The sequence below is a fragment of the Stenotrophomonas sp. YJH_SMC_73 genome (assembly GCF_059370155.1).
The window spans coordinates 111,015-225,468 of record NZ_JCAFTJ010000002.1; the positions used below are offsets into that span (position 1 = coordinate 111,015).

Annotated in this window: 98 protein-coding genes (2 of these 98 only partly in view); 50 read left to right on the top strand and 48 right to left on the bottom strand. The window is 66.8% G+C overall.

The window, feature by feature from the left end; all coding sequences use genetic code 11:
• The 9 genes from AC5P8R_RS03770 to AC5P8R_RS03810 form a co-directional block, all read left to right on the top strand.
• Positions 1-601, top strand: the 3' portion of a protein-coding gene (locus AC5P8R_RS03770; protein WP_014647665.1) for an FMN-binding negative transcriptional regulator. 38 nt of this gene lie to the left of the window's left edge; 601 of the gene's 639 nt are visible here — the last part of the coding sequence; the start codon falls outside the window, past its left edge; it ends in the stop codon at positions 599-601.
• 72 nt (positions 602-673) lie between these two features.
• Positions 674-1,336, top strand: a complete 663-nt coding sequence (gene can / locus AC5P8R_RS03775) for a carbonate dehydratase (protein WP_010480460.1) — start codon at positions 674-676, stop codon at positions 1,334-1,336.
• Positions 1,337-1,355: 19 nt separating this feature from the next.
• Positions 1,356-1,877 carry a 3-hydroxyanthranilate 3,4-dioxygenase gene (locus AC5P8R_RS03780; RefSeq protein WP_049442510.1) on the top strand — a complete coding sequence of 174 codons (522 nt, stop codon included), beginning with the start codon at positions 1,356-1,358 and terminating at the stop codon, positions 1,875-1,877.
• A 170-nt stretch (positions 1,878-2,047) separates the two neighbouring features.
• Positions 2,048-3,322: a kynureninase gene (gene kynU, locus AC5P8R_RS03785; protein ID WP_014647667.1), complete on the top strand. Its 1,275-nt coding sequence runs from the start codon at positions 2,048-2,050 to the stop codon at positions 3,320-3,322.
• Positions 3,323-3,353: 31 nt separating this feature from the next.
• Positions 3,354-4,721 carry an FAD-dependent oxidoreductase gene (locus AC5P8R_RS03790; RefSeq protein WP_495223005.1) on the top strand — a complete coding sequence of 456 codons (1,368 nt, stop codon included), beginning with the start codon at positions 3,354-3,356 and terminating at the stop codon, positions 4,719-4,721.
• Positions 4,721-6,160 carry an exodeoxyribonuclease I gene (sbcB, locus tag AC5P8R_RS03795; RefSeq protein ID WP_014647669.1) on the top strand — a complete coding sequence of 480 codons (1,440 nt, stop codon included), beginning with the start codon at positions 4,721-4,723 and terminating at the stop codon, positions 6,158-6,160. The genes AC5P8R_RS03790 and sbcB overlap by 1 nt, the downstream gene beginning before the upstream one ends.
• Complete coding sequence (locus AC5P8R_RS03800; protein WP_046431548.1) at positions 6,157-6,843, top strand: DUF2461 domain-containing protein; 687 nt, start codon at positions 6,157-6,159, stop codon at positions 6,841-6,843. The genes sbcB and AC5P8R_RS03800 overlap by 4 nt, the downstream gene beginning before the upstream one ends.
• Positions 6,843-7,823: an aldo/keto reductase gene (locus tag AC5P8R_RS03805; protein ID WP_014647671.1), complete on the top strand. Its 981-nt coding sequence runs from the start codon at positions 6,843-6,845 to the stop codon at positions 7,821-7,823. The genes AC5P8R_RS03800 and AC5P8R_RS03805 overlap by 1 nt, the downstream gene beginning before the upstream one ends.
• Before the next feature lie 42 nt (positions 7,824-7,865).
• On the top strand, positions 7,866-8,417 hold the full coding sequence (locus AC5P8R_RS03810; protein WP_014647672.1) for a DUF2939 domain-containing protein: 552 nt from the start codon (positions 7,866-7,868) through the stop codon (positions 8,415-8,417).
• 171 nt (positions 8,418-8,588) lie between these two features.
• Here the strand turns inward: AC5P8R_RS03810 and AC5P8R_RS03815 are convergent, their stop codons facing one another.
• From AC5P8R_RS03815 to AC5P8R_RS03825, 3 genes are all read right to left on the bottom strand, one after another.
• A complete protein-coding gene (locus AC5P8R_RS03815) occupies positions 8,589-9,533 on the bottom strand; it encodes a 5'-nucleotidase (protein ID WP_005410242.1) in 945 nt (314 codons plus the stop codon).
• A 47-nt stretch (positions 9,534-9,580) separates the two neighbouring features.
• Positions 9,581-10,354, bottom strand: coding sequence for an NAD kinase (locus AC5P8R_RS03820; RefSeq protein WP_032962058.1), 774 nt, complete (start codon positions 10,352-10,354; stop codon positions 9,581-9,583).
• 281 nt (positions 10,355-10,635) lie between these two features.
• Positions 10,636-15,612 carry an NAD-glutamate dehydrogenase gene (locus tag AC5P8R_RS03825; protein ID WP_046431556.1) on the bottom strand — a complete coding sequence of 1,659 codons (4,977 nt, stop codon included), beginning with the start codon at positions 15,610-15,612 and terminating at the stop codon, positions 10,636-10,638.
• Positions 15,613-15,862: 250 nt separating this feature from the next.
• Here AC5P8R_RS03825 and AC5P8R_RS03830 point away from each other — a divergent pair, with 250 nt between their 5' ends.
• From AC5P8R_RS03830 to AC5P8R_RS03840, 3 genes are read left to right on the top strand one after another with little or no spacing between them, the layout of a single operon-like run.
• The gene (locus AC5P8R_RS03830) at positions 15,863-16,519 is read left to right on the top strand and encodes a TetR/AcrR family transcriptional regulator (RefSeq protein WP_111207029.1); all 657 of its coding nucleotides are present in this window, start codon (positions 15,863-15,865) and stop codon (positions 16,517-16,519) included.
• Complete coding sequence (locus AC5P8R_RS03835) at positions 16,519-17,787, top strand: efflux RND transporter periplasmic adaptor subunit (protein WP_014647677.1); 1,269 nt, start codon at positions 16,519-16,521, stop codon at positions 17,785-17,787. Before AC5P8R_RS03830 ends, AC5P8R_RS03835 begins: the two co-directional genes overlap by 1 nt.
• A gap of 15 nt (positions 17,788-17,802) precedes the next feature.
• Positions 17,803-20,976 (top strand): multidrug efflux RND transporter permease subunit, encoded by a 3,174-nt coding sequence (locus AC5P8R_RS03840; RefSeq protein ID WP_046431562.1) that lies wholly within the window; start codon positions 17,803-17,805, stop codon positions 20,974-20,976.
• A gap of 151 nt (positions 20,977-21,127) precedes the next feature.
• Here AC5P8R_RS03840 and AC5P8R_RS03845 read toward each other — a convergent pair whose 3' ends face one another.
• Entirely contained in the window at positions 21,128-21,415 is a 288-nt protein-coding gene (locus tag AC5P8R_RS03845; RefSeq protein WP_046431564.1) for a hypothetical protein, read from the bottom strand.
• Positions 21,416-21,545: 130 nt separating this feature from the next.
• Positions 21,546-22,694, bottom strand: a complete 1,149-nt coding sequence (locus tag AC5P8R_RS03850; protein ID WP_014647680.1) for an acyl-CoA dehydrogenase family protein — start codon at positions 22,692-22,694, stop codon at positions 21,546-21,548.
• Positions 22,695-22,847: 153 nt separating this feature from the next.
• On the opposite strand from AC5P8R_RS03850, the gene AC5P8R_RS03855 reads away from it, so the two are divergent.
• The 4 genes from AC5P8R_RS03855 (at position 22,848) to AC5P8R_RS03870 (ending at position 28,895) form a co-directional block, all read left to right on the top strand.
• Entirely contained in the window at positions 22,848-23,777 is a 930-nt protein-coding gene (locus AC5P8R_RS03855) for an ArsR/SmtB family transcription factor (RefSeq protein WP_014037755.1), read from the top strand.
• A gap of 13 nt (positions 23,778-23,790) precedes the next feature.
• Positions 23,791-24,882, top strand: a complete 1,092-nt coding sequence (locus AC5P8R_RS03860; protein WP_014647681.1) for a homocysteine S-methyltransferase family protein — start codon at positions 23,791-23,793, stop codon at positions 24,880-24,882.
• A 57-nt stretch (positions 24,883-24,939) separates the two neighbouring features.
• A complete protein-coding gene (metH, locus tag AC5P8R_RS03865) occupies positions 24,940-27,624 on the top strand; it encodes a methionine synthase (protein ID WP_445391790.1) in 2,685 nt (894 codons plus the stop codon).
• Between the two features lie 86 nt (positions 27,625-27,710).
• A complete protein-coding gene (locus AC5P8R_RS03870) occupies positions 27,711-28,895 on the top strand; it encodes an MFS transporter (RefSeq protein ID WP_053494726.1) in 1,185 nt (394 codons plus the stop codon).
• A 12-nt stretch (positions 28,896-28,907) separates the two neighbouring features.
• On the opposite strand, the gene AC5P8R_RS03875 is transcribed toward AC5P8R_RS03870, so the two are convergent.
• From AC5P8R_RS03875 to AC5P8R_RS03900, 6 genes are all read right to left on the bottom strand, one after another.
• Positions 28,908-30,980 carry an acyltransferase family protein gene (locus AC5P8R_RS03875; RefSeq protein WP_164166458.1) on the bottom strand — a complete coding sequence of 691 codons (2,073 nt, stop codon included), beginning with the start codon at positions 30,978-30,980 and terminating at the stop codon, positions 28,908-28,910.
• Between the two features lie 48 nt (positions 30,981-31,028).
• Positions 31,029-31,709 carry a DUF2058 domain-containing protein gene (locus tag AC5P8R_RS03880; RefSeq protein ID WP_495223006.1) on the bottom strand — a complete coding sequence of 227 codons (681 nt, stop codon included), beginning with the start codon at positions 31,707-31,709 and terminating at the stop codon, positions 31,029-31,031.
• A gap of 10 nt (positions 31,710-31,719) precedes the next feature.
• Positions 31,720-31,962: a SlyX family protein gene (locus AC5P8R_RS03885; protein WP_005410256.1), complete on the bottom strand. Its 243-nt coding sequence runs from the start codon at positions 31,960-31,962 to the stop codon at positions 31,720-31,722.
• Complete coding sequence (locus AC5P8R_RS03890) at positions 31,955-33,304, bottom strand: UDP-glucose dehydrogenase family protein (protein ID WP_032962083.1); 1,350 nt, start codon at positions 33,302-33,304, stop codon at positions 31,955-31,957. Before AC5P8R_RS03890 ends, AC5P8R_RS03885 begins: the two co-directional genes overlap by 8 nt.
• Before the next feature lie 23 nt (positions 33,305-33,327).
• Positions 33,328-34,305, bottom strand: a complete 978-nt coding sequence (locus AC5P8R_RS03895; protein WP_032962085.1) for an FKBP-type peptidyl-prolyl cis-trans isomerase — start codon at positions 34,303-34,305, stop codon at positions 33,328-33,330.
• Between the two features lie 96 nt (positions 34,306-34,401).
• Positions 34,402-34,989 (bottom strand): glutathione peroxidase, encoded by a 588-nt coding sequence (locus AC5P8R_RS03900; protein WP_495223007.1) that lies wholly within the window; start codon positions 34,987-34,989, stop codon positions 34,402-34,404.
• A 604-nt stretch (positions 34,990-35,593) separates the two neighbouring features.
• On the opposite strand from AC5P8R_RS03900, the gene AC5P8R_RS03905 reads away from it, so the two are divergent.
• The 6 genes from AC5P8R_RS03905 (at position 35,594) to AC5P8R_RS03930 (ending at position 39,934) form a co-directional block, all read left to right on the top strand.
• Positions 35,594-35,953: a GntR family transcriptional regulator gene (locus AC5P8R_RS03905; RefSeq protein WP_005410261.1), complete on the top strand. Its 360-nt coding sequence runs from the start codon at positions 35,594-35,596 to the stop codon at positions 35,951-35,953.
• Positions 35,953-36,828 carry an ABC transporter ATP-binding protein gene (locus tag AC5P8R_RS03910; protein ID WP_495223008.1) on the top strand — a complete coding sequence of 292 codons (876 nt, stop codon included), beginning with the start codon at positions 35,953-35,955 and terminating at the stop codon, positions 36,826-36,828. Before AC5P8R_RS03905 ends, AC5P8R_RS03910 begins: the two co-directional genes overlap by 1 nt.
• On the top strand, positions 36,825-37,853 hold the full coding sequence (locus AC5P8R_RS03915; protein WP_046431579.1) for an ABC-2 transporter permease: 1,029 nt from the start codon (positions 36,825-36,827) through the stop codon (positions 37,851-37,853). Before AC5P8R_RS03910 ends, AC5P8R_RS03915 begins: the two co-directional genes overlap by 4 nt.
• 25 nt (positions 37,854-37,878) lie before the next feature.
• Positions 37,879-38,766, top strand: a complete 888-nt coding sequence (locus AC5P8R_RS03920; RefSeq protein WP_014647693.1) for a GIN domain-containing protein — start codon at positions 37,879-37,881, stop codon at positions 38,764-38,766.
• A 30-nt stretch (positions 38,767-38,796) separates the two neighbouring features.
• Positions 38,797-39,402: a YggN family protein gene (locus AC5P8R_RS03925; protein WP_495223009.1), complete on the top strand. Its 606-nt coding sequence runs from the start codon at positions 38,797-38,799 to the stop codon at positions 39,400-39,402.
• Between the two features lie 106 nt (positions 39,403-39,508).
• The gene (locus AC5P8R_RS03930; protein ID WP_014647695.1) at positions 39,509-39,934 is read left to right on the top strand and encodes a hypothetical protein; all 426 of its coding nucleotides are present in this window, start codon (positions 39,509-39,511) and stop codon (positions 39,932-39,934) included.
• Positions 39,935-40,039: 105 nt separating this feature from the next.
• On the opposite strand, the gene AC5P8R_RS03935 is transcribed toward AC5P8R_RS03930, so the two are convergent.
• The gene (locus AC5P8R_RS03935; protein ID WP_495223010.1) at positions 40,040-41,467 is read right to left on the bottom strand and encodes a class II fumarate hydratase; all 1,428 of its coding nucleotides are present in this window, start codon (positions 41,465-41,467) and stop codon (positions 40,040-40,042) included.
• A gap of 292 nt (positions 41,468-41,759) precedes the next feature.
• On the opposite strand from AC5P8R_RS03935, the gene purB reads away from it, so the two are divergent.
• From purB to lpdA, 6 genes are all read left to right on the top strand, one after another.
• Positions 41,760-43,127 (top strand): adenylosuccinate lyase, encoded by a 1,368-nt coding sequence (gene purB / locus AC5P8R_RS03940; RefSeq protein WP_014647697.1) that lies wholly within the window; start codon positions 41,760-41,762, stop codon positions 43,125-43,127.
• Between the two features lie 752 nt (positions 43,128-43,879).
• Positions 43,880-45,292 (top strand): JmjC domain-containing protein, encoded by a 1,413-nt coding sequence (locus tag AC5P8R_RS03945; protein WP_495223011.1) that lies wholly within the window; start codon positions 43,880-43,882, stop codon positions 45,290-45,292.
• 9 nt (positions 45,293-45,301) lie between these two features.
• Positions 45,302-46,198 carry a GNAT family N-acetyltransferase gene (locus AC5P8R_RS03950; RefSeq protein WP_329890516.1) on the top strand — a complete coding sequence of 299 codons (897 nt, stop codon included), beginning with the start codon at positions 45,302-45,304 and terminating at the stop codon, positions 46,196-46,198.
• A gap of 186 nt (positions 46,199-46,384) precedes the next feature.
• The gene (locus AC5P8R_RS03955) at positions 46,385-49,216 is read left to right on the top strand and encodes a 2-oxoglutarate dehydrogenase E1 component (protein ID WP_014647701.1); all 2,832 of its coding nucleotides are present in this window, start codon (positions 46,385-46,387) and stop codon (positions 49,214-49,216) included.
• 40 nt (positions 49,217-49,256) lie between these two features.
• Positions 49,257-50,459, top strand: a complete 1,203-nt coding sequence (sucB, locus tag AC5P8R_RS03960; RefSeq protein WP_014647702.1) for a dihydrolipoyllysine-residue succinyltransferase — start codon at positions 49,257-49,259, stop codon at positions 50,457-50,459.
• A gap of 63 nt (positions 50,460-50,522) precedes the next feature.
• Positions 50,523-51,959, top strand: a complete 1,437-nt coding sequence (gene lpdA, locus AC5P8R_RS03965; protein WP_014647703.1) for a dihydrolipoyl dehydrogenase — start codon at positions 50,523-50,525, stop codon at positions 51,957-51,959.
• A gap of 148 nt (positions 51,960-52,107) precedes the next feature.
• On the opposite strand, the gene AC5P8R_RS03970 is transcribed toward lpdA, so the two are convergent.
• From AC5P8R_RS03970 to AC5P8R_RS04020, 11 genes are all read right to left on the bottom strand, one after another.
• Entirely contained in the window at positions 52,108-52,356 is a 249-nt protein-coding gene (locus tag AC5P8R_RS03970; protein WP_032958904.1) for a hypothetical protein, read from the bottom strand.
• On the bottom strand, positions 52,353-52,565 hold the full coding sequence (locus AC5P8R_RS03975; RefSeq protein WP_014647705.1) for a hypothetical protein: 213 nt from the start codon (positions 52,563-52,565) through the stop codon (positions 52,353-52,355). The genes AC5P8R_RS03970 and AC5P8R_RS03975 overlap by 4 nt, the downstream gene beginning before the upstream one ends.
• A 205-nt stretch (positions 52,566-52,770) precedes the next feature.
• The gene (locus AC5P8R_RS03980) at positions 52,771-54,363 is read right to left on the bottom strand and encodes an alkaline phosphatase D family protein (protein ID WP_495223012.1); all 1,593 of its coding nucleotides are present in this window, start codon (positions 54,361-54,363) and stop codon (positions 52,771-52,773) included.
• Complete coding sequence (locus AC5P8R_RS03985) at positions 54,363-56,606, bottom strand: TonB-dependent receptor family protein (protein ID WP_495223013.1); 2,244 nt, start codon at positions 56,604-56,606, stop codon at positions 54,363-54,365. The genes AC5P8R_RS03980 and AC5P8R_RS03985 overlap by 1 nt, the downstream gene beginning before the upstream one ends.
• A 173-nt stretch (positions 56,607-56,779) precedes the next feature.
• On the bottom strand, positions 56,780-58,210 hold the full coding sequence (locus AC5P8R_RS03990) for a replicative DNA helicase (protein WP_014647708.1): 1,431 nt from the start codon (positions 58,208-58,210) through the stop codon (positions 56,780-56,782).
• Between the two features lie 295 nt (positions 58,211-58,505).
• Complete coding sequence (locus tag AC5P8R_RS03995; protein ID WP_169411731.1) at positions 58,506-59,066, bottom strand: NADPH-dependent FMN reductase; 561 nt, start codon at positions 59,064-59,066, stop codon at positions 58,506-58,508.
• A 66-nt stretch (positions 59,067-59,132) separates the two neighbouring features.
• Positions 59,133-61,076, bottom strand: a complete 1,944-nt coding sequence (gene asnB / locus AC5P8R_RS04000) for an asparagine synthase (glutamine-hydrolyzing) (RefSeq protein WP_495223014.1) — start codon at positions 61,074-61,076, stop codon at positions 59,133-59,135.
• 3 nt (positions 61,077-61,079) lie between these two features.
• Complete coding sequence (locus AC5P8R_RS04005) at positions 61,080-63,359, bottom strand: thiamine pyrophosphate-dependent enzyme (RefSeq protein WP_046431612.1); 2,280 nt, start codon at positions 63,357-63,359, stop codon at positions 61,080-61,082.
• Between the two features lie 79 nt (positions 63,360-63,438).
• Entirely contained in the window at positions 63,439-64,095 is a 657-nt protein-coding gene (locus tag AC5P8R_RS04010; protein ID WP_111206015.1) for a glutathione S-transferase family protein, read from the bottom strand.
• Positions 64,096-64,271: 176 nt separating this feature from the next.
• A complete protein-coding gene (locus tag AC5P8R_RS04015; protein ID WP_053495598.1) occupies positions 64,272-64,814 on the bottom strand; it encodes a GNAT family N-acetyltransferase in 543 nt (180 codons plus the stop codon).
• A 126-nt stretch (positions 64,815-64,940) separates the two neighbouring features.
• Complete coding sequence (locus AC5P8R_RS04020) at positions 64,941-65,786, bottom strand: glycine zipper 2TM domain-containing protein (RefSeq protein WP_169411727.1); 846 nt, start codon at positions 65,784-65,786, stop codon at positions 64,941-64,943.
• A 163-nt stretch (positions 65,787-65,949) separates the two neighbouring features.
• On the opposite strand from AC5P8R_RS04020, the gene AC5P8R_RS04025 reads away from it, so the two are divergent.
• Positions 65,950-66,165, top strand: coding sequence for a DUF6116 family protein (locus AC5P8R_RS04025; RefSeq protein ID WP_014647716.1), 216 nt, complete (start codon positions 65,950-65,952; stop codon positions 66,163-66,165).
• The gene (locus AC5P8R_RS04030; RefSeq protein ID WP_046431615.1) at positions 66,162-66,935 is read left to right on the top strand and encodes a TatD family hydrolase; all 774 of its coding nucleotides are present in this window, start codon (positions 66,162-66,164) and stop codon (positions 66,933-66,935) included. Before AC5P8R_RS04025 ends, AC5P8R_RS04030 begins: the two co-directional genes overlap by 4 nt.
• Before the next feature lie 34 nt (positions 66,936-66,969).
• Here the strand turns inward: AC5P8R_RS04030 and AC5P8R_RS04035 are convergent, their stop codons facing one another.
• Positions 66,970-67,794, bottom strand: a complete 825-nt coding sequence (locus AC5P8R_RS04035) for a tRNA threonylcarbamoyladenosine dehydratase (RefSeq protein WP_049442438.1) — start codon at positions 67,792-67,794, stop codon at positions 66,970-66,972.
• A 79-nt stretch (positions 67,795-67,873) separates the two neighbouring features.
• Here AC5P8R_RS04035 and AC5P8R_RS04040 point away from each other — a divergent pair, with 79 nt between their 5' ends.
• Both AC5P8R_RS04040 and AC5P8R_RS04045 read left to right on the top strand, forming a co-directional pair.
• The gene (locus tag AC5P8R_RS04040) at positions 67,874-68,308 is read left to right on the top strand and encodes a cytochrome c (protein WP_014647719.1); all 435 of its coding nucleotides are present in this window, start codon (positions 67,874-67,876) and stop codon (positions 68,306-68,308) included.
• A 136-nt stretch (positions 68,309-68,444) separates the two neighbouring features.
• The gene (locus AC5P8R_RS04045; RefSeq protein ID WP_169411725.1) at positions 68,445-68,939 is read left to right on the top strand and encodes a glycine zipper 2TM domain-containing protein; all 495 of its coding nucleotides are present in this window, start codon (positions 68,445-68,447) and stop codon (positions 68,937-68,939) included.
• A 72-nt stretch (positions 68,940-69,011) separates the two neighbouring features.
• Here AC5P8R_RS04045 and AC5P8R_RS04050 read toward each other — a convergent pair whose 3' ends face one another.
• Complete coding sequence (locus tag AC5P8R_RS04050; protein WP_014647720.1) at positions 69,012-69,221, bottom strand: cold-shock protein; 210 nt, start codon at positions 69,219-69,221, stop codon at positions 69,012-69,014.
• Positions 69,222-69,456: 235 nt separating this feature from the next.
• On the opposite strand from AC5P8R_RS04050, the gene AC5P8R_RS04055 reads away from it, so the two are divergent.
• From AC5P8R_RS04055 to arsC, 3 genes are all read left to right on the top strand, one after another.
• Positions 69,457-69,942 carry a DUF456 domain-containing protein gene (locus AC5P8R_RS04055; RefSeq protein WP_032958895.1) on the top strand — a complete coding sequence of 162 codons (486 nt, stop codon included), beginning with the start codon at positions 69,457-69,459 and terminating at the stop codon, positions 69,940-69,942.
• A 118-nt stretch (positions 69,943-70,060) separates the two neighbouring features.
• Positions 70,061-71,215 (top strand): phospholipase A, encoded by a 1,155-nt coding sequence (locus AC5P8R_RS04060; RefSeq protein WP_495223015.1) that lies wholly within the window; start codon positions 70,061-70,063, stop codon positions 71,213-71,215.
• Positions 71,215-71,556, top strand: coding sequence for an arsenate reductase (glutaredoxin) (arsC, locus tag AC5P8R_RS04065; protein ID WP_014647723.1), 342 nt, complete (start codon positions 71,215-71,217; stop codon positions 71,554-71,556). Before AC5P8R_RS04060 ends, arsC begins: the two co-directional genes overlap by 1 nt.
• Positions 71,557-71,627: 71 nt before the next feature.
• Here the strand turns inward: arsC and AC5P8R_RS04070 are convergent, their stop codons facing one another.
• From AC5P8R_RS04070 to AC5P8R_RS04080, 3 genes are all read right to left on the bottom strand, one after another.
• A complete protein-coding gene (locus tag AC5P8R_RS04070) occupies positions 71,628-72,263 on the bottom strand; it encodes a glutathione S-transferase family protein (RefSeq protein ID WP_014647724.1) in 636 nt (211 codons plus the stop codon).
• A gap of 57 nt (positions 72,264-72,320) precedes the next feature.
• Positions 72,321-72,659 carry a hypothetical protein gene (locus AC5P8R_RS04075; RefSeq protein ID WP_495223016.1) on the bottom strand — a complete coding sequence of 113 codons (339 nt, stop codon included), beginning with the start codon at positions 72,657-72,659 and terminating at the stop codon, positions 72,321-72,323.
• A 125-nt stretch (positions 72,660-72,784) separates the two neighbouring features.
• The gene (locus tag AC5P8R_RS04080; RefSeq protein WP_014647726.1) at positions 72,785-74,302 is read right to left on the bottom strand and encodes a fumarate hydratase; all 1,518 of its coding nucleotides are present in this window, start codon (positions 74,300-74,302) and stop codon (positions 72,785-72,787) included.
• Positions 74,303-74,448: 146 nt separating this feature from the next.
• Between AC5P8R_RS04080 and AC5P8R_RS04085 the strand changes: the two genes are divergently transcribed.
• From AC5P8R_RS04085 to AC5P8R_RS04100, 4 genes are all read left to right on the top strand, one after another.
• Positions 74,449-75,345: an RNA polymerase sigma-70 factor gene (locus AC5P8R_RS04085; RefSeq protein WP_046431625.1), complete on the top strand. Its 897-nt coding sequence runs from the start codon at positions 74,449-74,451 to the stop codon at positions 75,343-75,345.
• A gap of 36 nt (positions 75,346-75,381) precedes the next feature.
• Positions 75,382-75,834 (top strand): carboxymuconolactone decarboxylase family protein, encoded by a 453-nt coding sequence (locus tag AC5P8R_RS04090; RefSeq protein ID WP_046431628.1) that lies wholly within the window; start codon positions 75,382-75,384, stop codon positions 75,832-75,834.
• Between the two features lie 238 nt (positions 75,835-76,072).
• Entirely contained in the window at positions 76,073-77,944 is a 1,872-nt protein-coding gene (locus AC5P8R_RS04095; protein WP_478439613.1) for an ABC transporter ATP-binding protein, read from the top strand.
• 79 nt (positions 77,945-78,023) lie between these two features.
• Positions 78,024-78,803, top strand: a complete 780-nt coding sequence (locus tag AC5P8R_RS04100; RefSeq protein ID WP_014647730.1) for a ferredoxin--NADP reductase — start codon at positions 78,024-78,026, stop codon at positions 78,801-78,803.
• 75 nt (positions 78,804-78,878) lie between these two features.
• Here the strand turns inward: AC5P8R_RS04100 and AC5P8R_RS04105 are convergent, their stop codons facing one another.
• Complete coding sequence (locus AC5P8R_RS04105) at positions 78,879-79,358, bottom strand: glutathione peroxidase (protein ID WP_014647731.1); 480 nt, start codon at positions 79,356-79,358, stop codon at positions 78,879-78,881.
• Between the two features lie 130 nt (positions 79,359-79,488).
• Between AC5P8R_RS04105 and AC5P8R_RS04110 the strand changes: the two genes are divergently transcribed.
• Positions 79,489-81,657: a M3 family metallopeptidase gene (locus tag AC5P8R_RS04110; RefSeq protein ID WP_495223017.1), complete on the top strand. Its 2,169-nt coding sequence runs from the start codon at positions 79,489-79,491 to the stop codon at positions 81,655-81,657.
• A 151-nt stretch (positions 81,658-81,808) separates the two neighbouring features.
• On the opposite strand, the gene cfa is transcribed toward AC5P8R_RS04110, so the two are convergent.
• From cfa to AC5P8R_RS04125, 3 genes are read right to left on the bottom strand one after another with little or no spacing between them, the layout of a single operon-like run.
• Positions 81,809-82,924 (bottom strand): cyclopropane fatty acyl phospholipid synthase, encoded by a 1,116-nt coding sequence (gene cfa / locus AC5P8R_RS04115; RefSeq protein ID WP_142234973.1) that lies wholly within the window; start codon positions 82,922-82,924, stop codon positions 81,809-81,811.
• Positions 82,925-82,943: 19 nt separating this feature from the next.
• On the bottom strand, positions 82,944-83,825 hold the full coding sequence (locus AC5P8R_RS04120) for a DUF3298 and DUF4163 domain-containing protein (RefSeq protein WP_046431642.1): 882 nt from the start codon (positions 83,823-83,825) through the stop codon (positions 82,944-82,946).
• A gap of 37 nt (positions 83,826-83,862) precedes the next feature.
• The gene (locus AC5P8R_RS04125; protein WP_006455911.1) at positions 83,863-84,165 is read right to left on the bottom strand and encodes a GNAT family N-acetyltransferase; all 303 of its coding nucleotides are present in this window, start codon (positions 84,163-84,165) and stop codon (positions 83,863-83,865) included.
• Positions 84,166-84,373: 208 nt separating this feature from the next.
• Here AC5P8R_RS04125 and AC5P8R_RS04130 point away from each other — a divergent pair, with 208 nt between their 5' ends.
• Positions 84,374-84,535 (top strand): hypothetical protein, encoded by a 162-nt coding sequence (locus tag AC5P8R_RS04130; protein ID WP_014037806.1) that lies wholly within the window; start codon positions 84,374-84,376, stop codon positions 84,533-84,535.
• 43 nt (positions 84,536-84,578) lie between these two features.
• On the opposite strand, the gene AC5P8R_RS04135 is transcribed toward AC5P8R_RS04130, so the two are convergent.
• Both AC5P8R_RS04135 and AC5P8R_RS04140 read right to left on the bottom strand, forming a co-directional pair.
• Positions 84,579-85,205: a rhomboid family intramembrane serine protease gene (locus tag AC5P8R_RS04135; protein WP_014647735.1), complete on the bottom strand. Its 627-nt coding sequence runs from the start codon at positions 85,203-85,205 to the stop codon at positions 84,579-84,581.
• 7 nt (positions 85,206-85,212) lie between these two features.
• Positions 85,213-86,778, bottom strand: coding sequence for a POT-type proton-dependent oligopeptide transporter (locus AC5P8R_RS04140; protein WP_134809087.1), 1,566 nt, complete (start codon positions 86,776-86,778; stop codon positions 85,213-85,215).
• Positions 86,779-86,940: 162 nt separating this feature from the next.
• Here AC5P8R_RS04140 and AC5P8R_RS04145 point away from each other — a divergent pair, with 162 nt between their 5' ends.
• Positions 86,941-87,789, top strand: a complete 849-nt coding sequence (locus AC5P8R_RS04145) for an endonuclease/exonuclease/phosphatase family protein (protein ID WP_495223018.1) — start codon at positions 86,941-86,943, stop codon at positions 87,787-87,789.
• A gap of 131 nt (positions 87,790-87,920) precedes the next feature.
• On the opposite strand, the gene AC5P8R_RS04150 is transcribed toward AC5P8R_RS04145, so the two are convergent.
• Positions 87,921-88,532: a superoxide dismutase gene (locus AC5P8R_RS04150; RefSeq protein ID WP_005410310.1), complete on the bottom strand. Its 612-nt coding sequence runs from the start codon at positions 88,530-88,532 to the stop codon at positions 87,921-87,923.
• Positions 88,533-88,751: 219 nt separating this feature from the next.
• On the opposite strand from AC5P8R_RS04150, the gene AC5P8R_RS04155 reads away from it, so the two are divergent.
• Both AC5P8R_RS04155 and AC5P8R_RS04160 read left to right on the top strand, forming a co-directional pair.
• The gene (locus AC5P8R_RS04155) at positions 88,752-89,204 is read left to right on the top strand and encodes a guanyl-specific ribonuclease (RefSeq protein WP_041863621.1); all 453 of its coding nucleotides are present in this window, start codon (positions 88,752-88,754) and stop codon (positions 89,202-89,204) included.
• Positions 89,204-89,617 carry a barstar family protein gene (locus AC5P8R_RS04160; RefSeq protein ID WP_053495370.1) on the top strand — a complete coding sequence of 138 codons (414 nt, stop codon included), beginning with the start codon at positions 89,204-89,206 and terminating at the stop codon, positions 89,615-89,617. Before AC5P8R_RS04155 ends, AC5P8R_RS04160 begins: the two co-directional genes overlap by 1 nt.
• Before the next feature lie 128 nt (positions 89,618-89,745).
• Here the strand turns inward: AC5P8R_RS04160 and AC5P8R_RS04165 are convergent, their stop codons facing one another.
• Both AC5P8R_RS04165 and AC5P8R_RS04170 read right to left on the bottom strand, forming a co-directional pair.
• On the bottom strand, positions 89,746-91,506 hold the full coding sequence (locus AC5P8R_RS04165) for a hypothetical protein (RefSeq protein WP_495223019.1): 1,761 nt from the start codon (positions 91,504-91,506) through the stop codon (positions 89,746-89,748).
• 10 nt (positions 91,507-91,516) lie between these two features.
• Positions 91,517-92,116 carry an NfuA family Fe-S biogenesis protein gene (locus AC5P8R_RS04170; RefSeq protein ID WP_014037813.1) on the bottom strand — a complete coding sequence of 200 codons (600 nt, stop codon included), beginning with the start codon at positions 92,114-92,116 and terminating at the stop codon, positions 91,517-91,519.
• A 90-nt stretch (positions 92,117-92,206) separates the two neighbouring features.
• On the opposite strand from AC5P8R_RS04170, the gene AC5P8R_RS04175 reads away from it, so the two are divergent.
• The 3 genes from AC5P8R_RS04175 (at position 92,207) to zupT (ending at position 93,878) form a co-directional block, all read left to right on the top strand.
• Entirely contained in the window at positions 92,207-92,557 is a 351-nt protein-coding gene (locus AC5P8R_RS04175) for a 4a-hydroxytetrahydrobiopterin dehydratase (protein ID WP_014647741.1), read from the top strand.
• Positions 92,554-92,970, top strand: a complete 417-nt coding sequence (locus AC5P8R_RS04180) for an energy transducer TonB (RefSeq protein WP_014647742.1) — start codon at positions 92,554-92,556, stop codon at positions 92,968-92,970. The genes AC5P8R_RS04175 and AC5P8R_RS04180 overlap by 4 nt, the downstream gene beginning before the upstream one ends.
• Positions 92,971-93,068: 98 nt before the next feature.
• Positions 93,069-93,878, top strand: coding sequence for a zinc transporter ZupT (gene zupT / locus AC5P8R_RS04185; RefSeq protein ID WP_014647743.1), 810 nt, complete (start codon positions 93,069-93,071; stop codon positions 93,876-93,878).
• A gap of 102 nt (positions 93,879-93,980) precedes the next feature.
• On the opposite strand, the gene AC5P8R_RS04190 is transcribed toward zupT, so the two are convergent.
• Positions 93,981-94,955 (bottom strand): RluA family pseudouridine synthase, encoded by a 975-nt coding sequence (locus AC5P8R_RS04190; RefSeq protein WP_169411715.1) that lies wholly within the window; start codon positions 94,953-94,955, stop codon positions 93,981-93,983.
• A 407-nt stretch (positions 94,956-95,362) separates the two neighbouring features.
• Here AC5P8R_RS04190 and rne point away from each other — a divergent pair, with 407 nt between their 5' ends.
• Positions 95,363-98,614: a ribonuclease E gene (gene rne / locus AC5P8R_RS04195; protein WP_495223020.1), complete on the top strand. Its 3,252-nt coding sequence runs from the start codon at positions 95,363-95,365 to the stop codon at positions 98,612-98,614.
• A 169-nt stretch (positions 98,615-98,783) separates the two neighbouring features.
• Here rne and AC5P8R_RS04200 read toward each other — a convergent pair whose 3' ends face one another.
• The 10 genes from AC5P8R_RS04200 to AC5P8R_RS04245 all read right to left on the bottom strand — a co-directional run bounded on the left by AC5P8R_RS04200 (position 98,784) and on the right by AC5P8R_RS04245 (position 112,657).
• Positions 98,784-99,671, bottom strand: coding sequence for an endonuclease/exonuclease/phosphatase family protein (locus AC5P8R_RS04200; RefSeq protein ID WP_495223021.1), 888 nt, complete (start codon positions 99,669-99,671; stop codon positions 98,784-98,786).
• 2 nt (positions 99,672-99,673) lie between these two features.
• Positions 99,674-102,841, bottom strand: coding sequence for a discoidin domain-containing protein (locus tag AC5P8R_RS04205; protein WP_495223022.1), 3,168 nt, complete (start codon positions 102,839-102,841; stop codon positions 99,674-99,676).
• On the bottom strand, positions 102,838-103,674 hold the full coding sequence (locus tag AC5P8R_RS04210) for a carbohydrate ABC transporter permease (RefSeq protein ID WP_495223023.1): 837 nt from the start codon (positions 103,672-103,674) through the stop codon (positions 102,838-102,840). The genes AC5P8R_RS04205 and AC5P8R_RS04210 overlap by 4 nt, the downstream gene beginning before the upstream one ends.
• Positions 103,671-104,552, bottom strand: a complete 882-nt coding sequence (locus AC5P8R_RS04215; RefSeq protein WP_005410323.1) for a carbohydrate ABC transporter permease — start codon at positions 104,550-104,552, stop codon at positions 103,671-103,673. The genes AC5P8R_RS04210 and AC5P8R_RS04215 overlap by 4 nt, the downstream gene beginning before the upstream one ends.
• Entirely contained in the window at positions 104,549-105,889 is a 1,341-nt protein-coding gene (locus tag AC5P8R_RS04220; protein WP_495223024.1) for a sugar ABC transporter substrate-binding protein, read from the bottom strand. Before AC5P8R_RS04220 ends, AC5P8R_RS04215 begins: the two co-directional genes overlap by 4 nt.
• 4 nt (positions 105,890-105,893) lie before the next feature.
• The gene (locus tag AC5P8R_RS04225) at positions 105,894-107,498 is read right to left on the bottom strand and encodes a glucoamylase family protein (protein WP_014647750.1); all 1,605 of its coding nucleotides are present in this window, start codon (positions 107,496-107,498) and stop codon (positions 105,894-105,896) included.
• A 243-nt stretch (positions 107,499-107,741) separates the two neighbouring features.
• A complete protein-coding gene (locus AC5P8R_RS04230) occupies positions 107,742-110,822 on the bottom strand; it encodes a TonB-dependent receptor (protein WP_046431674.1) in 3,081 nt (1,026 codons plus the stop codon).
• 77 nt (positions 110,823-110,899) lie between these two features.
• Positions 110,900-111,937, bottom strand: a complete 1,038-nt coding sequence (locus AC5P8R_RS04235) for a LacI family DNA-binding transcriptional regulator (protein WP_049442422.1) — start codon at positions 111,935-111,937, stop codon at positions 110,900-110,902.
• A gap of 148 nt (positions 111,938-112,085) precedes the next feature.
• The gene (locus tag AC5P8R_RS04240) at positions 112,086-112,361 is read right to left on the bottom strand and encodes a BolA family protein (RefSeq protein WP_014647753.1); all 276 of its coding nucleotides are present in this window, start codon (positions 112,359-112,361) and stop codon (positions 112,086-112,088) included.
• Positions 112,358-112,657, bottom strand: coding sequence for a YciI family protein (locus AC5P8R_RS04245; protein ID WP_014037825.1), 300 nt, complete (start codon positions 112,655-112,657; stop codon positions 112,358-112,360). Before AC5P8R_RS04245 ends, AC5P8R_RS04240 begins: the two co-directional genes overlap by 4 nt.
• 375 nt (positions 112,658-113,032) lie before the next feature.
• Between AC5P8R_RS04245 and AC5P8R_RS04250 the strand changes: the two genes are divergently transcribed.
• Together AC5P8R_RS04250 and scpB are read left to right on the top strand one after the other, a co-directional pair.
• A complete protein-coding gene (locus tag AC5P8R_RS04250; RefSeq protein ID WP_014647754.1) occupies positions 113,033-113,941 on the top strand; it encodes a segregation and condensation protein A in 909 nt (302 codons plus the stop codon).
• Positions 113,942-113,954: 13 nt separating this feature from the next.
• A protein-coding gene (gene scpB / locus AC5P8R_RS04255) for an SMC-Scp complex subunit ScpB (RefSeq protein ID WP_014647755.1) crosses the window boundary here: on the top strand, positions 113,955-114,454 show its 5' portion. The gene runs 376 nt beyond the window's last position; 500 of the gene's 876 nt are visible here — the first part of the coding sequence; the start codon lies at positions 113,955-113,957; its stop codon lies off the right edge, out of view.

Consider the following 114,454-nt stretch of genomic DNA (forward strand, 5'->3'; position numbering starts at 1 on the left):
CTGGCTGGACCGCCTGCTGGCGCGCGACCCGTTCGTTACCGTGCTCACCCCCGGCAGCGATGGCCTGCCGGAGCTGACCCGGATGCCGGTGCTGTACCGGCGTGACGGCGACCAGATCGAACTGCGCGGCCACTGGGCCCGCGCCAACCCGCAGTCGCGCCACAGCGGCGCGGCCAAGGTGCTGGTCGATGGACCGCACGGTTACGTCTCCGCCAGCTGGTATCCGGACAAGGAGCCCGCCGCGCGGGTACCCACCTGGAACTACGCTGCTGCCGAGCTGCGTGGCCAGCTGCAGACCTTCGACGATGCCGGCGCGCTGGCGGAGCTGGTCGGCGCGATCAGCGACCGCTTCGAAGCCAGCGTCGGCCAGGCCTGGCAGTTCGATGCCACGCGTGCCGAACATGGCCCGGAGCTGCGCGCCATCGTCGGCTTCCGTTTCCAGGTCGAACATGTGCAGATGAAGCTCAAGCTGAGCCAGAACCATCCCGACGCCAACCAGCGTGCGGTGATCGCCGAACTGGAACAGCTGGGCACCCCCTCTTCCACCGAGTTGGCGCAGTGGATGCGCTGGCACCGCGAACAGGCCGCCCGCAGCGACTGAACGCCGCAGATTCCCGCGACGACGCAGCCGGACGGCTGCGGCGCGCCCCCACCCGACGCCAGGGACCCGAACATGAAAGACATCCACAAGCTGCTGCAGAACAACCGCGACTGGGCCGACCGGATCGAGAAGGAAGACCCCGAGTTCTTCCACCAGCTGGCCAAGCAGCAGCACCCGGAATACCTGTGGATCGGCTGCTCCGATTCGCGCGTGCCGGCCAACCAGATCATCGGCATGGCCCCGGGCGAAGTGTTCGTGCACCGCAACGTCGCCAACGTGGTCGCGCACACCGACCTGAACTGCCTGAGCGTGGTGCAGTATGCGGTGGACCAGCTGAAGGTGAAGCACATCCTGATCGTTGGCCACTACGGCTGCGGCGGTGTGCATGCCTGCCTGCACAACACCCGCGTCGGCCTGGCCGACAACTGGCTGCGCCACGTCGGTGACGTGATGCAGAAGCACACTGGCATCCTCGATGCGATCGAGACCGATGAGCTCAAGCACGCGCGCCTGTGCGAACTGAACGTGATCGAGCAGGTGGCCAACCTGTGCCGCTCGACCATCGTGCAGGATGCGTGGGCCCGCGGCCAGAAGCTGATGGTGCATGGCTGGGTCTACAGCCTGAAGGACGGACGCGTGCGCGAGATGGGCATCGACGTCGGTTCGCAGGAAGAGCTGCAGCCTGCATATGAAAAGGCCCTGTCCTACATCCCGCGCAAGGGCAAGCGCGACTGATCCCTTACGGATGACCATCATGCTCGCTTCGCCGATCAACCTGCACGCCTGGATCGAAGAGAACCGCCACCTGCTGAAGCCGCCGGTGGGCAACAAGATGATCGACAACGGCGATTTCATCGTGATGGTGGTCGGCGGGCCGAATTCGCGCACCGACTATCACTACGACGAAGGCCCCGAGTGGTTCTACCAGCTCGAAGGCGAGATGGTGCTGAAGGTGCAGGAAGACGGCGCGGTGCGCGACATCCCGATCCGCGCCGGCGAGATCTTCCTGCTGCCGGCAAAGGTTCCGCACTCGCCGCGCCGCCCGCCCGGTGGCATCGGCCTGGTGGTCGAGCGCAAGCGCCTGCCGCACGAGATGGACGGCGTGATCTGGCACTGCGAGCGCTGCAACCACAAGCTGCACGAAGAGTTCTTCCCGCTGCAGAACATCGAGACCGACCTGCCCAAGGTGTTTGCGCGCTACCACGCCAGCCTGGAGCTGCGTACCTGCAGCCAGTGCGGGCACGTGGATCCGCTGCCCGCGCCGGCGGTGGGCTGAACGGTCGCCGGGCATGGCCCTTGTAGAGCCGAGCCCATGCTCGGCTGCCGGGCCGCGAAGCCGAGCATGGGCTCGGCTCTACAGTTCAACCGGCGCGCAGGCGTTCAGGGCGTCGGTCCCACCATCCCAGGCGCTACACTGGCGGTCCCGTTGCAGCCTGTTGCCCGACCATGTCCGACCTGCTCAGCCGCACCCACGCCATCGCCCTGGACGCCGCCGATCCGCTGCGCCCGCTGCGCAGTGAATTCCTGATTCCGCGCCATGAGGGCGGCGAGCAGACCTACTTCGTGGGCAACTCGCTGGGCCTGCAGCCGCGCGGCGCGCAGGCAGCGGTGCAGGAAGTGATGAAGCAGTGGGGCGAACTGGCGGTGGAAGGCCACTTCACCGGCCCGACGCAATGGCTGTCCTACCACCGCCTGGTGAGCGCGCAGCTGGCCCGCGTGGTTGGCGCGCTGCCCAGCGAAGTGGTGGCGATGAACACGCTGAGCGTAAACCTGCACCTGATGATGGTCAGCTTCTACCGGCCGACCACGCAGCGCCCGGTGATCCTGATGGAAGCCGGCGCGTTCCCGACCGATCGCCACGCGGTGGAAGCCCAGATCCGCTTCCATGGCTTCGACCCGGCCGAGTGCCTGGTGGAAGTGCAGCCGGACGAAGCCAACGGCACGATTTCACTGAACGCCATCGAGCGCGCCATGACCGAACACGGCCCGCGCCTGGCACTGGTGCTGTGGCCTGGCGTGCAGTACCGCACCGGCCAGGCCTTCGACCTCGATGCGATCACCCGCGCCGCCCGCCTGCAGGGCGCACGCATCGGCTTCGACCTGGCGCACTCGGTCGGCAACCTGCCGCTGCGCCTGCATGACGTGGCCCCCGATTTCGCCGTGTGGTGCCATTACAAGTACCTCAACAGCGGCCCGGGCGCAGTGGCTGGCGCCTTCGTGCACGAGCGCCACCACCGCGATACCACCCTGCCACGCTTTGCTGGCTGGTGGGGCCATGAGGAAGCCACCCGCTTCCAGATGGCGCCGCAGTTCACCCCGGCCATCGGCGCCGAGGGTTGGCAGCTGAGCAATCCACCGATTCTCGGCCTGGCACCGCTGCGTGCCTCGCTGGACCTGTTCGAGCGCGCCGGCATGGAGGCGCTGCGCAGCAAATCGCTGGCGCTCACCGGCATGCTCGAAGCACTGGTGCGCGCGCGCCTGCCGCAGGTGCTGGACATCATCACCCCGGCCGATCCGCAGCGCCGCGGCTGCCAGTTGTCGCTGCGCGTGATCGGTGGCCGCGAGCGTGGCCGCGCACTGTTCGAGCACCTGCGCGGCATCGGTGTGCTCGGCGACTGGCGCGAACCCGACGTGATCCGCATCTCGCCCACCCCGCTCTACAACCGCTACCTGGACGTGCACCACTTCGTCGAGGAAGTGGAAGCCTGGGCCGGCCTTTGAGCCGGTCCCTCCCCTGCTGCTGGACAGTTCGTTGATCGCACATGCTTCCCGCTCGTTGAGCATTATCGGTGCCGGCCTGGCCGGGTCCCTGCTGGCCATCCTGCTGTCGCGGCAAGGCTGGCGCATCACCCTGTACGAACGCCGCGGTGATCCGCGCGTGGCTGATTACGAGAGTGGCCGCTCGATCAACCTGGCATTGGCCGAGCGTGGGCGCAATGCGCTGCGCCAGGCGGGTGTGGAGGACGAAGTGATGGCACGCGCGGTGATGATGCGCGGCCGCATGGTGCACCCCCGCGACGGCGAACCGCAGCTGCAGCGCTATGGCCGTGATGACAGCGAAGTGATCTGGTCGATCCACCGCAGCGATCTGAACACCACGTTGCTGGAACTGGCCGAGCAGGCCGGCGCCACCGTGCACTTCCATCGGCGCCTGCACACCGTTGATTTCGACGCCGGTTACGCGCGTTTCATCGATGACCGCGACGACAGCCCGCACGACATCCGCTTCGACACCCTGATCGGTGCCGACGGCGCCGGTTCGGCCCTGCGCGCGGCGATGAACCGCCGTGCCCCGCTGGGCGAGGACATCGCCTTCCTCGACCACTCCTACAAGGAGCTGGAGATCCCTCCGGCCGCCGACGGCAGCTTCCGAATCGAGCGCAACGCGCTGCACATCTGGCCACGCGGCCATTACATGTGCATCGCCCTGCCCAACCACGAAGGCACCTTCACCGTCACCCTGTTCCTGCCCAACCAGGGCGATCCCAGCTTCGCCACGGTCAACACCGGCGCGCAGGCCGAGGCGCTGTTCGCGCGGGAGTTCGCCGACACCCTGCCGCTGATCCCGAACCTGCGCGCGGACTGGGAACAGCACCCGCCGGGGCTGCTCGGCACGCTCACCCTGGAGCGCTGGCACCAGCACGGTCGCGCCGTACTGATCGGCGATGCCGCGCATGCGATGGTGCCGTTCCACGGCCAGGGCATGAACTGCGCGTTCGAGGACTGCGTTGCGCTGGCCCGCCACCTGATGGAAGCGGATGACCTGGAAGGCGCGTTCGCCGCGTTCGAATCCGAGCGCAAGCCGAATGCACGTGCCATCCAGCAGATGGCGCTGGAGAACTACCTGGAGATGCGCGACCGTGTCGCCGATCCTGCGTTCCTGCTGCAGCGCGAACTGGAGCAGGAACTGCAGCGGCGCTGGCCGACCCGCTTCGTGCCGCACTACACGATGGTCACCTTCCTGCACACACCTTACGCCGAGGCGCTGCGCCGCACCGAACTGCAACGCGACATGCTGGTGGCCGCCACCACCGGTCACGATTCACTGGACAACATCGACTGGGCCGCGCTGGAAGCGCAGATCCACGCGCAGCTGCCGGTCCTGGAGGGCGCGCACTGATGGCCGACAGCTTCCTGTTCTACGACCTGGAAACCTTCGGCCAGGACCCGCGGCGCACGCGCATCTCGCAGTACGCCGCGATCCGTACCGATGCCGACCTCAACGAGATCGATACGCCGGTCAGCTTCTTCGTGCGCCCGGCCGATGACCTGCTGCCCTCACCGATGGCCACCCTGGTTACCGGCATCACCCCGCAGCAGGCCCTGGCCGAGGGCATCAGCGAGGCCGAGGCCTTCGACCGCATCAACGAACAGCTGTCGCGCCCCGGCACCTGCGTGCTGGGCTACAACACGCTGCGCTTCGACGATGAATTCGTCCGCTACGGGCTGTTCCGCAATTTCCACGACCCGTACGAGCGCGAGTGGCGCAACGGCAATTCGCGCTGGGACCTGCTGGACATGCTGCGCCTGATGCGCGCGATGCGCCCGGACGGCATCCAGTGGCCGCTGCGCGAGGACGGCGCCACCTCGTTCAAGCTCGAGCACCTGGCCGAGGCCAACAACGTGCGCGAGGGCGATGCGCACGAAGCGCTGTCCGACGTACGTGCCACCATCGGCATGGCACGCCTGTTCAAGCAGTCGCAGCCGCGCCTGTGGGAGTACGCGCTGAAGCTGCGTGACAAGCGCTTCGTCGGCGGCCTGCTGGACGTGGCCGCGATGAAGCCGGTACTGCACATTTCCATGCGCTACCCGGCCAGTCGCCTGTGCGCGGCGCCAGTACTGCCGCTGGCCGTGCACCCCACCATCAACAACCGGGTGATCGTGTTCGACCTTGAAGGCGAGATCGACGACCTGCTGGAACTGCCGGCCGAGGTGATCGCACAGCGCCTTTACCTGCGCGCCAGCGAGCTGCCCGAAGGCGTGGCGCGGGTGCCGCTGAAGGAAGTGCATCTGAACAAGGTGCCAGCGCTGATCGCCTGGAACCACCTGCGCGCCGATGACCACGCGCGCCTCGGCCTGGACGTGGCCGCGATCGAGGCCAAGGTGGAACGGCTGCGCGCGTTCGCCCCGCAGCTGGCCGAGAAGGCGCGCCAGGTCTACAACCAGCCCCGCGTCGCCACCGTGGCCGACGTCGATGCCTCGCTGTACGACGGTTTCCTCGGCAACGGCGACAAACCGCTGCTTGCGCTGGCACGCACCACCGCGCCCGAGCAGCTGGCCGCGCTGGAAGGCCGTTTCCGCGACCCGCGCCTGCCGGAGCTGCTGTTCCGCTACCGCGCGCGCAACCACCCCGACAGCCTCGCGCCGGCGGAACGCCAGCGCTGGCAGGATTACCGCCGCCAGCGCCTGCTCGGCGACGGCGGGCTGGGCGAACTCAACCTGCCCCAGTACCGGCAGCAGCTCGATGCACTGGCCGCCGAAGCGCCCGACGATGCGCGGCGCCAGGCCCTGCTGCAATCGCTGCGCGACTGGGGCCAGCACCTGCAGGAGACACTGTGAGCACCTACTTCTCGGACGCCAGTTTCAGGTTCCTGCGCAGCCTGGCGCGGCACAACGACAAGGCCTGGTTCAACGACCACCGCCAGCAGTATGAAGACCACGTACGGCAGCCGTTCCTGCGCCTGCTGGGCGACCTGCAACCGGCCCTGGCCGAGGTCAGCGACCATTTCCGTGCCGATACGCGCGGCGTCGGTGGCTCGCTGTTCCGCATCCACCGCGACGCGCGCTTCTCCAACGACAAGTCACCGTACAAGACCTGGCAGGGCGCACGCCTGTTCCATGAGCGCCGCCGTGAAGTAGCCGCGCCTTCGTTCTACGTGCACCTGCAGCCGGGCGAGAGCTTCGTCGGTGCCGGCCTGTGGCATCCGGAACCGGAAACCCAGCGCCGCGTGCGCCACTTCATCCTCGACAACCCGGGCAGCTGGAAGGCCGCCGCGCACGCACCGGGCCTGCGCAAGCGCTTCGATTTCGAGGAGAGCGAAAAGCTGGTGCGTCCGCCGCGTGGCTTCCCCGCCGACTTCGAGTTCATCGACGACCTCAAGCACCGCAACTGGGTGATGTGGCGCTCGCTGGACGACGCCACCATGACCGGTCCGCGCCTGCTGTCCACGCTGGGCAAGGATCTGGCCGCGCTCGGCCCGTTCGTCGACTACCTGTGCGCGGCGCTGGACCTGGAATTCTGATGCCATTGGCACAGCAACGCCGCACGCTGGGCCGCACCGGCCTGGCGGTTTCGCCGGTGGGCCTGGGCTGTTCCGGCTTCTGGGGGCATCGCCGATTCCCGGAACAATCGGCCGCGAACGTGGTCGAGCATGCACTGGCACAGGGCGTGAACCTGTTGGACACCGGCCACAACTACTCCGGTTTCCACGCCGAGCCGCGGCTGGGCCGCATCCTGCGCCCGTTGCTGAAACAATACCCGCGCGACGCGCTGGTGATTTCCAGCAAAGGCGGCACGCTGACCGGCCAGGCCGGCGTCAGCGGCGCCGAGCAACGCAATTTCTCGCCGGCAGCCATCATCGCCAGCTGCGAGGCTTCGCTGCGCAATCTCGGCCTGGATCACCTGGACATCTACCAGTTGCACGGCGCCAGCGAGCACGACATCAACGACGACCTGCTGGCCGCGCTGCAGCGCCTGCGCGAACGCGGGTTGATCCGGCACACCGGCATCAACACCCACTCGGCCTCGACCCTGCGCTGGATGATCGCCCATCCCGACGCCTTCGATGTGGTGCTGCTGGACTACAACGCCCTGCAGCAGGACCGCGAACCGCTGATCGACCAGTTGCAGGCGGTAGGCATCGGCGTGCTGGCCGGGACCGTGCTGGCGCAGGGCCACCTGCTGCCCGCGCGCCCGCGCCTGCCACGGCTGGCCGATGGCTGGTACCTGGCGCGCGCCTGGCTGAAGCCCAGCAGCCGCCAGCTGATGCGCAGTGCCCGCCAGATGCGCCGGGCAGTGGCCGCGATCCGCAGCCAACGCCCGGCCCAGACCGCCTTCGCCTATGCGCTGGGCCATCCCGGCGTGGCCAGCGGCATCCTTGGCACCACCCGTACCCGCAGCCTCGACGAGGTGCTGGCGACGCGGCTGGAAGCGCTGACCCCGGCCGAACGGCAACAGCTGGTCGATGCCTTCGGTGACGGCCGTGGCTCGCCCAGTCATTGAGTCTTCACCCGGCACTGCCGCCATTGCGGCAGTCTGGTCGGCATGAAGAAACTCACCGCACTCATTGTGCTGCTGGTCCTGGCCGTCGCCGCCTGGTGGTTCGGCGGCCCCTACATGACCGTCAATGGCCTGTCCAAGGCCATCGAGCAGCGCGACACCGCCCGCCTGGAGCGTTACGTCGACTTCCCCCGCGTGCGCAGCAGCCTGCGTGCGCAGCTCAACGACTACCTGGTGCGCCAGGCCGGCCCCGACGTGGCATCCAGCCCGTTCGGCGCCCTGCTCTATGGGCTGGGCGACCAGCTTGGCGGTGCCGCAGTGGAGACCATGGTGACCCCGACCGGGATCGGCGCGATGCTGCAGGGCCACGTGCTGTGGAAGCGTGGCCGCAATGAACTGCAGGGCGGCGATGCCTTCGGTGCGACCGAACCGGCGCGGCCGCTGAAGCATGCCGAGCATCATTTCGAGGCACTGGACCGATTCGTGATCGACGTCGATCGCGGCCCCGGCCAGCCACCGTTGAAGGTGGTGCTGGAGCCGCAGGGCCTGCGCTGGAAGGTGGTGGACCTGCAGCTGGGAATGTCGGGCAGCCCTTGATCGGACCCGTGGCCTGACGGCAGCGCCAACCAAGGTTGGCAACTACCGGGGCATGTGGCTCTGGTAGATGCCCACCTTGGTGGGCATGTGGCTGTGGTAGATGCCCACCTTGGTGGGCATGGGTCCTAGGCAGTGCCAACCAACGGTTGGCACCTACCGGTCGAGTCCGCCCTACCCCTCGTTGGCGACGCCGTGCGGCACGTGGCCGGCGGCCACATGCTCGCGGGCGCTGTCGATGTTGTGCTGCGAATCGTCGAAGAAGATGTCGGCACCGAAGGCCTGCAGGAACGGGCCCTTGTGACGGCCGCCCAGGAACAGTGCCTCGTCCAGGCGCACGCCCCACTCGCGCAGGGTGCGGATCACCCGCTCATGCGCCGGTGCCGAACGCGCGGTCACGAGCGCGGTACGGATCGGCGCGCTCTCGCCGGCCGGGAACACTTCCTGCAGCGTATGCAGGGCCGACAGGAAGCCACGGAAGGGACCGCCACTGAGCGGCTCGCGGGCGCGCTCGCGCTCGTGGCGGCCAAACGCTTCCACGCCCTGCTCGCGCGAGATGCGCTCGCTCTCGTCACCGAAGATCACCGCGTCACCATCGAAGGCGATGCGCAGCTGGCCGGCCGGGCGACCAGTATCGATCTGGTCGGCGGCTGCCGCAGCGGTCTCGCCCGGCGGCTTGGGCAGGATGGTTGCCGCCGCGATGCCATGACGCAGCGCGCTGCGCACCGATTCGGGGTTGGCCGACAGGAACAGGTCGGTACCGAACGGCTTCACGTACGGCCAGGTCGGCTCGCCGGCGGTGAAGGTCGCGCGGATGATGCCCAGCCCATAGTGCTGGATCGAATTGAAGATGCGCAGGCCGGTATCGGCCGAGTTGCGCGACAGCAGGATCACCTCGACCCGCGGGTTCTCCGGGCTGGCGCCCTGGTTCAGCGCCAGCAGCTTGCGCACCACCGGGAAGGCCACGCCGGGGCCGAGGATATCGTCCTCGTGCTGGCGCTGGAATTCGGCGTAGGCCGCCACGCCATCACTTTCGAACAGCGCATGGCTTTCCTCGAGGTCGAACAGCGCGCGCGAGGTCACCGCGACGGTCAGCAAACGGGGGGAGTTGTCGCCCATCGGTGGGGGTCCTTCAAGCGGTCGGCGGGGCCGGCCGCCCATTGTCCTCAAAAAACGAACTGTTCGCTCAGGATCCTGTCTTCCAGGTTGTGCTCCGGGTCGAACAGCAGGGTCACGCGGCGGTCCTTCGACTCGCGGATGGTCACCTCGACCACGTCGCGGGTCTCGTGCGAATCCGCCGTGACGCTGACCGGGCGCTTGTACGGATCGAGCACGCGGAAGCGCACCTCGGTATCGGCCTTGAGGATCGCCCCGCGCCAGCGACGCGGCCGGTACGGGGCCAACGGCGTCAGCGCGATGGTGTGCGAGCCCAGCGGCAATACCGGGCCATGCGCGGAATAGTTGTAGGCGGTGCTGCCCGCCGGGGTGGCCACCAGCACGCCGTCACCGATCAGCTCGGCCACGCGTTCCTGGCCGTTGAGGTCGATGCCGATATGCGCGGCCTGCCGGGTCTGGCGCAGCAGCGAGACATCGTTGTAGGCCAGCGAACCGGTACTGGTGCCCGACTCGGTCAGCGCCACCATTTCCAGCGGGCGCAGGTTGGCCGGTTCGGCACGCGCAATGCGGGCCTGCACGTCGTCGTCGCCACGGTACTGGTTCATCAGGAAGCCGACGGTGCCCAGCTTCATGCCGAACACCGGCTTGCCCAGGTGCCCATGCCGGTGCAGGGTCTGCAGCATGAAGCCGTCGCCCCCCAGCGGACACAGCACGTCGGCCTGCTCCGGCGCGTGATCGCCATAACGCGAGACCATCGCGGCGCGGGCCATCTGTGCAGGTTCGGTGGCGCTGGCCAGGAAAGCGATGCGGGGGGTGTCGCTCATCGGTGGATCCGGGTGGGTGTGCCAGCAAGAGCATACCCGGTAGTGCCGGCCGCTGGCCGGCAGCTGCACCCGATTGTGGTCCATGCGGTTGCCGGCCAGCGGCCGGCACTACCCGGCAATGCAGAACGGCCCCGCTTTCGCGGGGCCGTTCCTCCAACTGCTGCAGATCAGGAGCCCCCCTGAGTCAGGGGGGCGCGCCAACGGCGCGGGGGTCTGGGAGCATGGTTGGCATGGGGCCCACGGTTTGCAGAGCAAACCGTGGGGCGCCAGCGCGAATGCGCTTACGCACCATGCGCGGCCAGCTGACCCAGGCGCTGCACCGCGACCGAAACGGTCGGGTAGTCCAGGGTCTTCTGCTCGGCCAGTTCGGCCAGCATCGCCAGGGTGAAGCGCAGGCTGCTGTCGTCGCGACCCATCCAGGCCGCCACCTTTGCTTCGGCACTGCTGCCCTTGGTACCCAGCACCTGGCCCGCCAGGTTGCGGTGGTTGGCGGCCAGCTCGTCGCGCAGCACGCCACGTGCCACCGCGTGCCAACGGCCATTGACCTCCAGCGCATCGACCTGCTCGAACAGCCACGGCAGCTGCAGGGCATCGCCCAGGCGGAAGTGGACCTTGGACACGTCCACCGGCTTCAGCTTGCGGGTACGGGCCAGTTCGATGATGTCGAACGCCGGCTCCAGGAAGTGCAGTTCGGCCAGCTGCTGCGCCAGCGCGGACGGCAGGCCCTTTTCCTTCCACTCGGCCACCAGGGCTTCGTAGGTCGGACGCTGCGAATCCGGCAGCACACCCGAGGCAACGCGGATGTCGTTGAACGGGCCCTGGTAGCGGTTGACCGCTTCGGTGATGCCGGGCATCGCGCCGGGGCGCGACAGCAGCCAGCGCACGAACGAGCGCTGCAGCTTCCAGATCACTTCCAGGGCGTCGATCTGCACCGACTCCGGCACCTTGCCGTCGAGGGCATCGATCTGTGCCCACAGCGCGCGTGCATCCAGCGTTTCACGGCTGATGGTGTAGGCCTTGGCAACCTCGGCGATGGAACGGCCGGTGTCTTCCTGCATGCGCATCAGGAAGGTGGCGCCCATGCGGTTGATGGTCTGGTTGGTCACGGCCGTGGCGATGATTTCGCGCTTCAGGCGGTGACGCTCCATTGCGTCGGCATACTTCTTCTGCAGCGGGGTCGGGAAGTAGCGCTGCAGTTCCTTGGACAGGTACGGATCTTCCGGGATGTCCGAATCCAGCAGCTGGGCGAATGCCACCAGCTTGGAGTAGGACAGCAGCACCGACAGTTCCGGACGGGTCAGGCCCTGGCCGCGCGCCTTGCGCTGCGACAGCTCGGCATCGGACGGCAGGAACTCGATCTGGCGATCAAGCAGGCCCTGCTGTTCCAGGGTACGGATGAAGTGCTGCTTGGAACCCAGGCGCTTGACCGCCATCCGCTCCATCAGGCTCAGCGCCTGGTTCTGGCGGTAGTTGTCGTTGAGCACCAGCTCGGCGACTTCATCGGTCATCGAGGCCAGCAGCTTGTTGCGCTGCTCGACGGTCAGCTTCTTGGCCCGCACCACATCGTTGAGCAGGATCTTGATGTTGACTTCATGGTCGGAGGTGTCGACACCTGCCGAGTTGTCGATGAAGTCGGTGTTGAGCAGCACGCCGGCCTGCGCGGCTTCGATGCGGCCCAGCTGGGTCATGCCCAGGTTGCCGCCCTCGCCCACCACCTTGCAGCGCAGCTCGCCACCGTTCACGCGCAGCGCGTTGTTGGCACGGTCGCCGACATCGCTGTGCTGCTCGCTGGCGGCCTTGACGTAGGTACCGATGCCGCCGTTCCACAGCAGGTCGACCGGTGCCTTCAGGATCGCGCTCATCAGTTCGTTGGGCGACAGCGCCTTGACGTTCTCGTCCAGGCCCAGCGCTTCACGCACCTGCGGGGTGATCTCGATCGACTTCAGGCTGCGCGGGTACACGCCGCCGCCCTTGCTGATCAGCTTGGCATCGTAGTCCGCCCAGCTCGAACGCGGCACGGTGAACAGGCGCTCACGTTCGACGAACGTGGTGGCCGCATCCGGGTTCGGGTCCAGGAAGATGTGGCGGTGATCGAACGCAGCCACCAGGCGGATGTGGCGCGACAGCAGCATGCCGTTGCCGAACACGTCGCCGGACATGTCGCCGACGCCGACCGCAGTGAAGTCCTGGCTCTGGCTGTCACGGCCCAGCGCACGGAAGTGGCGCTTGACCGACTCCCACGCACCGCGTGCGGTGATGCCCATGCCCTTGTGGTCGTAACCGACCGAACCACCGGAGGCGAACGCATCGCCCATCCAGAAGCCGTGCGCGATGGCCAGGCCGTTGGCGATGTCGGAGAAGGTCGCAGTGCCCTTGTCGGCGGCCACCACCAGGTACGGATCGTCCATGTCGTGGCGCACGACATCCACCGGCGGCACGATCTTGTTGTTGACGATGTTGTCGGTGATGTCCAGCAGGCCCTGGATGAACAGCTTGTAGCAGGCCACGCCGTTGGCGAAGATCGCATCACGGTCGCCGTTCACCGGCGGGGTCTTGGCGAAGAAGCCGCCCTTCGCGCCGACCGGCACGATGACGGTGTTCTTGACCATCTGTGCCTTGACCAGGCCCAGCACTTCGGTACGGAAGTCTTCGCGACGGTCCGACCAGCGCAGGCCACCACGGGCGACCGCGCCGAAGCGCAGGTGGGTACCTTCCACGCGCGGGCCGTAGACGAAGATCTCGCGGTACGGGCGCGGCTTCGGCAGGTCCGGCACCAGCGCCGAATCGAACTTGAAGCTGATGACATGGCCGTGCTGGCCGTTGGCATCGGTCTGGTAGTAGCTGGTACGCAGGGTCGCGTCGATCACGCCCATGAACGAGCGCAGGATGCGGTCCTCGTCCAGGCTGGACACGCGGTCCATCAGCTTCAGCAGCGCATCGCGCGCGGCCTGCATCTGCGCGTCGCGGTCACCCTTGCGGGCGTCGACCACGGTCTTGAGCACCTTCAGGGTGGCATCGTCACCGGCAGCCAGCACGTCGAAGTGGGCCTTCAGCTGGGCCTGGCCGGCGGCGATGTCGTCCTTGCTCTCGTGGCCGGTGGCCGGATCGAAGCGGGCTTCGAACAGCTCGACCAGCAGGCGGGCCAGCAGCGGGTAGCGCGCGAAGGTGCCTTCCACGTAGGCCTGGGAGAACGGCACGCCGGTCTGCAGCAGGTACTTGCAGTAGCCGCGCAGCATGGCGACCTGGCGCCAGTGCAGGCCGGCAGCCAGCACCAGGCGGTTGAAGCCGTCGTTCTCGGCATCGCCGTGCCAGACGCGGGCGAAGGTCTCGCCGAAGGCTTCATCGACACTGGCGGCATCGATCGCGCCGGCGGTCGACTCGACCTCGAAGTCCTGCACGTACACCGGGGCGTTGTCGACCGACAGGCGGTACGGACGCTCGGCGATCACGCGCAGGCCCATGTTTTCCATCATCGGCAGCGCGTCCGACAGCGGAATGTCGTCCAGCTGGCGATACAGCTTCAGGCGCAGGCCATCACCGCTTTCGCGCGGCACGGCCTGCAGGCTCAGGCGCAGGTCGTCCGGGCCGGTCAGGGCGTCGAGCTGGCTGACATCGTTGGCGGCAACCGCGGTGCTGTTGTCTTCGATGTAGCCGGCCGGCAGCGCCTTGCCGATACGGGCGGCGATGCGCAGGCCTTCGGTCTCGCCGTGGCGGGCCACCAGCGCTTCGCGCAGGTCGTCCTGCCAGTTGCGCAGCACCTGGGCCAGCTTCTGCTCCAGTTCGGCGGTATCGACGTCGAGCATCTCACCCGGCTTCGGGCGCACGATCAGGTGCACCTGGGCCAGCGGCGATTCGCCCAGCACCACCGAGCTGTCGACGTACTCGCCGTGCAGCGCGTCCTTCAGCATCGCTTCGATGCGCAGGCGCACGTCGGTGTTGAAGCGCTCACGCGGCAGGTAGACCAGCGCGGAGATGAAACGGCTGTACTTGTCGCGGCGCAGGAACAGGCGGCTGCGCACGCGCTCCTGCAGGCCCAGCACGCCCATCGCGGTGCGGAACAGTTCGTCCTCGCTGGACTGGAACAGTTCTTCGCGCGGCAGGGTTTCCAGGATGTGGCGCAGGGCCTTGCCACTGTGGCTGGCCGGGGCCAGGCCCGACTGCTTCATCACGTGCTCGTGGCGCTGGCGTACCAGCGGGATTTCCCACGGGCGGCGGTTGTAGGCGCTGGAGGTGAACAGGCCGAGGAAGCGCTGCTCGCCGATGATCTTGCCCTTGGCGTCGAATTCCAGCACGCCGATGTAATCCATGTAGCCAGCGCGATGCACGCGCGAACGGGCATTGGTCTTGGTCAGGATCAGCGCATCCTTCAGACCGGACGTGGTGTTCAGGCCCTGCGCGGCCAGGGTCTTGACCGGACGGGCGGCGGACTTGTCCTTGCCGCGCATCAGGCCCAGGCCGGTGTCGTTCAGCGGCGCCAGCACCTCTTCCTTGCCCTGCTTCTCGACGCGGTATTCGCGGTAGCCGAAGAAGGTGAAGTGGTTGTCGGCGGCCCAGCGCAGGAACTCCTGTGCTTCCTTGCGCGATGCGTCGTCGACCGGCAGCTGGCGGCTGCCGAGGTCGTCGGCCAGCGCCAGCGCCTTGTCCTTCATCGGCTGCCAGTCGCGGACGATCGCACGCACTTCGTCCAGCGCCTTGTTGATGGCCTGTTCGATGGCAGCCATGGCGTCGGCCGGCTGGCGGTCGATCTCCAGCAGCATCACCGACTCGGCATCGCCCTCGCCGACCTTGACCAGCTTGCCGGCCTTGTCGCGGGTGAAGCGCAGCACCGGGTGGCCCAGCACGTGGACACCCACGCCCTGCTCGGCCAGCGACATGGTGACGGTATCGACCAGGAACGGCATGTCGTCGTTGACGATCTGCAGCACGGTGTGCGGCGATTCCCAACCGTTGGCCTTCGCAGTCGGATTGAACACGCGGACGTTGGCCTTGCCGGCCTTGCGGGCACGGGCGAATTCCAGCGTCTCAGCCGCGAGCGCGGCCCACTCTTCAGCGCTGTGGTGCGGGAACTCGTCCGATTCCATGCGCTTGTAGAAGTCAGTGGCGAAGGCCACCGCTTCGGCCTGTGCGGCCGCGGGGTAGCGCTTGCGCAAGGCCGTGTACACCGGCTCCAGGGAGAAACCAGCGGTCACTGCGACCTCCGACTCTGCTGGTTTCGTCTTGTTTTTCACGGTCTTGGCTGCGGTTTTTTGCGGTTTCATGGCAGAGCGATGCGCTTGCTCAGTTGGGAAAATGAAATTGTAGCCCTACCGCACGAAAAGGCCTTGCTGCAGGACGGAATAAGCAGATTCGGGTTTGCTGCGGTTTAGACGCCTATTCAGTTCGCTCCGGTATGGAGCTGGCGCCTGCTTCAGCACTGCCGACAGGATCGGCAAAGCGTGTTACCGAAAGACACACGCGGCGACGCCGATTCGATTCCACAATCCTGAACTGGACGGTATAGTCCACCGCGTGAACCCGGCCTACCTCCCCGTTGCCCTCGACGCGCGCGATGAGCGCGTGTTCGATGCCGTGCGCAGACTGCTGGCCGAGCAGGGCATGCAGATGAGCATGGACGCAGTGGCCCAGCATGCCGGCTGCTCCAAGCAGACCCTGTACTCGCGCTACGGCAGCAAGCAGGAACTGCTGCGCCGGGTGATGCAGCGCCACGTCGGCCACGCCACCGGGGCCATGCTGCGTGCACTCCGCAGTGACGACCTGCGTGCCAGCCTTCTCCAGTTCGCCACCGACTTCCTGGAGCATTTCAACCAACCGCACGTAGGACAGGCCTGCCGGCTGATTGCAGCCGAGGCAGCCCAGTTTCCCGAAGAGGCGCGTACGCTGTACCGGCACGGTGCCGGCGCGCTGACGCTTCATCTTGCTGAATGGATTGAAACCGTTTGCATGCAAGGCCAGCTCCGGCATGACGACCCGCACTTCATGGCCGAACTGCTGCTGAGCATGATCGCCGGTCAGGATTTCGACAAACAGCGCTTCCATACCCCCCATCGTGATGACGCGCTCCTGCGTCGGCGCTGGGCAGAGTTCTCCGTCGACAGCTTCCTGCGCGCGTTCGCGCCACAGCCGTCGCCGGCCCCGTCTACAAACCAACCCCGGAGTTCCTCCTGATGACCGCCCCACTCCGCACCCTTGCCTTGACGTGCGCCGTTGCTGTCGCGCTGGCTGCCTGCAAGAAGCCGGAACAGCAGACGCCCCCGCCGCCGGAGGTGGGCGTGATCGACGCCAAGCCGCAGACCCTGCCGCTGCAGCGCGAGCTGGTCGGCCGCCTGTCGCCGTTCCGCAGCGCCGACGTCCGCGCACGCGTACCCGGCGTGCTGCTCAAGCGCGTTTACCAGGAAGGTTCGCAGGTCAAGCAGGGCCAGACCCTGTTCCTGATCGACCCGGCGCCGTTGCGTGCCTCGCTCAACGCCTCCGAGGCCCAGCTGGCTTCGGCCCGCGCCACCTACGCCAATGCCAAGGTCGCCGCCGATCGCGCGCGCTCGCTGGCGCCGCAGCAGTTCGTCTCCAAGTCCGACCTGGACAACGCCGAATCGGCCGAGCGCACCGCCCTGGCCGCCGTCAAGCAGGCCGAAGCGGCAGTGACCTCTTCGCGGATCAACCTGGGCTACGCCGAAGTGACCGCGCCGATCAGTGGCGTGGCCAACAAGCAGCAGGTCACCGAGGGCGCGCTGGTCGGCCAGGGCGATGTGACCCTGCTGACCACCGTTGACCAGCTCGACCCGCTGTATGTGAACTTCTCGCTGAGCGTGGATGAGCTGACCCAGCTGCGCGCGCAGCAGGCCAAGGGCTCGCTGGCGCTGTCCGGCGACGGCAAGGCCACGGTCAACGTCAAGCTGGCCGACGGCAGCACCTATGGTGAGCCGGGCACGCTGGACTTCTCCTCGACCACGGTCGACCCGGCCACCGGTGCGGTGTCGCTGCGTGCGCTGCTGCCGAACCCCCAGCAGATCCTGCTGCCGGGCGCCTTCGTCAGCTTCCAGGCCAACCTGGGCGAGCGCAACAATGCCTACCTGGTGCCGCAGCAGGCGCTGCTGCGTGACACCACCGGCGGCTACGTGATGGTGGTCGGTGCCGACGGCAAGGTGGTGCGCAAGAACGTGAAGACCGATGGCGCGCAGAACGGCAACTGGCTGGTCAGCGACGGCCTGGCCGCCGGTGACAAGGTGATCGTGGCCGGCGTGCAGAAGGTCAAGGAAGGTGCACCGGCGGTGGCCAAGCCGTGGACCCCGGGGCAGGACGCCAACGGCAAGCCTGCCGCAGGCGGCGCCGCTCCGGCGGGCGCAGCACCGGCGGCAGGCAAGGCACCGGCCGACGCGGCCAAGCCGGAACAGGCCGATGCGGCCAAGCCGGCCACCACCGATTCGAACAAGCAGTAACGGGAACCTTCCGTCATGCCTAAATTTTTCATCGAACATCCAGTCTTCGCCTGGGTGGTTGCGATCCTGATCTCGCTCAGCGGCGTGATCGCGATCCTCAACCTGGGCGTGGAGTCCTATCCCAACATCGCCCCGCCGCAGGTCACCGTCTCGGCGACCTACCCGGGCGCCAGCGCGGACACCACCGAGAAATCGGTCACCCAGGTGATCGAGCAGCAGCTGACCGGTATCGATCACCTGCTGTACTTCAGCTCCTCGTCGGCCTCCAACGGCCGCGCGCAGATCACCCTGACCTTCGAGACCGGCACCGATCCGGACATCGCCCAGGTGCAGGTGCAGAACAAGGTTTCGCTGGCCACGCCACGACTGCCTTCGGAAGTGACCCAGCAGGGCGTGGTGGTGGCCAAGGCCAATGCCGGCTTCCTGATGGTGGTGGCGCTGCAGTCCGATACCCCGACCATCAACCGTGACGCCCTGAACGACATCGTCGGCTCGCGCGTGCTCGACCAGGTCTCGCGTATCCCCGGCGTCGGCAGCACCCAGCAGTTCGGTTCCGAGTACGCCATGAACATCTGGCTGAACCCGGAGAAGATGCAGGGCTATGGCCTGTCGGCCAGCCAGGTACTGGCCGCGGTACGTGCGCAGAACGTGCAGTTCGCCGCCGGTGCGCTGGGTTCGGACCCGTCGCCGGAAGGCCAGCACTTCACCGCCACGGTCTCGGCCGAAGGCCGCTTCAGCTCGCCGCAGGAATTCGAGAACATCATCCTGCGCGCCAACGCCGATGGCTCGCGCGTGCTGCTCAAGGACATCGCCCGCGTCGCCTTCGGTGCCAACAACTACGGCTTCGACACCCAGTACAACGGCAAGCCGACCGGCGCCTTCGCCATCCAGCTGCTGCCGGGCGCCAACGCCCTGAACGTGGCCGAAGCGGTGCGCGCCAAGATGGACGAGCTGCAGCCCAGTTTCCCGTCCGGGGTGACCTGGTTCTCGCCGTACGACAGCACCACCTTCGTCAAGATCTCGATCCAGGAAGTGGTCAAGACCCTGTTTGAAGCGGTCCTGCTGGTGTTCCTGGTGATGCTGATCTTCCTGCAGAACTTCCGCGCCACACTGATCCCGACCCTGGTCATCCCCGTCGCCCTGCTCGGTACCTTCCTGGGCATGTGGATGATCGGCTTCACGATCAACCAGCTGACCCTGTTCGCGATGGTGCTGGCGATCGGCATCGTGGTCGACGATGCGATCGTGGTGATCGAGAACGTCGAACGCATCATGAGCGAGGAAGGCCTGGCGCCGAAGCCGGCCACGCAGAAGGCGATGACCCAGATCACCGGCGCGGTGGTGGCGATCACCGTCGTGCTGGCGGCGGTGTTCATCCCGTCCGCCCTGCAGGGCGGCGCCGCCGGTGAGATCTACAAGCAGTTCGCCCTGACCATCGCCATCTCGATGGCGTTCTCGGCGTTCCTGGCACTGGGCTTCACCCCGGCGCTGTGCGCGACCTTCCTCAAGCCGACGCACAACGACAACCCGAACATCGTCTACCGCACCTTCAACAAGTACTACGACAAGATCAGCCACACCTACGTGGGCCACATCACCTCGGCGGTGCGCCATGCGCCGCGCTGGATGATCCTGTTCGTGGTGCTGACCGCGCTGTGCGGCTTCCTGTTCACCCGCATGCCGGGCAGCTTCCTGCCGGAAGAAGACCAGGGCTATGCGCTGGCGATCGTGCAGCTGCCGCCGGGCTCGACCAAGGGCCAGACCAACGAAGTCTTCGCGCAGATGCGTGGCATCCTGGAAAAGCAGGATGGCTATGAAGGCATGCTGCAGGTGGCCGGCTTCAGCTTCGTCGGTTCCGGCGAGAACGTGGGCATGGGCTTCATCCGCCTGAAGCCGTGGGAGGAACGCAAGTTCACCGCGCCCGAGTTCATCCAGAACATGAACGGCGCGTTCTACGGCATCAAGGAAGCGCAGATCTTCGTGGTCAACCTGCCCACCGTGCAGGGCCTCGGCCAGTTCGGCGGCTTCGACATGTGGCTGCAGGACCGCAGTGGTGCCGGCTACGAACAGCTGACCCAGGCGCGCAACATCCTGCTGGGCAAGGCCGCGCAGAAGCCCGAAGCCCTGGTCGGCGTGCGTCCGAACGGGCTGGAGAACGCCCCGCAGCTGCAGCTGCACGTGGACCGCGTGCAGGCGCAGTCGATGGGCATGTCGGTGTCGGACGTGTACAGCACCATCCAGCTGATGCTGGCCCCGGTCTATGTCAACGACTTCTTCTACGAAGGCCGCATCAAGCGCGTGACCATGCAGGCCGATGGCCCGTACCGCACCGGCCAGGAGTCGCTGAAGAGCTTCTACAGCCCCTCCACCCTGACCCAGAACGCCGATGGCACCAACGCGATGATCCCGCTCAACACGGTGGTCAAGTCCGAATGGGTGTCGGCACCGCCGTCGCTGAGCCGCTACAACGGCTACTCGGCGATCAACATCGTCGGCTCGCAGGCCCCGGGCACCAGCTCGGGCGAAGCGATGCAGACCATGGAGAGCATCGTCAACGACGACCTGCCGGCCGGCTTCGGCTACGACTGGTCCGGCATGTCCTACCAGGAAATCCTGGCCGGCAATGCCGCCACGCTGCTGCTGGTGCTGTCCATCGTGGTGGTGTTCCTGTGCCTGGCCGCCCTGTATGAAAGCTGGTCGATCCCGGTGGCGGTGCTGCTGGTGGTGCCGCTGGGCGTGCTGGGCGCACTGGGCCTGTCGATGCTGCGCGGCCTGCCCAACGATCTGTTCTTCAAGATCGGCCTGATCACCGTGATCGGCCTGGCCGCGAAGAACGCGATCCTGATCGTGGAGTTCGCGGTGGAGCAGCGCGCAGCCGGCAAGAACCTGCGCGATGCCACCATCGAAGCGGCCCGCCTGCGCTTCCGCCCGATCCTGATGACCTCGTTCGCGTTCATCATGGGCGTGATCCCGATGGCGATCTCCACCGGCGCCGGCGCCAATTCCCGCCACGCCATCGGTACCGGCGTGATCGGCGGCATGCTGTTCGCCACCCTGCTCGGCCTGCTGATGATCCCGGTGTTCTTCGTGGTCGTGCGCCGCATGCTGGGCGACAAGCTGGATGAACCGTCCAAGGAGTTCATGGAACGCCAGCGCGACGCGGATGCTGCACACCGCCCGGATCGTTGATCCGGCAGTGCGCTGAAACGAAAAGGCCCCGGAGCGATCCGGGGCCTTTTTCTTGCCGCCTTTGAATTCATGCCAACCAAGGTTGGCATCTACCAGGGCAACGGCATGCCCGGTGGCCGCCAACCTTGGTGGGCGCCGTTCGAGTCACGTCTCAGCGCAACAGCGCGACCACCACGCACACTGCCACGATTACCAGTGCAGCCCACTGCATCGGCACGAAAAAGAAATGATGGGGCGCCACTTCGCCCTTCTGCCGGGGTGCCCGGTTGAGCCACAGGCCCAGCAGCACGTTCACCGCCGCGCCAATGCTGGCACCCAGCAACACCTGCGAGAGTGGGGTGTTGCCCTTGGGGCCTGCGTGCGGGAAGAAATACGCCAGCAGCAGGATCGCTGCGATCGGCGTGATCAGTGTCAGGATTCCCCAACCACGATAGATCATCTGTGCAGACCGTATGGAAACGGCCTGCATTGGAACAGATCCGGCATCGTTCGGCCAAGAGCACAGCGCATCCACGCGTGGCGTGGATCGACCGGCCGCGCCGCCCTTGCAGCGGCGCGGCCGTTGCGTCTCAGCGCAGCCCGGTTTCGTTGCGGGCGATCACCAGGCGCTGGATTTCCGAGGTGCCTTCATAGATCTCGGTGATCTTGGCATCACGGAAGTAACGCTCCAGCGGCATCTCCTTCGAATACCCCATGCCGCCGTGGATCTGCACCGCCTGGTGGGTGATCCACATCGCCGCTTCCGAGGCGGTGAGCTTGGCGATGGCGGCTTCGTTGCTGAAGCGCTTGCCCTGGCCCTTCACCCAAGCCGCGCGCAACGTCAGCAGCAGCGCTGCATCCAGCTTGCACTTCATGTCGGCAATCTTGGCCTGGGTCATCTGGAAGGTGCCGATGGCGGCACCGAAGGCCTTGCGCTCCTTCACGTACTCCAGGGTCGCTTCATAGGCGGCACGGGCGATGCCGATGGCCTGCGAGGCGATACCGATGCGGCCGGCATCGAGCACGCTCATGGCGATCTTGAAGCCCTCGCCCTCCTGGCCCAGCACGTCCTCGGCCTGCGCCACGTAATCGTTGAACTCGATCTCGCAGGTGGCCGAGGCGCGGATGCCCAGCTTGGGCTCGGTCTTGCCACGACCGAAACCGGCCTTGTCGGTATCGATGATGAAGGCGGTGATGCCGCGCGCGCCCTTGTCCGGCTCGCTCATCGCGAACAGCACGATGTACTTGGCCACCGGGCCGGAGGTGATCCAGCTCTTCTTGCCATTGATGACGAAGGTGCCGTCGGCCTGTTTCACCGCGCGGCAGCGCATGGCAGTCGCATCGGAACCGGACTGCGGCTCGGTCAGCGCGAACGCGCCGATGGCGGTGCCTTCGGCGATGGCACGCACGTAGGTCTGCTTCTGCTGCTCGGTACCGTGGGTGAGGATGCCGTTGCAGAACAGCGAGTTGTTGACCGACATGATGGTCGAGTGAGCGGCGTCGGCGGCGGCGACCTCCACCATCGCCAGCACGTACGCAACCGGGTCCATGCCCGCACCGCCGTACTCGGTCGGCACTTCGATGCCCATCAGGCCGTTCTCGCCCAGCAGGCGGATGTTGTCCAGCGGGAACTCGCCGGTGCGGTCATGGTGCTCCGCGCTGGGGGCGATCTTTTCCTGCGCGATGCGCCGCGCCACGTCCTGCAGCATCAACTGCTCTTCGGTAAAGCTGAAATCCACAACACCCTCCCGGGTACATGAAGTTATGGGCCGCATACGGCGCGCCCAGGTGCTCCGATTGTACCGGGGGCCGGCTGTTTCCGTACGCTGGCGACTTGACCGCGGCAGGTCTTCTCGGCGAATATATCTCTATATCGCGATAGGTAGATATTTATGGATCTGGAAGACTGGTCGACCCGCCTGAAGGTGTTCGCCGATGCCACCCGCGTGCGCCTGCTGGCGCTGCTGGAGCAGGAGGAACTGACCGTGGCCGAACTGTCGGCAATCACCCGGCTGGCGCAGCCGCGCGTGTCCACCCACCTGGCGCGCCTGAAGGAAGCCGGCCTGGTCCGCGACCGCCGTGCCGGCGTGTCGGCCTACTACCGTTTCGACGAAGCCCAGCTGGACCCGGCGCAGCGTGCATTGTGGCATGCCTTGAGCAACGGAAGCGACGACCCGTTGCTGCGCCAGGATGCCGAGCGCGTGGCTGCAGTGCTGGCCCACCGCGCCTCTGACCAGAACTGGGCCGACAGCGTGGCCGGCGACATGGAGCGCCACTACTCTCCGGGCCGTACCTGGGAGGCGCTGGCGCGCACCGCCTTGCCGTTGCTGGAGACCGGCGACGTGCTGGACATCGCCTCCGGTGACGGCGTGCTGGCCGAACTGGTCGCCCCCCACGCCAAGCGCTACATCTGCATCGATACCAGCGCGCGCGTGGTCGCCGCTGCCAGCGAGCGCCTGCGCCGGCTGCCCAATGTGGAAGTCCGCGAGGGTGACATGCATGCCCTGCCGTTCAAGGACGGCAGCTTCGACCTGGTGGTGCTGATGCACGCGCTGACCTATGCCAGCAAGCCGGCGCAGGCCGTAACCGAAGCCGCACGCGTGCTGCGCCCGGGCGGCCGCCTGCTGCTGTGCAGCCTGGCCCGTCACGAGCACAAGGCAGCGGTGGAGGCCTATGGCCACGTCAACCTCGGCTTCAGCGACAAGGAGCTGCGCAAGTTCGTCGACAAGGCCGGCCTGCAGGTGTCCAGCCTGGAAACGGTCACCCGCGAGAAGCGTCCGCCGCACTTCGAAGTGATTTCGCTGATCGCCAACAAGCCCTGAGCCCGAGACCACCATGCCCGCCCTGCCCTGGTTGCATCCTGACCGTGCCAACGCCCTGCTCGACGCCCTGCGCGAGCGGATCCTGATCATCGACGGCGCGATGGGCACGATGATCCAGCGCCATGGCCTGCAGGAAGACGACTACCGCGGCGAGCGATTCGCCGGTGGCTATGACCATGCGCACGGTCCCGGCTGCGACCACGGCACGCCTGAAGGCCATGACCTGAAGGGCAACAACGACCTGCTGCTGCTGACCCGGCCGCAGGTCATCGCCGACATCCATACCGCATACCTGGACGCCGGGGCGGATCTGGTCGAGACCAACACCTTCAACGCCACTTCGGTCAGCCAGGCCGACTACCACCTCGAACACCTGGTGTACGAGCTGAACAAGGCCGGCGCCGCCGTTGCACGCGCCTGCTGCGATGCGGTGGCTGCGGCCACGCCGGGCAAGCCGCGCTTCGTGATCGGGGTGATCGGTCCCACCAGCCGCACCGCTTCGATCAGTCCCGACGTCAACGATCCGGGCTTCCGCAACACCAGCTTCGACGAGTTGCGCGACACCTATCGCGAAGCCATCGAGGGCCTGATCGATGGCGGCGCCGACACCCTCATGGTCGAGACCATCTTCGACACGCTCAATGCCAAGGCCGCGCTGTATGCGCTGGAGGAGGCCTTCGACGCGCGTGGTGCACGCCTGCCGGTGATGATCTCCGGCACCATCACCGACGCCTCCGGGCGCACCCTGTCCGGGCAGACCGCCGAGGCCTTCCATGCGTCACTGGCGCATGCGCGCCCGCTGTCGATCGGCTTGAACTGCGCGCTGGGCGCCGAGGCGATGCGCCCGCACGTGGAAACCCTCTCGCAGGTCGCCGACTGTTACGTCAGCGCGCACCCCAACGCGGGCCTGCCCAACGCCTTCGGCGAGTACGACGAAACGCCTGAAGAGATGGCCACCACCCTGCGCGGCTTCGCCGAGGATGGCCTGTTGAACCTGGTCGGCGGCTGCTGCGGCTCCACCCCCGACCACATCCGTGCGATCGCCCGCGCCGTGGCCGGGCTGCCACCGCGCGCCCTGCCCGGTGTCCAGGAGCAGGCCGCATGAATGTCGCCGCCACCGTTCCACACTTCCCGCCCTCCTGCTGTTGAGCCGACGCCTGCCATGACGCCTGTCCGCCCTACCCGCCTGTCCGGCCTGGAACCCCTGGTCATCACTCCGGACCTGCTGTTCATCAACGTCGGCGAACGCACCAACGTCACCGGCAGTGCGCAGTTCCGCAAGCTCATCAAGGAAGGCCGCTACGAAGAAGCGGTGGACGTGGCCCGCCAGCAGGTCGCCAGCGGCGCGCAGATCCTCGACGTCAACATGGACGAGGGCCTGATCGATTCGGAAGCGGCGATGACCCGCTACCTCAACCTGATCATGTCCGAGCCGGACATCGCCCGCATCCCGGTCATGGTCGACTCCTCCAAGTGGAGCGTGATCGAAGCCGGGTTGAAGTGCCTGCAGGGCAAGAGCGTGGTCAATTCGATCTCGCTGAAGGAAGGCGAGGCGCTGTTCCGCGAACACGCGCGCAAGGTCCTGCGCTATGGCGCCGCCGCGGTGGTCATGGCCTTCGACGAAAGCGGGCAGGCCGATACCTGCGCGCGCAAGGTCGAGATCTGCACCCGCGCCTACCGCATCCTGGTCGACGAGATCGGCTTCCCGCCGCAGGACATCATCTTCGACCCGAACATCTTCGCCGTCGCCACCGGCATCGAAGAGCACGACAACTATGCGGTGGACTTCATCGAAGCCACCCGCATCATCAAGCAGACCCTGCCGCACTGCCACGTCTCCGGCGGCGTCTCCAACGTCTCGTTCTCGTTCCGCGGCAACGAAACGGTGCGCCAGGCCATCCACTCGGTGTTCCTCTACCACGCCATCGCCGCCGGCATGGACATGGGCATCGTCAACGCCGGCGCCATGCCGATCTACGACGAGCTGGAGCCTGAGCTGCGCGAGCGCGTCGAGGACGTGATCCTCAACCGCCGCAGCGATGCCACCGAGCGCCTGCTGGAGATCGCCGAGCGCTACAAGGGCAGCAAGGGCGCGGCGAAGACCGAGGACCTGGCCTGGCGCGGGAAGCCGGTGGCGCAGCGCCTGGCACATGCGCTGGTGCACGGCCTGGATGCCTTTGTCGAGGAAGACACCGAGCTGGCCCGGCAGGCCTCCAGCCGCCCGCTGGACGTGATCGAGGGTCCGCTGATGGACGGCATGAACATCGTGGGCGACCTGTTCGGTGCCGGCAAGATGTTCCTGCCGCAGGTGGTGAAATCCGCACGCGTGATGAAGAAGGCGGTGGCCTACCTGCTGCCGTACATCGAGGCGGAGAAGGCACGCAGCGGTGATACCGCCAAGAGCAATGGCAAGATCATCATGGCCACGGTGAAGGGCGATGTGCATGACATCGGCAAGAACATCGTCGGCGTGGTCCTGGCCTGCAACAACTTCGAGGTGGTCGACCTGGGCGTGATGGTGCCGGCGCAGAAGATCCTCGATGCCGCCCGCGAGCACAACGCCGACCTGGTCGGCCTGTCCGGACTGATCACCCCGTCGCTGGAGGAGATGAGCCACGTCGCCCGCGAGATGGAGCGCCAGGGCTTCGACCTGCCGCTGCTGATCGGCGGCGCCACCACCTCGCGCGCGCACACCGCGCTGAAGATCGACCCGCACTACAAAGCGCCTACGGTGTGGGTGAAGGACGCCTCGCGCGCGGTGGGCGTGGCCCAGTCGCTGATCTCACGCGACCTGCGCGAAGCCTTCGTCGCGGCCAACGAGGCCGACTATGCCGAGATCCGCGCCCGCCACCGCAACCGTGGCGACGCCAAGCGCCTGGTGACGCTGGAACATGCGCGCGCGCAGAAATTCCAGGGCGGCTGGGACAGCTACATGCCACCGGCACCGGAACACCCCGGCCTGCACGTATTCGACGACTACCCGCTGGACGAGCTGGTCGACTACATCGACTGGACGCCGTTCTTCCAGGCCTGGGAGCTGGCCGGCAAGTTCCCGGCCATCCTCACCGACGAGATCGTCGGCACCCAGGCCAGCGAGCTGTACCGCGATGCGCGCGCGATGCTCGAGCGCATCGTCGGCGAGAAGTGGCTGACGGCCAAGGCCGTGTTCGGCCTGTGGCCGGCCAACAGCATCGGCGACGACGTCCGCGTGCAGCACCCGCAGGGCGAAACCACCCTGCACTTCCTGCGCCAGCAGGTAGACAAGCCGGCCGAGCGCCCGGACTTCTGCCTGGCCGATTTCATCGCGCCCCTCGACAGTGGCAAGCAGGACTGGATCGGCGCGTTCGCAGTCACTGCCGGTATCGGCATCGACGCGCACGTCGCGCGCTTCGAGGCCGAGCATGACGACTACAACGCGATCCTGCTGAAAGCACTGGCCGACCGCCTCGCCGAGGCGCTGGCCGAGCGCCTGCACCAGCGCGTGCGTACCGAATTCTGGGGCCATGAGCGCGCCGAGGCGCTGGACAACGACGCCCTGATCGACGAGCAGTATCGCGGCATCCGGCCGGCGCCTGGCTATCCGGCCTGCCCGGAACACAGCGAGAAACGGCGCCTGTTCGACCTGCTGCAGGCCGAAGCAAACGCCGGCATGGAACTGACCGAGAGCTTCGCGATGTTGCCCACGGCCGCTGTCTCGGGCTACTACTTCAGCCATCCGCAGAGCCAGTACTTCGTGGTCGGCCGGCTCAGCCGCGAACAGGTCAGCGATTACGCCCGCCGCAAGGGCGTGGACCGCGCCCAGGCCGAACGCTGGCTGGCCTCCAACCTCGACTACGACCCCGAATGACACAAAAAGGGGACGGAGGGGATTAAGTCGTTTATGCATTCGCGACTTAATTCCCTCCGTCCCCTTTTTTGCCTCATCATTCCGCGATGACCGTTCCCGTTGCACGCCTCTCCAGCTTCTACCTGTTCTACTACGCGGCGCTGGGCGCGTTCACGCCGTACTGGAGCCTGTTCCTGAGCGCGCGCGGCATGAGCGTGACGGCCATCAGCGTGATGATGGGCCTGTGGTACGCCACCCGCGTGATCGCGCCCAGCACCTGGACCTCGCTGGCGGCCGCATCGCCACGACCGATCCGCCTGCTGCGCGCGGGCTGCGTGCTGACCCTGCTCAGCTTCGCGGTATTCCTGCTGCCGCTGCCACAGCCGTGGATGTACCCCGCGATGGTGGTGTTCTGCTTCTTCTACAACGCGGTGATGCCGCAGTTCGAGTCGATCACCCTCACCCATCTGGGCAACGACAGCCATCGCTACGGGTTGATCCGGGTCTGGGGCTCGCTCGGTTTCATCGCCGTCGTGACCCTGTTCGGCTGGCTGATCGAAGATGACGGTACGGCCAGCCACGCCGGGCTGCTGCCGTGGATGATGCTGCCACTGTTCGCGCTGCTGGTCGCCTCGGCCTTCAGCAACCACTACGCGCGCGGCGTCGGCAAGACCGGCGGCGACGCCAGCGGCTTCTGGCAGATCGTGCGCCGACCGCCGGTGCTGGCGTTCTTCCTGGCCGCCTTCATGGAGCAACTGTCTTTCGGCCCGTACTACACGTTCTTTTCGGTCTACATGGACCATCACGGCTACCGCACCTCCACCCTGGGCCTGTTGTGGACCATCGGTGTGGTCTTCGAAGTGGGCGTGTTCTTCACCATCGGCCGCTTCTTCCGCCGCTATGACGCCAGCTGGATGCTGTTGATCGCGCTGGTCAGTTCCTGCCTGCGCTGGGCCGTGACCGCACTGTTCCCGGAAAACCTGCCGGTGATGCTGCTGGCGCAGAGCGCGCACGCGCTGGGCTTTGCGGCGTTCTTCGCAGCAGCGATGCAGATGCTGGCGACCTACTTCCCCGGTCGCCTCAATGGGCATGGCCAGGGGCTGCTGTACGGATTCTCGTCCGGTGTCGGCGGTGTGCTCGGCGCACTCATCGCCGGCCAACTGTGGAAGATCGACGATGGTCGCACCGCGTTCCTGGCCGGCAGCGGCTTCGCCCTGATTGGCGCCCTGCTCTGTTTCTTCGCACTGAGCCTGCCGCTCATACGTGCGCGACGGAACAGCCACGCGCGCTGACCCCTGCCCGGCTCAGCGCTGCAACAGAACCTGTTGCAGCGAGGGCAGCAGCACCCGATTGCCATGCGCACTGAGATGATCGCCATCGAAGAACAGCGGCCGCCCATCGCGCTGGGCTGGACATAACGCGTCGTCGCACAGCACCGGCATCGGGTCCCACAGCACGCCACCTGGCAGTCCATCGACCACCTGCTGCAGGCTGCCCAGCATGGGTGCCCGCAACGTTTCCATCGCGACGCGCGTGCTGTCCAGGCCGTTGCGGCAGACCTCGTTGCGGGCATTGAAGCGGTCCGAGCAGCGATAGGGCGGCGCTGGCAGCACTGGCTTGGGCGCCTCCAGCACGATGCGCACGCCACGCTCGGCCAGGGGTCTCCACTGCGCGACCGCCTCGGCCACTTCGGCGTCGCGTCCTGCCGCGGCCTCTGCCGTCAGTTCGCCCGCCAGCTGCGCCTGCGCATCGAACAGCACGAACTGATCGGAAAGGCGTGGCACGCGCAACGACACCAGCACCACGGCATCCCCCGGCTGCGCGCGCCGCGCGATATCGGCGAACACCGCGGCGTCGAAATCAGCGCAACCGGCACCGGCACCGCGCCACTTCTGCAGGCTCACCTGCGGGCATCCGCCGCGGCCATAGAGGGAGACCGCCGAGCCGGTTTCCAGGGCCAGTCGCTGCAGCAGCTCGATGTAAGCCATCGCATGCGAATCACCAGCAACGAACACCCGCTTCGGCGCGCCAACCGGTAGCGGGCGGTCGCAGTCTCCACGCGCAAAGGTGCGCGCACTACCGCCTTCGAAACGATGCTTGGCGACCACCAGTGCGCACTCGGGATAGTCACCGGCCACGCTCTTGCCATTGGGGTACCAATCGGCCGGATGCCGGCTGACCGTACTCAACGACAGCCGCGGCGCCTGCAGGTAGAGCACTGTCTGGATGCCGGCGGCGCACAGCAGTACGACCGCGCCGGCCAGCACCCAACGCCCGGGACGCAGGCGCTGCGCCAACGTGCCGCGGAACGGCTGTTCCACCCAGCGCCACGACAGCCATGACAGCAGCAGCACCAACGCCATCGCGGCGGTCATCTGCAAGGGTGTCTGCAGGCCCACGGTCCAGCGCATCAGCACGAACACCGGCCAGTGCCACAGGTACAGCGAGTACGACAGCTGGCCGATACGGCGCATCGGGGCGCTGGCCAACAGGCGCGCCACCCATGCCTGCGGATGATGATGCAGCGCCCACAGCAGGCCCGCGGTGGCGAAGGCCGGCAGCACGCCGTCAGGCCACGGTGACCGCCCGGCACGCGCGGACCACAACGCCCACCCCAGCAGGCCCAGCGCCACCATGGCCAGCAGGGAGAACACCGGCGCGGCGCGCTTCAGTGCCTGGCCGGTTGCCGGGTCCAGCGATTCGCGCACATGCAGCAGCTGGAACAGCAGCACGCCCACCCCCAGTTGCCAGAGGCGGGTGCTGGTGGCATAGAACGCCCACGATGGCGGCGCCTCGCGCAGACCCAGCACCGCCGCATGCAGCAGCGACGCCATGCTGACCAGGGCGAACAGGCCCAGGCTGATCCAGCGCCCGCGTGCACCGCGCGCCCAAGCCAGGAACAGCAGCGGGAACAGCAGGTAGAACTGCTCTTCCACGCCCAGCGACCAGGTGTGGGTGTAGGGATTGAATTCGGCCCTGGGTGCGAAATAGTCGTTGCCGATCGCTGCCAGCACCCAGTTGCTGAAGCCGAAGAACGCCATCAGTCCGGTCCTGTCACTGGCTTCGCTGAGCCAGGACTCGGGAATGAACAGCACGCTTGCCACGGCAGTCAGCAACAGGCAGGCCAACAGCGCCGGCGCGATGCGACGGATGCGGCGCGCATAGAAGCGCAGCATCGACTGCCCCAGCGACAGCGGCGGCAGCCGGTGTACCGACGCGCTGACCACGAAACCGGAGATGACGAAGAACACATCCACGCCGGTGAACCCGCCTGGCAACCAGGCCGGGTCCAGGTGGAACACGATGACGGCCAGCACGGCGATCGCGCGCAGGCCGTCAATGTGCGGCACGTAGCCACGGCTTGGATCAGCGGTCATCCCTTCCCCCACGGCCGCGACGGCAGCGCGCCCGCGGCGGTCACGCGTTTACCAGACCAGGTCGTCCGGCACCTGGTACTGCGGGTCCGCGTACGGATCTTCCTCGGCCGGCGCATTCGGATCGACCTTCAGCGCCACCGATGCGGCGAACACCGCCTCGCACTGCGCCAGCACCTCGGCGGTCACCAGCAGGTAGCGGCCATTGAGCTGGACCACACCCAGCTCACCGGCGTTGAGCGCGGTCAGCTGTTCGGCGGTCACATAGATGCGCTTGATCTTGCCGCCGTAGGGGAAGTGGCGGGCAATGTCCGCCGCTTCGGCATTCAGGCCCTTGTCCTTCAGCAGTTCTTCCAGCTTGGCCTTGGCCTCGCGGCGCACACGCGCCTCTTCCTGCTTCAGGCGCTCGGTTTCGATGCGCTCTTCCTTTTCCTTCTGCGCGCGGATGGCGTAGGCCTTGGCCAGGTCCATCTCTTCTGCGCTGCGCCGCTTGCGCGGGCCCTGCTGGCCCGGACCACGCGACTGGCCGGGCTTGCCCGGGCCGCCATGGCCAGGACCGCGACGCTGGCCGGGCTTGTGCTCGCCCTTGCCAGCGCCCTGCGGCTTTCCATTGCCGTTGCCACCCTTGCCCTGCGGGCGGCCATCACGGCGGGGGCCATCATTCTTGCGCTCTGGCTTGGGCGCAGGCTTGAAGCCCAGGCCCATCAGCTGGTCGCGGAGGGTATCGCTCATAGGATTCGGATCAGTAGTGCGGCGGCGGCGGTTCGCTCGCCGGATCGGAAGAATTCAGCGCGTTGCGGACCTTGCCCAGATCTTCCAGCAGCACGCGCAGCACGTCGGCGTTGCGCATGCCCTGCATGCGGGCATCGGCCAGCGCATCGCTCAGTTCGGCCAGCGCCTGTTCCTGGAAGGACACGCGCATTTCCAGTTCGACCAGGCGCGCTTCCAGCGCCTGCTCGCGTTCGGTTGGCAGCAGATCAGACATGCAGCGAGCGCCCCCGGCCAATGCCGTAATACGCCAGGCCCGCTGCTTCCACGTCCGCCGGCTCGTACAGGTTGCGGCCGTCGAACACCACCGCGTCCTTCAACTGCTCGCGCAGCGTCTGGAAATCGGGGCTGCGGAACTGCTTCCACTCGGTCACCACGACCAGTGCATCGGCGCCCTGCAGCGCCTCGTTGGCATTGCTGCAGAACACCAGGTCATCGCGTTCACCGAAGATGCGCTGCGCCTCATGCATCGCTTCCGGATCGTAGGCACGCACCGTCGCACCGCCTTCCCACAGTTGCGCCAGCAGGCGTCGGCTGGAGGCTTCGCGCATGTCGTCGGTGTTTGGCTTGAATGCCAGGCCCCACACGGCAAAGGTCTTGCCACGCACGCCTTCGTCCTCGCCCTTGTCGTAATGGCGCTGGACCAGGGCGAACAGATGGCCCTTCTGCGCATCGTTGACCGCTTCCACGGCGTTCAGCAGTTTAGGCTCCAGGCCGGCCTGCTGCGCGGTGCGGGCCAGCGCCTGCACATCCTTGGGGAAGCACGAGCCACCATAGCCGGCGCCCGGGTAGATGAAATGCCAGCCGATGCGCGGATCCGAGCCGATGCCCTGGCGGACCTGCTCCACATCGGCGCCGACACGTTCGGCGATGTTGGCGATTTCGTTCATGAACGAGATCTTGGTCGCCAGCATCGCGTTGGCGGCGTACTTGGTCAGCTCGGCCGAACGCACGTCCATTTCCACCACGCGGTCGTGGTTGCGGTTGAACGGTGCATACAGGCGCCGCATCACCGCCACCGACTCGGCGCTGGTCGCACCGATGATGATGCGATCCGGACGCATGCAGTCGGCAACGGCGTCGCCTTCCTTCAGGAATTCCGGGTTGGACACCACGTCGAAGGCGATGTCGGCGCCACGTGCCGCCAGCTCTGCGGCAATGGCGGCACGGACCTTGTCGGCGGTGCCCACCGGCACCGTCGACTTGTTGACCACCACGGTCGGCACGCTCATGTGCTGGCCGATGGTGCGGGCCACGGCCAGCACGTACTGCAGATCAGCGCTGCCATCCTCGTCCGGCGGCGTGCCGACGGCGATGAACACGACCTGGCCGTGGCCGATCGCGGCTGCGGCATCGGTGGTGAACGTCAGCCGCGACGCGGCGTGATTGGCCTTCACCATCGGTTCCAGGCCCGGCTCATAGATCGGGATGATGCCCTGGTTGAGGCCATCGACCTTGGCCTGGTCGATATCGACGCAGACCACCTGGTGGCCGACATCGGCCAGGCAGGTACCGGTCACCAGCCCTACGTAACCGGTACCGAAAATCGCAACGCGCATGTCCGTGCTGGCTCCGTGGTCGCTTACGGCAGGACGCCCAGCAGCTCGACGTCGAACGTCAGAGTCGCGTTCGGGCCGATCGGGCCACCCGGGGTGCCGTTCTCACCGTAGGCGAGCTCGCCCGGGATCCAGAAGCGGTACTTCGAACCGACCGGCATCAGCGCGACGCCTTCGGTCCAGCCCTTGATCACCTGGTCCAGGCCGAACTCGGCCGGCTGGCGACCATAGGAGCTGTCGAACACTGTGCCGTTGAGCAGCTTGCCTTCGTAGTTCACGCGCACCTTGCTGCTCGGCAGCGGACGCTCGCCGCTGCCCGGGCGGATGACCTGGTACTGCAGGCCCGACGGGGTGGTTACCACGCCCGGCTGGGTCTTGTTCTTGGCCAGGAACGCATTGCCTTCCTCGCGGTTGGTCTGCGCGGCAGCGGCGGCCTTGGCCTGCATTTCGGCCTGCTTGCTGCCCATGAACGCCTGGATGGTGGCGGTCGCGTCAGCTTCCGTCATCTTCGGCTGACCCTTGCTCAGGCCGGTGCTGATCGCGTCAAACAGCGAGGCGACATCGATGTCGTCCTTCAGCTGTGCCAGCGACGGGCCGACCGAGTAGGAACCGATCATCTGCGACACCTTGACGCGGTCGACCTTCGGCGGCTGCGAACCCGGCGCCATGCCCGGCACCTGCTGCCCGCTGCGGGCCATCACGACCTGGCGCAGTGCGGCATCGGTGGCCTTGGCCTGTTCCTGGGTGATCTGCGGCTGCAGGCCTTCGAACGAACGTTCCACGGCGGTGCGCAGCGCGGCCACATCGATCTCATCGGCGATCGGGGTGAACGACTTGGCGACGTCCAGGCCGATGGCGTAGCCGAGCTTCTGCTTGGGGGAATTCAAGGTTGCGGTCTCCTTGGCGGCTGCGGGGGCAGCCGGTTGTTGCGACAGAGCGACACCCGAAGTGCCCATCGCCAGAATCAGAACCGACGCCGCGGCGCCGCGCATTCCCATCTTCATTCGCTGCATTCCTGGAAGTGTCTGGGCGCCGACGTCGGCGCGAAAAGAAGCATTGTCGCACGCATGCCGTCGATGTCGAGGCATCCGTGCCGGATATCAATGCGTAGGAGCGACGGCCAGCGCCTTGTCGATGGCGGCGGTCAGCTGTGGATCGTCCGGCGTCACCTTGCTGGCGAACTGGGCGATGACCTTGCCATCGCGGCCGACCAGATATTTGTGGAAGTTCCAGCCCGGCGCCACGCCGGTGGCTGCGGTCAACCGCTGGTACAGCGGCGTGGCCTCCGCACCGACGACGTGCACCTTCTCGAACATCGGGAACTTGATGCCATAGGTAAGCGTGCAGAAATCCTGGATCTGCTTCTCGTCACCCGGTTCCTGGCCCTTGAAATCGTTGGACGGGAAACCCAGCACGGAAAAGCCGCGGCCGGCATAACGCTTCTGCAGCGCCTCCAGGCCTTCGTACTGGGGGGTATAGCCGCACTTGCTTGCGGTATTGACCACCAGCAGCACCTGCCCGTGGTAGCGCTGCTGCAGGTTGACCTGCTGCTTGCTGGCCAGCGGGCGATAGTCCAGGTCCAGCAGATCGGCCGCCAGCACATGGGCGGAACCGGCCAGGCCGGCCACCAGCAGGGTCAACAGGGACAGGCCGCGCAGTCGGCGCGGAACAACGGTCGGCAGGGGCATCGAGAGCAGTCCGCGGTAGCCATTCACAGGGCCGGCCGATAGCGGCCGGGAATCGGCCGAACTATAGCACCGGGCTCCGTTGCCCCTTGTTGCGGCGGGCGCCGGCGGCTTTGCGTGACGTGGCCTTTCCCAGGAGGACCCACCCTCAACGGCGCAGGGATGACATAGCATGGACAACGCTGAATGGAAGGCAGTGCGTGATCGGCCCGCACGACAATTCCGTTTCCCTTTTCAATCAAGGGGATAAGGGGATATTTCAGCGGTTTGACCACCCCTGCCATCAGTTGGGCACGGCAAGGGGTTGCACGTGGGCGTGCCGGTGTTATAGTTGCATACAACACCAGTCACCTGAGACAGGGGGAGCCATGAACGCCCGGATCCGTCGCAACCTCACCGCACCCGCGGCCGCTGCCGTTTCGACCCTGATCGTGCTGGCTTGGCTGGCCATGCCAACCGCCCCCGCCTCCGCCGACAGTGCGCAGGATGCATCCGTTTCGCCGGCCGGGAACGCCGATCCCTCCCCCTCTCCCCCGCGTCGGCTGCACAGCTCCCTGTCCATGCCGTACTTCTCGTTCGCACAGCCGCTGACCCCACGGAGCTGAATATGAGCGACATCCAGTGGAGCGACGGCGCTCCCATCTACCGTCAGTTGAAGGAGCGCGTGATCGCCATGATGCTCGACGGAATCCTCAAGCCGGGCGATGCCCTGCCTTCGGTGCGCCAGGTGGCCGCCGACTACCAGCTCAACCCCATCACCGTTTCGCGCGCTTACCAGGAACTGGCCGATGAAGGCCTGGTCGAGAAGCGCCGCGGCCTGGGCATGTTCATGACCGAGCAGGCGGCCACGCAGCTGCGCAGCAGCGAGCGCGAGCGCTTTCTCAACGAAGAATGGCCGGCGGTGCTGGAGCGCATCCAGCGCCTGGGCCTGAGCCTCGACGAATTGCTGCCCCAGGGGAAAGTCTGATGAATAGCACTGCAAGTGAACCGGTCATCACCGCCCGAGGCCTGCGCAAGGCCTACAAGACCACCGTGGCCCTCGACAATGCCAGCTTCAGCATTCCGAGCGGGCGCATCGTCGGCCTGATCGGGCCCAACGGCGCCGGCAAGACCACCGCGCTGAAGGCCATCCTCGGCCTGACCTCGGTGGAAGGTGAGTTGAGCGTGCTCGGCCGCGACCCGCGGCAGCACCGCGACGCGCTGATGAACGACATCTGCTTCATTGCCGACGTCGCCGTGCTGCCGCGCTGGCTGAAGGTCCGTGAAGCGATCGATTTCGTCGCCGGTGTCCATCCGCGCTTCGACCGTGCCCGCTGCGAGCGTTTCCTGGCCAACACCAAGCTGCAGCCGAAGCAGCGCGTGCGCGAACTGTCCAAGGGCATGATCGTGCAGCTGCACCTGGCGCTGGTGATGTCCATCGATGCGCGCATCCTGGTGCTGGACGAGCCCACCCTGGGCCTGGACATCCTGTACCGCAAGGAGTTCTACCAGCGCCTGCTGGAAGATTATTTCGACGAACAGAAGACCATCATCGTCACCACCCACCAGGTGGAGGAGATCGAGCACATCCTCAGCGACGTCATGTTCATCCGTGATGGTCGCATCGTGCTCGATGCAGAAATGGACGATGTCGGCCAGCGCTACACCGAGCTTCTGGTCAACGCCGACCAGCTGGAGACCGCGCGTGCGCTGAAGCCGATCGACGAGCGCAGCCTGACGTTCGGCAAGACCGTAATGCTGTTCGACGGTGTGCCGCGCACCCAGCTCTCCACCCTTGGCGAGACCCGCAGCCCGGGCCTGGCCGATCTGTTCGTCGCCATCATGAAGGGGACCTACGCATGACTGCCGTCAACCACCCCGTCAGCCCGATGGGCACCCTGCGCTGGCTGCTCAAGCGCGAGTACTGGGAGAACCGTGGCGGTTTCCTGTATGCGCCGCTGATCGCCGGCCTGATCTCGCTGGTGATGAGCACCGTCGGCATCGCCTTCGGCCTGTTTGCACTGAACCGTGCAGCACGCAACGGCGCACTGCATGTCGACGGCGAGAGCGTGAACATCAACGGCCTGGACCTGGCCCTGCTGACCCGGGACATCAGCGCCAAGGACCTGGCCGACCTCGGCAACGGCCTCGACCTGACCCTGGTGCTCAGCTCGGCCTGGCCGTTCCTGGTGCTGGCCTTCGTGGTGTTCTTCTACTGCCTGGGCGCCCTGTACGACGACCGTCGCGACCGCAGCATCCTGTTCTGGAAGTCGCTGCCGCTGTCGGACACCCAGACCGTGCTGTCCAAGGTGATCAGCGCACTGGTGGTGGCCCCGCTGATCGCGGTGATCGCCGGCATCATCACCATGTTCGGCTTCATGCTGGTGATCAGCATCGTCGCGCTGATGCACGGTGGCAGCCCGATGACCCTGATCTGGGGTCCGGCCAGCCCGTTGACCCTGGCCGCCGGTCACCTGGCCTGGATTCCGGTCTACGCCCTGTGGGCCCTGCCCACCGCCGGCTGGCTGCTGCTGTGCTCGGCCTGGGCCCGTACCAAACCGTTCCTGTGGGCGGTGATGCTGCCGCTGTTCGCCGGCGTCATTGTCAGCACCACCAAGGTGATGCCGTTGATCGGCCTGACCACCGGCTGGTTCTGGCAGAACATCGTTGGCCGACTGCTGCTGGGCGGCGTGCCGGGCACCGACCTGGTGTATCGCCTCAGCGCCGAGGAAGGCACGCGTCGCGATCTCGAATCGGTGGTCAGCCTGATGTCGCCGGCCTCGCAGCTGAAGTCGCTGGCGATGCCGGAACTATGGATCGGTGCCGCCGTCGGTGTCGTGTTCATCGTCCTCGCCATCCGCCTGCGCAAGCGCGCCGGCGAGATCTGATTCCATCCACCCGGAGGCACCACCCATGCGTTCCCTGCTCGCCTGTTCTGCGTTGTTGCTGTTGCCTCTGTCGGCGCTGGCCGCCGATGCTCCGAACTGCAAGTTCACCGCCGCCCGCACGCTGAAGCTGGATGTGGCCGGCGCCAAGGCGGTGGTGCTGGAGGTGAACCAGCACGACCTGAAGGTCGTCGCCAGCAAGGGCGGTGGCCAGCTCGATGGCCGCGCCTGCGCCTCCAGCCAGGAATGGCTGGACCAGCTGGTACTGGAGCAGCGCAGGGAAGGCGACAAGCTGGTCGTCAGCCTGCGCCGCGACGGCCGCCACAGCGGCATCAGCCTGGGCAACAGCTATGCGTGGCTCGACATCCGCGGCAGCGTGCCCGACAACCTGCCCCTGCAGCTCAAGGTCGGCTCCGGCGATGCCAGCGTGGACAACGCCCAATCGCTGAGCGTGGACGTCGGCTCGGGCGACGCGATCGTTCGCGGCACCCGCGGCAGCATCCACGCAGCGGTGGGTTCGGGTGACCTGGACATCGACGGTGGCGGCTCGCTGAACCTGCTGTCGCTCGGCTCCGGCGACGTCAAGGCGCGCAACATCGGCGGCGATGCGGTCACCGGCACCGTCGGCTCCGGTGACCTGAAGATCAGCGATGTCCGCGGCAACGCCCGGCTGGACACGGTCGGTTCCGGCGACATCGGGTTCAAGCGCGTGCAAGGCAACGTCGAGGTCGGCGTGGTCGGCTCGGGCGATGTCGATCTGTCCGACATCGGCGGCAACGTGCACGTGCGCAGCCATGGTTCGGGCGACATCCAGGTCGACGGCGTGCGCGGCAGCCTGACCGTCGACCACAGCGGCAGTGGCGATGTCGGCCACCGCAACGTCGGCGGCACGGTCACCCTGCCCCGCAACAAGTAACCGCCACCGGACCAATTCGAGGGAGTTGCCATGAACCTGCTGCGCCCGCTGCCTGCCACCCTGCTGTGCCTGCCGCTGATCGCCTGCGGCGGCACTTCTTCCACGCCCGACAAGACCGTCGGCAAAAGCGTCGCCGAAGCCACCAGCGGCGTCGGCCAGACGGTCAAGGAGGCCATGGTTGATGCCCGCAAGGACATCACCCAGGGCAACATCAACATCTCCGCCGACAAGCAGCCGCGTGCGGAGATCACGCCGGATGGCCACCTGCTGATCGACGGCAAGGACGTGCCGGCCAACGAGGCCCAGCGACAGCGGTTGCTGGAGTACCGCGGCCACGTCGTCGCCATTGCGATGGACGGCATGGATGTCGGCCTGGCCGGCGCCAAGCTCGGCGCCAGCGCTGCCGGGGAGGCACTGAAGGGCATCTTCAGCGGCGACAGCGAAGGCATCGAGAAGCGGATCAACGCCGAGGCCGAGAAGATCGAAGCCCAGGCCAAGCGCATCTGCAACCGCTTGCCGGCGATGCTGGCCAGCCAGCAGGCACTGGCGCGCGAGCTGCCGGCGTTCAAGCCCTACGCAACGATGGACCAGAGTGACGTCGACGACTGCGGCAAGGACACCGTGGTCCAGCGCTAGGCCTGTGACAGATCAGCGCACCCGGCCGGCAGCGGCGCCCCGCTGCCGGCCGTCGTGCGCCGGCCGGCTTACAATGGCGGCCCCGGAGGCCCCCGAACCGAATGCCATGAAGAAGTTGTTCCTGCTGCTGGCCGCCCTGCTCTGCCTGGGCCTGGTCGGCTGTGACAAGGATTACCGCAACCACCGCGCCGAGCGCGGCAAGCCAAAGATCTCCGTCAGCGAAGGCATGGTCACTGTGCGTCGCCCGCCGGCGCCGAACATCATCATCCTCGGCGATGGTTCGATGAAGGTGGACGAGATCCAGATTCCGCTGGACGAGGCACAGAAGCAGATGCTGCAGACCATGTTCGGCAAGCTGCAGGTGCTGCGCCAGAACACCCTGGTCGCCGCCCCGGCCGATCCCAACATGCAGCCGGTGAAGATCCAGCCGCCGGAAGGCATGGAAGTGATCCCGGCCGACCTGGTCCAGCGCATCCCCGAGTTCAAGGACTACACCGACACCTTCGGCAACATCGTCGCCGACCGTCGCTGAAAAAACGCCGCCCCCTGGGCGGCGTTTCCTCTTGTAGAACCGAGCCCATGCTCGGCCCAGGTCCAGGAAGCAGCCGAGCATGGGCTCGGCCCTACGACCGGCAGATCAACCGCCGCCGCCACCGCCCCCCGCGTGGATGCCACCGGCAGTCAGTGCGGCCGGGTCCAGCAGGCGGCGCAGCTCGGCTTCATCCAGGCCGCTGTCCTCCAGCGCGACATCCAGCACCGGACGCTGCTCCTTGTAGGCACGCTTGGCAATCGCCGCCGCCTTCTCGTAGCCGATGATCGGGTTCAGCGCGGTGACCAGGATCGGGTTGCGCGCCAATGCTTCGGCAACGCGATCCTCACGCACCTTCAGCCCGGCAATCGCGCTGTCGGCCAGCAGGCGAGACACATTGGCCAGCAGGCCAATGCCATCCAGCAGGTTCACCGCGATCAGCGGCAGGGTGACATTGAGCTGGAAGTTGCCGGTCTGCCCGGCCACGGTGATCGCGGTGTGGTGGCCGATCACCTGCGCGCAGGCCATCACCGTCGCTTCCGGAATCACCGGGTTGACCTTGCCCGGCATGATCGAGCTGCCCGGCTGCAGCGCCGGCAGTTCGATCTCGCCCAGCCCGGCCAGCGGACCGGCGTTCATCCAGCGAAGATCGTTGGCGATCTTGATCAGCGCCACCGCCAGTGCATTGAGCTGGCCCGACAGTTCCACCGCGTCATCCTGCGCGGCCAGGCCCTCGAACTTGTTCTCGGCGCTGTCGAACTTGAACCCGGTCTGCTGCTTCAACGCCTTGGCCACCTGCGCGCCGAAGCGCGGGTCGGCATTGATGCCGGTACCGATGGCGGTGCCGCCCAGCGGCAGCCGGCGCACACGCTTGAGGCTGTCTTCGATGCGTTCCTGTGCCGAGGCCAGCTGTGCCGACCATGCGCCGAACTCCTGCTCGAAGGTCAGCGGCATCGCATCCATCAGGTGCGTGCGGCCGGTCTTGACCACCTTGCGCAGGCTGCGGCCCTTCTTGTCGAGGGTCTTGCGCAGGTGCACCAGCGCCGGCAGCAGCTGCTCATGTGCCGCCAGTACCGCCGATACGCGCAACGCGGTCGGGATCACGTCATTGGAGCTCTGCCCCTGGTTGACGTGGTCATTGGGGTGCACCGCGGTCTTGCCCGCCTTGCGGGCACGGTTGGCCAGGGTGGCGATGACCTCGTTGGCATTCATGTTCGAGGACGTGCCAGAACCGGTCTGGTAGACGTCGATCGGGAACTGCGCGTCCCAGGTGCCGGCGGCCACTTCGGCGGCAGCGGTCTGGATGGCCTTGGCCACGTTCTTGGGCAGATGGCCCAGCTCGGCGTTGACGCCAGCGGCAGCGCCCTTGACCAGGCCCAGGGCACGGATGAAACCGCGCGGCATGCGCTGGCCCGACACCGGGAAATTCTGCACGGCACGCTGGGTCTGCGCGCCCCACAGGGCGTCGGCAGGCACCTGCAGCTCGCCCATGCTGTCGTGTTCGATTCTGAAACCCTTGCTTGCAGCTCTGCTCATTGCATCAACTCCGCACTACTTCAGTTGGGGAAAGGGAAGCGGCGGCTGGCAGGGTGTCGCTTCCCGGGCTGGCGGCTGCGCCAACGATACTCCCTTGCCCGCAGCGTGGGATGACGAGGACGGGCCAGATCGTTCCGTCCGCAGGGCCGTGTTGTAGAGCCGAGCCCATGCTCGGCTGCCCGCGGGGCGCCGGATTCTCCGAAGCAGCCGAGCGTGGGCTCGGCTCTACAGGGCACGCCCCGCCGGCACGTCGTAGAATATCGGCCCCGCCGCTCGTCCCAGCCCTGCCGACATGTCCGATTCCGCCCTGCTCGCCCTGTCCCCGCTCGATGGCCGCTATGCCGGCAAGGTCGACGCCCTGCGCCCGATCTTCTCCGAGTACGGCCTGATCAAGGCCCGCATCACGGTCGAGGTGGAATGGCTGCTGGCCCTGGCCGCCGAGCCGGGCATCGTCGAACTGGCTCCGTTCTCCGACGCTGCCATCGCCCGCCTGCGCGCGCTGGCCGCCAGCTTCAGCCCGGCCCAGGCCGCGCGCGTGAAGGAGATCGAGCGCACCACCAACCATGACGTCAAGGCGGTGGAGTACTTCATCAAGGAACAGCTGAAGGACGACGCCGAGCTGGCCCCGGCGCTGGAATTCGTGCATTTCGCCTGCACCAGCGAAGACATCAACAACCTCAGCTACGGCCTGATGCTGGAACAGGCGCGCCGCGAGGTGCTGTTGCCGACCCTGGACGGCATCGCCAGCACCCTGCGCACCCTGGCCCACGCCGAGGCTGGCCAGCCGATGCTGTCGCGCACCCACGGCCAGACCGCCTCGCCGACCACCCTGGGCAAGGAGCTGGCCAACGTGGTCGCGCGCCTGGAGCGCCAGCGCCGGCAGATTGCCGCGGTCGAACTGACCGGCAAGATCAACGGCGCGGTGGGCAACTACAACGCCCACATCGCCAGCTACCCGGACGTGGACTGGCCAGCCTTCGCCGAGCGCTTCGTGACCGGCCTGGGCCTGGTGTTCAACCCGTACACCACGCAGATCGAGCCGCACGACAACATCGCCGAGATCGGTGATGCCGCACGCCGCGCCAACATCATCCTGATCGACCTGGCCCGTGACATCTGGGGCTACGTTTCGCTGGGCTACTTCAAGCAGCGCCTGAAGGAAGGCGAAGTTGGTTCGTCGACGATGCCGCACAAGGTCAACCCGATCGATTTCGAGAATGCGGAAGGCAACTTCGGCATCGCCAACGCGCTGTTCGAGCACTTCAGCGCGAAGCTGCCGATCAGCCGCTGGCAGCGTGACCTGACCGATTCCACCGTGCTGCGTGCGCTGGGCACCGCGTTCGGCCACAGCCAGGTGGCACTGGATTCGCTGGCCAAGGGCCTGGGCAAGCTGGAAGTGAACCCGCAGCGCCTGGATGCCGATCTGGACGCGGCCTGGGAAGTGCTGGCCGAGGCCGTGCAGACGGTGATGCGCCGCCACGGCCTGCCGAACCCGTACGAGCAGCTGAAGGCGCTGACCCGCGGCCAGGGCATCACCGCCGAGTCGATGCGTGCGTTCGTGCAGGGGCTGGAGCTGCCGGCGGATGCGAAGCAGCGCCTGCTGGAGATGACCCCGGGCAGCTACACCGGCCTGGCTGAGTCGCTGGCGAAGAAGATTTAAGGGGATTCCTTTGCGGCGGCGGCCGCGGGCGCTGCCTGCGGCAGGCAACGGCAACGGCAACGGCAATAGCAACGTCAAGAGCGGCTCTGGATTGCTGCTAGCTGGGTGGGGCGGGAGGGGCCAGCGGGACACGCCGTGAACCCATCCATGGGGGCTCGATGGCGCCATCCATGGCGCCAACGGTCCCGCTGGCCCCTCCCGCCCCACCTCTGGCAGATTCCCGGTGACGGATCGAAGAGCATTGGGTTGTCGGGACGGAATTTGAAAGAGGGACGCGGCTTCGCCGCGTCCCTCTTTGTTTGAGGGTCTTTTGTAGAGCCGAGCCCGTGCTCGGCTGCTTTTGGGCGTGGGCAACAGCAAGCCGAGCGTGGGCTCGGCTCTACAAGGGCATGAGCAAGCGCAGCGCGCGACCCGCTGGTGCCTTTGATCTTCTTCTTCCATTCCGTGGCGGGCCGCGCAGGAAACTGTCAGGGGCCGGGCGGGTGGGCTGCGCGGGGGTGTCCGCCGCATGGATGCGGCGGCCAAGCTTACAGGGACGTACTTGCAGCGTCCCCCGCGCAGCCCACCCGCCCGGCCAAACCCGGCTTTTGCTTTCAGCGACCAACCCAGACCCCGCCACGAGGGGCTCCGCCGTTGGCCGGACACCCCGCGACAAACCACCGCACGTGCGCAATCCCGACGAACGGCGGACAATGGAACCCTTGGCGGCTCGCCACGCCGCCCCTCCCGCTTTCCGCTGCAAGGATTCCCCCATGGCCGCCCGCAAGTCCTCCGCCCCCCTGATCGAAGTCACCGCCCGCCCTGGCCAGCCGCTCGGCATGGCGCCGGCCACCTTCCTGCGCGACTTCTGGCAGAAGCGCCCGCTGCTGATCCGCAATGCCTTTCCGGATTTCCAGACCCCGGTACAGCCGGAAGACCTGGCCGGGCTGGCCTGCGAGGAAGGTGTGCTGGCGCGCCTGATCGAGCACGACAAGGCCCAGGACGGCTGGCGCGTGCGCACCGGCCCGTTCCAGGAAGACGTGTTCCCCGCCCTGCCCGACCACGACTGGACCCTGCTGGTGCAGGACGTGGACAAGTGGGACCCGGACGTGCGCGCCCTGATCCAACACTTCAGCTTCCTGCCGCGCTGGCGCATGGATGACGTGATGATCAGCTTCGCCGCCACCGGCGGCTCGGTCGGCGCCCATGTCGACCAGTACGACGTGTTCCTGCTGCAGGCCCACGGCCACCGCCGCTGGCAGATCGATGCCAGCGAATCGATCAAGGGCAGGCAGCCGCCGCTGGGCTTCCGCCCGGACGTGGAGCTGAAGCTGCTGAAGGTGTTCAAGCCCACCCACGACTGGGTGCTGGCGCCGGGCGACATGCTGTACCTGCCGCCGAACGTGCCGCACCACGGCGTCGCCGAAGACCCCTGCCTGACCTTCTCGTTCGGCATGCGTGCGCCGTCTTCTGCCGAGCTGATCAGCGACTATCTGGACACCCTGATCGCCGATGCCGATGAGAACATCCGCTACCAGGATGCCGACCTGAAGGTGCCGGCCGACCCGAACGAAATCGACACGGTGGCGATGGCGCGGGTGATCACCGCCCTCAACGCCATCCGCATGAACGACCCGGACAAGCTGGGTGACTGGTTCGGCCGTTTCATCACCACCTACCGTGCAGCGGGCGAAGTGATGGCCCACCAGGCCGCGCCGGCCCCGGAGGAAGTGGTCCAGGCCCTGGCCTCGGGCATGCTGCTGCAGCGCCACCCGTGGGCCCGCCTGGCCTGGCGCCGGGCCAAGCGTGGCGCCAGCCTGTATGTCAGCGGCCAGGACTTCGCGCTGCCGGTGAAGGACGCGCAGCGCCTGGCCGGCGCCGAGCAGCTCGCCGCCGCCGCCTATCGCGGCCTGTCCGACAAGGGCCGTGCCGTGGTCCAGCAGCTGCTGGTCGGGGGTGTGTTCCAGCTGATCGACCCGAATGAGGTGTACGAGGCCGAAGACGAGGAAGACAGCGGGGATGCCGTGGTGCTCGGCGAGGTCGTCGAAGGCCGCGACCGCGTCGAGGCGATCGACGCCGACGCGGTGTCCGACGATGTCCACTCCGTGACCGTGCACGACGACGGTATCGAGGTCATCGTCAACTTCGAGGACGACGACGAAGACGACAGCACCGGCCGGGCCTGAGCCATCGTCATGATCCGGGTCCAGCAGGTCAGCCACGCCGACGCCCACGTTGCCATCCACGACGTGCGCCAACGCGTGTTCGTGCAGGAACAGGGCATCGCCGCCGAGCTGGAACGCGATGCGCTGGACCCGGTCAGTGCCCATGTGCTGGCGCTGGACAGTGACGGCCAGCCGGTCGGCACCGGCAGGCTGGCTCCGGACGGCCGCATCGGCCGCATGGCCGTGCTGGCCACCCATCGCAACAACGGGGTCGGCGAGGCCCTGCTGGCGGCCCTGGTCGAAGCCGGGCGCCGGCTCGGCCTGGCCGAACTGCACCTGCACGCCCAGCTGCCCGCGCGCGATTTCTATGCACGCCAGGGCTTCCTGCCCGAGGGCGAGGTGTTCGAGGAAGCCGGCATCGGACACCAGCAGATGCGCCGCCGGCTGGGCGTGGCCAGCGCCATCGACAGCCGCGCCGAGGCGGTGGCGATCACCACGGCCATCATCCACCGCGCCCGTCGCCAGCTGTGGCTGCACAGCCGCCAACTGGACCCGGGGCTGCTCGACGCGCCCCCGGTACAGTCCGCCCTGCGCCGCTTCGTCACCGCCCGCCACGACAAGCAGCTGCGGGTGATCGTGCACGACGCCGCCGCGATCGCGTCTGCCGGGTCGCCGCTGCTGGCGCTGGCCCAGCGCCTGCCCAGCGTGATCCAGTTCCGCGAGGTCAGCGATCCGGTCGACCGCGCGCTGGCCTCGGCCTGCCTGCTCAACGATGCGGGCGACTTCTACTTTCGTCTGATCGGCCATCGCCTCGACGGCGAGGCCGGCATCGCGCTGCCAGCACGTTCGCAGCCGTTCGAGCAGCAATTGCAGCGTGTCTGGGACCGTTCACGCGTCTGCAGCGAACTGCGTGCGCTCGGCATCTGAGTCGGCACAGCCGACCGAACCTGTCTGGAACCGGCACCGGCGGACGCGGGATACCTGTGGTGGTGCCCCTTCGTGTCCGGTTGGGGGTACAATTTGGCTGTTTGAACGCGCCCGCGCAGGGCTATTCATCTTCCTGCCGGGTCCTTCTGAAGCCATACCCCACAAAGCGAATCAACACCCTCCATCGTGGACAATCAACTGAAGCAGTTTGCGCAATCTTCGCAACTCGCCGGCGGCAACGCCTCCTATGTCGAGGACCTGTACGAGCAGTACCTGGTCTCCCCGGATAGTGTCGATCCCAAATGGAAAACCTACTTCGACGGCTTCAAGGGCCGCGAAGCAGGTGACATTCCGCACTCGGCCGTCATCTCCCACATTGCGGACGCGGCCAAGGATGCGCTGAAGGCCGGTACCGGTAACGGTGCAGGCGACGAGCGCGAGCGCAATGTCGGTCGTCTGATCACCGCCTACCGTTCGCGCGGCCACCTGGACGCCCGCCTCGATCCGCTGGGCCTGGCCGCACCGGTCAACACCCCGGATCTGGGCCTGCCGTTCCACAGCCTGTCCGATGCCGACCTCAACAGCGAGTTCAGCACCGGCGGCGTCGGCGGCCAGCCGCGCATGAAGCTGCGCGACCTGCTGGCACGCCTGAAGGCGACCTACACCGGCTCGATCGGTGCGGAGTTCATGCACATCTCCGAGGTCGAGCAGCGCCAGTGGATCTACAAGAAGCTGGAAGCGGCCGGTGGCAACTACCAGCTGGACGCTGACACCCAGCGCCGCACCCTGGAGCGCCTGACTGCGGCCGAAGGCCTGGAGCGCTACCTGCACACCAAGTACGTCGGCCAGAAGCGGTTCTCGCTGGAAGGCGGCGATTCGCTGATCCCGATGATGGACACCATCATCCGCAACGCCGGCAAGGATGGCGTCAAGGATGTGGTGATCGGCATGGCCCACCGTGGCCGCCTGAACGTGCTGGTCAACACCCTGGGCAAGAACCCGCGCAAGCTGTTCGACGAGTTCGAAGGCAAGTTCGAGCACGACGAGCACGCCTCGGCCGGCGACGTGAAGTACCACATGGGCTTCTCCGCCGACGTCGCCACCGATGGCGGCCCGGTGCACCTGGCGCTGGCGTTCAACCCGTCGCACCTGGAAATCGCCGACCCGGTCGTGGCCGGTTCCGTGCGCTCGCGCCAGGAGCGCCGCAAGGACACCGCGCGCAAGCAGGTCATGCCGATCCTGATCCACGGCGACGCGGCCTTCTCCGGCCAGGGCGTGGTCATGGAACTGTTCCAGATGTCGCAGGCCCGCGGCTTCGCCGTCGGCGGCACCGTGCACATCGTGGTCAACAACCAGGTCGGCTTCACCACCTCCAACCCGCTGGATACGCGTTCCACGCGCTATGCCACCGACGTGGCGAAGATGATCGCCGCGCCGGTGCTGCACGTGAACGGCGATGACCCGGAAGCAGTGGTGTTCGCCGCACAGCTGGCCTTCGAGTTCCGCCAGACGTTCGCCAAGGACGTGGTCATCGACCTGATGTGCTACCGCCGCTGGGGCCACAACGAGGCCGACGAACCGGCGATCACCCAGCCGCTGATGTACCAGGTGATCCGCAAGCACCCGACCACCCGCGAGATGTACGCCGAGCAGCTTGAAAAGGCGGGCGTGATCGCCGCCGGCGCCGGCAAGGCGATGGTCGATGCCTACCGCGAGAAGCTGGACGCCGGTGAAGTGACCACCGAGCTGGCCAAGGTCGAGAAGACCCCGCCGAGCAGCCCGCTGTTCGTCGATTGGCCGAAGCTGCTGGAAGGCAAGCTGTCCGACCCGGTCTCGACCAAGGTCGAGAAGAACAAGCTGGTCGAGCTGGCCAAGCTGATCAACACCATTCCCGATGAAGTGCAGCTGCACTCGCGCGTGGCCAAGGTCTATGACGACCGCCGCAAGATGGCCGCCGGCGAGATCCCGGGCGACTGGGGTTTTGCCGAGAACCTGGCCTACGCCACCCTGCTCGACGAAGGCCATGCACTGCGCCTGGTCGGCCAGGACGTGGGCCGCGGTACGTTCACGCATCGCCACGCGATCCTGCACGACCAGAAGACCGACAACTACTACATGCCGCTGCGGCAGCTGGTGGATTCGCCGGAGAAGGCCACCGTCATCGATTCGCTGCTGAGCGAAGAAGCGGTGATGGCCTACGAGTACGGCTTCTCCACCACCGATCCGAACACGCTGTGCATCTGGGAAGGCCAGTTCGGCGACTTCGCCAACGGTGCCCAGGTGGTGATCGACCAGTTCATCGCCGCCGGTGAAGCCAAGTGGGGCCGCATTTCCGGCCTGACCCTGCTGCTGCCGCATGGCTATGAAGGGCAAGGCCCGGAACACAGCTCGGCGCGCCTGGAGCGCTTCCTGCAGCTGTGCGCGCTGGAGAACATGCTGGTGGTCGTGCCGTCGACCCCGGCCCAGGCCTTCCACATGCTGCGTCGCCAGCTGCACATGACCACCCGCAAGCCGCTGGTGGTGATGTCGCCGAAGTCGCTGCTGCGCCACAAGCTGGCCGTGTCGACCCTGGACGAGCTGGCCAACGGCGAGTTCCAGCACCTGATCGGCGACGCCAACGCAGACGCCAAGAAGGTCAAGCGCGTGGTGCTGTGCTCGGGCAAGGTCTATTACGACCTGCTGGAGGACCAGATCAAGCGTGGCCAGGACGACGTGGCGATCATCCGCGTGGAGCAGCTGTATCCGTTCCCGCGTGCGCTGCTGGCGGCCGAACTGAAGAAGTACGGCAAGGCCACCGACGTGGTGTGGACGCAGGAAGAACCGCAGAACCAGGGCGCGTGGTACCAGATCCGCCACCATCTGCAGTTCTGCCTGGCCGATGGCCAGAACCTGCACTACGCCGGTCGCGCACGTTCGGCCTCGCCGGCTGCCGGTCACATGGCTGACCACGTCCGCGAGCAGCAGCAGCTGATCGCCGACGCACTGGTCAACCCGTTCAACGACACGTTCGCTGAATAATCCTCCCCCTATTTAGAAGACAAACCAGGAAGCTCCCGCAATGGCCACCGAAGTCAAAGCCCCGGTACTGCCCGAATCCGTCGCCGACGGCACCATCGCCACCTGGCACAAGAAGGTGGGCGACGCCGTCAAGCGCGACGAAAACCTGCTTGACCTGGAAACCGACAAGGTCGTCCTGGAAGTGCCGTCGCCGGTCGACGGCGTGCTGAAGGAAATCAAGTTCGCCGAAGGCTCGACCGTGACCTCCAGCCAGGTCGTGGCGATCATCGAGGAAGGCGCCGTTGCAGCTGCTCCGGCACCGACCGCCGAGGCCGCTCCGGCCGCTGCTCCGGCCGCCGCCGCTCCGGCTCCGGCCGCTGCCGCTGCGCCGGCCCCGGCCGCCAAGTCGGCCGCCGATGCGCTGCCGCCGGGCGCCCGCTTCACCGCCATCACTGAAGGCGTGAACCCGGCCGATGTCGACGGCACCGGCCGTCGCGGCGCGGTCACCAAGGAAGACATCGTCAACTTCGCCCGCAACGGCGGCGCCGGCAAGGCCGGTGGCGCACGCCCGGAAGAGCGCGTGCCGATGACCCGCATCCGCAAGCGCATCGCCGAGCGCCTGATGGAGTCGAAGAACTCCACCGCGATGCTGACCACCTTCAACGAAGTCGACCTGTCCAAGGTGTCGGCGGCGCGCAAGGAACTGCAGGACGAGTTCGTCAAGGCACACGGCATCAAGCTGGGCTTCATGAGCTTCTTCGTGAAGGCCGCCGCCAACGCGCTGCAGCGCTTCCCGCTGGTCAACGCCTCGATCGACGGCGACGACATCATCTATCACGGCTACTCGGACATCTCGATCGCCGTCTCGACCGAGAAGGGCCTGGTCACGCCGGTGCTGCGCAACGTCGAGCGCATGTCGTTCGCCGACATCGAGAAGACCATCGCCGACTACGCCAAGAAGGCCCGTGACGGCAAGCTGGGCCTGGAAGAACTGCAGGGCGGCACCTTCACCGTGACCAACGGCGGCACCTTCGGTTCGCTGCTGTCGACCCCGATCATCAACCCGCCGCAGAGCGCCATCCTGGGCATGCACGCCATCAAGGAGCGTCCGATCGCCCAGAACGGCCAGGTCGTGATCGCGCCGATGATGTACCTGGCGCTGTCCTACGACCACCGCATCATCGACGGCAAGGACTCGGTGCAGTTCCTGGTGGACATCAAGAACCAGCTGGAAAACCCGGGCCGCATGCTGTTCGGCCTGTAAGACACCTCCCGCCCCTCCGCGCCTGCGCGGAGGGGTTCTGGTAATGCATCAAGGAATAATTCAATGGCTGAACAATTCGACGTCGTCGTCATCGGTGCCGGCCCGGCCGGTTACCACGCTGCCATCCGCGCGGCCCAGCTGGGCCTGAAGACCGCCTGCATCGATGCAGCGCTGGGCAAGGACGGCAAGCCGGCCCTCGGCGGCACCTGCCTGCGCGTGGGCTGCATCCCGTCCAAGGCGCTGCTGGATTCCTCGCGCCAGTTCTGGAACATGGGCCACATCTTTGGCGACCACGGCATCAGCTTCAAGGATGCCAAGATCGACGTCGAGGCGATGGTTGGCCGCAAGGACAAGATCGTCAAGCAGTTCACCGGCGGCATCGGCATGCTGTTCAAGGCCAACAAGGTCGCCGCCTACTACGGCTTCGGTGAACTGCAGCCGGGCAACGTGGTCAAGGTCACCCAGCATGACGGTTCCATCGTCGAGCTGAAGGGCACCAACGTCATCATCGCGGCCGGTTCGGATTCGATCGAACTGCCGTTCGCCAAGTTCGACGGCGAGACCATCGTCGACAACGTTGGCGGCCTGGACTTCACCGAAGTGCCGAACCGCCTGGCGGTGATCGGCGCCGGCGTGATCGGCCTGGAACTGGGCAGCGTGTGGAAGCGCCTGGGCGCTGAAGTCACCATCCTGGAAGCCATGCCGGAGTTCCTGGCGGCTGCCGATGCCGAAGTGGCCAAGGCGGCTGCCAAGGAATTCAAGAAGCAGGGCCTGGACATCAAGCTCAATGCCAAGGTCTCCAAGACCGAGATCACCGGCAAGGGCAAGAAGAAGGAAGTCATCGTCACCTACACCGACGCGGAAGGCGAAAAGACCCTGACCGTGGACAAGCTGCTGGTGGCCGTTGGCCGTCGCGCCGCCACCAAGGGCCTGCTGGCCGAAGGCACCGGCGTCAAGATCAACGAGCGCGGCCAGATCGAAGTCGATGCGCACTGCCACACCGGCGTCAACGGTGTGTGGGCAGTCGGCGACTGCGTGCGCGGCCCGATGCTGGCGCACAAGGGCTTCGAGGAAGGCATCGCGGTCGCTGAGCTGATCGCCGGCCTGCCGGGCCACGTCAACTTCGACACCATCCCGTGGGTCATCTACACCGAACCGGAACTGGCCTGGGTCGGCAAGACCGAAGCGCAGCTGAAGGCCGAAGGCATTCCGTACAAGGCCGGCAGCTTCCCGTTCGCCGCCAACGGCCGTGCCGTGGCGATGATCGAGCCGGCAGGCTTCGTGAAGATCCTGGCCCATGCCGAAACCGATCGCATCCTCGGCATGCACCTGGTCGGCGCCAACGTCTCCGAGCTGGTGCACGAAGGCGTGCTGACCATGGAGTTCAGCGGTTCGGCCGATGACCTGGCCCGCATCTGCCACGCCCACCCGTCGCTGTCGGAAGTGGTCCACGACGCGGCGATGGCGGTCAGCAAGCGCGCCATCCACAAGGCGAACTGATCGGCATCATGGTAGGTGCCGACCGTTGGTCGGCACTCACCTGCAGACGAAAAACCCCGCCCCGGCGGGGTTTTTTGTTGCCCGTTTCCCTGTAGCGCCGAGCCCACGCTCGGCTGCCCTGCAAAGGCCGCCGGGCATGGGCCCGGCCCTACACCTTTCCAGCAGGCTTCTTCGGTGGATCCTCACAGACCCTGTGCTGTACCACCGTATCGCCGGCCTTCCATTGCTTGACCACCCGGCAGCGCGCCTCGGCTTTCGGCGCAGGGACCGCCGCTGCATTGGCTTCGTCAGCCGCAGCGCTCTGCTCGCGCTCCAGCCACGCCGACGGGGGTGCCGGGGGTGCGGCCAGCACCGGGCCTGGCAACAGGACCAGACCGGCCAGCAGCACCCTCCTCATGCGGGAACCGCCCGGCCGCCAAGCAACCGCGCCGGCAGCATGAACAGCGCGCGCAGGAAGGCGAACAACGCCGAGAAGGTGATGCCGACCAGGCGGAACGGCAGGCTCAGCAGCCACACGAACGGCCACGCGATCAGGGCGAGGATCGCCAGCGGCCAGCACAGCACGAACAGCAGGCACCACACACCGAGCGCGAACAGGGTCTTCATCACGGTCTCCTTGGGGCGGCACCCTGCCGCCTGCGGACACCTTGGCGCCCCGCCCTCGCCGCCGGCAAACGGTTTGCGACGAAACCCGGGCTGGGGGCGATGAAATCCGGTGCAGCTCCTGTAGAGCCCAGCCCACGCTCGGCTGCGCTTCGTTGCGATCACAGAAGACCCGCGCTGCGCGCGACAGCCGAGCGTGGGCTCGGCTCTACAGGAGCTGCACCGCGCCCGGGCGGCCATGGACCACCTGGAATCGCGCCGCGGTACGCACTGCGGCATCCGGGCGCAGCACGCTGTCGGCGAAGCGGAGCTCGGCGTCCACGGTCTGCCGGTTCAGCTGCAGCTTCCACCAGCCGCGGCGGTCGCCGTCGAAATAGCGGATATGCGGGTTCTGCGGAATCGATGGCCCGTAGTACGGCCCGTACGGCGTGTCGTCGCCGCCACTGCTGATCGCCGGGGCGATGAATTCGGTGGCCACGACTGGCGCACTGGCCGCGTCGAAATCCAGCTTCAGGTCGTTGACGAAGGTGGAATGCCAGTCGCCGCCCAGCACGATGGCATTGCCCTGCCCGCCCGCCTGCATCGCCTGCAGCAGACGCCTGCGTGCGGCGGGATAGCCATCCCACGCGTCGTTCCAGAAGCGCTCGCGTGGCGTGCCGCCGTCCAGCCGCAGCTGCGCCATCAGCAGCTGCTGCACCACCACGTTCCAGCGCGTGCCCTGCGCGGCGGCCATCGACTGCGTGAACCACGCTTCCTGCCCCGTGCCGAGCATGCTCATGCGTGGATCCAGCGCCGCTTCGCAGCGCGGTGACTCGCCCACACCGCAGGGATTGGCCGGGCGGAACTGGCGGCAGTCGAGCAGGGTGAGCTGTGCCAGATCGCCGTAACGCAGGCGCCGGTGCACGCGCAGGCCGCCATTGCCCGCAGGCGTGCTGCGCATCGGCAGATGTTCGTAGAACGCGCGGTAGGCCGCCGCGCGGCGAACGATGAAGTCCTCAATCGACACGCCGGGCTTCTCCGGATGGATGCCCGAGTAGTCGTTCTGCACCTCGTGATCGTCCCAGATCACCGCGAAGGCGTGTGCGGCATGGGCTGCCTGCAGATCCGGGTCGAGCTTGTACAGCGCGTACTGGTCACGGTAGCGCTCCAGGCTCACCGTCTCGCCACTGAAACGCGCCGCGTCCAGCGTGCTGCCACGCACGTTCTGCAGCGGGCTGTATTCGTACATGTAGTCGCCGGCATGCAGCACGAGGTCGACATCGCTCCGTGCGATATCACGCAGCACCGGGTAGTAGCCGCTGTTCCAGGCCTGGCAGGTGCACAGGGCCAGCCGCAGCTGCTGCAGCTGCGTGTCCGGTAGCGACGCGGTGCGGAAGTGGCCGACCGCGCTTTCCTCATCGCCATCGCAGGCGAAGCGGTAGTAGTAGTCGCGGCCCGGGCGCAGGCCATTGACCTCCACGTGCACCGAATGGGCCAGCTCCGGCACCGCGGCAGCGACGCCCCGCTGTACCAGCCGGCGCATGCCGGCGTCTTCGGCCACGAACCAGCGCACCGGCACCGCCCGCGACGGCATGCCGCCGCCGTTGAGCGGGTCCGGCGCCAGCCGCGTCCACAACACGGCCCCCTGTGGATCCGGATCACCGGCGGCGACACCAAGGGTGAACGGATCACGCCCCAGCCGCGGCCGTGGGCCGGCCGTGGCCAGCCCCGGCATCGCCGCCAGCGCGATCGCCGCCCCCGTGCCCTGCCACGCCATGCGCAGCAGGCGACGACGGCGTTCCGGATCCACAGGCCCGCGCATCAGAAGCGCACGGTGGCGGTGGCCATCACCTGGCGCGGCGCGCCGACCTGCATGGTCGCCAGGCTGCGGGTCGGGTCGGCGGCGTAGGTGCCGTTGGTGTTGATCGAAGACAGGTAGCGCTTGTCCGTCAGGTTGGTCAGGTTAAGCGCCATGGTCAGGTTCTGCGCCGGGCCCAGCGCGCCGAAGTCATAGGCCACGGAGGCATTGACCAGCCAGTAGCTCGGCACCGACTCGTCGTTGGTATAGGTCACGTAGCGCTTGCCGACGTGGTTGGCCGACAGGCGCATGTCCCAAGGGCCCGGGGTCCAGGCCAGGGTGCTGGCGAACATCCATTCGGGGGTGTCGACGGTCTTCTTGCCGCGGGTCGGCACCACGCCATTGTTCACGTAGTCGTTGTCGTAGGTGCTGTCATTCCAGGACAGCGCGTTGGACCAGGCCAGGTCCTGCATCGGCTTCAGCTGCAGTGTCGCCTCGGCGCCGCGGCTGGTCACCGAACCGACGTTGGAGAACAGCGCCGGGCAGCCGAGGATGCCCACGCACTGGGCGATCGCCAGCAGGCGGTTGTCGAACTTGACGTCGTACACCGCAACCGAGGCTTCATAGCCCTTCCCGTAGCCGCGCCAGCCCAGTTCCAGGGTGCGTGACTGTTCCGGCTTCAAGTCCTGCGCGCTGGCATCGAACGCCGCCTGCGGCACGTTGAACGGGCTGCCCACGCCCAACGCGTAGGCGGCGATGTTCCTGGCGAACGAACCGAAGATCTCGTTGCCTTCGTTGAGCTTGAAGTTGAAACCCGCCTGAGGCAGCAGGCCCTTCTTCGAAGTCAGGCTGCTGTTGTTGGCATAGCTGCCCAGTGGCGTGCGCACGCGGGTGCGGGTGTGCGGCGACTTCGCACCGATGTCGATGGTCAGCCGGTCATCGAACAGGCGGAAGCGGTCCTGCATGTAGAACTGGCGGGTAATGGTGGTGTAGCGCTGGTGCCACACGCGCTGGTCCGGGTTGCGCAGGAAGAAGTCATCGGTGACCGGGCCGTCGATGTAGTAGAAGTTGCGCTGCACGCTGTGGCCGTTGTCCTCGTACCAGAGGCCGGCTTCCAGGTCGTGGCCGCCGACGTTCCAGGTGAACGCCGAGGTCACGCCGGTACGGTCGATCGCGTACTCGGTGGTGCGGATCGAGATCGGAATCTCGCGACTGGTGCCCGGGTTGGATGGATTGGACGGGCTGAACCAGTGGCCCTGGCCACGGTTGCTGTGGTTGTAGACGTTGACCTTCAGCCGCATCGACTCGTTCAGGCCGAAATCGCCGGCGATGCTGGACAGGTCATCGTTGCGCAGGCCGTGGCCGGAGTAGTACGCATCCCAGGGGCTGTTGACGCCGCCCGTGAACCTGCCGCGCGCGGCGGCGACGGCACGATCCCAGTCCGGCGCGTAGTTGTCCCAGTCCCAGCCAAGGCGATCGATCATCTCCAGCGACAGGTCCTGGTAGTCCGTCTCGACGCGGCGCGAGGCGTTGAACAGCGCGGTGATCCTGCTGTCCGTTCCGAAATTGTAGGTGGCCTTGCCGTTGAACTGTTTCAGCTCCTGCGAGCCCTTGCCCTTCCACTTGTCGCCTTCGGAGTACACGCCGGACAGATAGGCCGCAAAGCCCTGGTGCTCACCGGTCTCCAGGCGCGCATAGCTGCGCCGCGCGCTGTCGCTGCCGAAGCCCTGCGCCAGCACCACGCCGTACTCGGTGGACGGATCGATCGAATAGAACTGGAACACGCCACCGAGGTTGCTGGTGGACGGCGTACCCAGCGCGCCGATGCCGGTGGACACTTCGGCTCCGCCCAGGTTCTCGCTGATCACGGCACGGCTGATGTGCAGGCCGTTGCTGTTGCCATAGGCCATGTTGCCCAGCGGGATGCCATCGAGCGTGTAGCCCAGGCGGCTCTGGTTGAAGCCACGCAGGCTGATGGTGGTGGACCATTCGTAGGCGCCGGTGGCATCGGCCGACTCGAAGTGAACGCCCGGCTTGCTGGCCAGCAGCTTCAGCGGGTTCGCACCGGGCGGCAGGATCTTCATGTCCTCGGCGGTCACGCGCTGCACCTGGCGGGCTTCGCCGCGGCCGATCACCGAGATCGAATCGAGGGTGGTCGCCGACGGCGCGTCGGGGGCGGGGGCGGGTTCAGCGGCAGCGAGCGACGGCAGCGAAGCACAGACCAGCAGGGCCAGCAGATTGCGGCGATGCGAAGCGTGGGACGACATGGAGGTGGATTCCTTGGGCACGCTGGACGCCGAAGGGCGGCGTCGAAGGGCAGCAGCGGCGGAATCGTAGAAGCGGCGGGTTACATGTCATTTACACGCCACATGCGGAATCCTTGCGTTCCGAATGGTTTACCGCCCGGAAGGCGATTGCCGGCCAGCGGCCGGCATGGCCGTTATTCGAACGAGCCGACCGAATCGTGGGCCAGGTTGTCGAAGCGGGTGTACTCGCCGAAGAACTTCAGCTTGCACGAGCCGGTCGGGCCACCACGGTGCTTGCCGATGATGATCTCGGCCAGGCCCTTGTCCGGCGAGTTTTCCTTGTTGTAGTAGTCGTCGCGGTAGATGAACACGATCATGTCCGCGTCCTGCTCGATTGCGCCCGACTCGCGAAGGTCGGCCATCACCGGGCGCTTGTCGGTACGCGTTTCCAGCGAGCGGTTGAGCTGTGACAGCGCGATCACCGGCACATTCAATTCCTTGGCCAGGCCCTTCAACGAACGCGAGATCTCCGAGATTTCGGTCGCGCGGTTTTCGCTGTTGCCGGGCACGCTCATCAGCTGCAGGTAGTCGATCACGATCAGGCCGAGGTCATGCTCGCGCTTGAGGCGGCGGCACTTGGAGCGCAGCACTTCCGGCGACACGCCCGGCGTATCGTCGATGAAGATCTTGGTTTCCTTCAGCATCTTGATCGCGCTGGTGACGCGGCTCCAGTCCTCGTCTTCCAGCTGGCCGGTACGCAGGCGCTGCGCGTTGATGCGGCCATTGGAGGAAATCAGGCGCATCGCCAGCTGCGATGCCGACATTTCCATCGAGAACACCGCCACGCCCTTCTTCGACTTGATCGCCGCGTACTCGGCGATGTTCAGCGCGAAGGTGGTCTTGCCCATGGCCGGGCGCGCGGCGAGGATGATCAGATCGGTCGGCTGCAGGCCGGCGGTCATCGCATCGAAATCGGTGTACCCGGTCGGCAGGCCGGTGATGTTGCCGCCGTTCTCGAAGCGGTTGCGCAGCTCCTCGAATGCATCCTTCAGCGCACCGGGCATGGCCACGAAATCGGTGCGACCACGTGCGCCCTGTTCGGCAATGGCGAACACGCTCTTTTCCGCCGAGGCCAGCAGCTCGCTGCTGTCGCGGCCTTCGGGCTGGAAACCGTCGTTGACGATGTCGGTGCCCACCTGGATCAGCTGGCGCAACACTGCCTTGTCACGCACGATCTCGGCGTAGGCCACGATGTTGGCAGCCGACGGCGTGGTACTGGCCAGTTCGATCAGGTAGGCGCCGTCGCCCACCAGTTCCATCTTGCCCTGCGACTCGAACCACTCGCCCAGGGTCACCGCATCGAACGGACGCTCGCGCTCGGACAGCTCGCGGATCGCCCGATAGATCATCTGGTGGTCGCGACGGTAGAAGTCGCCTTCGGTCAGCTGGTCATTGACCCGGTCATACGCTTCGGGCGCCAGCATCAGCCCCCCCAGCACCGCCTGCTCGGCTTCCACCGAATGCGGCGGTACCCGCAACTGGTCGATGCGCGACTCGTCGCGATCGCGATCGAAGCCATCACCGCGCTCTCTGCGGTTGGAACGGAAGCCGGGACGAGCGGACATGCTGCGGTGTTTCCTGCAAAAGTGGGCCAGACGAGTGTAGGCATGCGCCGACCCCGGCGACCATGGACAAGCCTGTGGATAAGCCGTGGAGAAACGGGGGATATCCGCCGGCGCCTGGCCAGACTGGCGTGGGGGCGTCGCACTGCCTGCGACAGGCGCCATTGCGGCACCCGAGCGGAGCATTATCGCAGATCAGGCGCCACGGGTCGGAGCCCGTCGCTGCGCGTCAGGATCCGACCCCGGGCGTGGTTGGGGTCGGATCCCTCTGCGACGCAGAACTCCGACCCCGCAGGCGTCAATCGCCCTTGACGTGCACCGCGATCAGCGCCAGGAACCGGTCCACGTAGCCCTGCAGGAACTTCTGCGTGCCCTCGTTGTGGATCGTGCCGTCGGCATCGATCAGGCCCTCCTTGAAGTGGATGAACGCCTCGGGCTGCCCAAGCACATGCATGTCCAGGAAGGCCAGGGTGTTGCGCAGGTGCTGCTGGGCCACGGCGGTACCGATCTGGCCGATGGAGGCGCCGATCACCGCCGCCGGCTTGCCGACAAACGCACTGTCACCGTAGGGACGCGAGCCGATATCGATGGCGTTCTTGAGCACGCCCGGCACCGACCGGTTGTATTCGGGGGTGACGAACAGCACCGCGTCGGCGGCGCGCACCTGGTCCTTCAGCCGGGTACCCTGCGCCGGGTACTGCGCGTCGAAGTCCTGGTCATACAACGGCAGGTCGCCGATCTGCACGTACTGGAAGCGTGCGCGATCACCGGCGATCTTCTCCAGCGCATGGGCCAGCTTGCGGTTGCACGAGTCCTTGCGCAGGCTGCCGACGAACACGGCGATGGTGGGGACGGACATCGGGACATACTCCTCATGGTGCGGGAGGCCCAGCCTAGTCGCCGGGCCCGTGCAGGCCGGTGAAGATCAGCCGCCCACAATGCCTGCGCGCACCTGCCGCCAATGCGCCTGCCAGGCCTGGAACATCAGCACGTTCCACAGATGGGTATGCCACTTGCGCTGCCCTCCCAGGAACTGCTGCCACAGCGGCTGCACCGCCGCCGCCGACAGCACGCCCTCACGCTCCAGCCGCGCCGGCTGCAGCAGGTCCTCGGCCCAGGGCCGCAGGTCGCCTTTCAGCCAGTCACTGACCGGCGCGCCGAAACCGCGCTTGGGACGGTGCACCATCGAATGCGGCACGTAACGGCCCAGCACGCGCTTGAGCAGCACCTTGCTGGTGGTCTCGCTGCGCTTGAAGCCCAGCGGCAGCGACCAGGCGAACTCGGCCACCCGCCAGTCCAGCAGCGGTGCGCGCGCCTCCAGGCTGACCGCCATCGAGGTGCGGTCGACCTTGCACAACAGATCGTCCGGCAGGTAGGTCACGAAATCGGCCAGCATCATCGCGTCGGCCGGCGTACCCGCGCCGTGCAGCGGATCGGCCAGGTCGTAGAAGCTGCCGGCGGCCCGCGCGCCGGTCACCGCCGCGGCCGGGTCGCGCCAGCGCGAGATGCGGTTGCGGTAGACGTCGCCGATGCCACGCGCACCGGTCTCGGCCAGCAGCGCGGCCAGGCCGCCGGTGCGCGAGGCTTCGCCCTGCTGCTGCGCACGCGCGCCCATCCAGCGCCGCAGCGGCCCCGGCACGCGGCCGAGCATCTGCCAGTTGCGCAGCGCGCGTACATACCGGGTATAGCCGAAGAACAGCTCATCGCCACCGTCACCAGACAGCGCCACGGTCACGCCCTGCCGCGCCAGCCGGGCGACCAGCGCGGTCGGCACCTGCGACGCGTCGGCAAAAGGCTCATCGAACATCGCCGGCAACTGCGGCACCACCGCCAGCGCGTCGGCGCCGCTGACGTACAACTCGGTATGGTCACAGCCCAGGTGGGCCGCCAGCTCCCGGGCCAGCGGCGCCTCGTCATGTCCCGAATCGGTGAAGCCGATGCTGAAGCTGTGCACCGGCTGCCCGCTCTGGGCCTGCATCAGCGACGCCACCAGTGAGGAATCGGTGCCACCAGACAGGAATACGCCGACCGGCACGTCGGCCACCATGCGTAGCGCCACCGCGTCGCGCAGCAGCGTGTCCAGCTGTTCCTCGGCGTCCTCGATGCGGCCCTGGAAGGGTGCGGCCAGCGCCGCCTGCATGCGCGCGCGCGCATCCCAGTACGGCCGCTGTGCCTGTTCCGGACGATGCGCGGATGCGCCGGCAGCGACGGCCGCCGCGTCCAGGCGCAACACCCGGCCCGGCATCAGCTTGTAGCAGCGCTGGTGGATGCTGTGCGGCGCCGGGATGTAATCCAGCCGCAGCAGCGAGGTGAGCGCATCGCGGTCGATGTCGTTGTCGAACGCCGGGTGCTGCCAGAGCGCCTTCAGTTCCGAACCGAACACCAGCGTGTCGCCGGCCCAGCCGTAGTACAGCGGCTTCTTGCCGACGCGATCGCGGGCCAGCCACAGGCAACGCTCCTGGCGGTCCCACAGCGCGATGGCGAACATGCCGTTGCAGCGCTGCAGGGTGTCTTCCACGCCCCATTGCAGGATCGCCGCCAGCAGTACTTCGGTATCGGAATGGCCGCGGAAGGCATGCCCCAGCAGCTCCAGTTCCTCGCGCAGGGCGGCGAAGTTGTAGACCTCGCCGTTGTAGGCCATCACGTAGCGGCCGTCGGCCGAGGCCATCGGCTGGTGGCCCAGCGGGGACAGGTCGAGGATGCTCAGGCGGCGATGCGCCAGCGCGATGCCCGCCTCGGCATCGACCCAGCTGCCGCCATCATCGGGCCCGCGGTGGTGCAGCGCCTGGCCCATGGCCAGGGCCTGCGCCTGCAGCGCCTCGGCCGACGCCAGCGGCGCCGGCAACAACATTCCCGCCAATCCACACATGCATCAGGGTTCCTGCGCCAGGTCGAGGGCGGCGCCAATCACCGCATTGTCGCTTGGAAGCCCGAACATTGCTGCCCCCGCCAGTGGCGTGTAGGTGTCGGCACCGCAGACCCGGCGCAACGGCAGATGGCCGAACCCGGCCTCGACCAGCGCGGTGACCACGCCCTCGCCCACCCCGCCGCTGTGGCGGCCTTCATCCAGCACCAGCACCCGCCGTGCGCTGGCGGCCTGGGCAGCGATGAAACCGGCGTCCAGCGGTACCAGCCAGCGCAGGTCGACCACCCGCACCTGCCAGCCCAGCTGCTGCTCGATCGCCCGCGATGCGCGCAATGCCATCGGCACGCCGTTGCCATAGGTATAGATCACCAGATCGCCGGCCTCCGGCGCATAGACCCGGCCCTCCCCCGGCACCAGCGACTGGCCCTGTGCGGGGAAGTCGAACAGCCACTGGCCATCGCCGGCTTCGTGCAGGTCCTTGCTCATGTACAACGCGATCGGCTCCAGGAACACCGCCACGCGCCCATCCACCCGCGCCAGTGCGGCCAGCGTGCGCAGCATCATCACCGCATCGTCGCCACGCGACGGGCAGCCCACCACCAGCCCCGGGATGTCGCGCAACGCGGTGATCGAGTTGTCGTTGTGGAAGTGGCCACCGAAGCCCTTCTGGTACCCCAGCCCGGCCACCCGCACCAGCATCGGGTTGCGGTACTGGTCGTTGGAGAAGAACTGCAGCGAACACGCTTCGCCGCGCACCTGGTCGATGGCGTTGTGCAGATAGGCCAGGTACTGGATCTCCGGAATCGGCAGCATGCCCAGGTTGGCCAGGCCCTGAGCCATGCCCAGGATCATGGTCTCGTCCAGCAGGGTGTTGAACACCCGGCGTGGGCCGAAGCGGCGCAGCAGATCCTTGGTGACGGTGTAGACACCGCCCTTCTGTGCGACGTCCTCACCGAACAGCAGGCTCTGCGGATACTTCGCCAGCAGTTCCTGCAGGGCATGGTTGATCTGGATCGCGAGGTGGCGTGGCGCCTGCCGTTCGGGCAACGCCTCCGCACCGCCATACAGCGCTTCACGCGTTCCGGCGGGCACCTCGCGCCGTGCTTCGGCCTGCACCGCAGCCGGCGTATAGGGCGCAAGCGGCTCCATCACTTCCCGCAGCGACTGCAGCTTCGGCCGTCCTTCGGCATCGGCGGCGGCGGCCATGCAGCGCGCGCGCATCGTCTCGTAGGCCACCTCGATGGCGGCCGCATCCATCCAGCCCGATTCCATCGCGATCTGTGCCGAGCGCAGCAGCGGATCCTGCGCCTCGGCCGCGCACAGCTCGGGCAACGCGCGCCATTCCACCTCGAAGTCGGTGCCGGCGTGCCCCATCAGGCGCGTGGTGCGCAGATGCAGGAAGGTCGGCCGCCGCGTACGCCGGCAGTGCTCCACCGCCGCCTGCACCTGCGCATGGCCGGTGGCCAGGTCGAGGCCATCGGCGTAGAAATAGTCCAGCCCGGGCTGACCGCTGAAGCGTTCGGCAATCCAGCCTTCGGGCGTTTTCACCGAGATGCCCAGGCCATTGTCCTCGCAGACGAACAGGACCGGTGCCGGCAGCTTCTGGTAGGCCGACCACATCGCGGTGTTGAACGCGGTCTGCGCGGTGGCATGGTTGGCCGAGGCGTCGCCGAACGAGCACAGTACGATGCTGTCGGCCGGAATCGGCAGTTCGTGGCCCAGCCGCTTGCCGCTTTCGAGGGCCAGCGCGGTGCCCAGCGCTTTCGGCAGATGCGAGGCGATGGTCGAGGTCTGCGGCAGCACCCACAACGGTTTGCTGCCCCACACCTTGTGCCGCCCCCCGCTGGCCGGGTCATCGGCGCTGGCAGCAAAGGACAGCGCGGCATCGCGCAGCGGGTCGATCCCCGGCACCTGGCGTGAGCGCTCGGCCATGAAGGCACCGGAGCGATAGTGCAGGAATGCTGGATCCGTATGCCGGCAGGCCCGCGCCAGCAGCGCATTGCCTTCGTGGCCGGATGAACCGATGGTGTAGAAGACCTTGTTCTGCACGCGCAGCACGCGCGCCATCAAGTCCAGCTGGCGGCTGGCCAGCTGCGAATCGAACAGCTCGCCAAACGCGGCGGCGGTAAGCGTGCTGCCCGGCAGGATCGGCGCATCCGGCGCCGGGCGCGGGCGCGGGGTACCGCGCCAGCCACGCACCGCGTCGAGGAAATTGGCGTCGCACACGTCGGCGCGGTTGAGCACGCGCATGCGTGCGGGAATCGGATCTGGAACCACAGCGAACATCGAACACCCTCCGTGTCGTTGTTGCATTCCGCCCGGGGTTGGCCAGGCGCTACCCTGTGGGGGATCACCTTGGTGAGAGTCATGCGGCCTCGAAGCGGGCGCGCACCTCGGCGGTCACCGCCGGCATCGGCAGGAAGCGCGGCTGCCCGCGCACGCGCTGCAACCAGGCGCGAACTTCCGGGAACGGCTGCAGGCTGATTCCACCCTCGCCTGCGACGTCGGTGTAGGCGAACAGCGCGATGTCGGCGATGCCGTACCCACTGCCGGTGAACCATTGCGCATCACGCAGGTGCTGCTCCATCACCGCCAGTGCAGTGGCGGCGCGCTCGTGCAGGCGTGGCAGTTCGGCGCGGCGCGGCGACCCAGGCGGGGTCCAGCCGCGGATGAAGCGCGCGACCGCCACGCACGGCTCGTGCGTGTACTGCTCGAAGAACATCCAGCTCAGTGCCTGCGCGCGCTCCCAGCCATCGGTGGGCAGGTAGGGCGTGCCTTCGGCCAGCCAGAAAAGGATCGCATTGGACTCGGTCAGCACGCGGCCATCGTCGCGGACGATCAACGGCACCTTGGCATTGGGATTGAGCGCGAGGAACTCGGGGGTGTGGGTCTGGCCGTGGGCACTGTCCACTTCCACCCAGCGGTAGCGGCTGCCGAGCTGTTCCAGCAGCAGGCGGACCTTGTGGCAATTGCCTGACACCGACATGCCGTGCACCGTCAACGGGACGCGCTCTTCCACCATTGCCTGCTCCCTCGGATCCGGCCGGCGGCCGGCTGCGTGCAGTCTGGCAAGCACGCCAGTGAATGCCAAGCGCGGGTGCAGCATGACTACACGGTAGTGCCGGCCGCTGGCCGGCATCCTCGATGCAGCTGGATCCAAGCGATTGCCGGCCAGCGGCCGGCACTACCAAGCCACGCTCAGCGCGCGCGTTGCCGCCACTGTTCGCGCGACTGGCCCCAGATCTGCATGGGCTTGTCGTTGTATGGCGCTGGCAACTCCCCCATGCGCAGCAGGGTGCTTCCCAGCTTGCGTGCCACGGCCCGCGAGTTGTCGTTGTCCTCGGCGATGGTATGGATCACCTCAGCCCAGCCCAGCGTATCGAACGCCCAGTCGATCGCCGCGACCGCCGCCTCCGGCGCATAGCCCCGGCCCCAGCTGGCATGACGGATGCCCCAACCAACCTCGGTACCCGGCCAGTCCTGCGGCTGCCACGGTCCCATCCGCCCGATCCAGTCGCCGCTGGATTTCTCGATCACGCTGAACATCGAGAAGCCGAACAGCTGCCAGGCGCCAGCCAGGCTGCAGAAACCGCGCCAGGCCACCGAGGGTGGCTGCACGCCGCCCAGGGTACGCATCGTGGCCTCGTCGGCGCAGAACGCCAGGTACGGCTCGTAGTCCTCGCGAAGCAGCGGGCGCAGGATCAGCCGCTCGGTTTCGATGCGCAGGTCGAAGATGCTCATGCCGGCTCCATGTCGAAGGGGGCACCCATGATGGAGGATGGCTTCCCTGCGCGGATGAATATCGCCGGTCGCAATGAAACGGGCCGGCATGAGCCGGCCCGTCAGGTACTGCATGCTGCGCCGGGATTACTGGCGCGTGGCTGAGGCAGTGGCACCGGCGGCAGCGGTCTGCGTGACCAGCTGGCCATCGACCACCGGCAGGCGATCGCTGGCCGGCTTGTTGTCCATGCGCACGGTCTTCTCCGCGCCGTCATAGCGGTAGGTCACGTTGTAACCCTTCACCACGTCGTTGGTACCCATGGCAATGCGGTTGCCCGGCTTGCTGGCCATGCGCATGGTGCCGGTGGTGCCGTCCTCATTGCGATAGGTCACGTTGTAGCCGGTGACGCGGCTCGACTCGGAGGTGGCGGTCTCGGTGTGGCACTGGCGCTCGGTGCGGTTGACCACACGGCCACCCACATGGCGCTTGTCGATCTGGTTGCCGATGAAGCCGCCGGCCACGGCACCGGCGGCGGTCGCGGCCTTCTTGCCGTTGCCGCCACCGACCTGGTTGCCGAGCAGGCCACCGACCACAGCGCCGACCACGGTACCGCCGACGTTGCCATCACGTTCCGGCAGGCGTTCCTGCACCGTCACGTCCTGGCAGACCTCGTGCGGGGTCTGGGTGGTGGAGGTCTCGCGCACTGGATCGGTGCCGATCACAGTGGCGTAGGCCTTCTGCTTCTCGGTGATCGGGTCAACCTTCAGCACATCGGCATATTCAAGCCCGCGCGGCGCGGACGGGTCCAGCTTGTCACCACGTGCGCCGTCGTCAGAAGCGTTACCTTCAACGAGGCGCGATTCACCATTGGGGGTTCCGGCGCTGATGGAATCGGGCGACTTGTCACCACTCTTCATGAAGGCGGCGGTGGCGATGCCACCGACCAGCAGCGCGCCCGCTGCGACCAGGACAGTTGTAGTTGTGCTTTTCATGACCTGCTCCTTGCGGACCATCCGCAACGTTCTCGGGGCAGATTGCAGCATGCGCTGCCTGAACGGAATCTCCACATTTCCTGCTCATTCCGATAACCCATTCAGCATCGGGAAATGCTGGGCCCGTGGTAGCGTTTGCATATTCCCCACGAGGCTTCCCGCCATGGCCAACCCGATGCTGCTGCCGGTACTGCAATGGGCCCGCCGGCTGCGCTACCCCACCCTGTTCAAGCTCACCGCCGGCCTGTTCGTGCTGACCTTGTTCATCCCGGACCCGATCCCGTTCGTCGATGAGCTGGTGCTGGGCTTCGGCACGCTGCTGCTGGCCAACTGGAAGAGCCGCAACGCCGCAACACCTCCGCCGCTGGAACAGCGTTGAGCATCCTGGTTGACAGCCACTGCCATCTGGATGCCAGCGGGTTCGACCGTGACCGCGCTGCGGTGATCGAGCGTGCGCAGGCCGCGGGGGTGCGCCAGCAGGTGGTACCGGCGGTGACCGCGGCCAGCTGGCCGAAGCTGCGTGAGGTCTGCCAGCAGGCGCCGGGGCTGTACCCGGCCTACGGCCTGCATCCGATGTTCCTGGCCGATCACCAGCCCGGGCACCTGCCACTGCTGCGCGAGTGGATCGAGCGCGAACGCCCCTGTGCGATCGGCGAATGCGGCCTGGACTTCTTTGTCGAAGGGCTGGACGCCGACGCCCAGCAGGCGTATTTCATCGGCCAGCTGGAACTGGCCCGCGAATTCGAGTTGCCGGTGATCGTGCACGCGCGACGCGCGGTGGATGCGGTGATCGCCGCCATCCGCCGCGTCGGCGGCCTGCGCGGCGTGGTGCACAGCTTTTCCGGCAGCCCGGAACAGGCCGCGCAACTGCACAGGCAGGGCTTCCTGCTCGGCCTCGGTGGCCCACTGACCTACGATCGCGCGCAACGGCTGCAGCGGCTGGTGCGCGAGATGCCGCTGGAACAGTTGCTGCTGGAAACCGACGCGCCCGACCAGCCCGACGCCGGCATCCGCGGCCAGCGCAACGAGCCAGCGCGGCTGGCGACCATTGCCCGGCACGTGGCCGCACTGCGCGGGATGGAGCTGGAAGCCGTGGCCCAGGCCACGACGGAGAATGCGCGGCGATTGTTCGCGCTGCCGGCAATGTAACGGGTAGGTGCCGGCCGCTGGCCGGCACGATCCATCACACCGCGCTGGCCTCGACCGCATCCACCTTCACCTTCTTCGGCTCCAGCAGCATCTCCAGCGCCTTGCCAACCGCCGCGAAGGCGAACGCGCCGGTGATGTGGGTTGCCGCGCCCAGGCCGGCACCACAGTCCAGCTTCAACGCCGCATCGGCGCCCAGGTTCGGACGGATGCCGCAGACGCTGCCATCGGCCTGCGGGTACTTCACATTCTCCAGCGAATACACCGCCGGTACGCCGAAATAGCGCTTGGCGTTCTTCGGGAAGTTGAATTCGCTGCGCAGCTTCTTGCGGATCAGCGCCAGCATGGCGTCGTGCTCGGTGCGAGAGACATCGCGGATGCGCACCAGGGTCGGGTCGGTACGGCCACCGGCGGCACCGACGGTCAGCAACGGCAGCTTGCGGCGGCGGCACCATGCGATCGTCTCGACCTTGACCCGGAAGCTGTCGCAGGCATCGATCACCAGATCGAACCCCCGGTCCAGCAGCTCGGCCATGTTGGACACGGTCAGGAATGCCTGCACCGCGTCGACCCCGATGTCCGGATTGATCGCACGGCAACGCTCGGCCATCGCCTCGGCCTTGTTGCGACCGTAGTTGCCTTCCATCGCCGGCAGCTGCCGGTTGGTGTTGGACACGCAGATATCGTCGGCATCGATCAGGGTCAGGTGGCCGACGGCCGAACGGGCCAGCGCCTCCACCACCCACGAGCCGACGCCGCCCATGCCGACCACCGCCACGCGGCTGCCCTGCAGGCGCTCGAGTGCACCCACGCCGTACAGCCGTTCGATGCCGGCGAAGCGTTGTTTGACCTGTTCGTTCATCGGGCTATTTTAACGTGCAGGTGCTGGCGCCCGCAGTACGCCGGCGTCGAACCCACCGTTGCACGCCCGGAGTGCCCGCATGAATGCCAGCCCGCCCCGCCGCCTGTCCAGCGCCCATCGCTACCTGTTCGTGCTCTGCCTGGGCCTGCTGATCGGCCTGATCGCCACGGTAATGGTCGGCCGCGCCCTGCAGGCGCGTCGCGATCCGTTCCCGGGCAGCCTGATGCAGGTGATGCAGCGGCAGTCACAGCTGCTGCAGCAGGCCCAGCTGCAGAACCGCTGCAGCCTGGCTGACAGCGTGCCGCGGCTGCAGGTGCTGCGCCTGCTGTCCAATGACCTGGACCAGGCGTTTCCCGGGCTGAAGGACAGTGCGCAGTTCCAGCAGCACGCCAGCCAGCTGCGCGGCAACCTCAACACGGCGCTGGCCTCACCCCCCGGCGACTGCAGGGCCCTCGCCCAGCTGGTGGAAACACTGCAGGCGGACTGCCGCGCCTGCCACCAGGATTTCCGCTGAGCCGCATTCATCCTGCAGCCGGGCAGCACGCACACGGTTGGCGCGTTGTTCACGTTCGAAAGGAGAGGATTCGTCCACCCTGCTGCACGACGCAGTACCACCCAACCCACCCGCCTTCACGGCCAGGAGACGCCCCATGAAGATCCAGCTCATCGCCGCCAGCGCCATCGCTACCCTCGCGCTGGCTGGCTGTGCCACCTCGCCCGGTTACAGCGGCGGTGGTTACAACAACGGCTACAACAACGGCGGCTACGGCAGCAATGGCGGCTACAACCAGGGCCGTTGCGCTGACTGTGGCATCGTCACCCGCATCAACACCGTGCCCTCGGGCCGCACCGCGCCCAGCGCGACCGGCGCGATCCTCGGCGGCATCGTCGGCGCCGTGGCCGGCCATGAAATCTCCGACCACACCGGTGGCAGCCGTGGCAACAAGAACATCGCCGCCGCCGCAGGCGCGGTCGGTGGTGCCCTGGCCGGCAACCAGATCCAGAAGAACGTCACCAGCGATACCTATGACATCAGCGTGCGCATGGATGATGGCCGCACCATCGTGGTCAACCAGCGCGATCTCGGCGGCATCCGCGAGAACACCTACGTGCGCGTCGTCAATGGCAAGGTCATCCTGCGCTGACCTGCACCGGGCCAACGGCAAAGAAAAAGGCCCGCTTGCGCGGGCCTTTTTCATGCCGACGGGCGGCGGGTATTACACCGGCTGCACCTTGTCAGCCTGCAGGCCCTTCTGGCCCTGCACGACTTCGAAGCTCACAGTCTGGCCTTCCTTGAGGCTCTTGAAGCCCTGGGTCTCGATGGCGCGGAAGTGCACGAACACGTCCTCGCCATTCTGCCGGCTGATGAAGCCGAAGCCCTTCGCATCATTGAACCACTTTACGGTACCGGTCTCGCGCTCAGCCATCTCACTAACTCCCTTTGACTCTCTCTTGTTGTTGGAAACGCCCGGTGGGCGGCTGACAAGCAAGGGGGAAGCGAGGTGCATCGATGCAGCGGATCGGAAAGATCTTGCTTCATCAGGCCACGATCCACGGTGACCTTGCCAAGCTCAGCGACTGCAACTTAACCCGCCCAAAACGAAAAAGCAACTGGCAAAATCTTTCACTGTCAACCCCAAAACGGCCACCATACGGGACAGCATGGGACTCTCATTCATCTTATATCTGCTAGCGGTCATTTTTGTCCTGATCGGCATCGCCGGCATCATCCTGCCGGCCCTCCCGGGCATCCCGCTGGTGTTCATCGGACTGCTGCTGGCGGCCTGGGCCGACGGCTTCGCCCACGTCGGCTGGCCCACCCTGGTCGCGCTGGGCGTGCTGACCCTGCTTTCACTGTTGGTGGACGTGCTCGCCACCGTAGTTGGCGCGCAGCGCGTCGGCGCCAGCCGCAAGGCCCTGTGGGGCACCTTCGTCGGCAGCATCGTCGGCCTGTTCTTCATGCCCATCGGCCTGTTTGCCGGACCGCTGGTCGGCGCCCTGCTCGGCGAGTACTGGCACACCCGCGAACTCGGCCGCTCGACCAAGGTGGGCCTGGCGACCTGGCTCGGCATCCTGCTCGGCCTGGCACTGAAACTGGCGGTGGTGATCGCGATGCTGGGCCTGTTCGCGTTCGCCTGGTTCTTCTGAGCCACCTAGCCTTCACGCCACGCGCACGCCGTGGCCGTGCATAAACGGTGGGGCTGGCCGCGATCCGGTGCAGCCGCCACACTGTGCGATTCCCGTATCCATCGAAGGGCCTGCTGCAATGACCCTCCCCACGCTGCTTCCCCGTCTGGCGCCGCTGGCGCTTGCCCTGGCCAGTGCACCGTTGGCTGCGCAGGAGTTCGCGCCCAGCGCCGACACCTCGCCGGCCGCCTGCGCGGCGATCAACACCGACGCGGCCCGCCTGGCCTGCTATGACCGCCTCTTCGGGCATACCCCGGAGGCCACCGCCGCCGCCGATGCCGCCGCCGAATCGGCTGCGCAGGCGCGCCGCGAGGAACGACAGACCGCGCGCGTGAGCCAGGGCGAGGAAAAGCTGCGCGAGCGGGTCAGCGACCTGTTCCGTCCGGCGGCACCGGACAGCGCGCTGGCCAATGCTGGCCGCGGTTCGCTGCTGGATAGCCGCTGGGAGCTGGCCGAGGACTCCAAGCTGGGGCCCTTCCAGCTGCGTGCCTACAAGCCGGTGTACCTGCTGCCGGCGTTCTGGACCAGCGACCGCAACACCACGCCGCATTCGCCGAACCCGGCCAACAGCGTGACGACCCCGCAGGTACTCGACAGTGCCGAGCTGAAGTTCCAGATCAGCTTCAAGACCAAGATCGCAGAGAACCTGTTCGGCGACAACGGCGACATCTGGGCTGGCTACACCCAGAGTTCGCGCTGGCAGGCCTACAACAGCGAGGATTCGCGCCCGTTCCGCGAAACCAACTACGAACCCGAAGTGATGATGGTGTTCCGCAACGGCTACTCGATCGGTGGCTGGCGCGGGCGCATGACCGGTATCAGCCTCAACCACCAGTCCAACGGACGGGCCGATCCGCTCTCGCGCAGCTGGAACCGGGTCATGCTCAACATCGGCCTGGATCGCGAGAACTGGGCGCTGGTGCTGCGCCCGTGGTACCGCATCCCGGAAAGCCGCAGCGAAGACAATAATCCGGACATCGAGGATTACATGGGCCGGGGTGACGCGACCCTGATCTGGAACCGCAACGGGCATGAGGTCGCGCTGATGGCGCGTCATTCGCTGCGCACCGGCAGCCGCTCCCACGGTGCACTGCAGCTGGATTACGGCTTTCCGATCAGCAATCTGCTGCGTGGCCATGTGCAGGTCTTCGACGGCTATGGCGAGAGCATGATCGACTACAACCACAAGGCCACCTATGTGGGCGTGGGCGTGTCGCTGCTGGAGTGGTTCTGATGGACGTGACGATCTGGCACAACCCGGCCTGCAGCAACTCGCGCGGCGCACTGAAGCTGATCCGCGATGCGGGCTTCGACCCGGTGGTGATCGAGTACCTGGGCACCCCGCCCGACGCGGCCACGCTGCGCCAGGTGCTGGCCGAGTCGGCCCTGAGCGCGCGCGACCTGGTGCGCAGCAAGGAGACCCAGTTCGCCGAACTCGGGCTGGAAGATGCCGACGATGCCACCCTGCTGGCTGCGATGGCCGAACACCCGCGCCTGATCAACCGCCCCGTGGTGCGCACGCCCAAGGGCACACGGCTGTGCCGCCCGCCGGAAACGGTGCTGGAGATCCTGTAACGGAAAAGGGGACGGAGGGGATTAAGTCGTTTGTGCACAAACGACTTAATCCCCTCCGTCCCCTTTTCTGGTTACCGCCAGTCGGTGATGCCTTCGCGGCGGTAGGCCTCGGCGAACGCCGGGCGCGCCTTCATCGAGGTGGCATGTGCCTTGAGCGACGGCCAGGTGTCACTGGGCCTGGGCATGTTGCGCGACCAGCGCATCAGCATCACCAGCATGTAGTCGACCACGCAGGGCGTGGCGCCCAGCAGGTAGGGCCCATGCGCCAGCAGGTGCGTGGCCACATGCTGCCAGGCCGCTTCCAGGCGCTGTCGCGCCATCTCGCGACTGGCCTCCACGTTTGCCTCGCCCGCCACCTCGTGCGGATAGAACCAGGCGCGATAGGCCGGCTGCAACGTATTGGCACACCAGAACATCCAGCGGTAGGCATCGGCGCGCTGCGGCGTGCCCAGTGCCGGCAACAAACCGGCGTCCGGATGGCGGTCGGCCAGGTACAGGGCGATCGCCGCCGCTTCAGTCAGTACCAGGCCATCGATCAGCAGCGTCGGCACCACGCCGGCCGGATTCAGTGCCAGGTACTCCGCCGACTTGTGCTCGCGCGCGTCGAAATCCAGCAGCACCAACTCGTGCTCGATGCCGAGCTCGATCAGCAGCCAGTGCACCACCAGCGCGGCGGTGCTTGTCGAACCATACAGCGTGGTGCTCATGCGGCGGATCCTGTGCAGGTGGGCCGGCCGATTATGCGCCCGTGCGGGAGCCGTCGCTCAGCCGCAGCTGCTCATGCAGGAATCCCGGCGCTCGCCACAGGACATCATCGGCGCGCGCAGCGTGCAGTCATGCGTCTTCAGTTCGCAGGCACGGCGCAGGTCCGGGTTGTCCACGTCCTTGCAGCGCTTGTCCGGCGCCGGCACCATCCGCTGCTCGCAATTGCTCTGGCGGCTGCCGAGAGAGTCATTCTGCGCCATGCAGCTGCGATAGCCGGCCTGGCACTGCATGCGGCATTGCGCCGATGCAGGGAAATCCGCGCCTTCGTACGTCGCCGGGGTGCTGCAGCCGGCCAGGGCCAGCAGCACGCCGGCCACGATGAAGCGATGCAGGGCCATGGACACGTCCTGTGCGAGGGTGTGCCGACCGTAGCAGAGCCAGGGCTACAGGCGTGTTAATCCTGCCTCCAGATACAGCAACGGCGCCACAGGGGCGCCGTTGTCCGGACCGAAGCGTGCGGGAATTACTCCACCACCACCGGAATCTTGCCGATGCGGGCCTGCCACTCGCGCGGGCCGGTCTTGTGCACCGATTCGCCGGCGGAGTCGACGGCCACGGTCACTGGCATGTCCTGCACGGTGAACTCGTAGATCGCCTCCATGCCCAGGTCAGCGAAACCGACCACCTTGGCCGCCTTGATCGCCTTGGACACCAGGTAGGCCGAGCCACCGACGGCCATCAGGTAGGCCGACTTGTGCTTCTTGATCGCCTCGATCGCGGCCGGGCCGCGCTCGGCCTTGCCGACCATGCCCAGCAGGCCGGTCTGTGCCAGCACCTGCTCGGTGAACTTGTCCATGCGGGTCGCCGTGGTCGGGCCGGCCGGGCCCACCACTTCGTCACGCACCGGATCGACCGGGCCGACGTAGTAGATGAAGCGGCCCTTCAGATCGACCGGCAGCTGCTCGCCCTTGTTGAGCATGTCGACCATGCGCTTGTGCGCGGCGTCGCGGCCGGTGAGCAGCTTGCCGTTGAGCAGCAGGGTCTGGCCCGGCTTCCAGCTGGCCACGTCTTCCGGGGTAATCGTATCCAGGTCCACCCGGGTGCCCTTGGATGCGTCGTAGGTCAGCTTCGGCCAGTCTTCCAGCGACGGCGGGTCCAGCATCACCGGGCCGCTGCCATCCAGGGTGAAGTGCGCATGGCGGGTTGCCGCGCAGTTCGGGATCATCGCCACCGGCAGGTTGGCCGCGTGGGTCGGGTAGTCGTTGATCTTGATGTCGAGCACGGTGGTCAGGCCACCCAGGCCCTGCGCACCGATGCCCAGCGCGTTGACCTTCTCGTACAGCTCCAGGCGCAGCTCCTCGATGCGGTTGGACGCACCACGGGCCTGCAGCTCGGTGATGTCGATCGGCTCCATCAGCGCTTCCTTGGCCAGCAGCATCGCCTTCTCGGCGGTGCCACCGATGCCGATGCCCAGCATGCCCGGCGGGCACCAGCCGGCGCCCATGGTCGGCACGGTCTTCAGCACCCAGTCGACAATCGAGTCGGACGGATTGAGCATGGCGAACTTGGTCTTCGCTTCCGAACCACCGCCCTTGGCGGCGACGATCACGTCGACTTTGTTGCCCGGCACCACCTTGACGTTGACCACGCCCGGGGTGTTGTCCCTGGTGTTGATGCGCTTGCCGGCCGGATCGGCCAGCACCGAGGCGCGCAGCTTGTTGTCCGGGTGCATGTAGGCGCGGCGCACGCCTTCATTGGCCATGTCTTCCACGCCCATGGTGGCGTCATCCCAACGCACGTCCATGCCGATTTCCAGGAACACGGTGACGATGCCGGTGTCCTGGCAGATCGGGCGGTGGCCCTCGGCGCACATGCGCGAATTGATCAGGATCTGCGCCATCGCTTCCTTCGCGGCCGGCGACTCCTCGCGCTCGTAGGCGGCGGCAAGGTTCTTGATGTAGTCGACCGGGTGGTAGTACGAGATGTACTGCAGCGCGTCGGCGATGGACTGGATGAGGTCTTCCTGCTTGATCGATGTCACGTCTTGCTCGCTTGCTCGAGGCTGGCGGGGGTAATCCACCCATTTTACCCCCTCCCCCGGCCCCGGGGTGGTAGTGCCGGCCGCTGGCCGGCAAGATTCCCCCGACGCTCTGTCACGCCACGCGCCACTGCGGCGTCCTTGCCCACATGAACGCCGAAACCGCTTTCCAGACCCACCGCCCGCGCCTGATGGCGCTGGCCTACCGCCTGCTCGGCAGCCGCACCGACGCCGAAGACGTGGTCCAGGACGCCTGGCTGCGCTGGTCCGGCGCCGATCCTGCGGCCGTCCGCGATGCCGAGGCCTGGCTGGTCACCACCACCACCCGGCTCGGCCTGGACCGGCTGCGTGCGGCCAAGCGCGAGCGCGTCCACTACGTCGGCCCATGGCTGGCCGAACCGCTGGCGGTCACCCTGGAGCCGGACCCGGCGCCCGGTCCGGCCCAGCTGCATGCGCTGGCCGACGACGTCTCGGTCGCTTTCCTGACCCTGCTCGAACAGCTCGGCCCGGAGGAACGCGCCGCCTTCCTGCTGAAGGAGGCGTTCGACCACGACTACCGTGAGATCGCCGAGCTGATCGGCCACAGCGAGGCCAACTGCCGGCAGCTGGTGCACCGTGCCCGGCAACGCCTGCAGGCCGGACGACCGCGCTTCAATGCCGATGCCAGCCAGCACCGGCAGCTGCTGGCGCGCTTCATGGAGGCCTCGCAGCGCGGCGACAGCGACGCGATCCAGGCCCTGCTGCACGCCAACGCGGTGCTGGTTTCCGACGGCGGTGGCGTGGTCACTGCGGCGGTGCGGCCGCTGCTGGGCGCCGAACGCATCGGCCGCCTGTTCTGGGCCATCGCCCGCCGCGGCGCGGTGCATCCCGCCCAGCTGGGCTACGTCAACGGCGAGCCGGCGATCCTTCGCTTTGTCGGTGATCGCTTGCACTCGGTCACCACCATCGAGGTGGTCGATGGCCGCATCGCCAACGTGTACAGCGTGTTGAATCCGGAAAAGCTGCCGGGTGTTGTCACGCGCGATGACGGTACGGCGTCCTGGTAGTGAAAGGCGGCCACCGTGGCCGCCGTGGAGCCGAAAATGTCCGACCACGCCTCTCCCCGCGTCCCCTACACCCGCCTGGCCGCCGAGGCCTTCAAGGGCCTGCTGGCCACCAGCCAGGCCGTGCATGACAGCTCGATCGATCCGACCCTGATGGAACTGGTGTTCCTGCGCGTGTCGCAGCTCAACGGCTGCGGCTACTGCATGGACATGCACGGCACCGCGCTGCGCAAGGGCGGCATCGAGCCGCGCAAGCTGGACACCCTGCCCGCCTGGCACGAAAGCCGCTTCTTCGATGCACGCGAGCGCGCGGCACTGGGCTGGGCCGAGGCGCTGACCCGGCTGACCGACGGCGCGCCGTCGCAGGCCGCGTTCGATGCCCTGGCACCGCACTTCGATGAGAAGGGCATCAGTGACCTGAGCATGGGCATCGCGGTGATCAATGCCTGGAACCGCCTCGGTGCGGGGTTGCTGCCGCCGCTGCCGGCCTGACCCACCCCGCCTTCGACAGTTCATCGGTGCTGCTGGTAGGTGTCGACCTTGGTCGGCACGGTAGATCCACGCTACGCGTGGATACGGGAGGGTCGGATCCCTTCGCTTCGCGAAGGGCTCTGACCCGCTGTGGTCGCTGGGGTCAGAGCCCTTTGCCGCGCAAAGGGATCTGACCCCGGTGCCGGCAACACGGCTGCACTGACTCCCCCTGCACGTATCACGCGCGCACAATACGCGCATGCCTGCCATCCCCCCCGTTGGCGCTGCCGCCGCGAAGAAACCCAGCCTGCGCCAGCGCTTCAAGGCGATGCGCAACCTGCCGCCGTTCCTGCGCATGGTCTGGCAGACCAGCCCCGCGCTCACCCTGGCCAGCCTGGGGCTGCGTCTGATCCGTGCGCTGCTGCCGGTGGCGATGCTGTACGTCGGCAAGCTGATCATCGACAGCGCCCTGCACCTGAGCCAGCACGACGCCGGTTTCCCGCCGCTGGGCGAGGCGCTGTCCAGCGGCATGCTCAATCCGCTGCTGGGCCTGCTGGCGCTGGAATTCGGCCTGGCCATCGCCTCGGACCTGCTCGGCCGGCTGGTCAGCTATGCCGACGCGCTGCTGTCGGAACTGTTCGCCAACGTCACCAGCATCCGGCTGATGGAACACGCGGCGACGCTGGATCTGGAGGACTTCGAGGACCCGGACCTGCAGGACAAGCTGGACCGCGCGAGGCGCCAGACCATGGGCCGGATGAACCTGATGAGCCAGCTGTTCGGCCAGGTGCAGGACGCGATCACCGTGGCCAGCCTCGCCGTCGGCCTGCTGGTCTACGCGCCGTGGCTGATCCTGCTGCTTGCGCTGGCACTGGTGCCGGCCTTCATCGGCGAATCGCACTTCAACGCGGCCGGTTACAGCCTCAACTTCCAATGGACGCCCGAGCGCCGCCAGCTCGACTACCTGCGCCAGCTCGGTGCCAGCGTGGAAACGGCCAAGGAAGTGAAGATCTACAACCTGCACCGCTTCCTGGTCGAGCGCTATCGGCGCCTGTCGGTGGCGCTGTTCCAGGCCAACCGTGCCCTGGCACGGCGCCGGGCGTTCTGGGGCACGCTGCTGGCTGCGCTGGGTACGCTGGGCTACTACACCGCCTACGCCTACATCGCCTGGCGCACGGTGCGCGGCGATTTCTCGATCGGCGACCTGACCTTCCTTGCCGGCAGCTTCCTGCGCCTGCGCCAGCTGCTGGAAGGCCTGCTGATCGGCTTCTCGCAGGTGGCCAGCCAGGCGCTGTACCTGGATGACCTGTTCTCGTTCTTCCAGATCGAACCGGAAATCCACTCGCGCGAAGGCGCCGTACGCGTGCCGCAGCCGATCCGCCAGGGCTTCGTGTTCGAGAACGTCGGTTTCCGCTATCCCGATGCCGAACAGTGGGCGGTGCGCCACCTCGATTTCCAGCTGCAGGCCGGCGAAGTGCTGGCCCTGGTCGGCGAGAACGGCGCCGGCAAGACCACCCTGGTGAAGCTGCTGGCACGCCTGTACGAACCGGACGAGGGCCGTATCCTGCTCGATGGCCGCGACCTGCGCGACTACGACCTGGACGACCTGCGCGCCAACCTCGGGGTGATCTTCCAGGACTTCGTGCGCTACAACCTCAGCGCCGGCGAGAACATCGGCGTCGGCCAGGTCGAGGCCATGGACGACCGGGCGCGCATCGCCGACGCCGCGCGCCGCGGCATGGCCGAGGAAGTGATCGAGGAGCTGCCCGGTGGCTACGACCAGCTGATCGGCCGCCGTTTCAAGCAGGGCGTGGACCTGTCCGGTGGCCAGTGGCAGAAGATCGCCATTGCCCGCGCATGGATGCGCAATGCGCAGGTGATGATCCTGGATGAGCCAACGGCAGCACTGGATGCGCGCAGTGAGTTCGAGGTGTTCCAGCGGTTCAGGGAACTGGCGGATAATCGCACCGCCGTATTGATTTCCCACCGTTTTTCCTCGGTCCGCATGGCCGATCGCATCCTGGTGCTGGCCGATGGCCGGATCGAGGCCAGTGGCACCCACGCCCAGCTGATGGCACAGGGCGGCCGCTATGCCGAGCTGTTCGAGCTGCAGGCGGCGGGTTACCGCTGAGAACGCCTCTCGTTCCGCCCAATGAGAACCCGTCTCATTTGAGATAGAATTCCCCCGACGACTTTTGATAGATACGCCCATGTCCTCCGCTTTTGGCGCCGAAACGGTGCTTGAGGTCCGTCACTGGACCGACGCCTACTTCAGTTTCACCACCACCCGCGACAGCGGCTTCCGCTTCGAGAACGGCCAGTTCGTGATGATCGGCCTGGAAACCGAGGCGCGGCCGCTGCTGCGTGCGTACTCCATCGCCAGCGCCAACTGGGAAGAGCATCTGGAGTTCTTCAGCATCAAGGTGCAGGACGGCCCGCTGACCTCGCGCCTGCAGCACATCAAGCCGGGCGACAAGGTGCTGGTCGGCAAGAAGCCCACCGGCACCCTGCTGATCAGCGACCTGCACCCGGGCAAGAACCTGTACCTGCTGGGCACGGGCACCGGCATGGCGCCGTGGCTGTCGGTCATCAAGGACCCGGAGACCTACGAGCGCTTCGAGAAGGTGATCCTCTGCCACGGCGTGCGCTACGAAAAGGATCTGGCCTACCGCGATTACTTCGAGAGGGAGCTGCGTGAGCACGAGTTCCTGGGCGAGATGATCGGCGACAAGCTGCTGTACTACCCGGCCGTCACCCGCGAGCCGTTCGCCAACCAGGGCCGCCTGACCTCGCTGATGGAAAGCGGCCAGATGCAGCGCACCCTCGGCCTGCCGGAGCTGAGCCCGGAAAACGACCGCGCGATGATCTGCGGCAGCCCGCAGATGCTGGCCGACCTGCGTGCTGTGCTCGATGCCCGTGGTTTCCAGGTTTCGCCGCGCATCGGCCAGCCGGGCCACTACGTGTTCGAGCGCGCGTTCGTCGAGAAATGATGCTGCAACGGTAGTGCCGGCCGCTGGCCGGCTCTTCCTGGCCCACGGGGTTGCCGGCCAGCGGCCGGCACGACCTCACAGCAGCGCTTCGATCTCGCCGCGCAGCTGCTCCGGCCGGGTGGTGGGCGCATGCCGCGACACCACCCGCCCCTGGCGATCGACCAGGAACTTGCTGAAATTCCACTTGATGCGGGCACTGCCGAGCACGCCGCGCTTCTCCCGCGCGAGCCACCTCCAGAGCGGGTCGGCCCCCTCGCCGTTGACCTCGATCTTTTCCGACAGCGGGAAGCTGACCGGATAGTCCAGCGAACAGAACTGGCGGATCTGCGCGGCATCACCGGGCTCCTGCGCGCCAAACTGGTTGCACGGGAAGCCGATCACCACCAGGCCGCGCTCGCGGTAGTCCTGCCACAGCTGCTCCAGCCCGGTGTACTGCGGGGTGAAGCCACAGCGGCTGGCGACGTTCACCAGCAGCAACGGGTGGCCCTGGTACCGGGCCAGCGCCTGCGGCTGGCCGTCGAGGTCACGGAAGCTGAAATCGTAGGCAGTGGTCATGGCAGCGGGCCGTGGGCGGTGAACGCATGGTACCCGCGCCCGGCCCCGGCAACATGCCTTTTGACACAAGTGCAGTCGCCGCCGGCCGGGTTACCCTCGGGCCCTTGTTTGCCTTACCGGAGCTTCTACCTTGACCACTCGACTTGCCCTTGCCGTGGCCATGTCCCTCGGCCTTGCCCTGCCCGCCTTCTCGGCCGGCGCCGCCACCCCGGCTGCCAGCACCAATGCCCAGCAGGCCAACCCGTTCTTCGCCGAAAGCCCGCTGCCGCTGCACTTCCCGCAGTTCGACAAGATCAAGGACAGCGACTTCGCCCCGGCCTTCGACGCCGGCATGGCGCAGCAGCTGAAGGAAGTGGAGGCGATCGCCAACAACAAGGCCAAGCCGACCTTCGACAACACCATCATCGCGCTGGAAAAGAGCGGTGACATCCTCGACCGTGCGACCACCGTGTTCTTCAGCCTGGTCGGCGCCGATACCAACGACACCCGCAAGAAGCTGCAGGCCGACTACTCGGCGAAGTTTGCCGCGCACAGCGATGCGATCGCGCTGAACGGCAAGCTGTTCGCCCGCATCCAGGCGCTGTACGACACCCGCAGCCAGCTGGGCCTGGACGCCGAAGGCGTGCGCCTGGTCGAGAAGTACTACGACAATTACGTGCGCGCCGGCGCCAAGCTGTCCGAGGCCGACAAGGCCACGCTGAAGGACATGAATGCCGAACTGGCCAATCTGGGCACCAAGTTCAGCCAGAACGTGCAGTCGGAAGTGAACGCTTCGGCGATCACCGTCGACGACGTCAAGGAGCTGGCTGGCCTGTCCAAGGAGCAGATCGCCGCCGCCGCCGAAGCCGCCAAGGCGCGTGGCCTGGAAGGCAAGTACGTGATCACCCTGCTCAACACCACCGGCCAGCCGCCGCTGACCAACCTGGCCAACCGCGCCCTGCGCCAGAAGATCTACGAAGCCTCGACCACCCGCGGCAGCCGCGGCGGTGAGTTCGACAACACCGCGCTGGTCTCGCGCATCATGCAGCTGCGTGCCGACAAGGCCAAGCTGATGGGCTTCCCGAACTTCGCCGCCTACAACCTGACCAACCAGACCGCCAAGACCCCCGAAGCGGTCAACGCGATGCTCGGCAAGCTGGCTCCGGCCGCGGTGGCCAATGCCAAGCGCGAAGCCGCCGACCTGCAGGCGATGATCGACAAGGAGCAGAAGGCCGCGCGCAAGCCGACCTTCCAGCTGGAACCGTGGGACTGGGCCTTCTACAGCGAGAAGGTGCGCCAGGCCAAGTACAACTTCGACGAGTCGCAGCTGAAGCCATACTTCGAACTGAAGAACGTGCTGGAGAACGGCGTCTTCTACGCCGCCGGCCAGGAATTCGGCTTGACCTTCAAGCAGCGCACCGACCTGCCGGTCTACCACGATGACGTCACCGTCTACGACGTGTTCGACGCCGATGGCAGCCAGCTGGCGATCTTCATCTTCGATCCGTATGCACGCGCCTCCAAGCGTGGCGGTGCGTGGATGAACTCCTACGTCTCGCAGTCCAAGCTGACCGGCTTCAAGCCGGTGGTCGCCAATCACCTGAACATCCCGAAGCCGCCGGCCGGCCAGCCGACCCTGCTGACCTGGGATGAGGTGAACACCACCTTCCACGAGTTCGGCCACGCCCTGCACGGCATGTTCTCCAACGTGAAGTATCCGTACTTCTCGGGCACCTCGGTGCCGCGCGACTTCGTCGAGTTCCCCTCGCAGGTCAACGAGATGTGGGCCGACAACCCGGTCATCCTGAAGAACTACGCCAAGCACTACCAGAATGGTTCGGCGATGCCGCAGGCCCTGCTGGACAAGGTGATTGCCGCATCGAAGTTCAACCAGGGCTTTGCCACCACCGAATACCTGGGGGCGGCGATGCTGGACCAGAACTGGCACCAGATCGGCCCGGACCAGGTGCCGGCGGCCAAGGACGTGATGGCCTTCGAGCACGCCGCGCTGGAGAAGGACGGCATCTACTACGCGCCGGTTCCGCCGCGCTACAAGACCCCGTACTTCAGCCACATCATGGGCGGCTACTCGGCCGGCTACTACGCCTACATCTGGTCGGAAGTGCTCGACGCCAACACCCAGAAGTGGTTCAAGGACAACGGCGGCCTGAGCCGCAAGAACGGCGACCACTTCCGCGCCACTCTGCTGTCCAAGGGCGGCAGCGTCGACGCGATGCAGCTGTTCCGCGATTTCGCCGGCCACGAGCCGCAGATCGAACCGCTGCTGGAAAAGCGTGGCCTGACCGGCGCCGGCAACTGATCGCCCGCGTACCGGCCTGAAACGGAAACCGCCCGGGAGACCGGGCGGTTTTTTGTTGTGGTCGGGGTCAGAGCCCTCTTCTGCGAAAAGGGATCTGACCCCGGGGTCGGATCCCTTTCCGACGGAAAGGGCCCCGACCCCAGCCACGCCATCAACGCGGCGCCACGTACCCACCCGGCACGCCTTCCGGCGACAGCACCAGCTGCCACAGCTGCGCATGGCGGCAGCGGAAGGTGGCCATCGACCCGGCGAGGTAGAAGCGCCACATGCGGCGGAAGTGCTCGTCATAGCGCGCATCCAGCCGTGGCCACGCCGCCTCTACGTTGCGCCGCCAGGCCTGCAGGGTCAGGTCGTAGTCGGTGCCGAAGTTGTGCCAGTCTTCCAGTACGAAGCGGCCTTCGAACGCCTTGGTGATCTGCACCGCCGACGGCAGCATCGAGTTGGGGAAGATGTAGCGTGCAATCCATGGATCGGTACGATGCCGTGAGACGTTGGTGCCGATGGTATGCAACAGCAGCAGGCCACGTGGCGACAGGCAGCGCTTGGCCACTTCGAAGAAACTGGCGTAGTTCTTGTCACCGACGTGCTCGAACATGCCGATCGAGAAGATCGCATCGAACGGTTCGTCCAGTTCACGGTAATCCTGCAGGCGGATCTCGATCGGCAGGCCAGCGCACAACTGCCGCGCGAACTCGGCCTGCTCCTGCGATATGGTCACGCCGACGCCGCTGACACCGTAGCGCTCGGCGGCGAACTTCAGGGCTTCGCCCCATCCGCAGCCAATGTCCAGCACGCGCTGGCCCGGGCGCAGGCCCAGCTTGCGGCAGACCAGGTCGAGCTTGGCCTCCTGTGCGGCGTCGAGGTCGTCGGCGTTGCGCCAATAGCCACAGCTGTAGACCAGGCGCTGGCCGAGCATGGCCTGGTAGAGATCATTGCCGAGGTCGTAATGGCGGCGACCGACTTCGTAACTGCCCTGCCCCGCCTGCAGGTTGAACAGGCGGGCCTTCAGCGCGTCTGCCACTTCGCGCCAGCCGTGCACCCGTTCATCCAGGTGCGCCTGCATCAGGTGGACGAGGAATTCATCCAGGACGTTGGCATCCCACCACCCCTCCATGTAGCTCTCGCCCAGGCCGAGCGAGCCGTGGCCCATGACCCGCGCGAAAAAGCGCGGGTCATGCACCTGGATGTCCTGTGGCTGGGTGCCGCCGATGCGGACCCCGGCTTCATGGAGCAGGCCGGCGACCCGCTCCTGCAACCCTGTATCCACGCCACCTCCTCGACTGCGGTCAACCGCGTGCGAACAGCTCCACGTAGTCCTTGGCCACGTGCGGCAACAGCACCGCCGCCGGTACATCGGCGGTCTGGGTGCCGTCCGAGTATGGACCCACCTGGTACGGCGGGAAAACAAAGCGCAGCGCGGTGATCTGCCCCTTGTCGTCGGTCAGTGGCTGGAACTGGCTGAAATTGTCGGCCTGCGGGCCGGTTCCGTCGGCGATCATGCGCGATGCGTTGCGCAGCGATTCCTGCAGCTGGGCCGGGTCCATGTCCTCGCCACTGAGGCGGGTGGCCACGCGTTCGCGCAACTGGTCGGCGACGAAATCGCTGATCGCCTTCCAGCCCTTGGCATCGGCCACAAGCTTTTCGGCGCTGAGCATCTGCTGCTGCTGCGGCAGCCACACGAAGCGCGCCACCAGCGGTTCGCCGTGGGCGCCACCCGTGTAGCGGCTGCCGTCGGCACTGACCACCACCAGCTGCGGGGTTTCAAGCAGCTTCTCGAAGCTCAGCGACAGCTCGTAGGGCATGGTCGGCTTGTCGTTGCCCAGCCCGTCCAGCGCCTGCTGCAGGTCGCTGCGCGCACTCGTGGCATAGCTCTGCAGCGCGCGGGCCAGGCCCGGATAACGGTCGATACCGGCCGGGTAGCTGATGCCCACCACTTCGCGCTCGTTGTTCTCGATCACGTCGCGCAGGTCCAGCGGCGCTTCCGTGGCCGGCGTTTCGCCCGCGGCCGTCGCCTCGGCGGCGGGCGCCGCGTCGGTCGCCGGTGCCGGCTCGCTTTCACGCTGGCAACCGGCCAGCAACAGCACGCCCACCACGCCGGCCAACACGCTGCCGCGCAGTGGCCGGTTGTTTCCAATCTTCATCGGGATCCCCTGTTCATGTTTGTACATCATCGCCTGCCATGGCTGAAGCGTGACCCGCTGGCGTTCAGCCAACGAGCAGGTCGTGGTACTCCTCGTGGCGCTGCAGGAAGGCTTCGGCGTAGGAACATGCCGGCACCACCTTGTATTTCTGCTCGCGCGCGAAACGCAGTGCCACGCGGGTCAGCTCACCGGCGATGCCACGGCCGGCGATCGGCTCGGGCACCTCGGTATGGGTGATGACCATGCGCCTGCGCTTGATCTGGTAATCGAGCACCGCCAGCTGTCCGCGCACACGTGCGGTGAAGCGGTGGTTGGCCAGGTCGTGCTCGACCTCATAGGCCAGACCGGGGGGCGTGACCGAAGCCATGGAACTGTCTCCTGCGGCGACTGCGTGGATGGTGCGCAGCCGGGCGCCATGATCGCGTGAAGCCTGAACAGGGGCAAGTCCAGTCCATTCACGTCAGTTTTCGCCCTCAAGCTGGAGGCGGGCCGGCCGCTATCGCCTATGGAGGGGTACGGCCAGGCTGGCACGACCCTTGCGACCGTTGACCATGCGCACCACCGTGGAGGCTCCCATGCACGCCAGCAATTCCCATTCCGATACCGACCGCGCCCTGCTGGAGGGCCTGCTGCAACTGGCGGTGGAAGGGCAGACCGAGGATCAGGATTTCCAGCGCATCGGCGAGGAAGTGTTCGCCCGCCTGCTGGATACCTACGGCCAGCAGACCGCAGCCTGACCCGGCCGGGGCGGATCGGACCCGATCCGCCCCGCTACCCGCATCAACCGCCGCCGAGGCGGAAGGTCGGGTTGGAGAGTTCGCGCAGGAAGTGGGTGAAGATGCTCGGCTGCATGGCCAGCATGAAGATCACGCCAAACGCCGCACCTGCCAGGTGCGCGCTGTGGTTGATGCGGTCGCCACCGCGCCTGTCCATCCAGATGCTGTAGCCGACGTAGAACGCGGCATAGATGATCGCCGGTGCCGGGATGAAGAACACCAGGATGATCGACCACGGCTTGATCAGGATGAAGGCGAACAGCACCGCCGATACCGCCCCGGACGCCCCGAGGCTGAGGTAGTTCGGGTTCTTCTGGTTCTTCAGGTAGCTGGGCAGGATCGAGACCAGCAGCGCGCCGATGTAGAACGCCGGGTAGGTCAGGTAGCTGCCGGTCAGCTGCACCATCACGCTCTCGATGAATCCCCCGAAGAAGAACAGGGTGATCATGTTGAAGATCAGGTGCGACCAGTCGGCGTGGATGAAGCCATAGGTCACCAGCCGGTCGTACTGGCGGTGACGGTCGATGGCCGGCGGCCACAGGATCAGGCGGTCGGCCAGCTTGCGGTTGTTGAACGCCATCCACGACAGGATGGCGGTGATGGCGATCAACAGCAGATTGACGGGGGTCATGTCAGGCTCAGGCGGTACGGTAGTTGTCGACCATACGATAGCGTTTCGCGTACCAACCGAAGGCCAACGCCGCGACGAAGGCGAAGCCGGCGAAGAAGAACATCAGGAACGCCGCCTCGCTCAGGCCCGTGCCCGCGATCTGGTGGGTGACCGTGTCGTTGCGCACCGCTGCGTTGGACAGCAGCACCCACAGGTTGCCGATGGTGGTGGTCAGGTTCCAGAAGCTCATCACCACGCCCTTCATCGCCTGCGGTGCCTGGCTGTAGGCGAACTCCAGGCCGGTGGCCGAGACCAGCACCTCACCGAAGGTCAGCAGCGCGTACGGCAGCATCTGCCAGAAGATCGACATGGCGTTGCCGCCGTCCATCACCACCTGGATGCCACCCACCACGATCCAGGCCAGGCCACTGAAGGCGATGCCGGCGGTCATGCGGCGCAGCGCGGTCGGTTCGAAGCCGAAGCGGCGCAGGGCCGGATACAGCACCAGGTTGTTGAACGGAATCAGGATCATCACCAGCAGCGGGTTCAGCGCCTGCATCTGCGAGGCGGTGAACCAGCTTGGCATCTGCATCTGCTGGCCCTGCAGGACCCAGGTCGAGGCCTTCTGGTCGAACAGCGAGAAGAACGGCGTGGTCAGCGCGAAGATCACCAGCACGCGCAGTACCGAGCGCACGCCTTCCACGGCTTCGGCCGGATGCTGGCCACGGGCGCGGTCCAGCTGCAGCCAGGTGCCGCCACCGATGCCGGCAAGGATGGCCACCAGCGCCAGGCACAGGCAGATCACGATGCCCAGCGAACCGACCAGGCCGAACGAGGCCACCGCCAGCGCCAGGCCAAGCACGGCGATCACCAGGCCCGGACGGCCCTGGCCAGCCACGCGCGTGGTCAGCGCGGTACGCACCACGTTGGCGAACGAATGCGGGTCCTTCGGCGGCAGCGGCACCAGCACGTAGCGCCTGCGGCCCAGCCAGAACACGAAGGTAGCGATGAACATCAGGATGCCCGGGATGCCGAACGCCCACTGCGGGCCCCAGTTCTTCAGCACCAGCGGGATCAGCAGCGAGGCGAACAGCGAGCCGAAGTTGATGATCCAGTAGAAGGCGTCGAAGACGATCTTGGCCAGGTGCTTGTTGCTCTGGTCGAACTGGTCGCCCATGAACGAGGCCACCAGCGGCTTGATGCCGCCGGCACCGAGCGCGATCAGGCCCAGGCCGAGGAAGAAGCCCTCGCGGCTGTTCTCGAACAGCGCCAGGCACAGGTGGCCGGCGCAGTAGACCAGGCTGAACCAGAGGATGGTGTGGTACTTGCCGAAGAACCGGTCGGCCAGCCAGCCACCGAGCAGCGGGAAGAAATACACGCCGATCATGAAGCTGTGCATGATGTCCTTGGCTTCACCGGCACGGCCTTCGGCAGTGATTTCCTGCAGCAGCAGCGAGGTGATCAGGAACTGCACCAGGATGTTGCGCATCCCGTAGAAACTGAACCGCTCGCAGGCCTCATTGCCGATGATGTACGGAATCTGGCGCGGCATCTTTCCCTGGCCGGCGATGGGGGCGACTGCGTCGTGGCTCATCCTGTAAGGCATTCCTGCAAAGCGAAAGGCGCAAGGTTACCGGAACCGGGGCTTGCGAAGCACGCTGCAGGGCTGCATGACAACGGTGCCAATCCATGGCAGGCAGTGCAGGCCCTGCCGGAAGTCACGGCACCTGCACGACAAAAGCGTAAACTTATCGTTATGCGCCCCCTCGCCCACGCCCGCCTCCTGCTCAGCTGCCTTGCGCTGTTGCTGGCGTTGCAGGCGCAGGCACGACCACAGGCGCCGCCCGCCGTTGCCAGCGAGAGCGACCCCAGGCAGCTGACGGTCGCCGCGCTGGAGCTGCCCAGCCGCGATGACGCGCAATGGAAGCAGCGCCGCGAGCAGGTCGCACAGCTGCTGACCGAGCTGCAGCCGGACGTGATCTCGGTGCAGCAGGTGCTGCAGCAGCAGGGCCGCAACCCGGCCTGCTGGCTGGCCAGCCGGCTGCGCTACAGCTGCGACTTCGTTACCGCCGATCCGCCCAGCCAGCCGCTGCGGTATGGCAACGCCATGCTGACCCGGCTGCCGGTCAGCGAGGACGGCGTGACCCTGCTGCATCCTCCCGGCACCTTCAGCGCGGCCGGCATGATGCGGCTGAGGCTGGGCGAGGCGCTGGTCAACATCTATGTGGCGCGGCTGCGCCCGGACCCGGACGAGGCCAGCGCCCGCCAGCACCAGACCAGCGACCTGATGACCTGGATCGGCGCCACCGCCGAAGGCATGCCGAGCCTGATTGCCGGCGATTTCTCGGCCAGCACGGTGGAACTGGTGCGCAGCACGCCGGGGTTCCAGCCGGCCCGGCGCAATCCCGGCGGCCGTGCCGAGGCGCCGGCGGCCAGTGGGGGCGGCAGCAGCGGCCACGGCCTGGATGTGCTGTTCCAGGTCAAGCATTTCGGCGGCATCCGCCAGCAGCCGATCCTGCTGCCGGCCGACGGCGACCTGCCCGGCCTGCGTCTGGGTGTGATGGCGACCCTGCGCCTGCAGGGCGATACGGCCACTGCGGAATAGGTAGTGCCGGCCGCTGGCCGGCTCCCCCGGTACTGCACGGTTGCCGGCCTGCGGCCGGCACTATCGAACGACTGCTGCAACAGAAAAGGCCGGGGTCTCCCCCGGCCTTCTCACGTCATCCCGTCACGCGATCAGGCGATCGCTTCCTGGTAACGGCGCTCGACTTCGTTCCAGTCGATGACGTTGAAGAACGCGCCGATGTATTCCGGGCGGCGGTTCTGGTACTTCAGGTAGTACGCGTGTTCCCACACGTCCAGGCCGAGGATGGGGGTGTTGCCTTCCATCAGCGGGCTGTCCTGGTTGCCGGTGCTCTCGACCACGACCTTCTTGTCCGGGGTCACGCTCAGCCACGCCCAGCCACTGCCGAAACGGGTCAGCGCGGCCTTGGTGAAGGCATCCTTGAACTTGTCGAAACCGCCCAGGTCCTTGTCGATGGCCTTGGCCACGTCGCCCACCGGGTTGCCGCCGGCATTGGGGGCCATCACGGTCCAGAACAGCGAGTGGTTGGCATGGCCACCACCGTTGTTGCGCACCGGGCCCTGCAGGTTCTCCGGCAGCGACTTGAGCTTCTTCACCAGCTCTTCGACCGGCAGGTCAGCGTACTCGGTGCCTTCCAGCGCCGCGTTGACGTTGTTGATGTAGGTCTGGTGATGCTTGGTGTGATGGATTTCCATCGTCGCCGCATCGATATGCGGTTCCAGCGCGTCGTAGGCGTAGGACAGCTTGGGCAGGGTGTAGGCCATGATGCATCTCCTGATTGCGAGGGCACCCGACGATGTCGGGCGGTGCGCGGTGAATGATGGGGACAGACCGCCAGATTACCAAGGGGGATGTAAAGGAAATTGCGTCCTGCCAGTGAGCACGACGGCAATTGTTACGCAGCAGTGACGCAGCGCGCTCCTCATGCACCGTGCAGCGCACAGGCGCTACAGTGCGTGTACTACCCTCGCCCGCCCCTGCCCATGCGCAACCCCCGGCTGCTGATCACCGCCATCGCCCTGCTGCTGCTCGGCCTGGTCGCCAACCATTTCCTGCAAAGGCCGCCAGCGCCGCAGTTCGCGCCCGACCTGCAGGGCACGCCTGTCGCGCGCGCGCCGGCCACCGCCTCGCCCGGCAAGGACAGCGGACTTCCCGCGTTCCTGCCCGCCGAAGCGCGCGCGACCATCGCCCTGATCCAGCGTGGCGGTCCATTCCCGCACCGCCAGGACGGCAGTACCTTCGGCAACCGCGAGCAGCAGCTGCCGCAGCGCGCGCGCGGCTACTACCGCGAATACACCGTCGACACCCCTGGCGCGCGTACGCGTGGCACGCGTCGCATCGTCACCGGCGGCGATCCGCCGGAAGCGTGGTACTACACCGACGACCATTACGCGTCATTCCGCAGCTTCACCGTACCGGCCCAGGGAGCGCAGTGATGAGCCACGATGATTTCGGCCTTGGCCTGCATGACATCAACAACGCCGGCGTCTACGCCATCGACAGCGACGACATCGGCGCACTGGCCGCGGCGATGCGCGATGCCGGCCTGAAAGTGATCCGCATCGATCTGGAGGGCGTCGCGGACAAGCGCACCCTGCTCGCCCGTTTGGCCGCACAGCTGGATTTCCCGGCCGGTTTCGGCGGCAACTGGGATGCGCTGTCGGACAACCTGCGCGACCTGCAATGGCTGCCGGCCAATGGCTACGCGCTGTTCCTGGCCGACGTGGACGCGCTGCGCGCCGGTGCGCAGAAGGACTTCGACACCCTGCTGGACGTGATGGACGAGACCAGCCGTGACTGGGTCGGCCGCGACGTACCGTTCTGGGTGTTCCTGTCGCAGAGCGCGTAAGGTCACTGCCTTGGCCGGCATGCACTGACGCCTTGGCAGAGGCCGATCTTGGTCGGCGCTTCTGTGCCAACCAAGGTCGGCATCTACCAAAGCGCGGGCCGGCCAGCGCATCGGGCGCGGCCGAAGCTTTAGCGGCTCCCATTGTCTTCCTGCAGTTCCTTCTTGAACGGGATGTCCGGCGGCGGTCGTGCCACGGCCGGCTGGTCCTGCATGTTGGGGTTGGTCAGGCCACAGCCGCCACCGGCCTGCAGGATCGAAATGACGCAGGAGATCCTTGTGTTGGTGCCCGGCAATGGAATCTCCATCGCCTTGACGCCCTTGCGCACCCATTCGGCCAGCAGCGATTCCTGCGGCACCCAGTACTTGTCGAACGAGGTCGGCGTGTAGTCGTACGGCGGGCGCTTCAGCCAGGTGCCGGACTGCGCAATGCGCTCCTTGCTCCAGCCGTCGTTGGCACCGCCGGGCGCACCGCGCGCGGCATGGCCATCGCCCTCCTGGCCAGGCACGCGCACGCTGCCATCGGCATTGAACAGGCCGCTGCCCTTGCCGGCGGTACTGGCCTGGCGGGTACCGTTGCTGCTGCCGTCGCGGTTGCGGCTGGAAGACCCCCAGTCATCGCCCTTGGCAGGCGTCGCCCAGTTGCCTGGATCAGGCGCCGGGCGCGCTCCCGCGTTTGCGGGTGTGCTGCTGGATGCTGACGGACGCGCGCTGCTGCTCGCCTGCGTCGCGCTGCCCTGGGCCGCAGTCGCGGGCGTCGCCGTGGCACTGCCACTGGAGGATGCCGGCGCTGCCACCGGTGCCGAGGCCACTTCACGTTCCCGCACCTGCACGTCGCGGCCAGTGGGCGCGCGTACGGCGGGCTCACGCCCGGCCACCGCCGCCATCCGCACCTGCGGATCGGCCACGGCCTGCACTTCACGTTCGCGCACCTGCACGTCCTGCTGCGGCACGCGCACCTGCACTTCCGGGCTGCGCAGCAGTTGGGGAGCGACCGGCGCGTCGACCGTACTGACTTCGCGTTCGCGCACCTGGATGTCACGCACCTGCGGCGTGCGCACGGCCAGTTCCGGGGTACGCACCGGGCTTGGTGTCGGCGGCGCCTGCACCGGCTGCACGCTGCGCTCGCGCACGGCGGGTGTGCTGTCACGCGGTACGACGCTGATTTCGGTGCGCGGCACACTGACCGGCGGCACCACGAAATCCGTGCTGGCCTGCGCCACTTCGGTGGCCTGGACGGGCGAAGGCGGCGGCGCGGCCACCGGCGCCGGCTCGGCGTCGGCCGGCGGTGGTGGAACGCTGGCGGTCGGCGCGGATGCCGGGGATGAGGCGGTGGTTTCGGCAGCCACCGGACGCGGCGCAGGGGCCGAGGCAGCGCCCGCCTCCTGGCCCGGCGCAACCCGACCTGCCGCCGCAGCCGCAGCCGCTTCGGCGCCCGGCTGATCGCCACCGCCTTCCTGCGACGCGCGGCCGACGAACTCCACCTGCACGCGCTCGCCCTCGGTGCCCTCTTCGTCCGGCGCGCTGGTACGGATCACCGCCACCCACAGCAACAGCACGAAGAACAGCAGATGCAGCAGTGCACTGACCAGTGCCGAGGTCCAGCGCATCCAGCGCTGGTCGCGCGGCGCGGCGTCCCAGTCCTGCCAGAACAGTCGGCGCAGTGCCTGCCACGGCGACAGCCGCGGCGACTGGCCTGGCGGGCCCGGCAGCGGGCGCGGCAGGAAAACTGCGATCACCTCGCGGGCATGGAACGGCCGCGGCAGTGGCCCCAGCGAGCGCAGCCACAGCGCCCAGCCATAGGGCAGGCGCGTGGACTTCTCGAGGACGGCGCGGGGCTGCTGGCGCGCCAGCAGCAGATCAATGAGTTGCTCGGCCCGGGTCAGAGGCACGCGTCAGCGATCAGGCGACGTTGCCGCGCGGAATGTAAGGCGCGTGGCCGCTGTCATGATCGGTCGCGTCACGCACGGCGGTCACGCCCGGCACGCGGCCCATCAGGGTTTTTTCGATGCCCTGCTTGAGCGTCACATCGGCCATGCCGCAGCCCTGGCAGCCACCACCGAAGCGCAGCAGCACCACGCCGTCGGACGAGACTTCCTGCACGGCCACCTTGCCGCCATGCGAGGCCAGCTGCGGATTGACTTCGTTCTCCACCACCCAGTGCACGCGTTCGACCAGCGAGGCCGCATCACCCGGCGCTTCGCCCTTGATGCGCGGCGCCTTGATGGTCAGCTGCTGGGCACCGGCGGTGCCGGCGACGATGTCGATCTCGGCGCCATCGAGCCAGCCAACGCTGCCGGCGTCGACATAGAGGGTGAAACCATCGCAGTCCACCGCCCACTCGTCACCGAGCAGGTCGGTCGGTTCGGCGAATTCCAGCCGGGCATCGGCGCGCGGCGTACCGGGGTCGACCGCGCTCAGGCGCACGCCCATGCCGGGCACGCCCTCGCGTTCTATCAACTTGCGGAAATGGGTCTGGGCAGTGTCGGAGATCTGGATCATCAGGCTATTCTAGCCAAGTAAGCGTCAGCCGCTCATTCGGTTTATACACCGTCCGGCGCATTGTTCAGTCAACACGAGGTGGAGATTCCCATGGCCGACCTGATTCCACTGGCCCAGGCCCGTTGCGTGCCGCGCAAAGGCAGCGACCACAAGCTCGGCGAGGCCCGCCTGGCCGAACTGCTGCCGCAGGTTCCCGGCTGGGAGCTGAGCGAGGGTGACCAGGCCCTGTCGCGTACCTTCCGCTTCAAGGATTACTACGCCACCATGGCCTTCGTGAACGCGCTGGCCTGGATCGCCCACCGCGAGGACCACCACCCGGACCTGGGCGTGCACTACGACCGCGCGGTCGTGCGCTTCTCCACCCACGATGTGGGCGGGCTGAGCGAGAACGACTTCATCTGCGCGGCCAAGACTTCGGCCCTGACGGAGCAACTGCCATGAACGTACGTTTGCTGAGCCTGTCCCTGATCGCTGCGACCGGCCTGGCCGGCTGTGGCGCGTCCGAACCGCCGTCACCGCCACCGCCGCCGCCGACCGAAGTGGCCGCGGTGAAGACGCCGCCGCCGCAGTACCCGCTGGAACTGGCCTGCATGGGCGTGGGTGGCACCAGCACCTTCAAGGTGACCATCGGCACCGACGGCAAGCCGAGCGAGGTTGCGCTGTTGACCGGGGCCGGCAACCCGCAGCTGGACGAACTGGCCAAGACCGCCGTGCAGGGCTGGCAGTTCAAGGCCGCCACCCGTAACGGCCAACCGGTGCCGGCCACCATCCAGGTTCCTGTCAGCTTCAACCCGCCACAGCCGAAGCCGGACCAGTGCTTCGCCATCGAAGAACGCCTGCGCCGCGGCGGCTGATCGCGCGCACCCCGACGGGGCCTGCCGACGCCCGCCTCGCCCTCGCCGCCCCGGCCCCGCCCGGGGCGGCTGTCTGTTGACCAGGATCGCGTGGGTTGATGCTGCAGATTCCCCCTGAAAACATCTGGATCGCACTGGCGGTCACGCTTGCCGCAGGCCTGGCCACCGCGATCGGCAGCCTGCTGGTGCTCTTCTCGCGCCGCCCCAGCCCGCGCCTGCTGGCGTTCGGCCTGGCCTTTGCCGGTGGCGCGATGGTCTATGTGTCGCTGTCGGAGATCCTCAACAAGTCCATTGCATCGTTTGCACTGGCGTATGGCGAGCGCACCGGCTTCACCTACGGCACCCTGGCCTTCCTGCTGGGCGTGATCGTGATCGTACTGATCGACCACTTCATTCCCAATCCGCATGACAGCCTGGACAAACAGGACCCTGCGTTCCGCGAGAACAGCCGCGAGTACCTGAAGCGGGTCGCGCTGCTGACCTCGGTTGCGATCACCGCACACAATTTCCCGGAAGGGCTGGCGACCTTCTTTGCCACGCTGGAAAGCCCATCGGTGGGCATGCCACTGGCCTTCGCCATCGCCATCCACAACATTCCCGAGGGCATCGCGATCGCGGTGCCGGTGTACTTCGCCACCCAGAACAAGTTCTACGCGTTCAGTGCCAGCCTGCTGTCCGGCCTGGCCGAGCCCGTGGGCGCGGCGCTTGGCTACTGGCTGCTGTCAGGATCGCTGTCGCACGCCACGTTCGGCTGGGTGTTCGGCCTGATCGCCGGCGTGATGGTGTTCCTGGCGCTGGATGAGCTGCTGCCGGCGGCCAAGCGCTATGCCAAGGGCCACGAGACGGTTTACGGACTGGTGGCCGGCATGGGCACGCTGGCGATCAGCCTGGTGCTGTTCAAGTGGTGAGGGGTTCCCGGCTCGCCCTGTAGAGTCCAGCCATGCTCGACTGGCTTTCCGCGCGGCCCGACCGAGGCGCAGTCGAGCGTGACTCGACGCTACAGGAGATCCTTACTTCAGCCGGTCCAGCGCCTCGACCAGCTCATCCGCCAGCGGCGCGTTCAATACGTATGGGCTCTTGCCGTCATCCAGCGCGAACTCCAGCGAGGCCGCATGCAGGAACAAGCGCTTCAGCCCGATCTGCTCACGAAGCCGCTTGTTGACCGCTGGATCGCCGTATTTGTCGTCACCGGCCACCGGATGCCCCAGATGCTGGGCGTGCACGCGGATCTGGTGGGTACGGCCGGTCTCGATGCGGACTTCGCAGTACGAATGGCCACCGCGGCGTTCCAGCACCCGGAAGTGGCTGATCGATTCCTTGCCGATCGCATTGACCTGCACATGGCGCTCGCCGCCCTGGCGCAGGCCCACGTGCAGCGGGGCGTCGACCGTCATCACGCCGTCGGGCATGCGCCCGGCCAGCAGGGTCAGGTAGCGCTTGCGGATGCCGGCGCCGTGGTCTTCACGCAGCAAGGCCTGCAGTTCGCTCAGCGCCGAGCGCTTCTTGGCCACGACCAGCAGGCCCGAGGTGTCGCGATCCAACCGGTGGACCAGCTCCAGGGTCTGCCCCGGGCGCAGCGCGCGCAGCGTCTCGATGGCGCCGAAGCTGATGCCGCTGCCGCCGTGGCTGGCCACGCCGGTCGGCTTGTTCAGGGCCAGCAGGCGGGCGTCCTCGAAGACGATGGCCTGCTCCAGGCGGCGCATGAACGCCTCCGGCGGACCGGCCTTGTCTCCTTCCTCAGTGAGACGGACCGGCGGCACGCGCACCTCGTCACCGGCCTCGAGCTTGCGTTCGGCCTTGGCGCGGCCACCGTTCACCCGAACCTGGCCACTGCGCACCAGCTTGTAGACCAGGCTGCGCGGGGCGCCCTTCAGCTGGCCGAGCAGGAAGTTGTCCAGGCGCTGGCCGGCGCGGTCGGCGGGAACGGTGATCATGCGCACGGAAGGCTTGTCGCCAGCGGGTTTGGTGGGGTCTTGGGCGGTCATCAGGCTGTTTATTCTGTTACACTCGGGGGGCGAGATAAGGGATTGATTTCGTTGGAAGTTACTCAGGGCCAGAAGCCCAGCTTCCGACGAATCCGGCACAGTGCGCGACCACCGCCCGCGGGGCGGCCATGTTAGCGGCTCACCGGCCTTCCCGGCCATCGCCGGATGCCTGACACGCAACCGTGCTGAACATGTCCCGCGTGGCGCTCCAGCCTGGCTGACAGCTGCCTGCGGCCTGTAACACCCCAAAACCCATAAGAGTGAAGCGCTCCCGCGGCCTGCCGTGGTGTCGTAGCGCTGGAAACCCAAGCCGCCCTCCCCGCGCTTGCGCGAATGGGCGGCGAACCGTGTCCAGAGGCGAAACCCCATGGCGTTCCGCGCGGTAGCCGCTTGCGAGGAACGCAACAATGAAGCGAATGCTGATCAACGCCACGCAGGCTGAAGAGCTGCGTGTTGCCATCGTGGATGGCCAGTCGTTGTATGACATCGACATCGAACAGCCGTCGAAGGAACAGAAGAAGTCCAACATCTACAAGGGCCGGATCTTCCGCATCGAGCCCTCGCTGGAAGCCGCCTTCGTCGAGTACGGCGGTGGCCGCCATGGCTTCCTGCCGCTGAAGGAAATCTCCCGCGACTACTTCCAGGCCGGTGTCGACCACAACAAGGCCGGCATCCGCGAGCTGCTGAAGGAAGGCCAGGAGATCGTCGTCCAGGTCGACAAGGAAGAGCGTGGCAACAAGGGCGCCGCCCTGACCACGTTCATCTCGCTGGCCGGCCGCTACATGGTGCTGATGCCGAACTCGCCCAGCGCCGGCGGCGTTTCCCGTCGCATCGAGGGCGAAGACCGGGCCGCGCTGAAGGACGCCCTGGACAAGCTGAACATTCCCGACGACATGGGCGTGATCATCCGTACCGCCGGCGTCGGCCGCGATGCGGAAGAGCTGCAGTGGGACCTGGACTACCTGCTCAATGTCTGGCGCGCCATCGCCGAAGCCGCACTGAGCAAGCCGGCTCCGTTCCTGATCTACCAGGAATCGCGCCTGATCGTGCGCGCCCTGCGTGACTACCTGCGCGCCGACATCGGCGAGATCCTGGTGGACACCGAGGAGATGTACGAGCACGCCCGCGAGTTCATGCAGCAGGTGATGCCGCAGACCCTGCGCAAGCTCAAGCATTACAAGGACGACATCCCGCTGTTCAACCGCTTCCAGATCGAGTCGCAAATCGAGGGCGCCTACGAGCGCAACGTGCGCCTGCCGTCGGGCGGCTCGATCGTGGTCGACCAGACCGAAGCGCTGACCGCGGTCGACGTCAATTCCTCGCGCGCCACCAAGGGCAGCGACATCGAGGACACCGCGTTCCAGACCAACCTGGAAGCGGCCGAGGAAGTGGCCCGCCAGCTGCGCCTGCGCGACCTGGGCGGCCTGGTGGTGATCGACTTCATCGACATGGCCTCCAACAAGCACCAGCGCGAGGTCGAGAACCGCCTGGCCAACGCGCTGAAGTACGACCGTGCGCGCGTCCAGGTTGGCCGCATCTCGCGCTTCGGCCTGCTGGAAATGAGCCGCCAGCGCCTGCGCCCGAGCCTGGGTGAATCCAGCCAGATCGTCTGCCCGCGTTGCGACGGCCACGGCCGCATGCGCAGCGTTGAGTCGCTGTCGCTGTCGATCATCCGCGTTGCCGAAGAGCATGCGATGAAGGAAAACACCGGGCAGGTGCTGGTCCAGGCGCCGGTGGAGATCGCCAATTACCTGCTGAACGAAAAGCGCAGTGCCCTGCGCGAGATCGAGCAGCGCCACGAGGCGCCGATCGTGATCGTCGCCGACGAGCAGCTGCACACCCCGCACTACACCGTCACCCGCCTGCGCGAGAACGAGCTGGGTGAAGAGAGCAACAAGCCCAGTTACCAGCGCGGTACCCCGCGCAAGCTGCCGGTGCATGCCCTGACCAAGGGCCAGCTGAACATCCCGCCGCCGGCGGTGACCCAGGTCAAGCACACCTCCCCTGCCCCGGTGCGCGAGGAAGTGGAGCCGGCCGCAGCGGCACCGGCCCCGGTCGTGGCAGCGCCGGTTGCAGCGGCCCCGAGCGGCGGCGTGATCGGTTGGCTCAAGCGCGTGTTCGGTGGCGAACCGGCGCCGGCGCCGGCACCGGCGGCTCCTGTTGCCCGCCAGCAGCAGGACGGCGGCCGCAAGGACCGCAACAAGGATCGCAACAAGGACCGCAAGGATCGCCGCGACGACAACCGTGGCAACGGCAACGCTCAGCAGCAGAAGGATGGCGGCAACCGCAAGGAGCGCGGTGAGCAGCGCAAGGACGGCCGCAACGGCAACAACGGCAATGCCCAGCAGCAGCCGCAGCAGGGCAGGCAGAAGGAGCCGCAGCAGAAGGACGGCCAGCAGCCGCATCAGCAGAACAAGCCGCGCAACGAGCAGCAGGGCCAGAACCAGAACCAGCAGCAGCCGAAGCTGAAGCAGCCCAAGCAGCCGCGCCAGCCGCAGGACGGTGACAAGCCGGCCGAGAAGCCGCAGCGCAGCACCGCCGAGGCACCGGCCGAGGCCGTGACCGCGGCTGCCGCCGTGGCCGCCACGGCGGTCGCCGCCAATGGGGTGACCGCTCAGGAAGCCACTGCGCCGGTGGCGCCGGTTGCGCCGGCCGCCTCCGCTCCGGCGGAAGCCACTGCACCGGCCGACACCACTGCCAACGCCGGCAACGAGGCCGAGGCGATTGCCGTGACCGGTGAAGAGGCTGCTGTCGACGCCAACGGCGAGCAGGCCGGTGAAGGCGCGACCCGCCGCCGCCGTGGCCGTCGTGGTGGCCGTCGCCGCCGTCGTGGTGGCGCCGAGAACGCTGCCGGCAGCGATGGCCTGGGCGATGATCAGGACGACGCGGACGACAGTGATGACACCGATGCCGCTGATGTCGCCGAGCAGAGCAACGACAGCGTCGCCGGGACCACTCCGGTCGCGGCCGCGCAGCCGGCCCGTCCGCAACCGGAATTCGATTTCGATGACGAAGTCGAACCGACCGCTGCCGAATCCGGAAAGCCGGTCCGTGCCGCCGCCGCTGTTGTCGCCGCGCCGGTCGCGGTGGTGAGCAGCACCGTGGTCGATGCCGCTGCACCGGTGGTGGCCGAGGTACAGGCCCCGATCAATACCGTGGCCAAGGCCGAACCGGCATCTTCGCCGGTGCAGACCAGCATGCTCGATGCCATCGACGCGGCGACCCCGGCCCAGCCGGTGGTGGCTGTAGCACCGGCGGTCGAAGCCAAGCCGGTCGTGGTTGAGGCTGCCCCGGCCGTTGAAGCCACTCCGGTGGTCGAAGTGAAGCCGGTCGTGGAATCGAAGCCAGAAATCGCTGAAGCCGCTCCGGCGGTCGAAGCCGAGCCGCTGGCCGTTGAGGCCGCCCCGGTGGTGGAGGCCGCTCCCGCGGTTGAAGCCAAGCCGGTTGTCGAGACCGCACCGGTCGCCGAACAGCCCGTCGCTCCGGTGGCAGTTGAAGCCGCACCGGTGGAAGCTGCGGCCCCGGTCGCCGATGCGGTGGTGACGCCGTCGATCGATCCGGTCGCCGATGGTCACACCGATGCCGCCGCCCAGGCGGCCGAAGCCAAGGCCGACGAAGAAGACGAAGACGCCGCCAAGCGCACACCGCCGGCGAACTGATCGCGATCTGGTCGCGTGAAAAGGAACGGCGGGGATCGATGATCCCCGCCGTTTCTGTTTGTGCGCCGGGCGCGTGCAGCGCTCTGGTAGAGGCCAACCTTGGTTGGCGCCGTTGTTCGAGCGAACGCGGATACGTCCGTGCCAACCAAGGTTGGCACCTACCAGGACATCAGCGCGTCGGCGCGAACTGCAACCGGGTCCACACGCCGTAGTGGTCCGAGGCCCAGCGACCGCTGTCATCGGGCTGGTCGAACAGGAGCTTCGCTTCGCGCGCGACCATCCGGTCCTGCTGGAAGAAGATGTGGTCGATACGCGAAGGTGCCTGGTAATAGTGCCGGTTCAAGGTGCTGACCCCGGCCAGGTCGGTGTTGACGTGCACGCTGCCATAGCTTTCGCCGTAATGGCTGCGCAGCTCGCTCAGGTCACCTGCGTCCACCAGCGCATTGAAGTCGCCCGCGATCACCACCGGCGCGCCGGCCGAGGTAGCGGTGATGAAGCGCAGCAGGTCCTCGACCTGGGTACGGCGGATGCGCTGACCACTCTCGTCGTTGCGCTCGTTGAGATGCGTGGCGTAGACGTTCACCGGCGTGCCGTCGACGTCGATGCGCAGGTGGGCCACCGTGCGGTAGTCGTCCAATGGCAGCAGCAGATGGTCCCCCTGGGCGAGGATCGGCCGCCGGGTCAACAACGCATTGCCGTAACGCTTCGGCGCACCCACCGGATCGGTGGACACGAATACGTACTTGTAGCCGAGTTGGCTGGCCAGCCACTGCGCCTGGTTGCGCACGTTGCGGCGCTGGATCACCTCCTGCAGCGCGATGGCATCGGGCTGCAGGCGCTTGAGTTCGGCCAGGATGGTACGGCGGCGGCTTGGCCAGTCTTCGCGGTCATGATGGAGGTTGAAGGTGACCATGCTCATGCCTGGCGCGCTGGCGATGTCCACCGCTGGCGATGCGACCTGCGGCACCGCCGCCAGCGTCAGCCCGGGCAATGCCAATGCAATGGCCAGCCCCAGGGCGCGCACCGTCGCACGCGCTCCCTCCCCTTGTTGCTTCATCGTTACTGCCCCTTGCGCTCGGCGCGGCGCACCGCGCCCGGTACATCGATCTCGACCCGTGCCGGCAGCTGGTGCACGTGCAGTTCCTTGTTGATCCATTCGGCCGCTTCGCCGTTGATGGTCGCCTCGCCCGGATCACCGGCGTACGGCCACGGCAACACCACGCCACCGACCGGTGGCACCAGGCCCGGCTGCACCTCCAGCACCAGCTGCTTGTCGCTGCGCTGCAGGCGGTAATTGAGCTGGCCCTGCGGCGTGCGAAGGCCCTGCACGGCGATGCCCTCGCCCTGCAGCCAGGCCGTCGGGATGCCGGCGGCCAACACCAGCGCATCGTCCATGTCACGACTGTAGGCGAACATGTCCAGGGCCGAGCGCACGAAGTCCGAGGCGACCCAGGCATGCGGCAGGTCACCGACGAAGAACGGCTTGCGCGGCGTGCGCGAGACCACTTCGGCCCACTGGTTCCAGGCCTGCGGCGCACGGTCCTTGAAGAAGAACTCGGTCGCCTGCCAGGCGCGATCGCGCCAGCCCAGGCGAACGAAGGCGGCCACGTTGCGCCATTCGTACGGCGTGTAGTCCTTCCACTCGCGCTTGCCATCGCGGCGGGCCACGAATTCCTTCCAGTAGCGCTCGAAGGTCGCCTCCAACGCCTGCTGCGGCAGCCGGCCCTGCTCGCCGCCCGGCGCCAGCGCGATGGTGGTCGAGGTCGCGTCGAAATCGCCCAGCTCGGCCGAGCCCGGCAGGTAGTCGATGTTGTGCTGCTGCATCGCCGACAGCAGTGACGCCTGCAGGTCATCACGGAACTGGTCACGCGACTCGGCGATCTGCATCGCTTCGACCTTGCCCAGCTGGGCCGCCAGCGATGCTGCGTCCTTGTAGCCGCGCAACGCCCAGAAATTATCCCAGTACGAATGCATCGGCTTGGCCGAATAGCCTTCGTGGCTGATCGAGGCCGGCATCATCCCGTAGAACGCCGGATTGCGCGCACGGTTCTCTTCGGTACGCTCGCTGGCACGCAGCTGCTCCATGTAGCTGTAGGCGCCCTGCACGTGCGGCCACATCAGCTCGGCGAAGGTGCTGTTGCCGGTATAGCGCCCATATTCGGCGATGCTGTAGATCAGCTCACCGTGGCTGTCATTCTCCGGCACCGGGTCGCTGCCGCGCGCATCGACACAGCACGGCACCTTGCCGTTCTCGAACTGGTAAGGCGCATACCAGTTGATGTAGTCACGCACGGCATCGCTGCGCCCCATGCGCAGCAGGCCTTCGGAAATCATCGCGCCGTCGCGGATCCAGCTGCGCGCGTACGAGCGCGTGCCCGGCTGCAGGCGCGGGCCGACCCGCGAGATCAGCATGTGCGCCACGGCGGTGCGCAGGGTGTCGACCAGGGCCTGGCCTGCCGCCGGCACCTGCAGCGAGACCACGCCCAGCGCGTGCCGCCACTGTTCGGCCACCTGCGCCTGCGCCTTGGCCACGTCCAGCGCCTGCGGCGCCCAGCTCCCGGTCTGCGGCAGCACCACTGCCACTTCGCGGCTCTGCCCGGGTTCCAGCTTGATCGTATACAGCAGCGCACCGGACGCCATGCCGGTACTGTCCTTCACTGCCGTAGTGGCCGGATACTTTCCGGACGCAAGATGCATCGCATCGAGCTTGCCATCGAACGTGCTGGCGAAACGGGCATCGGGCACCTGCAGTGGATAGATGCGCGGCTCGCCGTTGATGCGTACCAGCTGTTCGCCCACGTCCAGCGCATCGATGCGGCTGAAGCCGCCGACGGTGTTGAGGAACTGGGTCGGCGGGTTGACCTGCCAGGGGCGGATCGCCAGCGCCAGGGTGTACTCGTGCGCCACCTTGTCCGGATTGCTCAGCCGGTAGCGGCCGATCAACTGCGCGCGCTCCGGCGTGCCCTGCACGAAGCTGGTCACCGCCAGGCCGGCCTTCTCGTGCACCCAGTCGACGTTGGCGATCGGAAGATAGTGGTCCTGCAGCGACTGGGTAGTGGCCACCTTCGACCAGTCCAGCAGCTTGCCGTCGAGGCGGATGAACGGCTCGATGCTGAAGCTGCCCTTGGCCGGCTCCAGCGCACCGTCCTCGCTGATCAGCGCCTGTTCCTGGCCGCCATCGAGGCCGAGCAGGGTCCAGTACGGCTGTTCGCCCACATACGCACGCGGCAGCGAACCGCGCGGCAGGTCGGCCGCCACCGAGGACAGGAAGGCGTTCGGCGTGGCGGCGAACGCCAGCGGCTTGAGCGTGATGTCACGGATGCCATAGCGCCAGTTCGGGCCATCGAGCAGATCGAAACGCACGTAGCGTGCGTCGGTGTCCGGCAGCGCCAGCCAGTCGCGGCCACCCGCACCGCCGGTCACCTCGCGCACAGTGCGCCAGTCCCGGCCATCTTCGGACGTCCGCACGGTGTAACGATTGGCTTCCAGGTTCGGCAGCCAGTCGATCACCGCACCGCCGATCTCGCGGCTCTTGTGCAGGTCCAGGCTGATGGTCTGCTGCTTGACCCCGCCGCTGATCCAGAACGTATCGCCCTTGCCATCGATCATGCGGTCCTGCAGCGCGGTGGCGGTATCGGCGATGACCGATGGCACCAGTGCCGAATCATCCTGCGGTGGCAGGCCCTGCAGGGTCAGCTTGTCGAAGCACACCGTGCCGCGGCCACCGACCTTGCTGTAGATCGTGAACTCGACCGCGGCGCTGCGCGCCATCTCCTTCTCGGGCGACGGCCCCCACGCCTTGTCGATCTGGCGACGCCGGTATTCGACCGGTGTCCACGCCTTGGGGAAGCTGTAGCCCGGGCGGTTGACCCACCAGACGTTGTCGCCGCTGGCATCGATCAGCTTGAACTGCAGGTCGTTGGCCGGCGAATCACCACGCAGCTGGAAGCCGAAACGGTAGTTGACCGGGTAGTCGATGTTCAGCGCGCGGCGGATGCCGACGTAGCCGGAGACCTTGTGGAAATCATAGTCCAGGCACAGGGCACGGCCGCCGCCGGCGCCGCTGACCGGCCGCAGCGAACCACTGACCTGGTCGGACAGCACCAGTTTCCAGGCGCCGATATCGTCGAAGTCGTCCAGCACCTTCGGCGCCGGCAGTGCCGGTGGTGCGGCGATCGCCAGGGAGGTCCACAACAGTCCCAGTCCAACGGCGATCGCTCGCTTCATCCCTTGACGCTCCCCAGCAACAGACCTTGGATGTAGTACCGCTGCAGCACCAGGAACAGCGCCAGCACCGGAACCACGGTGACCACCGCGCCAGCCATCATCATTTCCACGTCCATGATGTGTTCGCGCGAGAGGGTGGCCAGCGCCACCGGCAAAGTGTAGTGCTCCTGGTCGGTCAACACGATCAGCGGCCACATGAAATCGTTCCATGCGCCCATGAAGGTGAAGATCGCCAGGGTCACCAGCACCGGCTTGAGCATCGGCAGCACGATCTGGAAGAAGATGCGCAGCTCCCCTGCCCCGTCGATGCGCGCCGCTTCCAGCAGTTCGTCCGGGATCGAACGTGCGTACTGGCGTACCAGGAAGATGCCGAACACGCTGGCCAGCGCCGGCACGATCACGCCGCCGAAGCTGTTGACCAGCTCCAGCTGCTTCATCAGCAGGAACAGTGGCAGCATCGCCACCTGCGCTGGAATCACCAGCGCCGCCATCAGTACCTGGAACAGGCGCTCGCGGCCGACGAAGTTGAGCTTGGCGAAAGCGTAACCGGCCATGGTGTTGAGCAGCAGCGAGCCGATCGTGATGCCCAGCGACACCAGCAGGCTGTTGGCAAAATTGCCGCCCATGCCGGTGCGCGCGAACAGTTCATGGTAGTTGTGCGTGGTGATGCTCGAAGGCAGCAGCGGCGGCGGGAAATGGCTGGCCTCGCCCTGCGGCATGAACGAGACCGAGACCATCCACAGCAGCGGTGCCAGGCTGACCAGGGCCAGCACCAGCAACGCACCATTGATCATCCACGGGTACCAGCGCGACTGGCCGATTTCACGACTCATACCAACTGCCTCTTGCGGCCGAAACGCAGCATCACGGTGGTCACCGCCAGGATGATCAGGAACAGCAGGAACGCCACGGCGGAGGCGCGTCCCAGGTTCCACCACTTGAAGCCTTCCTCGAACATGAAATACAGCACGCTGACGGTGCTCTGCAGTGGGTCGCCGCGGGTCATCACGTAGGGTTCGGCGAACAGCTGGAAGTAGCCGGACACGGTAATCACCCCGACCACCAGCAGCACCGGGCCGAGCATCGGCAGGGTGATGTGCAGGAACTGCTTCCAGCGCGAGGCACCATCGATGCGCGCCGCTTCGTACAGGTCATGCGGGATCGCCTGCAGGCCGGCCAGGAAGATCACCATGTTGTAGCCGAAGTTCTTCCACACCGCGAACAGCATGATGGTCGGCATCGCCCAGTTGGGATCACCCAGCCAGTCGATCGGGCTGATGCCCAGATGGCCCAGGCCGTAGTTCACCAGGCCATAGCTGGTATGGAACAGGTAGCGCCAGATCACCGCCACCGCCACCAGCGTGGTCACCACCGGCGCGAACAGTGCCGTGCGGAACAGGGCCTTGAAGCGCGCGGCCGGTGCATTGAGCAGCATCGCCGCGCCCAACGACACGCCGATCGACAACGGCACGCCGATCAGCACGAAGTAGGTGGTGTTCCACAGCGACTTCCAGAACATCGGCGTCTGCAGCAGGTCGATGTAGTTGCCCAGGCCGACGAAGCGCAGGTTGCTGCTATCGGCCAGTGCATAGAGGTCGAAGTCGGTCACGCTCAGTGCAAGCGCCGAGGCGACCGGCAGGCCGAAGAACACGCCCAGCACGATCAGCGAGGGGCCGGCGAAGATCCAGCCGGCCAGCGAAGTACGTTTCATTGCGCGCTCCCGGCGGCCACGGCGCTGCTCGATTGCGGCGACGGCGCGCGCTCCTGCAGGCGTTGTTGTTCATGCATCCAGCGGCGCTTGGCCAGCACCTTGTCCACGCGCTGGTCCAGCTCTTCCACGGCCTTGTCCTGCGGCAGGCCACCGCGCACCACCTTCTCGGTGACGATGCGCATTTCCTGCACGATGCGCTCCCATTCGAGCACCTTCGGCGTCGGCCTGACCCGCTCCAGCTGATCGCGGAACGCGGCCGCCAGCGGGTCATTGGCCAGCGACGGCGTGTTCCACGCACTGCGGCGCGGCGGCAGGTCGCCAATGATCGAATGGAAGCGTGCCTGGATTTCCGGCCGCGACAGGAATTCGATCAGCTTCCAGGACGCCTCCTTCTGCTGCGACTTGCGGAAGATCACCAGGCTGGTACCACCGGCGATGCCCGCGCCCGGACCGTCCGGCCCCGGCAGCGCGGCGGTGCCCCACTGCCCTTCCAGTTCCTTCGGCTGCAGCTTCTTGAACTCGCGGATGTTCCAGGGGCCGGAGATGTAGAACACGTTGAAGCCGCGGAAGAATTCGTCCCAGACATTGGAGATCTGCGTCTCGGACATCTTCGGCGCCCAGCCCTGCTCGAACATGTTGGCGTAGAAGCCCAGCGTGCGGCGGAACCCCGGGCTGGAGAAATTGCCCCGGGTGTCGTCGTCACGCAGCAGCGGGTCGGGCTGCTGCAAGGCCAGCGACAGCTGCTGCTCGAACTCGTTGATCGGCATCAGCACCGCGTAGCGGCTCGGGCCCTGCATGCGCTTGATCGCCGCCATCTGCTCTTCCCATTCCTGCCACGTACGCGGCGGGTGGTCGTAGCCGGCCTTGACCAGCAGGTCCTTGCGGTAGTAGATCAGGCGCGTATCGACGTACCACGGCACGCCGACCAGCCCGCCGTGGATCACGTTGGTATCCCAGATGCCCTGGAAGTAGTCCTTCGGGTCGACCACGGTGGAGCGCTGCACGAACGGCTGCAGCGGGGTCAGCGCGTCGAGTTCGGCGAACTCCGGCACCCAGGTGTTGCCAAGCTGGCACACGTCCGGCAGTCCATCGGCGGCGAACGCGGTCAGCAGCTTCTCATGCGCGGCGGTCCACGGGATGTTCTGCACATCCACCTTGATGCCGGGGTTTTCGGCCTCGAATTCGTGGATCAGCTCGCTGACCACCTCGGCTTCGCGGCCCATCGCCCAGAAGCGCACGGTGGTGGTGCCCGGTTCGGTACGGGCGCAGCCGGCCACGGCCAACGCGGCCAGGGCAGGCAGCGCCCAGCGGCGCAGGCGGTCGATCCAGTTCGGCATCGGGCTACTTGCCCTGGCCTGTGGTGCGGTTGGCATTGTTCTTCTGTTCCTGCGCGGCAGCCGCGCGTGATTCGGCGATACCCACCGCGCGTGCTGCCGCGGCCTTTTCGTCTTTCTGCAGTTCCAGCGGCTGGAACGACCCTTCCGGCGCCAGCCAGCCGCCACTGAACCCGGCCCGCTCCAGGCCCTTGCGGATGTACGGGTTCTTCTTCATCACTTCCCAGACGAAGTCATCGCGGTAGTTGGCGATCATGGTCAGGATCGGGCCCTGGTCGATGGCGATGTAGTCGCTGGCGACCCAGCCGCGATCGGGAACCAGACGACCGGTCTTGATCGGGATGTCGTAGTTGAAGCTGGGGTTGAACGAATCCAGGAAGCCGTAGCTGGAATAGATGTAGTCGCCAAAGCGCTTGTGCATCTCCAGCGTGGCCGGGATCACCTGCTCGGGGGCGAACACCACCGAGGCGATCGCAGCGGTCGGGGCGATGGTGCCGTCATCAAAGTTCTCGCGCAGGCCGGCGCCGCGCGAGGAGTAGTGGCGGAACTGGCGCTGCTCGCCGCGGTACTCCTGCGTGGTGTTCTGCGGACCATCGCTGGCGGTCAGGCCCCACACGTTCTCGCCATACTCCTTCCACTGCATCGGGTTGGCGATGGCATATTCGCGCTGGGCCAGCGCGGCCGACCGGCTGTTGAGGAAATAGGTGCTGCCGCGCTCGCGCATGTAAGCGTCCTGGATGTCGCGGAAGTCGATCCAGACGTGGCTGTACTGGTGGCCGAACAGCGGGCCGAAGGACAGGTATTCCTGGCCCTGGTAGACGCCCCAGTCGTTGTCGTAGGTACGCGTCCACACCGTCCACGCGTCCGGGCTGACCGGGTGCGTCGGCGAGCCCAGGGCGAGGATGTACACCATCATCGCCTCGTTGTAGCCCATCCAGTCGTGGTCGATGAAACCGCTCTCCGGGAACCAGCCCATCGAGATCAGCGGTGCACGCTGCTGCAGCCACGGCCAGTCGACCTTCTTGTACAACGTATCGGCGATCTGGCGGATTTCCTTCTCGCGCGGATCATCACCGTCGTAGTACGACTGCGCGAACAGCACGCCCATCATCAGCAGCGCGGTATCCACCGATGACAGCTCGACCCAGCTGTCGTAGCGACGGCCTTCCTGCATGTCCAGGAAGTGGTAGTAGAAGCCCTTGTAACCGGCCTTGCCGGTGCGCTGCGGGCCCATCGGCACGTCGCGGAAGAACTTCAGCGTGGTCAGCGTGCGGTCGATCGCCTGGTTGCGGCTGACCCAGCCGTTCTCGATGCCGATCGGATAGGCGGTCAGCGCGAAGCCGACCGAGGCGATGCTGGCGAACGGCCGCGATGGGTAGCGGTCCGGGGTCAGCCCGTTGACCTCGTTGGTGGTGTCCCAGAAGAACTGGAAGGTGCGGCGCTCGATGTCATCGAACAGCGGCGGCAGCTCAGGCTTCATGGGCCGAGGCGGTGCATCGGCCTCGATCAGGATCACCGGCGGGCGCGGTTTGGCAGGTTCCTGCTGGGCCGGCTGGCAGGCGGCCACGGCCAGGCTCAGCGCTGCGGCGGACAACAGATGGCGTGCCTGCATGGCGCGGTTCCTCCGGTGGTCTGATCGATGGGAAAGCATACCGTCCAATGATCTGAAATCGTTTACAAGGTGTGTGCTTAAAAAACCACGAAAAACGTGGCCTGACACCGCGATCATTGCCCACGCCGCTGCCCCCTGGCCGGCAGCGGCGTGGGCAATGGACCGGCACGGGGCCGGCCATTGCCGTTTTCACCGATGCCGCCAGCGAGCCGGCGGCATCGGGTCATGCATCACCGCCCGGGCTTAGAAGCGGAAGCCCACTTCGGCCTTGACCTGGCGCGGCGTACCGACGATGTCGCCGGTCTCGTTGTAGCTCACCAGCAGCTTGCCGTCGCTCTTCACGTAGTTCAGGTTGGAGAAGTTGTCGAAGTTGAGCACGTTGATGATGTCGATACGCGCATACAACTCGGTATCGCCGGCCAGCTTGAAGGTCTTGGTCGCCTGCAGGTCAAGCGACCGGTAGCCGAAGATCTTGCCGCCGAGCAGGAAGCGGCCGTTGCCCCCCGGGTAGCCGGCGGCCGGGGTCGGCAGGCAGTTCGGGTTGCCGGCCTGTGCCACGCAGGACCAGTCGTTGCCCGCCACCGGGGTGGCCAAGGTCAGCTTGCCACCGAAGGTGATGCCCCAGAAGCCATCGTAGGAGCCCGTGACCACCAGACGGTGGCGCGGCGCGCCGTTGGACTTGATGTATGGGTATTCGCCGATGGTGCCGCGATCGAACGAGTAGTGCTCGTCGATGTTGCGGTTGTGGCGCGCAGTGGTCCAGGTATAGGCGATCGAGGTACCCCAGCCACTTTCCTTGGTGTACGGCTTCTGCGCAGACAGGAGGATCTGGGTAGCGCGGGTCTTGATGCCCTGCTGGCCAATGATCAGGCTGCCGAAGCCGGGGATGTTGCAACCCCACGGTTGGCCGTAGGTTGGCTTTTCGGCACCACACAGCATCTGGTTGTCGAAGAAGTTGCCGTTGCGGAAGCGATTGCCCAAGGTGTAGGCGAAGCCATCATAGGTCAGCGTGCGCGAGATGGTGGCGTCGGTCAGCCACTCCCCAATCTGGTTGCTCATGCCCAGGCTGAACTGGTCCGCGTAGGGCACCTTCAAGTTGTTGTTGAGCAGGTCCACTTCCAGGCCTTCGTTGCTGGTACTGCCCAGCAGGGCCTGCACGTTGCCGATGCCATTGAGCAGGTTCGGGTTCCAATCGAAGCACGGGTTCTGCCCGTACAGGCAGGCTCCGCTGCGCGGGTCGCGGAAGTACACGGTCGGCTGCGGCAGGGCCAGCTTGGTGGTTTCCAACGCCAGGTAGTCGAAAAGATCACGGTCGTAGGAACGACCGGCGCCACCATGGATCACATGCTGCTCGTCGGCATTGATGTCATACGAGAAGCCCAGCCGCGGCTGCCAGGCATCCTTGAATGCCTTGCGGTTGTGGCCGTTGCTGATGTAGTCGTTGATGTTCAGGCCGCTCAACGCGAGCGTCTGCGCGTAGCTCTGCCCGGCCGGGCCATGCGGATCCTGCGCATTGAGCGCGCTGACCACTTCCGGCGGGGTCACGAAGTCCAGGTAGGTCGGGTTCTTCTCGTAGTCCCAACGCAGGCCAAGGTTCAACTGCAGGTGGTCGTTGACCTGCCAATCGTCCTGAATGAACAAGCCAATCTGCGTGGTCTTCGAGCGTACTTCCGGCAACACGCCACTGACACCAGTAATCGGCTTGGTGAACTGCGCCTTGTACGGCGTATCAATGCCAAATTCCGGGTTGCCCACGGTGTAGTAGAACTGCGGGTTGATCTGCTGCGCGTCGGAGGCGTACAGATTGATCTTCTTGTACTTGGCGCCCATCTTGATGGTGTGGTCGCCAGCCCACTCCAAGCCGTCCAGGGTCAGGTTGTCTTCGATCGACCAGCCCTTCTGGCCCTTCACCTGCGAGGCGAAGGCGCTGGCACCACCGATTTCCACAATGGTGCGTTCCTGCGGGGTGTTGCCGTCGATGTCACGGCCGTCCGGCGCGGTGTACACGTAGCCGTTGCCCAGGGTCAGCGGCAGCGGGTTGTTGAACGACTTCTCGTGGGTGACCATCAGCTCGTTGTAGAAGCGCTCACCGCTGTGATTCCAGCGCAGCGCGAAACGACGGTCTGTGTTGTCAGTGACCTTGCCATGCTCCTTGGAGGTCTGGTCACTGAACTGCTGCTGATTCTCGTCACGATCCTGGACTGTGAACTCGATGCGGTCGTTGTCGGTCGGCTCGACGTCGATCTTGGCGAAGATCAGGTCCTGCTTGAACGGCTGGCTGGCCGGGCCCAGGCCGGCGGCGGCCGCCGCCGGCAGCTGCGAGGCAGCACTGGTGACCGCGCCATTCGGGGCAATGGTCACTGGCAGATCGAAACGCTTGGCTTCGTAGGTCACGAAGAAGTGGGCCTTGTCCTTGATGATCGGGCCGCCCAGCGCGAAGCCGTATTCCTTCTCCGCCGATTCTTCCTTGCTCTTTCCCGGCTGGCGTTCGGCCGGGGTCATCGCACGCATACTGTCGTTGGTGTAACGATAGAAGGTCTCGCCCTTGAACTCGTTTGTACCCGACTTGGTCGCAGCGGTGATCGCGGCGCTGGACACCTGGCCGTACTCGGCCTTGTAGTTGCCGCTGATGACCTTGTATTCACCGATGGCGAGCTGCGGGAACGGGTTGCCTGCGCTGCCGGACTGGCCGGCCACGCCGCCGCCCTTGACGTAGCTCTTCTGGCCCACACCGTCAATGTACACGTTGGTGCCGTCGGCGTTGGTCGCACCGCCGCGCAGCGAGGTGTTGCCCTTGGCGTCACGGGTGAAGATCATGCCCGGCACCGCGTCGGCGAACTCCAGGAAGTTGCGCGACACCTGCGGGGTGGTCTGGATCTGCTGCAGGCTGACGGTCTTGCCGACTTCGGAGGTGCGCACTTCCTGCAGCAGGGTCGGCGCGACGACGTTGACGGTGTCCAGGTTGGTGGCCGCGGTCGAACCGGGGGTGCTGCTGGCGGCACCGGCAAAGTTCAGCGTCGCGGTCGAGGCCACGGTGACGGTGACCTTCTGGGTCTGGCCGTTGGCGACCACGTCATAGGTACCCGGGTCCAGGCCCATCAGCGAGTAGCTGCCGTCGGCGCGGATGGTGCCACGGCGGACGGTACCGGTAGCCACGTTGGTGGCGGTCACTTCGGTACCTGCCTGGGCGCCGGCAACCTGGCCGCGCAGGCTGGCGTTGGCCGACTGCGCCATGACGTTGGGGGCGGCGGCCAGCATCAGGCAGCTGACCAGTGCGGTGCTCAGCAGCCGGCGCGCCGGCATGCGGAAGGTGGTATGCATCATCAACTCAATCTCCGGGTGGCGGTAACCGCTTGCGCGGTCCCTGCGATCAGTCAAAAAAAGAAGGAACGCCTCTGGCTTCAATGGCCGGATGGCGGAGTGGTGGAATCGCGAACTATCAAGCGGGGAACCAGGGTCTGCTTGTCCCCTGTCCCATCCGTGGAGGTGCCGTCCATCAACTGCATCAGACGCGTCATGGCCCGGTCGCCGAGCTCGGCGATGCTGACCTGCATGGTGGTCAGCGACGGGTGGACGAAACGCGCCAGTGGAATGTCATCGAAACCTGCCAGGGCAACATCGGCCGGCACACGGACACCAGCCTGCGTGAACGCATACAGGCAGCCCAGGGCCATCATGTCGTTGGCGGCGAACACGGCATCGGGCAGCGCTCCGGCTGCCAGCAACTCCTGACCGGCGCGATGGCCGGAAGCTTCGTCGAAATCACCGGGCAGCTCGATGCCCTCGGCGTCACTGCCAAACGCTACCAGCGCGTCACGGAAGCCGCGCAGGCGCTCGCGCGCGTCGAAGTTGAGGTCCGGGCCAGAAATGAAGGCAATGCGGCGGTGGCCGGCGTCCAGCAGATGGCGGGTCATCGCCATCGCACCGGCGTGGTCGTCGATGCTGAGCACCGGATGGTCCTGCCCGGGCAGATAGGTGTTGATCAACACCGTCGGCAGCGACTGCGGCAGGTTGTCGGTCAGGAAGCCTGGGCTCTCGGCATAGGGCGAGAGCACCAGCAGGCCGTCGACGCGGCCGCGCATGGCACGCAGGGCGGCGCCCTGCTGTTCCTGGTCGCCGTGGTAGCTGGACACCAGCAGGTGCTGGCGGCGGTTGCGGGCCACGCCGTCGATGCCGCGCATCAGTTCGGAGAAGAATTCGCCGTACAGGTCAGGCAGCACCACGCCCACCGTATTGGTGCGGCGGCTGCTCAGGCTGCGGGCGGCGGCATGCGGGGTGTAACGCAGCCGTGCGGCCACCTCCAGCACAAGCTGGCGGACCGGTTCGGCGACATTTTCATGCCCGTTGAGCGCGCGGGAAACCGTGGCCACGGAGACCCGGGCTTCGCGTGCGACGTCTTTGATTGTGATAGCTGCCTTGTTCACGAAGCCGCCCTCCACGGCTTGGACCTACCAGCATTGGCGCGGAATGTAAGCGTTTCCATCTGGGCTTGTAAACAGTCCGTTAGGCGAATGTCCCGAAATGGACATGAAAACCTGTCCGTGGCCAGGCCCTTGCGGACCCGCCAGGACAGTGCGGGACAAGGGCTCAGCCCTGTTCTGACGGGGTATGTGCGCGGATGGACAGCGCGTGGATATCGGTGTCCATCATCGACCCCAGCGCGGCATAGACCGCGCGATGCCGGGCCAACGGAGCCAGTCCGGCGAAGCGTTCACTCACCACATGGACGTTGAAATGGCCGCGCCCGTCGCGCGCGCCGGCATGGCCGGCATGGCGATGGCTGTCATCCTCGATCTCGAGCACGCTGGGTGCCAGCGCCTGCTGCAGCGCATCACGGATCCGCTCGATCCGTTCCGCGTTCACGGCAGGACCTTGCGGAACGGGCGTACCTGCACGCGGGTGTAGACGCCGGCAGCCACGTACGGGTCGGCATCGGCCCAGGCCTGGGCCTGCGGCAACGACTCGAACTGCGCGATCACCACCGAGCCGCTGAAACCGGCCGGGCCCGGGTCTTCACTGTCCACCGCCGGGCACGGGCCGGCCAGCAGCAGGCGCCCCTCGTCGCGCAGCGCGTGCAGCCGCGCCAGGTGTTCCGGCCGCGCCTGCAGCCGCTGCGCCAGCACATCCTGGCCGTCATACCCTTCGATCACATACCACACCGGCATTTCCTCGCTTGCGTTGTCGGGTCCGCAGATTCTAGCCAATGCAGCCCCCGCCCCGGTCCGGCTGGACACTGGCGCGGCAAAGGCTTACCCTAGACTCCATTGCACGTGGCTGGATGCAGCGGCCCGTCGGTTTTTGCGGCCAACGCAGCCCCCGACGACCGCCCCGCTGCTTCAAACCGGACCACCCGGCCGGGCCACGTAGACGACCTCCCCGTAGTTCTGTCGCTGCCGTTTACCGCGGCGCGTCCCGCTGTTTGATATGTGTGGAATCGCGCCGATCCCGGCGTGTCTGGCGCCTTGGGGCTCCGTGGCGTTGGCCCGGCGAACCCGGTGCCGCGACTGGTCCGTTGCAATCCTGATCTCCATTAGATGACTTCCGAACTCGCGCTCGACGCGAACCCGCCAACCCGGCCGCCCGCCCCCCAGCAGCAGGAAATGCCGCTGGCCGTGGTGCATGGGCAACCGGTCCTGCAGATTCCGCAGGACCTGTACATCCCGCCGGACGCGCTGGAAGTCATCCTGGATGCCTTTGAAGGCCCGCTGGACCTGCTGCTGTACCTGATCCGCCGCCAGAACCTGGATGTACTGGACATTCCCGTTGCCGAGATCACCCGGCAGTACGTGGAGTACATCACCGTGATGCGCGAGCTGCGCTTCGAGCTGGCGGCCGAATACCTGGTGATGGCCGCGATCCTGGCCGAGGTGAAGTCGCGGATGCTGCTGCCGCGCCCGGTCAGCGAGGAAGGCGATGAAGCCGACCCGCGCGCCGAACTGGTGCGCCGGCTGCAGGAGTACGAACGCTTCAAGCAGGCCGCCGAGAACATCGACGCCCTGCCCCGCCAGGACCGCGATACCACCGTGGCACATGCCTTCATGCCCGAACGTGCCACGGTGAAGCTGCCGCCGCCGGTGGACCTGAAGGAAATGCTGCTGGCCCTGCACGACGTGCTCAAGCGCGCCGAGCTGTTCAGCGGCCACGCCATCAAGCGTGAGGCACTGAGCGTGCGGCAACGCATGGGCGAAGTGCTGGGACGCCTGGAAGATGGCAAGTTCTATCGTTTTGAAGGGCTGTTCACCGCCGAAGAAGGCAAGCTGGGCGTGCTGGTCACGTTCCTGGCGGTGCTGGAGCTGGCCAAGGAACAGCTGCTGGACATCGTCCAGGAAGAACCGCTGGCGCCGATCTACGTGAAGTCGCTGGCGGCCGGCAACACCAATGCCCCGCTGCAGTTCAGCAGCGAGTTCGACGACAACGACGACGACGCCAATGCAGACGAGTGAGCGCTGACTGCCGATGGATCAATCGCTGATCAACCGCATTGTCGAGGGTGCCCTGCTGGCTTCCAGCCAGCCGCTCACCCTGGCCCAGCTGAAGGACCTGTTCCCGGAAGAGGAACCGGCACCGCCGGGCAGCATCGAACGTGCGCTGGAACGCCTGCGCGAGGCCTGCGAAGGCCGCGGCGTGGAACTGGTCGAGGTCGCCTCCGGCTTCCGCTACCAGGTCACCGGCGAAGTGCATGGCTGGATCAGCCGGCTGTGGACCGAACGCAAGACCCGCTACACCCGTGCCACCCTGGAAACCCTGGCGCTGATCGCCTACCGGCAGCCGATCACCCGCGGCGAGATCGAACAGGTGCGCGGCGTGGCGGTCAGCAGCAACATCATCCAGGCGCTGGAAGAACGCGAGTGGATCCGCGTGGTCGGCCACCGCGACGTGCCCGGCAAACCGGCGCTGTTCGGCACCACCAAGGGCTTCCTGGACTACTTCGGGCTGAAGCGGCTGGACGAACTGCC

Excerpts from the sequence above, each read along its gene's own strand:
- can (WP_010480460.1), top strand. The coding sequence starts at position 674 with ATGAAAGACATCCACAAGCTGCTGCAGAACAACCGCGACTGGGCCGAC.
- AC5P8R_RS03780 (WP_049442510.1), top strand. The coding sequence starts at position 1,356 with ATGCTCGCTTCGCCGATCAACCTGCACGCCTGGATCGAAGAGAACCGC.
- kynU (WP_014647667.1), top strand. The coding sequence starts at position 2,048 with ATGTCCGACCTGCTCAGCCGCACCCACGCCATCGCCCTGGACGCCGCC.
- sbcB (WP_014647669.1), top strand. The coding sequence starts at position 4,721 with ATGGCCGACAGCTTCCTGTTCTACGACCTGGAAACCTTCGGCCAGGAC.
- AC5P8R_RS03805 (WP_014647671.1), top strand. The coding sequence starts at position 6,843 with ATGCCATTGGCACAGCAACGCCGCACGCTGGGCCGCACCGGCCTGGCG.
- AC5P8R_RS03810 (WP_014647672.1), top strand. The coding sequence starts at position 7,866 with ATGAAGAAACTCACCGCACTCATTGTGCTGCTGGTCCTGGCCGTCGCC.
- AC5P8R_RS03815 (WP_005410242.1), bottom strand. The coding sequence starts at position 9,533 with ATGGGCGACAACTCCCCCCGTTTGCTGACCGTCGCGGTGACCTCGCGC.
- AC5P8R_RS03820 (WP_032962058.1), bottom strand. The coding sequence starts at position 10,354 with ATGAGCGACACCCCCCGCATCGCTTTCCTGGCCAGCGCCACCGAACCT.
- AC5P8R_RS03825 (WP_046431556.1), bottom strand. The coding sequence starts at position 15,612 with ATGAAACCGCAAAAAACCGCAGCCAAGACCGTGAAAAACAAGACGAAA.
- AC5P8R_RS03835 (WP_014647677.1), top strand. The coding sequence starts at position 16,519 with ATGACCGCCCCACTCCGCACCCTTGCCTTGACGTGCGCCGTTGCTGTC.
- AC5P8R_RS03840 (WP_046431562.1), top strand. The coding sequence starts at position 17,803 with ATGCCTAAATTTTTCATCGAACATCCAGTCTTCGCCTGGGTGGTTGCG.
- AC5P8R_RS03845 (WP_046431564.1), bottom strand. The coding sequence starts at position 21,415 with ATGATCTATCGTGGTTGGGGAATCCTGACACTGATCACGCCGATCGCA.
- AC5P8R_RS03855 (WP_014037755.1), top strand. The coding sequence starts at position 22,848 with ATGGATCTGGAAGACTGGTCGACCCGCCTGAAGGTGTTCGCCGATGCC.
- AC5P8R_RS03860 (WP_014647681.1), top strand. The coding sequence starts at position 23,791 with ATGCCCGCCCTGCCCTGGTTGCATCCTGACCGTGCCAACGCCCTGCTC.
- metH (WP_445391790.1), top strand. The coding sequence starts at position 24,940 with ATGACGCCTGTCCGCCCTACCCGCCTGTCCGGCCTGGAACCCCTGGTC.
- AC5P8R_RS03870 (WP_053494726.1), top strand. The coding sequence starts at position 27,711 with ATGACCGTTCCCGTTGCACGCCTCTCCAGCTTCTACCTGTTCTACTAC.
- AC5P8R_RS03875 (WP_164166458.1), bottom strand. The coding sequence starts at position 30,980 with ATGACCGCTGATCCAAGCCGTGGCTACGTGCCGCACATTGACGGCCTG.
- AC5P8R_RS03880 (WP_495223006.1), bottom strand. The coding sequence starts at position 31,709 with ATGAGCGATACCCTCCGCGACCAGCTGATGGGCCTGGGCTTCAAGCCT.
- AC5P8R_RS03885 (WP_005410256.1), bottom strand. The coding sequence starts at position 31,962 with ATGTCTGATCTGCTGCCAACCGAACGCGAGCAGGCGCTGGAAGCGCGC.
- AC5P8R_RS03890 (WP_032962083.1), bottom strand. The coding sequence starts at position 33,304 with ATGCGCGTTGCGATTTTCGGTACCGGTTACGTAGGGCTGGTGACCGGT.
- AC5P8R_RS03895 (WP_032962085.1), bottom strand. The coding sequence starts at position 34,305 with ATGAAGATGGGAATGCGCGGCGCCGCGGCGTCGGTTCTGATTCTGGCG.
- AC5P8R_RS03900 (WP_495223007.1), bottom strand. The coding sequence starts at position 34,989 with ATGCCCCTGCCGACCGTTGTTCCGCGCCGACTGCGCGGCCTGTCCCTG.
- AC5P8R_RS03905 (WP_005410261.1), top strand. The coding sequence starts at position 35,594 with ATGAGCGACATCCAGTGGAGCGACGGCGCTCCCATCTACCGTCAGTTG.
- AC5P8R_RS03910 (WP_495223008.1), top strand. The coding sequence starts at position 35,953 with ATGAATAGCACTGCAAGTGAACCGGTCATCACCGCCCGAGGCCTGCGC.
- AC5P8R_RS03915 (WP_046431579.1), top strand. The coding sequence starts at position 36,825 with ATGACTGCCGTCAACCACCCCGTCAGCCCGATGGGCACCCTGCGCTGG.
- AC5P8R_RS03920 (WP_014647693.1), top strand. The coding sequence starts at position 37,879 with ATGCGTTCCCTGCTCGCCTGTTCTGCGTTGTTGCTGTTGCCTCTGTCG.
- AC5P8R_RS03925 (WP_495223009.1), top strand. The coding sequence starts at position 38,797 with ATGAACCTGCTGCGCCCGCTGCCTGCCACCCTGCTGTGCCTGCCGCTG.
- AC5P8R_RS03930 (WP_014647695.1), top strand. The coding sequence starts at position 39,509 with ATGAAGAAGTTGTTCCTGCTGCTGGCCGCCCTGCTCTGCCTGGGCCTG.
- AC5P8R_RS03935 (WP_495223010.1), bottom strand. The coding sequence starts at position 41,467 with ATGAGCAGAGCTGCAAGCAAGGGTTTCAGAATCGAACACGACAGCATG.
- purB (WP_014647697.1), top strand. The coding sequence starts at position 41,760 with ATGTCCGATTCCGCCCTGCTCGCCCTGTCCCCGCTCGATGGCCGCTAT.
- AC5P8R_RS03945 (WP_495223011.1), top strand. The coding sequence starts at position 43,880 with ATGGCCGCCCGCAAGTCCTCCGCCCCCCTGATCGAAGTCACCGCCCGC.
- AC5P8R_RS03950 (WP_329890516.1), top strand. The coding sequence starts at position 45,302 with ATGATCCGGGTCCAGCAGGTCAGCCACGCCGACGCCCACGTTGCCATC.
- sucB (WP_014647702.1), top strand. The coding sequence starts at position 49,257 with ATGGCCACCGAAGTCAAAGCCCCGGTACTGCCCGAATCCGTCGCCGAC.
- lpdA (WP_014647703.1), top strand. The coding sequence starts at position 50,523 with ATGGCTGAACAATTCGACGTCGTCGTCATCGGTGCCGGCCCGGCCGGT.
- AC5P8R_RS03970 (WP_032958904.1), bottom strand. The coding sequence starts at position 52,356 with ATGAGGAGGGTGCTGCTGGCCGGTCTGGTCCTGTTGCCAGGCCCGGTG.
- AC5P8R_RS03975 (WP_014647705.1), bottom strand. The coding sequence starts at position 52,565 with ATGAAGACCCTGTTCGCGCTCGGTGTGTGGTGCCTGCTGTTCGTGCTG.
- AC5P8R_RS03980 (WP_495223012.1), bottom strand. The coding sequence starts at position 54,363 with ATGCGCGGGCCTGTGGATCCGGAACGCCGTCGTCGCCTGCTGCGCATG.
- AC5P8R_RS03985 (WP_495223013.1), bottom strand. The coding sequence starts at position 56,606 with ATGTCGTCCCACGCTTCGCATCGCCGCAATCTGCTGGCCCTGCTGGTC.
- AC5P8R_RS03990 (WP_014647708.1), bottom strand. The coding sequence starts at position 58,210 with ATGTCCGCTCGTCCCGGCTTCCGTTCCAACCGCAGAGAGCGCGGTGAT.
- AC5P8R_RS03995 (WP_169411731.1), bottom strand. The coding sequence starts at position 59,066 with ATGTCCGTCCCCACCATCGCCGTGTTCGTCGGCAGCCTGCGCAAGGAC.
- asnB (WP_495223014.1), bottom strand. The coding sequence starts at position 61,076 with ATGTGTGGATTGGCGGGAATGTTGTTGCCGGCGCCGCTGGCGTCGGCC.
- AC5P8R_RS04005 (WP_046431612.1), bottom strand. The coding sequence starts at position 63,359 with ATGTTCGCTGTGGTTCCAGATCCGATTCCCGCACGCATGCGCGTGCTC.
- AC5P8R_RS04010 (WP_111206015.1), bottom strand. The coding sequence starts at position 64,095 with ATGGTGGAAGAGCGCGTCCCGTTGACGGTGCACGGCATGTCGGTGTCA.
- AC5P8R_RS04015 (WP_053495598.1), bottom strand. The coding sequence starts at position 64,814 with ATGAGCATCTTCGACCTGCGCATCGAAACCGAGCGGCTGATCCTGCGC.
- AC5P8R_RS04020 (WP_169411727.1), bottom strand. The coding sequence starts at position 65,786 with ATGAAAAGCACAACTACAACTGTCCTGGTCGCAGCGGGCGCGCTGCTG.
- AC5P8R_RS04025 (WP_014647716.1), top strand. The coding sequence starts at position 65,950 with ATGGCCAACCCGATGCTGCTGCCGGTACTGCAATGGGCCCGCCGGCTG.
- AC5P8R_RS04035 (WP_049442438.1), bottom strand. The coding sequence starts at position 67,794 with ATGAACGAACAGGTCAAACAACGCTTCGCCGGCATCGAACGGCTGTAC.
- AC5P8R_RS04040 (WP_014647719.1), top strand. The coding sequence starts at position 67,874 with ATGAATGCCAGCCCGCCCCGCCGCCTGTCCAGCGCCCATCGCTACCTG.
- AC5P8R_RS04045 (WP_169411725.1), top strand. The coding sequence starts at position 68,445 with ATGAAGATCCAGCTCATCGCCGCCAGCGCCATCGCTACCCTCGCGCTG.
- AC5P8R_RS04050 (WP_014647720.1), bottom strand. The coding sequence starts at position 69,221 with ATGGCTGAGCGCGAGACCGGTACCGTAAAGTGGTTCAATGATGCGAAG.
- AC5P8R_RS04055 (WP_032958895.1), top strand. The coding sequence starts at position 69,457 with ATGGGACTCTCATTCATCTTATATCTGCTAGCGGTCATTTTTGTCCTG.
- AC5P8R_RS04060 (WP_495223015.1), top strand. The coding sequence starts at position 70,061 with ATGACCCTCCCCACGCTGCTTCCCCGTCTGGCGCCGCTGGCGCTTGCC.
- arsC (WP_014647723.1), top strand. The coding sequence starts at position 71,215 with ATGGACGTGACGATCTGGCACAACCCGGCCTGCAGCAACTCGCGCGGC.
- AC5P8R_RS04070 (WP_014647724.1), bottom strand. The coding sequence starts at position 72,263 with ATGAGCACCACGCTGTATGGTTCGACAAGCACCGCCGCGCTGGTGGTG.
- AC5P8R_RS04075 (WP_495223016.1), bottom strand. The coding sequence starts at position 72,659 with ATGGCCCTGCATCGCTTCATCGTGGCCGGCGTGCTGCTGGCCCTGGCC.
- AC5P8R_RS04085 (WP_046431625.1), top strand. The coding sequence starts at position 74,449 with ATGAACGCCGAAACCGCTTTCCAGACCCACCGCCCGCGCCTGATGGCG.
- AC5P8R_RS04090 (WP_046431628.1), top strand. The coding sequence starts at position 75,382 with ATGTCCGACCACGCCTCTCCCCGCGTCCCCTACACCCGCCTGGCCGCC.
- AC5P8R_RS04095 (WP_478439613.1), top strand. The coding sequence starts at position 76,073 with ATGCCTGCCATCCCCCCCGTTGGCGCTGCCGCCGCGAAGAAACCCAGC.
- AC5P8R_RS04100 (WP_014647730.1), top strand. The coding sequence starts at position 78,024 with ATGTCCTCCGCTTTTGGCGCCGAAACGGTGCTTGAGGTCCGTCACTGG.
- AC5P8R_RS04105 (WP_014647731.1), bottom strand. The coding sequence starts at position 79,358 with ATGACCACTGCCTACGATTTCAGCTTCCGTGACCTCGACGGCCAGCCG.
- AC5P8R_RS04120 (WP_046431642.1), bottom strand. The coding sequence starts at position 83,825 with ATGTACAAACATGAACAGGGGATCCCGATGAAGATTGGAAACAACCGG.
- AC5P8R_RS04125 (WP_006455911.1), bottom strand. The coding sequence starts at position 84,165 with ATGGCTTCGGTCACGCCCCCCGGTCTGGCCTATGAGGTCGAGCACGAC.
- AC5P8R_RS04130 (WP_014037806.1), top strand. The coding sequence starts at position 84,374 with ATGCACGCCAGCAATTCCCATTCCGATACCGACCGCGCCCTGCTGGAG.
- AC5P8R_RS04135 (WP_014647735.1), bottom strand. The coding sequence starts at position 85,205 with ATGACCCCCGTCAATCTGCTGTTGATCGCCATCACCGCCATCCTGTCG.
- AC5P8R_RS04140 (WP_134809087.1), bottom strand. The coding sequence starts at position 86,778 with ATGAGCCACGACGCAGTCGCCCCCATCGCCGGCCAGGGAAAGATGCCG.
- AC5P8R_RS04145 (WP_495223018.1), top strand. The coding sequence starts at position 86,941 with ATGCGCCCCCTCGCCCACGCCCGCCTCCTGCTCAGCTGCCTTGCGCTG.
- AC5P8R_RS04150 (WP_005410310.1), bottom strand. The coding sequence starts at position 88,532 with ATGGCCTACACCCTGCCCAAGCTGTCCTACGCCTACGACGCGCTGGAA.
- AC5P8R_RS04155 (WP_041863621.1), top strand. The coding sequence starts at position 88,752 with ATGCGCAACCCCCGGCTGCTGATCACCGCCATCGCCCTGCTGCTGCTC.
- AC5P8R_RS04160 (WP_053495370.1), top strand. The coding sequence starts at position 89,204 with ATGAGCCACGATGATTTCGGCCTTGGCCTGCATGACATCAACAACGCC.
- AC5P8R_RS04170 (WP_014037813.1), bottom strand. The coding sequence starts at position 92,116 with ATGATCCAGATCTCCGACACTGCCCAGACCCATTTCCGCAAGTTGATA.
- AC5P8R_RS04175 (WP_014647741.1), top strand. The coding sequence starts at position 92,207 with ATGGCCGACCTGATTCCACTGGCCCAGGCCCGTTGCGTGCCGCGCAAA.
- AC5P8R_RS04180 (WP_014647742.1), top strand. The coding sequence starts at position 92,554 with ATGAACGTACGTTTGCTGAGCCTGTCCCTGATCGCTGCGACCGGCCTG.
- zupT (WP_014647743.1), top strand. The coding sequence starts at position 93,069 with ATGCTGCAGATTCCCCCTGAAAACATCTGGATCGCACTGGCGGTCACG.
- AC5P8R_RS04190 (WP_169411715.1), bottom strand. The coding sequence starts at position 94,955 with ATGACCGCCCAAGACCCCACCAAACCCGCTGGCGACAAGCCTTCCGTG.
- rne (WP_495223020.1), top strand. The coding sequence starts at position 95,363 with ATGAAGCGAATGCTGATCAACGCCACGCAGGCTGAAGAGCTGCGTGTT.
- AC5P8R_RS04200 (WP_495223021.1), bottom strand. The coding sequence starts at position 99,671 with ATGAAGCAACAAGGGGAGGGAGCGCGTGCGACGGTGCGCGCCCTGGGG.
- AC5P8R_RS04205 (WP_495223022.1), bottom strand. The coding sequence starts at position 102,841 with ATGAAGCGAGCGATCGCCGTTGGACTGGGACTGTTGTGGACCTCCCTG.
- AC5P8R_RS04210 (WP_495223023.1), bottom strand. The coding sequence starts at position 103,674 with ATGAGTCGTGAAATCGGCCAGTCGCGCTGGTACCCGTGGATGATCAAT.
- AC5P8R_RS04215 (WP_005410323.1), bottom strand. The coding sequence starts at position 104,552 with ATGAAACGTACTTCGCTGGCCGGCTGGATCTTCGCCGGCCCCTCGCTG.
- AC5P8R_RS04220 (WP_495223024.1), bottom strand. The coding sequence starts at position 105,889 with ATGCCGAACTGGATCGACCGCCTGCGCCGCTGGGCGCTGCCTGCCCTG.
- AC5P8R_RS04225 (WP_014647750.1), bottom strand. The coding sequence starts at position 107,498 with ATGCAGGCACGCCATCTGTTGTCCGCCGCAGCGCTGAGCCTGGCCGTG.
- AC5P8R_RS04230 (WP_046431674.1), bottom strand. The coding sequence starts at position 110,822 with ATGATGCATACCACCTTCCGCATGCCGGCGCGCCGGCTGCTGAGCACC.
- AC5P8R_RS04250 (WP_014647754.1), top strand. The coding sequence starts at position 113,033 with ATGACTTCCGAACTCGCGCTCGACGCGAACCCGCCAACCCGGCCGCCC.